Origin of the sequence: Aeromonas sp. 602658 (genome assembly GCF_049173005.1) — a bacterium.
Classification (GTDB): Bacteria; Pseudomonadota; Gammaproteobacteria; order Enterobacterales; family Aeromonadaceae; genus Aeromonas; species Aeromonas veronii_A.
The window spans coordinates 1-115,343 of sequence record NZ_JAAKRF010000003.1 but is presented as its reverse complement, the minus strand read 5'-3'; the positions used below and the strand labels follow the sequence as shown (position 1 = coordinate 115,343).

At 59.1% G+C, this 115,343-nt stretch carries 95 protein-coding genes; 55 read left to right on the top strand and 40 right to left on the bottom strand.

Features of this window, described 5'->3' with window-relative positions; translation table 11 throughout:
- Window positions 1–75: 75 nt before the first annotated feature.
- Both G5253_RS05130 and mscM read right to left on the bottom strand, forming a co-directional pair.
- Entirely contained in the window at window positions 76–753 is a 678-nt protein-coding gene (locus tag G5253_RS05130; protein WP_421202785.1) for a glycerophosphodiester phosphodiesterase, read from the bottom strand.
- A 24-nt stretch (window positions 754–777) separates the two neighbouring features.
- Window positions 778–4,059, bottom strand: a complete 3,282-nt coding sequence (gene mscM, locus G5253_RS05125; protein WP_421202784.1) for a miniconductance mechanosensitive channel MscM — start codon at window positions 4,057–4,059, stop codon at window positions 778–780.
- A 155-nt stretch (window positions 4,060–4,214) separates the two neighbouring features.
- Here mscM and G5253_RS05120 point away from each other — a divergent pair, with 155 nt between their 5' ends.
- Window positions 4,215–5,552, top strand: a complete 1,338-nt coding sequence (locus G5253_RS05120; RefSeq protein WP_421202783.1) for an MATE family efflux transporter — start codon at window positions 4,215–4,217, stop codon at window positions 5,550–5,552.
- An 88-nt stretch (window positions 5,553–5,640) separates the two neighbouring features.
- Here G5253_RS05120 and G5253_RS05115 read toward each other — a convergent pair whose 3' ends face one another.
- A complete protein-coding gene (locus G5253_RS05115; RefSeq protein WP_421202782.1) occupies window positions 5,641–6,462 on the bottom strand; it encodes a peptidoglycan DD-metalloendopeptidase family protein in 822 nt (273 codons plus the stop codon).
- Between the two features lie 302 nt (window positions 6,463–6,764).
- On the opposite strand from G5253_RS05115, the gene G5253_RS05110 reads away from it, so the two are divergent.
- Window positions 6,765–7,544: a BPSS1780 family membrane protein gene (locus G5253_RS05110; RefSeq protein WP_421202781.1), complete on the top strand. Its 780-nt coding sequence runs from the start codon at window positions 6,765–6,767 to the stop codon at window positions 7,542–7,544.
- Window positions 7,545–7,610: 66 nt separating this feature from the next.
- On the opposite strand, the gene G5253_RS05105 is transcribed toward G5253_RS05110, so the two are convergent.
- Complete coding sequence (locus tag G5253_RS05105; RefSeq protein WP_421202780.1) at window positions 7,611–8,510, bottom strand: LysR family transcriptional regulator; 900 nt, start codon at window positions 8,508–8,510, stop codon at window positions 7,611–7,613.
- A 126-nt stretch (window positions 8,511–8,636) separates the two neighbouring features.
- Here G5253_RS05105 and G5253_RS05100 point away from each other — a divergent pair, with 126 nt between their 5' ends.
- The 4 genes from G5253_RS05100 to oxyR all read left to right on the top strand — a co-directional run bounded on the left by G5253_RS05100 (window position 8,637) and on the right by oxyR (window position 13,083).
- Window positions 8,637–9,497, top strand: coding sequence for a Vmh family MBL fold metallo-hydrolase (locus G5253_RS05100; RefSeq protein WP_026035063.1), 861 nt, complete (start codon window positions 8,637–8,639; stop codon window positions 9,495–9,497).
- A gap of 73 nt (window positions 9,498–9,570) precedes the next feature.
- Window positions 9,571–10,215, top strand: a complete 645-nt coding sequence (locus G5253_RS05095; protein ID WP_421202779.1) for a DsbA family protein — start codon at window positions 9,571–9,573, stop codon at window positions 10,213–10,215.
- A 171-nt stretch (window positions 10,216–10,386) separates the two neighbouring features.
- Window positions 10,387–12,027: a methyl-accepting chemotaxis protein gene (locus tag G5253_RS05090; protein ID WP_216953054.1), complete on the top strand. Its 1,641-nt coding sequence runs from the start codon at window positions 10,387–10,389 to the stop codon at window positions 12,025–12,027.
- A gap of 156 nt (window positions 12,028–12,183) precedes the next feature.
- Window positions 12,184–13,083 carry a DNA-binding transcriptional regulator OxyR gene (gene oxyR / locus G5253_RS05085; protein WP_257687017.1) on the top strand — a complete coding sequence of 300 codons (900 nt, stop codon included), beginning with the start codon at window positions 12,184–12,186 and terminating at the stop codon, window positions 13,081–13,083.
- 49 nt (window positions 13,084–13,132) lie between these two features.
- On the opposite strand, the gene G5253_RS05080 is transcribed toward oxyR, so the two are convergent.
- Window positions 13,133–15,604, bottom strand: coding sequence for a penicillin-binding protein 1A (locus G5253_RS05080; RefSeq protein ID WP_257687016.1), 2,472 nt, complete (start codon window positions 15,602–15,604; stop codon window positions 13,133–13,135).
- A gap of 299 nt (window positions 15,605–15,903) precedes the next feature.
- Here G5253_RS05080 and tapM point away from each other — a divergent pair, with 299 nt between their 5' ends.
- The 18 genes from tapM to G5253_RS04990 all read left to right on the top strand — a co-directional run bounded on the left by tapM (window position 15,904) and on the right by G5253_RS04990 (window position 33,699).
- Window positions 15,904–16,965: a PilM family type IVa pilus assembly protein TapM gene (gene tapM / locus G5253_RS05075; protein ID WP_302055918.1), complete on the top strand. Its 1,062-nt coding sequence runs from the start codon at window positions 15,904–15,906 to the stop codon at window positions 16,963–16,965.
- The gene (tapN, locus tag G5253_RS05070) at window positions 16,953–17,531 is read left to right on the top strand and encodes a PilN family type IV pilus biogenesis protein TapN (protein WP_216953058.1); all 579 of its coding nucleotides are present in this window, start codon (window positions 16,953–16,955) and stop codon (window positions 17,529–17,531) included. The genes tapM and tapN overlap by 13 nt, the downstream gene beginning before the upstream one ends.
- Window positions 17,528–18,127 carry a PilO family type IV pilus biogenesis protein TapO gene (gene tapO / locus G5253_RS05065; protein ID WP_216953059.1) on the top strand — a complete coding sequence of 200 codons (600 nt, stop codon included), beginning with the start codon at window positions 17,528–17,530 and terminating at the stop codon, window positions 18,125–18,127. The genes tapN and tapO overlap by 4 nt, the downstream gene beginning before the upstream one ends.
- On the top strand, window positions 18,124–18,657 hold the full coding sequence (locus tag G5253_RS05060; RefSeq protein ID WP_421202778.1) for a pilus assembly protein PilP: 534 nt from the start codon (window positions 18,124–18,126) through the stop codon (window positions 18,655–18,657). The genes tapO and G5253_RS05060 overlap by 4 nt, the downstream gene beginning before the upstream one ends.
- A gap of 16 nt (window positions 18,658–18,673) precedes the next feature.
- On the top strand, window positions 18,674–20,887 hold the full coding sequence (locus G5253_RS05055) for a type IV pilus secretin PilQ (protein WP_421202777.1): 2,214 nt from the start codon (window positions 18,674–18,676) through the stop codon (window positions 20,885–20,887).
- A 191-nt stretch (window positions 20,888–21,078) separates the two neighbouring features.
- The gene (aroK, locus tag G5253_RS05050; protein WP_266134309.1) at window positions 21,079–21,597 is read left to right on the top strand and encodes a shikimate kinase AroK; all 519 of its coding nucleotides are present in this window, start codon (window positions 21,079–21,081) and stop codon (window positions 21,595–21,597) included.
- A 14-nt stretch (window positions 21,598–21,611) separates the two neighbouring features.
- Window positions 21,612–22,694, top strand: a complete 1,083-nt coding sequence (gene aroB, locus G5253_RS05045) for a 3-dehydroquinate synthase (RefSeq protein ID WP_421202776.1) — start codon at window positions 21,612–21,614, stop codon at window positions 22,692–22,694.
- Complete coding sequence (locus G5253_RS05040; RefSeq protein ID WP_421202775.1) at window positions 22,684–24,264, top strand: SPOR domain-containing protein; 1,581 nt, start codon at window positions 22,684–22,686, stop codon at window positions 24,262–24,264. Before aroB ends, G5253_RS05040 begins: the two co-directional genes overlap by 11 nt.
- 70 nt (window positions 24,265–24,334) lie before the next feature.
- Entirely contained in the window at window positions 24,335–25,207 is an 873-nt protein-coding gene (locus G5253_RS05035) for a Dam family site-specific DNA-(adenine-N6)-methyltransferase (RefSeq protein ID WP_421202774.1), read from the top strand.
- Window positions 25,208–25,396: 189 nt separating this feature from the next.
- Window positions 25,397–26,071: a ribulose-phosphate 3-epimerase gene (gene rpe / locus G5253_RS05030; RefSeq protein WP_421202773.1), complete on the top strand. Its 675-nt coding sequence runs from the start codon at window positions 25,397–25,399 to the stop codon at window positions 26,069–26,071.
- Complete coding sequence (locus tag G5253_RS05025; RefSeq protein WP_421202772.1) at window positions 26,058–26,726, top strand: phosphoglycolate phosphatase; 669 nt, start codon at window positions 26,058–26,060, stop codon at window positions 26,724–26,726. The genes rpe and G5253_RS05025 overlap by 14 nt, the downstream gene beginning before the upstream one ends.
- Before the next feature lie 42 nt (window positions 26,727–26,768).
- Window positions 26,769–27,773: a tryptophan--tRNA ligase gene (gene trpS, locus G5253_RS05020; RefSeq protein ID WP_005362251.1), complete on the top strand. Its 1,005-nt coding sequence runs from the start codon at window positions 26,769–26,771 to the stop codon at window positions 27,771–27,773.
- Between the two features lie 117 nt (window positions 27,774–27,890).
- Window positions 27,891–28,106: a hypothetical protein gene (locus tag G5253_RS05015; protein ID WP_421202771.1), complete on the top strand. Its 216-nt coding sequence runs from the start codon at window positions 27,891–27,893 to the stop codon at window positions 28,104–28,106.
- Between the two features lie 21 nt (window positions 28,107–28,127).
- Window positions 28,128–28,709, top strand: a complete 582-nt coding sequence (locus tag G5253_RS05010) for an aminodeoxychorismate synthase component II (RefSeq protein ID WP_421202770.1) — start codon at window positions 28,128–28,130, stop codon at window positions 28,707–28,709.
- Between the two features lie 277 nt (window positions 28,710–28,986).
- Entirely contained in the window at window positions 28,987–30,204 is a 1,218-nt protein-coding gene (locus G5253_RS05005) for an aspartate aminotransferase family protein (RefSeq protein WP_421202769.1), read from the top strand.
- A 76-nt stretch (window positions 30,205–30,280) separates the two neighbouring features.
- Entirely contained in the window at window positions 30,281–31,300 is a 1,020-nt protein-coding gene (astA, locus tag G5253_RS05000) for an arginine N-succinyltransferase (RefSeq protein ID WP_005334994.1), read from the top strand.
- A 72-nt stretch (window positions 31,301–31,372) separates the two neighbouring features.
- Window positions 31,373–32,842, top strand: a complete 1,470-nt coding sequence (gene astD / locus G5253_RS04995; RefSeq protein ID WP_421202768.1) for a succinylglutamate-semialdehyde dehydrogenase — start codon at window positions 31,373–31,375, stop codon at window positions 32,840–32,842.
- 59 nt (window positions 32,843–32,901) lie between these two features.
- Window positions 32,902–33,699, top strand: a complete 798-nt coding sequence (locus tag G5253_RS04990) for a DUF1338 domain-containing protein (protein ID WP_021229798.1) — start codon at window positions 32,902–32,904, stop codon at window positions 33,697–33,699.
- 92 nt (window positions 33,700–33,791) lie between these two features.
- Here the strand turns inward: G5253_RS04990 and G5253_RS04985 are convergent, their stop codons facing one another.
- Window positions 33,792–34,898, bottom strand: coding sequence for an anhydro-N-acetylmuramic acid kinase (locus G5253_RS04985; RefSeq protein ID WP_421202767.1), 1,107 nt, complete (start codon window positions 34,896–34,898; stop codon window positions 33,792–33,794).
- Between the two features lie 123 nt (window positions 34,899–35,021).
- Window positions 35,022–36,347, bottom strand: coding sequence for a peptidoglycan DD-metalloendopeptidase family protein (locus tag G5253_RS04980; RefSeq protein ID WP_421202766.1), 1,326 nt, complete (start codon window positions 36,345–36,347; stop codon window positions 35,022–35,024).
- Window positions 36,348–36,456: 109 nt separating this feature from the next.
- Between G5253_RS04980 and tyrS the strand changes: the two genes are divergently transcribed.
- Complete coding sequence (gene tyrS / locus G5253_RS04975; RefSeq protein ID WP_005347884.1) at window positions 36,457–37,656, top strand: tyrosine--tRNA ligase; 1,200 nt, start codon at window positions 36,457–36,459, stop codon at window positions 37,654–37,656.
- 25 nt (window positions 37,657–37,681) lie between these two features.
- Here tyrS and G5253_RS04970 read toward each other — a convergent pair whose 3' ends face one another.
- Window positions 37,682–38,617 (bottom strand): LysR family transcriptional regulator, encoded by a 936-nt coding sequence (locus G5253_RS04970; RefSeq protein ID WP_421202765.1) that lies wholly within the window; start codon window positions 38,615–38,617, stop codon window positions 37,682–37,684.
- Window positions 38,618–38,725: 108 nt separating this feature from the next.
- Between G5253_RS04970 and budA the strand changes: the two genes are divergently transcribed.
- Window positions 38,726–39,520 carry an acetolactate decarboxylase gene (gene budA, locus G5253_RS04965; protein ID WP_005338506.1) on the top strand — a complete coding sequence of 265 codons (795 nt, stop codon included), beginning with the start codon at window positions 38,726–38,728 and terminating at the stop codon, window positions 39,518–39,520.
- Between the two features lie 18 nt (window positions 39,521–39,538).
- Window positions 39,539–41,209, top strand: a complete 1,671-nt coding sequence (alsS, locus tag G5253_RS04960; protein ID WP_421202764.1) for an acetolactate synthase AlsS — start codon at window positions 39,539–39,541, stop codon at window positions 41,207–41,209.
- A 115-nt stretch (window positions 41,210–41,324) separates the two neighbouring features.
- Here alsS and G5253_RS04955 read toward each other — a convergent pair whose 3' ends face one another.
- Together G5253_RS04955 and G5253_RS04950 are read right to left on the bottom strand one after the other, a co-directional pair.
- Window positions 41,325–42,737, bottom strand: a complete 1,413-nt coding sequence (locus G5253_RS04955) for an MATE family efflux transporter (RefSeq protein ID WP_421202763.1) — start codon at window positions 42,735–42,737, stop codon at window positions 41,325–41,327.
- Between the two features lie 73 nt (window positions 42,738–42,810).
- Complete coding sequence (locus tag G5253_RS04950) at window positions 42,811–43,749, bottom strand: LysR family transcriptional regulator (RefSeq protein WP_042055187.1); 939 nt, start codon at window positions 43,747–43,749, stop codon at window positions 42,811–42,813.
- Window positions 43,750–44,247: 498 nt separating this feature from the next.
- Here G5253_RS04950 and G5253_RS04945 point away from each other — a divergent pair, with 498 nt between their 5' ends.
- Window positions 44,248–45,540, top strand: coding sequence for an HAAAP family serine/threonine permease (locus G5253_RS04945; protein WP_421202762.1), 1,293 nt, complete (start codon window positions 44,248–44,250; stop codon window positions 45,538–45,540).
- Between the two features lie 91 nt (window positions 45,541–45,631).
- Here G5253_RS04945 and G5253_RS04940 read toward each other — a convergent pair whose 3' ends face one another.
- Window positions 45,632–46,351, bottom strand: a complete 720-nt coding sequence (locus G5253_RS04940; RefSeq protein WP_421202761.1) for a substrate-binding periplasmic protein — start codon at window positions 46,349–46,351, stop codon at window positions 45,632–45,634.
- A 91-nt stretch (window positions 46,352–46,442) separates the two neighbouring features.
- A complete protein-coding gene (locus G5253_RS04935) occupies window positions 46,443–47,465 on the bottom strand; it encodes an MBL fold metallo-hydrolase (protein ID WP_421202760.1) in 1,023 nt (340 codons plus the stop codon).
- Window positions 47,466–47,620: 155 nt separating this feature from the next.
- On the opposite strand from G5253_RS04935, the gene G5253_RS04930 reads away from it, so the two are divergent.
- The 6 genes from G5253_RS04930 to pdxY all read left to right on the top strand — a co-directional run bounded on the left by G5253_RS04930 (window position 47,621) and on the right by pdxY (window position 57,072).
- Window positions 47,621–48,520, top strand: coding sequence for a LysR family transcriptional regulator (locus G5253_RS04930; protein WP_421202759.1), 900 nt, complete (start codon window positions 47,621–47,623; stop codon window positions 48,518–48,520).
- Between the two features lie 101 nt (window positions 48,521–48,621).
- Complete coding sequence (gene yjeH, locus G5253_RS04925; protein WP_421202758.1) at window positions 48,622–49,902, top strand: L-methionine/branched-chain amino acid transporter; 1,281 nt, start codon at window positions 48,622–48,624, stop codon at window positions 49,900–49,902.
- Between the two features lie 392 nt (window positions 49,903–50,294).
- On the top strand, window positions 50,295–51,842 hold the full coding sequence (gene cadC / locus G5253_RS04920) for a lysine decarboxylation/transport transcriptional activator CadC (protein ID WP_421202757.1): 1,548 nt from the start codon (window positions 50,295–50,297) through the stop codon (window positions 51,840–51,842).
- A gap of 731 nt (window positions 51,843–52,573) precedes the next feature.
- The gene (gene cadB / locus G5253_RS04915) at window positions 52,574–53,908 is read left to right on the top strand and encodes a cadaverine/lysine antiporter (RefSeq protein WP_033136539.1); all 1,335 of its coding nucleotides are present in this window, start codon (window positions 52,574–52,576) and stop codon (window positions 53,906–53,908) included.
- A gap of 77 nt (window positions 53,909–53,985) precedes the next feature.
- The gene (locus tag G5253_RS04910; RefSeq protein ID WP_236347354.1) at window positions 53,986–56,118 is read left to right on the top strand and encodes a lysine decarboxylase CadA; all 2,133 of its coding nucleotides are present in this window, start codon (window positions 53,986–53,988) and stop codon (window positions 56,116–56,118) included.
- Window positions 56,119–56,211: 93 nt separating this feature from the next.
- Complete coding sequence (gene pdxY, locus G5253_RS04905; RefSeq protein ID WP_421202756.1) at window positions 56,212–57,072, top strand: pyridoxal kinase PdxY; 861 nt, start codon at window positions 56,212–56,214, stop codon at window positions 57,070–57,072.
- Window positions 57,073–57,148: 76 nt separating this feature from the next.
- Here the strand turns inward: pdxY and G5253_RS04900 are convergent, their stop codons facing one another.
- Both G5253_RS04900 and G5253_RS04895 read right to left on the bottom strand, forming a co-directional pair.
- Entirely contained in the window at window positions 57,149–57,586 is a 438-nt protein-coding gene (locus G5253_RS04900) for a PliI family lysozyme inhibitor of I-type lysozyme (protein ID WP_100654304.1), read from the bottom strand.
- A 58-nt stretch (window positions 57,587–57,644) separates the two neighbouring features.
- Window positions 57,645–59,678 (bottom strand): M13 family metallopeptidase, encoded by a 2,034-nt coding sequence (locus tag G5253_RS04895; protein ID WP_421202755.1) that lies wholly within the window; start codon window positions 59,676–59,678, stop codon window positions 57,645–57,647.
- Between the two features lie 180 nt (window positions 59,679–59,858).
- Here G5253_RS04895 and tilS point away from each other — a divergent pair, with 180 nt between their 5' ends.
- Window positions 59,859–61,217, top strand: a complete 1,359-nt coding sequence (gene tilS, locus G5253_RS04890) for a tRNA lysidine(34) synthetase TilS (protein ID WP_421202754.1) — start codon at window positions 59,859–59,861, stop codon at window positions 61,215–61,217.
- An 89-nt stretch (window positions 61,218–61,306) separates the two neighbouring features.
- Here the strand turns inward: tilS and G5253_RS04885 are convergent, their stop codons facing one another.
- Window positions 61,307–62,209 (bottom strand): GGDEF domain-containing protein, encoded by a 903-nt coding sequence (locus tag G5253_RS04885; protein ID WP_204380084.1) that lies wholly within the window; start codon window positions 62,207–62,209, stop codon window positions 61,307–61,309.
- A 118-nt stretch (window positions 62,210–62,327) separates the two neighbouring features.
- Here G5253_RS04885 and G5253_RS04880 point away from each other — a divergent pair, with 118 nt between their 5' ends.
- Window positions 62,328–64,280: a cation:proton antiporter gene (locus G5253_RS04880; protein ID WP_421202753.1), complete on the top strand. Its 1,953-nt coding sequence runs from the start codon at window positions 62,328–62,330 to the stop codon at window positions 64,278–64,280.
- Window positions 64,281–64,308: 28 nt separating this feature from the next.
- Here the strand turns inward: G5253_RS04880 and G5253_RS04875 are convergent, their stop codons facing one another.
- The 4 genes from G5253_RS04875 to G5253_RS04860 all read right to left on the bottom strand — a co-directional run bounded on the left by G5253_RS04875 (window position 64,309) and on the right by G5253_RS04860 (window position 67,881).
- A complete protein-coding gene (locus G5253_RS04875; protein ID WP_421202752.1) occupies window positions 64,309–65,454 on the bottom strand; it encodes a patatin-like phospholipase family protein in 1,146 nt (381 codons plus the stop codon).
- Window positions 65,455–65,565: 111 nt separating this feature from the next.
- Window positions 65,566–66,444 carry an alpha/beta hydrolase gene (locus G5253_RS04870; RefSeq protein WP_421202751.1) on the bottom strand — a complete coding sequence of 293 codons (879 nt, stop codon included), beginning with the start codon at window positions 66,442–66,444 and terminating at the stop codon, window positions 65,566–65,568.
- An 82-nt stretch (window positions 66,445–66,526) separates the two neighbouring features.
- Window positions 66,527–67,123 (bottom strand): TetR/AcrR family transcriptional regulator, encoded by a 597-nt coding sequence (locus G5253_RS04865; protein ID WP_270904694.1) that lies wholly within the window; start codon window positions 67,121–67,123, stop codon window positions 66,527–66,529.
- A gap of 113 nt (window positions 67,124–67,236) precedes the next feature.
- Window positions 67,237–67,881, bottom strand: coding sequence for a response regulator (locus G5253_RS04860; RefSeq protein WP_421202750.1), 645 nt, complete (start codon window positions 67,879–67,881; stop codon window positions 67,237–67,239).
- 170 nt (window positions 67,882–68,051) lie between these two features.
- Between G5253_RS04860 and G5253_RS04855 the strand changes: the two genes are divergently transcribed.
- Window positions 68,052–68,678, top strand: coding sequence for a glutathione S-transferase N-terminal domain-containing protein (locus G5253_RS04855; RefSeq protein WP_421202749.1), 627 nt, complete (start codon window positions 68,052–68,054; stop codon window positions 68,676–68,678).
- Window positions 68,679–68,753: 75 nt separating this feature from the next.
- Here G5253_RS04855 and G5253_RS04850 read toward each other — a convergent pair whose 3' ends face one another.
- The 5 genes from G5253_RS04850 to G5253_RS04830 form a co-directional block, all read right to left on the bottom strand.
- Entirely contained in the window at window positions 68,754–70,865 is a 2,112-nt protein-coding gene (locus G5253_RS04850) for an alpha-amylase (RefSeq protein WP_421202748.1), read from the bottom strand.
- Between the two features lie 228 nt (window positions 70,866–71,093).
- The gene (locus G5253_RS04845) at window positions 71,094–72,260 is read right to left on the bottom strand and encodes a hypothetical protein (protein ID WP_005338464.1); all 1,167 of its coding nucleotides are present in this window, start codon (window positions 72,258–72,260) and stop codon (window positions 71,094–71,096) included.
- Window positions 72,260–72,631, bottom strand: a complete 372-nt coding sequence (locus G5253_RS04840; protein WP_005338463.1) for a GtrA family protein — start codon at window positions 72,629–72,631, stop codon at window positions 72,260–72,262. Before G5253_RS04840 ends, G5253_RS04845 begins: the two co-directional genes overlap by 1 nt.
- On the bottom strand, window positions 72,628–73,647 hold the full coding sequence (locus G5253_RS04835) for a glycosyltransferase family 2 protein (RefSeq protein ID WP_421202747.1): 1,020 nt from the start codon (window positions 73,645–73,647) through the stop codon (window positions 72,628–72,630). The genes G5253_RS04840 and G5253_RS04835 overlap by 4 nt, the downstream gene beginning before the upstream one ends.
- 53 nt (window positions 73,648–73,700) lie before the next feature.
- On the bottom strand, window positions 73,701–74,246 hold the full coding sequence (locus tag G5253_RS04830; RefSeq protein WP_421202746.1) for a hypothetical protein: 546 nt from the start codon (window positions 74,244–74,246) through the stop codon (window positions 73,701–73,703).
- A 325-nt stretch (window positions 74,247–74,571) separates the two neighbouring features.
- On the opposite strand from G5253_RS04830, the gene G5253_RS04825 reads away from it, so the two are divergent.
- The 4 genes from G5253_RS04825 to G5253_RS04810 all read left to right on the top strand — a co-directional run bounded on the left by G5253_RS04825 (window position 74,572) and on the right by G5253_RS04810 (window position 77,909).
- A complete protein-coding gene (locus G5253_RS04825) occupies window positions 74,572–75,336 on the top strand; it encodes a substrate-binding periplasmic protein (protein WP_421202745.1) in 765 nt (254 codons plus the stop codon).
- 79 nt (window positions 75,337–75,415) lie between these two features.
- The gene (locus G5253_RS04820; protein ID WP_421202744.1) at window positions 75,416–76,900 is read left to right on the top strand and encodes a L,D-transpeptidase family protein; all 1,485 of its coding nucleotides are present in this window, start codon (window positions 75,416–75,418) and stop codon (window positions 76,898–76,900) included.
- Between the two features lie 164 nt (window positions 76,901–77,064).
- The gene (locus tag G5253_RS04815) at window positions 77,065–77,610 is read left to right on the top strand and encodes a DUF882 domain-containing protein (RefSeq protein ID WP_421202826.1); all 546 of its coding nucleotides are present in this window, start codon (window positions 77,065–77,067) and stop codon (window positions 77,608–77,610) included.
- A 47-nt stretch (window positions 77,611–77,657) separates the two neighbouring features.
- Entirely contained in the window at window positions 77,658–77,909 is a 252-nt protein-coding gene (locus G5253_RS04810) for a lipoprotein (RefSeq protein ID WP_005338457.1), read from the top strand.
- A gap of 85 nt (window positions 77,910–77,994) precedes the next feature.
- Here G5253_RS04810 and G5253_RS04805 read toward each other — a convergent pair whose 3' ends face one another.
- Together G5253_RS04805 and cysZ are read right to left on the bottom strand one after the other, a co-directional pair.
- Window positions 77,995–78,609 carry a trimeric intracellular cation channel family protein gene (locus tag G5253_RS04805; protein ID WP_421202743.1) on the bottom strand — a complete coding sequence of 205 codons (615 nt, stop codon included), beginning with the start codon at window positions 78,607–78,609 and terminating at the stop codon, window positions 77,995–77,997.
- Window positions 78,610–78,755: 146 nt separating this feature from the next.
- The gene (cysZ, locus tag G5253_RS04800) at window positions 78,756–79,520 is read right to left on the bottom strand and encodes a sulfate transporter CysZ (RefSeq protein WP_421202742.1); all 765 of its coding nucleotides are present in this window, start codon (window positions 79,518–79,520) and stop codon (window positions 78,756–78,758) included.
- Window positions 79,521–79,734: 214 nt separating this feature from the next.
- Between cysZ and G5253_RS04795 the strand changes: the two genes are divergently transcribed.
- The 3 genes from G5253_RS04795 (at window position 79,735) to ligA (ending at window position 86,406) form a co-directional block, all read left to right on the top strand.
- On the top strand, window positions 79,735–83,109 hold the full coding sequence (locus G5253_RS04795) for an AAA family ATPase (RefSeq protein ID WP_421202741.1): 3,375 nt from the start codon (window positions 79,735–79,737) through the stop codon (window positions 83,107–83,109).
- Between the two features lie 15 nt (window positions 83,110–83,124).
- The gene (gene zipA, locus G5253_RS04790; protein WP_421202740.1) at window positions 83,125–84,294 is read left to right on the top strand and encodes a cell division protein ZipA; all 1,170 of its coding nucleotides are present in this window, start codon (window positions 83,125–83,127) and stop codon (window positions 84,292–84,294) included.
- Between the two features lie 99 nt (window positions 84,295–84,393).
- Window positions 84,394–86,406 (top strand): NAD-dependent DNA ligase LigA, encoded by a 2,013-nt coding sequence (gene ligA / locus G5253_RS04785; protein WP_421202739.1) that lies wholly within the window; start codon window positions 84,394–84,396, stop codon window positions 86,404–86,406.
- A gap of 198 nt (window positions 86,407–86,604) precedes the next feature.
- On the opposite strand, the gene ygjK is transcribed toward ligA, so the two are convergent.
- The 4 genes from ygjK to G5253_RS04765 form a co-directional block, all read right to left on the bottom strand.
- Window positions 86,605–89,085 (bottom strand): alpha-glucosidase, encoded by a 2,481-nt coding sequence (gene ygjK, locus G5253_RS04780; RefSeq protein ID WP_421202738.1) that lies wholly within the window; start codon window positions 89,083–89,085, stop codon window positions 86,605–86,607.
- A gap of 195 nt (window positions 89,086–89,280) precedes the next feature.
- On the bottom strand, window positions 89,281–90,081 hold the full coding sequence (locus G5253_RS04775) for a helix-turn-helix transcriptional regulator (protein WP_421202737.1): 801 nt from the start codon (window positions 90,079–90,081) through the stop codon (window positions 89,281–89,283).
- A gap of 11 nt (window positions 90,082–90,092) precedes the next feature.
- Window positions 90,093–90,629, bottom strand: a complete 537-nt coding sequence (locus tag G5253_RS04770) for a YbhB/YbcL family Raf kinase inhibitor-like protein (RefSeq protein ID WP_421172066.1) — start codon at window positions 90,627–90,629, stop codon at window positions 90,093–90,095.
- Window positions 90,630–90,826: 197 nt separating this feature from the next.
- Window positions 90,827–92,083, bottom strand: a complete 1,257-nt coding sequence (locus G5253_RS04765) for an adenylosuccinate synthetase (RefSeq protein WP_005353870.1) — start codon at window positions 92,081–92,083, stop codon at window positions 90,827–90,829.
- 170 nt (window positions 92,084–92,253) lie between these two features.
- Between G5253_RS04765 and G5253_RS04760 the strand changes: the two genes are divergently transcribed.
- Entirely contained in the window at window positions 92,254–93,168 is a 915-nt protein-coding gene (locus tag G5253_RS04760) for a LysR family transcriptional regulator (protein WP_005353868.1), read from the top strand.
- 124 nt (window positions 93,169–93,292) lie between these two features.
- Here the strand turns inward: G5253_RS04760 and G5253_RS04755 are convergent, their stop codons facing one another.
- On the bottom strand, window positions 93,293–94,714 hold the full coding sequence (locus tag G5253_RS04755) for a TAXI family TRAP transporter solute-binding subunit (protein ID WP_421172065.1): 1,422 nt from the start codon (window positions 94,712–94,714) through the stop codon (window positions 93,293–93,295).
- A gap of 81 nt (window positions 94,715–94,795) precedes the next feature.
- Window positions 94,796–95,938 carry a MalY/PatB family protein gene (locus G5253_RS04750; protein ID WP_421202736.1) on the bottom strand — a complete coding sequence of 381 codons (1,143 nt, stop codon included), beginning with the start codon at window positions 95,936–95,938 and terminating at the stop codon, window positions 94,796–94,798.
- Between the two features lie 182 nt (window positions 95,939–96,120).
- Here G5253_RS04750 and G5253_RS04745 point away from each other — a divergent pair, with 182 nt between their 5' ends.
- Window positions 96,121–97,293, top strand: coding sequence for an MFS transporter (locus G5253_RS04745; protein ID WP_005362183.1), 1,173 nt, complete (start codon window positions 96,121–96,123; stop codon window positions 97,291–97,293).
- 15 nt (window positions 97,294–97,308) lie between these two features.
- Here the strand turns inward: G5253_RS04745 and G5253_RS04740 are convergent, their stop codons facing one another.
- On the bottom strand, window positions 97,309–98,223 hold the full coding sequence (locus tag G5253_RS04740; RefSeq protein ID WP_421202735.1) for a LysR family transcriptional regulator: 915 nt from the start codon (window positions 98,221–98,223) through the stop codon (window positions 97,309–97,311).
- Between the two features lie 132 nt (window positions 98,224–98,355).
- Window positions 98,356–99,111, bottom strand: coding sequence for a YciK family oxidoreductase (locus G5253_RS04735; RefSeq protein WP_421202734.1), 756 nt, complete (start codon window positions 99,109–99,111; stop codon window positions 98,356–98,358).
- A gap of 222 nt (window positions 99,112–99,333) precedes the next feature.
- On the opposite strand from G5253_RS04735, the gene sohB reads away from it, so the two are divergent.
- Both sohB and G5253_RS04725 read left to right on the top strand, forming a co-directional pair.
- A complete protein-coding gene (gene sohB, locus G5253_RS04730) occupies window positions 99,334–100,341 on the top strand; it encodes a protease SohB (RefSeq protein ID WP_421202733.1) in 1,008 nt (335 codons plus the stop codon).
- Between the two features lie 200 nt (window positions 100,342–100,541).
- Window positions 100,542–101,765 carry an MFS transporter gene (locus G5253_RS04725; RefSeq protein ID WP_421202732.1) on the top strand — a complete coding sequence of 408 codons (1,224 nt, stop codon included), beginning with the start codon at window positions 100,542–100,544 and terminating at the stop codon, window positions 101,763–101,765.
- Between the two features lie 36 nt (window positions 101,766–101,801).
- Here G5253_RS04725 and G5253_RS04720 read toward each other — a convergent pair whose 3' ends face one another.
- Window positions 101,802–102,155, bottom strand: coding sequence for a DsrE/DsrF/TusD sulfur relay family protein (locus tag G5253_RS04720; RefSeq protein ID WP_005334901.1), 354 nt, complete (start codon window positions 102,153–102,155; stop codon window positions 101,802–101,804).
- Between the two features lie 158 nt (window positions 102,156–102,313).
- Here G5253_RS04720 and G5253_RS04715 point away from each other — a divergent pair, with 158 nt between their 5' ends.
- On the top strand, window positions 102,314–102,709 hold the full coding sequence (locus tag G5253_RS04715) for a DUF1090 domain-containing protein (RefSeq protein WP_227342149.1): 396 nt from the start codon (window positions 102,314–102,316) through the stop codon (window positions 102,707–102,709).
- Window positions 102,710–102,877: 168 nt separating this feature from the next.
- Here G5253_RS04715 and G5253_RS04710 read toward each other — a convergent pair whose 3' ends face one another.
- The 3 genes from G5253_RS04710 to G5253_RS04700 all read right to left on the bottom strand — a co-directional run bounded on the left by G5253_RS04710 (window position 102,878) and on the right by G5253_RS04700 (window position 105,486).
- A complete protein-coding gene (locus G5253_RS04710) occupies window positions 102,878–103,126 on the bottom strand; it encodes a YfhL family 4Fe-4S dicluster ferredoxin (RefSeq protein ID WP_005334896.1) in 249 nt (82 codons plus the stop codon).
- 1 nt (window position 103,127) lies between these two features.
- Entirely contained in the window at window positions 103,128–104,492 is a 1,365-nt protein-coding gene (yegQ, locus tag G5253_RS04705; RefSeq protein WP_216953099.1) for a tRNA 5-hydroxyuridine modification protein YegQ, read from the bottom strand.
- A gap of 256 nt (window positions 104,493–104,748) precedes the next feature.
- Window positions 104,749–105,486, bottom strand: coding sequence for an EAL domain-containing protein (locus tag G5253_RS04700; protein WP_421202731.1), 738 nt, complete (start codon window positions 105,484–105,486; stop codon window positions 104,749–104,751).
- 254 nt (window positions 105,487–105,740) lie between these two features.
- On the opposite strand from G5253_RS04700, the gene G5253_RS04695 reads away from it, so the two are divergent.
- The 5 genes from G5253_RS04695 (at window position 105,741) to G5253_RS04675 (ending at window position 110,655) form a co-directional block, all read left to right on the top strand.
- On the top strand, window positions 105,741–106,439 hold the full coding sequence (locus tag G5253_RS04695) for a hypothetical protein (protein ID WP_421202730.1): 699 nt from the start codon (window positions 105,741–105,743) through the stop codon (window positions 106,437–106,439).
- A 29-nt stretch (window positions 106,440–106,468) separates the two neighbouring features.
- A complete protein-coding gene (locus G5253_RS04690; protein WP_421202729.1) occupies window positions 106,469–106,975 on the top strand; it encodes a CS1 type fimbrial major subunit in 507 nt (168 codons plus the stop codon).
- A 160-nt stretch (window positions 106,976–107,135) separates the two neighbouring features.
- Window positions 107,136–109,220, top strand: coding sequence for a TcfC E-set like domain-containing protein (locus tag G5253_RS04685; protein ID WP_421202728.1), 2,085 nt, complete (start codon window positions 107,136–107,138; stop codon window positions 109,218–109,220).
- Entirely contained in the window at window positions 109,217–109,504 is a 288-nt protein-coding gene (locus G5253_RS04680; RefSeq protein ID WP_421202727.1) for a CS1-pili formation C-terminal domain-containing protein, read from the top strand. The genes G5253_RS04685 and G5253_RS04680 overlap by 4 nt, the downstream gene beginning before the upstream one ends.
- 617 nt (window positions 109,505–110,121) lie before the next feature.
- Window positions 110,122–110,655 carry a hypothetical protein gene (locus tag G5253_RS04675; RefSeq protein WP_421202726.1) on the top strand — a complete coding sequence of 178 codons (534 nt, stop codon included), beginning with the start codon at window positions 110,122–110,124 and terminating at the stop codon, window positions 110,653–110,655.
- 2 nt (window positions 110,656–110,657) lie between these two features.
- Here the strand turns inward: G5253_RS04675 and G5253_RS04670 are convergent, their stop codons facing one another.
- The gene (locus G5253_RS04670) at window positions 110,658–111,296 is read right to left on the bottom strand and encodes a response regulator (RefSeq protein WP_421202725.1); all 639 of its coding nucleotides are present in this window, start codon (window positions 111,294–111,296) and stop codon (window positions 110,658–110,660) included.
- A 121-nt stretch (window positions 111,297–111,417) separates the two neighbouring features.
- On the opposite strand from G5253_RS04670, the gene G5253_RS04665 reads away from it, so the two are divergent.
- Window positions 111,418–114,876 carry an ATP-binding protein gene (locus G5253_RS04665; RefSeq protein ID WP_421202724.1) on the top strand — a complete coding sequence of 1,153 codons (3,459 nt, stop codon included), beginning with the start codon at window positions 111,418–111,420 and terminating at the stop codon, window positions 114,874–114,876.
- On the opposite strand, the gene G5253_RS04660 is transcribed toward G5253_RS04665, so the two are convergent.
- A complete protein-coding gene (locus G5253_RS04660) occupies window positions 114,847–115,140 on the bottom strand; it encodes a hypothetical protein (RefSeq protein WP_216953101.1) in 294 nt (97 codons plus the stop codon). The two genes, G5253_RS04665 and G5253_RS04660, sit on opposite strands and share 30 nt — an antisense overlap.
- Between the last annotated feature and the right edge of the window lie 203 nt (window positions 115,141–115,343).

Genomic DNA, 115,343 nt, shown 5'->3' with positions numbered 1-115,343 from the left:
CTTTGTATCCCGATCAGCTATTTAAAGTTAGTGCCTAAATCAGAGCTTATCCATATGTGTATCCTTGTCAGGTGGCTACAGGAAACGATCTGGACGATTGGTGAAGATTCCATCGACCCCCATGCTGGCTAGTTTTTCATAATCTTCATGATAATCAACGGTATAAACTAGAACCCTTAATCCGCGTTGATGTGCATCTTCCACCAGTATCCGGTCGACAAAATCCACGTCGCAGTTAAGTGACCAGGCCCCCAGCTCATCAGCAAACAGCGCCAGGTTGAGTGGCAGATTGGCGGTCAGGGCGCCGAGGCGGATATCGGGCCGCAAGGCGGCAAATCGGGCCAGCTCCGGGTGATGGAAGGACGAAACCACCCACTGCTCTGGGGTAAAACCAAGCTCGGCCTCTGCCCTTCGGGTCAGGGATGCCACCGCGTCAGCGGTATCGGCACCCTTGAGCTCGATATGCAGCTCGCAGCGTCCGGCGATAATCTCCATCACTTGCCACAGGGTCGGGATCACCTCTCCCTCACCGGCATCGAGTTGCTCCAGATAGACTCGTGATTGTTCAGTCAGTACCCCCTTGCCATTGGTACAACGCTCTAGCCGCCGATCGTGAAATACCCATAACTCGCCATCTGCAGCCTGTACATCCAGTTCGATGGCACTGACTTCCAGCACCAGTGCTTTTGCCATCGCCTTGAGGGTGTTTTCCGGTGCCAGACCGCTGGCGCCACGGTGGGCAATAATCTGCATGTTCTGCTCCTTGTACCTCGCGGATCAGCCGCGGCTCAGGTGAATGTCGATCTGTTGATGGGGCAGGGTAAGTCCCTGCTGCTGCATCTTCTCCAGCACCAGCGAGTGAACCTCGTGAGTGATGGGCATCCGGTGATCCATGTTGTTGACGTAGAGGCGGATCTCGTAGATCAGTGCCGAGTCTGTGAATTCGATCAGGAAGACCTCTGGGGTCGGCGTCTCCAATACCAGGGTCGATGCCTGGATAGACTCTTCCAGAATGCGCTGCACCAGTTTCGGATCCCGGGTCAGGCCGATCCGGATCCGTAGTTTGACTCGGGTGATGGCATCGGAGAGCGACCAGTTGATGAACTGCTCGGTGATGAAAGCCTTGTTGGGCACGATGATCTCCTTGCGATCCCAATCCACGATAGTCGTCGCCCGGGTTTTGATCTTGGTGACGGTGCCGGTGAGATCGCGGATGGTGACGGTGTCACCGAGCCGGATCGGCTTCTCAAACAGGATGATGAGGCCGGAGACAAAGTTGGCGAAGATCTCCTGCAGACCGAAACCCAGCCCCACCGAGAGGGCTGCGACCAGCCACTGGGTCTTCGACCAGTCGATGCCCAGCATGGAGAAGCCGGTGAGGGCGCCGATCAGGATCACCAGATACTTGCTGGTGGTCGTGAGGGCAAAGCCGGTACCCGGGGAGAGGCTGAGGTGCTGCAGCAGGGTCAGCTCCATCAGCCCCGGCAGGTTGCGGGCTGTCACCACGGTCAGAATGAAGACGAAGGCGGTCAGCATCAGATCCTGCAAGGTGATGGCCGAGAGCTGCTCGATGCCGCCAATCTTGCTGCTCACCTGCCACACCTCGATATTGCTGAGGAAGCTGAAGGCGGAGTTGAGATCCGACCATTGCACCACCACCAGCATGGTGAAGCCCAGCATCAGCAGGGTGCGCACCAGTCCCAGCGACTGGGCGCTGATGGTATCGAGATCCAGCTCAGTCTCTTCCACCACGTCAGGGGTTTCGGAGCTGAGCTCGTCATGCCCCTCTTCCCGGCCGCGCTGGGCCAGGATCTCGGCCCGCTTGCTCTTGGCACGCTCGAAGGCGAGGCGGCGGCGCTGGATCAGCATCCAGCGTCTGGCCAGATAGTAGACCAGCAAGCAACCCAGCCCCATCAGCAGGCTAAGCTCCAGCTGGCGCAGCAGGGTGCGCGAGGTATAGAAGTAGCCAAACAGGGCACCAATCACCGCCAGCAGCGGCGCCAGCATCAGGCTGTTCCAGATGAAGTGGTGCAGCAGATGGGGCTTGGTCATGTCGGTCTGGCCCCAGGTGAGCGGCAATCGCTCCCGGTTGAGACGGGCAAAGAAGAGCAGCAGCCAGAGTGCACCGATCATGAAGGCCATCCGGCCGAGGGAGTCGTAGAAGGCGTGCTCCTGATAGCTGTTGGCCATCCCCTGCACGAAGAAACTCGGGATCAGCACCAGCAGCAGGGTGCGAAACTGCCCCCACACCTTTTGCACCTGTTCCCGGGGCCAGCGGAAGTGGTGGATCAAAATCCCCCGCTCCAGCGTCAGGTGGCGGGCCATCACCAGTGCCAGCAGCAGAAACCAGATCTCGCCAAGGCCGCGTGCTACCGCCACCGCAAACGGGTATTGCCAGGCCCCTTCGAGCAGGCCGCGCACCATCAGCACCATGGCGGGCAAGGGGAGGGCGGCAAGCAGGGAGCGCAGCAGCAAGCGGCTGGTGAGGCTGAATTTGTCCTGAGTTACCTTGCCGATCCGCGGCGCAATATGGTCACAATAGAGGTTCAGATGACGGGCCAGCTTGAACCAGCTCCAGGCCAGCACCAGCAGCCCAATACCGGCCAGCGTGAGGCTCAGCGGGCTGTTTTCGGCGATGGCGTAGGGCAGTTGCAACCAGTTGTCCGGGTTGAAGGCCAGGGTCAGCGCGGCAGGAATACCGAGCATCACCTGTGGGGTAAAGGGGCGCACATCCGGCATCCAGAACAGGTGGCTGGCGCTTATTTCGCGGATCTCGTCGATCTTGCTGTTCTGGCGGCTGTAGAGCAGCTTGAGACGGGTCTGCTCCTGAATGAGGGTATCGGAGGCGTCGTTGAGCCGGGTCAGCAGCTGGCGCCGGGCCTTGAGCAGGTTGTCGAGCACAGCTTGCTGCGGCCGATCCAGCGTCACCTCCTCTTCGGCCATCAGCTTGTCGCGCAGCTGGCGGGTATCCTTGAGCCCATCCTGCTCGCTCTCGTACTGGTACTTGGCCATGCGGGCGCTGACGATGGCGGACTCCAGCTTGTCGAGGGGGAACTGGGGAGGAAGATCGGAGAGTTTGCTGCGCAGGTTCTCGCCGTAGGCATTACTGATCTGCAGCCACTCCAGCTGTTCGCGTACCGAGTTGACCAGCTCATTCAGTTCAAACAAATTCTTGTCGACGCTGCGCTGCTCGTCCTGCACCCGCTCAATCTGATCTTCCAGTGTGCCGAGCTGGATGGAGAGCGCCTGATTCTGCTGTTGCTGCTCCAGCAGCAGCGGCATGTCGGTGGTGAGCTGCTTGCGCAGCCGTTCGCTCTCCTCCAGCGCCTGCTCGGTCTTCTCCCGCCGCAGCAGGTTCTGCTGGGTCAGCAGGCTGGCTTGCCACTCATCCTCGTCGGCGATGGCCAGATTGAGCTCCTGCAGTTTCAGCTTGCCGAGATCGTTGCGCTGCTGGGCAGAGAGCTGCTCCAGCTCCAGCATCTGGATCCGGTCGGAGAGGCTCTGCTCTTTCATTCTGGTCAGCAGCAGCTGTGCCTCCTGCTGGCGATCCGATTCGCTGCTGAAGCTCAGTCGCTCCAGCTGGCTGCGGGTCAGTTGCAGCTGTTTGCGCAGATCATCCACCCGCAGGTGATACTCCTGCCCGGTACTCTCTAGCTGGTTGAGGCTATCCATCACCCCCTGCCGCTCCTTGCGCAGGTTGAGCTGGCGATTGCTGCTCAGGCCTATGGCCTGGCGCAGCGCCTCCTCCTTGAGGCTCGCCAGCGGCGGGCGAGCGGCGGGCTGATAGTTGTGCAGGCTCTCCTTGAGCCGTGCCGACTCCTTGGGGTAATCGATAAGGATCTGCTGATAGGCTTTGCTCTGCTCTCGGTAACGCTCGGCCTCTCTGGCAAATTGCAGCGCCTGCTGGTAGCTCTCCCGCAGCTTCTGGTTTTCCGGGGTATCGCTCTTGGGCACGCTCTGCAACAGGGATTCGGCCTGGGCAATGGCATCGTCGGCGCGCACGGTTGGCGGCAACAAGAGAAGGGAGAGCAGCAAGAAGGTGAGCAGGCGTTGCAACATGAGGCTCGTTTCCGTTCAGAAGAGGTGGCCCTAGCCTAAAACAGGGCAGGGAGGCGGGTAAAGCAGTCTATATTAATGATTCATAACACAAATAACAGGAAGTCGTGCTGCCGTTTCGCTATGATCCTGGCCGCTTTCTCTCCACCGAGTCGAATATGTCAGCTGTTGATCTGGGCACAGCCCCGCTATCTCGCCTTTTCTGGCGTTACGTAACCCCGACCGTGGCGGCCATGCTGATCACCGGCATCTATGTCACCATCGATGGCATCTTCGTTGGCCATGTGCTGGGTCAGGATGGCATGGCCGGTCTGATGCTGGCTTATCCCATCTGCGCCGTGCTCTATGCGGTGGGGGCGCTGATCGGCATGGGGGCCTCGTCGCTGGTCTCCTTCTATCTGGGGCAGGGCAACCCGGCCAAAGCCCGCCACATCGTCGGCAATGCGCTGGTGATGGTGTTGCTGGCCTCGGCACTGCTCAGTTTTATCGGGATCCGCTATGGCGAGCCCATGCTGGCCTGGATGGGGGCGGAGGGGGAGATCTTCACCGCCGGGCTCTCCTACCTGCAGGCCTACGCCTGGCTGGGCGTCTTTGCGGTGCTGTCGATGGCGTTCAGCTCGCTGCTGCGCAACGATGGCCGCCCTGGCTTTGTCACCCTCATCATGGTAGTCGGGGGCCTGCTCAACGTGCTGCTCGACTATCTGCTGATGGTGGTGTTTCCGTTTGGACTGGCCGGGGTGGCGACGGCCACCATGCTCTCTCAGGCGGTGACGGGCCTCGCCTGCCTGTGGCACTTCTTCACACCGCGCAGCCAACTGCGGATAAGCTGGGACACCTTGCGCCCCGAGCTTCGGCTGATGGGCGAGACGGTGCGCCTCGGGGTCTCCAGTTTTCTAATGTACCTCTATCTCTCGGTAGTGCTGGCGCTGCACAACAAGGCGTTGCTGGCGGTTGGCACTTCGCTGCATGTGGCGGCCTACGGGGTGATCAGTTACACCGAGGCCTTCTTCTATCTGGTGTTCGAGGGGATCGCCATGGGTATCCAGCCCATCGCCAGCTTTAACGCGGGCGCCGGTCACTGGCGGCGGGTGCTGCGGATCCGCAATCTGGCACTCGGAGTGACGTTGGGGATCGCCCTGTGCGCCATGTTCCCGCTATATCTGTGGCCGGAGGCGGCGGTCTATCTGTTTGCCGGGGACAACGCTACCTTGCTGCCGGTGGCGAGCCTCGGGATCTGGCTCTACTTCTGGGGGCTGCCGATGGAGGGCTTGTTGCTGGTGGGGGCCACCTATTTCCAGGCCATCAATCGGGCCCGCATCGCCTCCCTGCTCACCGGTGGCAAGCTGGTGCTGATCGGCGGTTTCTTGTGGGGATTCTCGACCCTGTGGGGCGTGCCCGGGGTATGGCTGGCGTTGCCTAGCTGCAGCTTGTTGCTGGTGCTGGTCATGTGGCGAGCGATGCATCGGGAATCCGGTGCTCACACGCAGGCCGGATAGGCAGTCAGGTACGACGTGCAGATAGTAGAGAGGCAGCCATGGGCTGCCTGTTTTGTTAGAGGATGTTTTGTTAACGGGCTCTGCCGATTCAGGGCTTGAAGGCGCCGATAAAGATGGCGGGATCGACCCGGGTGTCGTTGAGGCTGACGTTCCAGTGCATATGGGGGCCGGTAGCGCGGCCGGTCGAACCGACTCGCCCGACGATGCCGCCACGCGGCAGGCTCTGGCCGAGCTTCACATCGATCTTCGACATGTGGCAGAACATGCTGATGAGCCCCTGACCGTGGTCGACAAAGACGGTATTGCCATTGAAGAAGTAGTTGCCGATCAGGATCACCTTGCCTGCGGCGGGGGACTTGATCGGGGTGCCGGCGCCCACGGCGAAGTCGAGGCCGGAGTGGGGGTTGCGCTCCTCGCCATTGAAGAAACGACGCAGGCCAAACGGGCTGGAGAGGGGGCCGTTGACCGGCTTGTCGAACAGCAGGTTGCTCGGCTGGTTGGGGCTGAAGGTCTGGTAAGCCCGGCTCTGCTCCGCCAGCTCGCGGTTGATACGGGTCATATCCTCGGCGAGCGGATTGACCTGACGGCTGTTCTTGAGCTTGATGTGCTGCTCGCGGTAGTGCTTGGGGGTCACGGTGAAGCCGAGAGTACGGCCATCACCTGTGCTCAGTTGCTGGGCACCGGGCGGGTTTTTGAGAGAGATGCCGACGATGGCGATCCACTGGTTGTCTTCGCGCACCACCAGCACGGGTTTGTCATGATAGCGGGCCGTGGGGGCAGTGGGTGACGCGCCAAGAGGGATCACCGCAACGCCACCCGGCACCGGATGGTTGAGCAGGCGACTGATAAAACCCTCGGCCAGGGCTGACTGGCTGGTCAGTAACAACAACAGACAACAAACAACTCTCATGACGATACCACTCGATGTTAAAACGCCCGGGATGGCGGGATGACAACCCCCTGTCCGGCATTCGTCGATCACTAAAGGGTGATCACGACACGTAGGCCACGACAGGCGCGGCTAGGGAAGGGGGCAGATTGTGCCTCGTTATGGTCGGGGCAGCCAGTGGCGGTGCGTGGCTGATGCCCCTTTTGTGCATAGCTGCGTCAGGTTTTATGTCGTGCTCGGGTTGCTTCGCCATTGAGTCGCCCCCGCCCTGGCTCTAGAATCGGCTTCCGGCACTGATGCCACCGACACTCCGAGGAGACGATATGAACGGATTACCCCCTTTGCGCACCACGCCGGCCCGGTACACGACAGGTCGTGGCTGGCTCTGGGTTCGCAGCGGGTTCGATATCTTCAACAAGGGGATGGGGATCAGCGTGGCCATGGTGCTGGTCTGGTTTATGGTGGGCATGCTGCTGGAGCAACTGCCGGCGGGTGGCCTTATCTCCCAACTGCTCTACATGGTGTGGGGCGCGGGTTGGGTGGCGGTCGCCGCTCGGGGTTATCGGGGTGAGCCGCTGCAGTTTGCCGATCTCTTCGCCGGTTTTCGCCACAAGCTGACCCCGCTGATGCTAGGCGGTCTGCTGGTGTTGCTGCTGTTCAGCCTGGTTGGCCTCGTCTGTCTTGGTCTGCTCTCCATGTGGGGGCTGCTCCCGCTGCTGACGCAGGATCCCGAGAGCATGGTGGTCTCTGCCAGCCAGTTGCAACAACTGCTGCTGGTGTTGCTGGTGGGGATGCTGCTCATCATTCCCGTGCTGATGGGGGTCACCTTTGCTCCTGCGCTGATCTACCACCACGATATCGGCATCATCCAGGCGGTGCGTCTGAGCTTCTTCGGCTGCTGGCGCAATATGTGGCCCTTCTTCTGGTGGGGACTGCTCTCAGCTATGTTGTTGCTGTTTGGCGCTATGTTGTTGCTGGTAGGTCTGCTGGTGGTGATCCCGGCGCTCAACTACTCCATCTATGTGGCTTATCGGGATATTTTCCTGGACGAGAGTGCGCAGCAGGAAGCGCCTCACTCAGAACCATTCGGATTTGAAGCCTGATCAAGGGATCGGAATGAAGAAGGGGCCCGCAGCGGCCCCTTCTTCATGGTCGGGTTTGAGGTGTGCTTACTCCTGCCAGATGGGATCCGCCGCCATGCGGGCTAGCAGAAAATCGAGGAAGCTGCGCAGCAGTGGCGACATCTGTTTGCGGGTGGCATACACCCCGTAGACCCCGAGGCGCTTGGGCTGCCAGTCGGTCAGCAGGGGGACCAGTTCTCCGCGCTCCAGATAAGGTTGGGCCGAGTAGCGTGGCTGCAGGCTGATCCCTGCGCCTTCCAGCGTTGCTTCCAGCAGCAGGTTGGAGATATTGGCGCTCAGGTTACCGCTGACCGGCACTGACTCGGGACCGCCCGGTCCATTGAACTCCCACAGGCTCTTGCCGAAGTAGGTGTAGGTGAGGCAGTTGTGCAGCGCCAAATCCTGCACCTTGTGTGGCATCGGATGACGGGCCAGATAGGCCGGGCTGGCACAGACTACCGAGTGGCAGGTGCCGAGACGGCGCGCCACCAGATTGGGGTCGAGGTCGTTGGTGATGCGCACCGCCAGATCGATCCGCTCCTCTACCAGATTGACGGTTCTGTCGAGCAGCAGAATGTCGATGGCCGTCCACGGGTATTGCGCCAGATAGTCGTTGGCAGCCCCGACCAGCAGCGCTTCTGACAGGGAGTAGCTGCTGGTGATCCGCAGTTGTCCCTTGGGGGCATCATCTCCCTTCACCGCGATCTGCTCCATCTCTTCGCCGAGCGCCAGCATGGCGCGGGCCCGGTTCAGCGCTTCCTCTCCCGGCCCGGTCAGGCTCAGACGACGGGTGGTGCGGTGCAGCAGGCGAGCGCCCATCCAGCTCTCCAGCTCGGCCAGATAGCGTGACACCATGGCGCGCGACATATCCAGTTTCTCTCCGGCGCCGCTCAGGCTCCCCTGTTCGACTACGCTGACGAAGACCCGCAATGCGGTCAGTCGATCCATGTATGGCTCTCTATATGTTCGATATGTGCAACAGTGATGTGCTTTTTATGCTGTATTTGCACCTTATGTGATCCAATACACTCTGTCCATCAAATGAACCCCCGAATACTTAATGAGGAATAGATGATGAACAACACCCTGATCCGCAACCTGACTCTTGCGACCACCCTGCTGAGTGGCGCCGCACTGGCCGCCCCCCTGAGCGTGACCGTCTATAACCCTGGCGAGAAGGCGATCTTCCCGGTCTCCTCCTCACTGGTGACCGGTGACAAAGAGGCCATCCTGATCGATGCCCAGTTCGACGTACAAAATGGTCAGGCGCTGGTCGACATGATCAAGAAGAGCGGCAAGAAGCTGACCACTGTCTATATCAGTGCCGGTGACCCCGACTTCTACTTCGGTCTGGAGCCGGTCATGGCGGCGTTCCCGGATGTCAAAGTGCTGGCCGACCAGCATGTGGTTGACCATATCAACAAGACCAAGGATGCCAAGCTGAGCTACTGGAGCCCGATCCTCGGCAAGGGTGCACCGAAGAGCCTGACCGTGCCGCAAGTGATGACCGCCAGCCACCTGACGCTGGATGGCGAGAAGATTGAAATCAAAGAGATGAATACCCCGAATGCCTACCTCTGGGCCCCTTCCATCAAGACTGCTTTTGGTGGTGTGCCGGTCTACCACGGGGTGCATGTCTGGATGGCCGACAGCCAGACCAAAGCGGCTCGCAGCAACTGGGTCAAGGCGCTGGATAACCTGCTGGCCCTGAAACCCGAGCGTGTGGTACCGGGCCACTTCCTGGGCACTGCTCCCAAAGGTACTGCTGCTGTGACCTTTACCCGTGACTATGTAGAGCGTTTCGAACAGGAGCTGGCCAAGGCGAAAAACTCCGGTGAGCTGATTGAGGCTCTGAAGAAAGCCTATCCGGCACTGCCGGTTGACGATGGTCTGGCCATCGGTGCCAAGGTCAATACCGGCGAGATGAAGTGGTAAGCCACTGAGCCTGCTTTCCCTGTGTTTTTACCGGGCCTAAGGGCCCGGTTTTTTATCCGAGATTGAAGTGAGAATGAAGATGAGCGAACAACAAACCACCCTCCATTATGTCTATGACCCGCTCTGTGGCTGGTGCTACGGTGCCGCCCCCCTGTTGCAGGCGGCAGCCACCATTGCTGGGCTCAAGATCGAGCTGCATGCGGGCGGTCTCTGGCTGGGTAGTCGCCGTCAGCCTATGGGCGAGGCATTGCTTGATTATGTGCGCCCCCATGATCAGCGGATCGAGGCGCTGACCGGCCAGCATTTTGGCGAGCGCTACTTTAACGAACTGCTGCTGCGCGAAGGGTGTCTGCTGGACTCCGAGCCGCCGATCCGTGCGGTTTTGGCCGTCACGGCCTTGGGGGGGGATGGGTTGGCCATGTTGCACCGGATCCAGCAATCCCACTATCGGGACGGGATCTGGATTGGTGAGCCGGCATTTCTCGCCACGCTGGCGGCAGAGCAGGGGGTCAGTGAAGACGCGTTCCAGCAAGCCTATCTGCAGGCCCCATTGCTGCAACATCTGGCAGATAGCCAGGGCTGGATGAAACGGCTGGGTGGTCAGGGTTATCCCACCCTTGGGCTGATGCACAAGGGGCGGGTCACGCCTGTACGGGTTGCCGATTTTCTGGGGGAGCCGGATGCTCTGAGCACGCATCTGCTGGCTCTAATGACATGATGGCTGTTATTTGAACACGAGACCGCTTCAGGAAAGGTGTCCAGGGCCGATAGGCAAACAATCACAGAAACGGTATGAAATCCTTCTGTTTTCCGGGTGCAGGCTATGCTCTATATGACCATTCCCGGTGGATGTTGCGGGAGTGAAGACTCATTTCAAGGAAGCCCTTATATGTTCAAAAACATGTCCATCGGCCAGAAACTGAGTGCCGGATTTGCCATCCTGGCCTTGTTGGTACTGGGCTTGGCCTGGTTTTCAATCAGCCAGCTGGCAAAGCTCTATGGTGATACCGAAACCATCACGGGTAATTTACTGCCTTCTACTCGTCTGGCGAGCCAGATGCATGTTGCCGTGCTGGATGCGCGTCGTTCAGAGTTGGCCCAGGTCATCGGTGGCCTGAACAAGGATGAGCAAGAGGTAAGCGATCGCACCCTGACCTTCAATAAGGCCAAGCAGGAATTTGAGCAAGCAGCCCAAAAATATGGTGCTTTACCTTTCACTACTGGTGAAGAGAAGCAGGTTTATGAGCAGGTGGTTGCGGCGGGGGCCAAGTATTTTTCGGTACATGACCAGCTGTTAAATGCCTTTGCTGCTGGCGATCTGGATAAAGTCAGAAGTCTGCGCAAAAACGAGACTCGTGCCGCATTGGAAGAGGTTGGTGCCAAGTCTTATCGTTTGCGGGAGATCAATAACGAGATTGCCGATGAGATGGTGAAAGACATTGCGGCCATGTATAGCAATGCCAGAACCATGAGCATTATTGTCAGCCTGGTGACGCTGGCTTTTGTGGTGGTGATTGCCTGGCTGTTGACCGCCCAGATCCGCAATCCGGTGATGGCCCTGCTGGAGCAGACCCGCCGTGTCTCCTCCGGTGATCTTACCTCCCGCATCGATATGCAACAGTTCAACAATGATGAACTGGGGACTCTTGCCAAAGGGTTTGGCGAGATGCAGACCAATTTGCGTACCCTGGTCAGTGAAGTCTCGGGCTCAGTGGTGCAACTGAGTTCGGCCACCGAAGAGATGAGCTCGGTAGCAAGGCAGTCAGCGGCCAACATGAGTGCCCAGCAGCATGAACTTAATCAGCTGGCAACCGCGATGAACGAGATGCAGGCTACGGTTCAGGAGGTTTCTCGCAACACCAGCGATGCCGCCAGTGCCGCCACCTCGGCCAGCGAAACAGCAGAGATTGGGGCCAAGACTGTTAATGACTCTATTTTGCGCATCGAGCGGGTGGCGGGGGCCATCGAGAGCACTGCAGTGGTGATCCGCCAACTGGGCGATGATAGCCGCAATATCGGCATGGTGCTGGAGGTGATCCGCGGCATTGCCGAACAGACCAACCTGCTGGCATTGAACGCGGCGATTGAAGCGGCCCGGGCCGGTGAGCAGGGACGGGGTTTTGCGGTGGTGGCTGATGAGGTGCGTACTCTGGCCAAACGAACCCAGGACTCCACCTCCCAGATCAATACCATCATTGCCGAGTTGCAGCAGCGTGCCGAACAGGCGGGCAGTACCATGCAACAGAGTCAGGAGCTGATGAACACCACGGTAGCTACCGCGCGGGAAGCGGGCGAGTCTATCTCCCAGATCAGTGGCTCGGTCAGCAGCATCTCCCACATGAACATCCAGATTGCAACGGCCACCGAAGAGCAGGGCGCGGTGAGCGAGGAGCTCAACCGTAACGTGGTCAATATCAGCCACGCTTCCGAAGAGGTGGCCGCCGGTGCCACCCAGATGGCTCAGGCATGCAACGAGTTGAACCACCTGGCTACCCAACTGCAGGATATGGTGCGCCGTTTCAGGGTGTAATCCCTTGTCGAGTCAAACAGCCCGATTACCGCGAGGTGATCGGGCTTTTCTGTTTTGGAGGGGCAGCCAGAGAGGCTCACTGCAAGTGGATGACTTGTCCCGCCGGACGATATTGTGCATGCTGATGGCCCATTTTCCAGGCAGGACTCTTGCTGTATGAATCTTCGCGATCTCGAATATCTGGTGGCGCTGGATGAGGAAAAACATTTTCGCAAAGCCGCTGAACGCTGCTTTGTCAGTCAACCCACCCTGAGCGGCCAGCTGCGCAAGCTGGAAGATGAACTCGGGGTCATTCTGATCGAACGTACCTCGCGCAAGGTGCTGTTTACTCCGGCTGGCGATGCCATGGCCCATCAGGCGCGTCGGGTGCTCAAGGAGGTGCGCGAGCTCAAGAGCATCGGTCAGCACTTCTCCGAGCCGATGTCCGGGGAGATCCATATCGGTTTTATTCCGACCGTGGGCCCCTACCTGTTGCCCCGCATTATCCAGACCCTGCGTGAGCGTTTTCCCCAGCTGGAGTTCTATCTCTATGAGGAGCAGACCCAAACCCTGCTCAAACGGCTGGAAGAGGGGGAGCTGGATTGCGTCATTCTGGCCGAGATGCCTGGGATGGAGGGGTTTGGTTCAATCCAGCTCTATCATGAGCCGATGTGGTTGGCGGTGCCTTGCCATCACCCCGAAGCACAGGCCAGACAAGTGCCACTCGGCAATCTCAAGGGCAAGAAATTGCTGATGCTGGCCGATGGCCACTGTTTGCGGGATCAGGCGATGGGCTTCTGTTTCGCTGGCGGGATAGGTGAGGATCAACGCTTCAAGGGGACTAGTCTCGAGACGCTGCGCAACATGGTGGCCGCCGGTAGCGGCATGACCCTGGTGCCAAAGCTGGCCGTACCCGCCGATCATGATGAGGGAGGGGTGAGCTATCGTCCTGTGGTTGACCCTGTGCCGGGTCGTACCATCTCGCTGCTCTATCGCCACTACTCGGTACGTCGCCCCTGTTTCAACGAGCTGGCCGCCTCGATCTCCACGCTGATGAGCAAGCAGTTGGCCCAATAAAAAAACCGGCAGCCAAGGCTGCCGGTTTTGTTGCTGCCGCGAGAGCAGCTTAGAAGATATCGTCGGTAGAGACAGGCCCTTCCACATCGGGGTTGTCGCCACCGTAGACCTGATTGCCGTCCGAACTGGGCGCGGCGTAACGGGTCGGCTCGGTCCCTTCCTTGAAGTATTCGTCGGTTCCGCCACTGGTCGCCAGCAGTCCGGTTTCGCTGTCAATCTTCACCGTCATGATCCCTTCGGGAACCGGCATCTTGTGCTCCGGCTGCTTTTTGAGGGCGACTTTCATGAAGTCGATCCAGATAGGCTGTGCAGCGCCACCACCAAACTCGGCACGGCCAAGGCCACGCTGGTGGTTGTCAAAACCGATCCAGGAAGTAGCTACGATGTCCGGGGTATAGCCGGAGAACCAGGCATCCCGCGATTCGTTGGTGGTACCGGTTTTGCCGGAGATATCGTGACGTTTCAGGTCACGGGCTGCACGCCAGCCGGTACCACGCCAGCCGTTGCCACCCCAGATGGCTGTGCTCAAGGTGTCGGTGATCAGGAACGCGCTCTGGGCACTGATGGTATGCGGGGCGATGGTTGGCGCGAGAGGGGTCTGCGTGCCATCTTGTGCTGCGCCATCAACAGTTGGCTCCGGCAGTGTGCTCTGCTCGGACGCCGTCTGCTGTTCGCAATTGTTGCAGGCAATGGCAGGATTGGCCTGATAGAGGGTGTTCTCCAGGCTGTCGGTGACTTTGTCGATGAAGTATGGGGTCACCAGGAAGCCACCGTTGGCCAGTACCGAGTAACCACGCACCACCTCGAGGGGGGTAAATTCGGCTGCGCCCAGCGCCAGTGACTCATGGGGCGAGATGAAGTCGCGGGGGAAGCCAAAGCGTGTCAGACCGTCGATATAGGTATCCAGACCGATGGCGCGCATCAGTCGAACCGACATCACGTTCTTGGACTTGGCCAAACCCAGACGCAGCGGGGTGGGGCCATCATAAACGGCCGGGGAGTTCTTGGGCTGCCACATGGGCCCTTTTGACGGATCCCACTGGTTGATTGGCGCATCGTTGATGAGCGACGCCAGGGTATAGCCGTGCTCCAGCGCGGTCGCATAGAGGAAAGGCTTGATATTTGAACCGATCTGGCGACGCGCCTGATCGACCCGGTTGAATTTGGATAGTTCGAAGCTGAAGCCGCCAACTACTGCTTCCAGCGCGCCATTTTTCGGGTTCATGGCAACCAGCGCGGCGTTGACGTCCGGGATTTGGGCCAGCAGCAACTCTTCGCCCTCTTCCCGCACCCAGATCTGGGCGCCGACTTTCAGTACATCGCGTGCCGATTTCGGGGCATAGCTTTGGCGGTCGTCGGTAATAAAGGAGCGAGCCCATTTAATGCCGTTCCAGCCCAGCTCTGCTTCCTTGCCATTTTTAAGTACCAGTGTGGCGCTACGGTCACCGAGCTTGGTAACTACGGCCGCCATCAGCGGATCATAAGTGGGTTGCTTGCCAAGGTGGGCCACGATCTGCTCGTAATCCCAAGCTGTTTCGCCTGCCTTCCACAACTGGGCCGTCGGGCCACGATAGCCGTGACGCATATCGTAGGCAAAGACGCCATCCAGCAGAGCCTGTCTGGCGGCCCTTTGGCGTTCGGCAGAGACGGTAGTGTAGACGTGCAGGCCCATGGTGTAGGCATCTTCACCAAACTGCTCTACCATCTTCTGGCGTACCATTTCACCCAGATAGGGAGCGTGCAGGGTCACTTCGGCGCCGTGAAAACGGGCCTTGATCGGCATTTTGGACGCTTCGTCAAACTGGGCCTGGGTGATCTTGCCGGTCTCCAGCATCCGACCAAGCACAACGTTGCGGCGCGCAAAGGCGCGCTCGGGGGATCGGATGGGGTTGAGCATGGAGGGGGCTTTGGGCAGACCGGCAATGATGGCGATCTCGTCCAGCCCCAGATCCTTGACCTCTTTACCAAAATAAACCTGAGCCGCAGCACCGATCCCGAAGGAGCGATAACCGAGAGGGATCTTGTTGAGGTACAGTTCGAGGATCTCGTCTTTTGAGAGATTCTGCTCGATCCGCCAGGCCAGGAAGACCTCCTTTATCTTGCGGATGATGGTTTTCTCATTGCTCAGGAAGAAGTTGCGTGCAACCTGCTGGGTAATGGTGCTGGCACCCTGACGGGCATGACCTGATACGGCCCAGACGGAGGCGGCGCGAATGATGCCGATGGGGTCAATGCCGGGGTGCTCGTAGAAGCGGGCATCTTCGGTTGCCAGTACGGCATCGATCATTGGTTGGGGGATTTCATCCAAGCGCAACGGAATGCGACGGATTTCACCATATTGGGCGATCAATTCCCCATCTCGGCTGTAGACCCTCATCGGGGTTGCCAGTTTGACATCACGCAGTGCGGTGACATCGGGCAGTTGGGGTTTGATATAGAAGTAGATACCGATGAGGCTGGCAACACCCAGCACAGCACCCAGCATCATGACAATAAACAGGCGAACGAGCCATTTCAGCATGGAAGAACTACCAATCGTCTTAAATTTAGCCAACGGGCGCAGAGTATAGCCCTTTTGCCATCTGGAATTCGAGGTTTTCCTGTGGCAAGTCACCCATCGACAGGATGCGAGAGGTTAGCACTACAGTGAGCAATAACCAAGGTGCCTCCCTTTATCTCAAGAAAGCGAGGTGGGTCACTTTTCGGTATAAACTTTATGACATTGATAGTTAGAGCATTTAGGATGGAGCAAGCTCTCATCTGATTAGAGTGTCCTACACTCAATTCAGGTATAAAACCCAATAACGCATGGATGTGTATATGTTTGGGCTATTTAATAAGGGATCCCTCCTCCCCCTGGTGGGCATTGATTTCGGTAGCCAGACCATCAAGGCCGTTACCCTCACTGGTCGTCCCGGCAAGCTGCATATTGAATCTGTTGCCGAGGTCGCCACCCCGAAAGGTACGCTGGTTGATTACCAGCTACAGGATATCGAGCGGGTCAGCCCATCTTTGAAAACCCTCAAGCGCCTTATCTCTGGCCACAGCGATTATGCCGCGACAGCGGTGACCGGCTCCAACGTGATCACCAAGGTCATCCAGATTGATGCTCGCCTTGGTGACAAGGAGCTGGAGAGTCAGGTGCAGCTGGAGGCCGAACAGATCATTCCCTTTCCCCTCGATGAAGTCAGCCTCGATTTTGAGGTGCTGGACACCAGCGCCAGTGAAGATCGTCAGGATGTCCTGCTGAGCGCAGCCCGTACTGAGAGCGTCAATGGCCGGGTCAGCGCTCTCGCTGAGGCTGGCATTGCCGTCAAGGTAGTGGATGTGGGAGCCCATGCCTTGGGGCGGGCCGTTGTGGCCTGTTTGCCCGAGTTGCAGGAGAGTGAGCGACCGATCGGGGTGATCGACATTGGCGCCAGTGCCATGACCTTCGCAGCCTTGGTCAAGGGAGAGGTGATCTACTCGCGCTTGCAGAATTTCGGCGGTGATCAATATAGCCAGGCGCTCTCCTCTTTTTATGGCATGACCCTCGATGAAGCTGAGCAAGCCAAGACCAAAGGCACCTTGCCTGTTGACCATGAGTTGGACGTGTTGATGCCACATATCAACTCGCTGTTGCAACAGGTGCGGCGCAATATCCAGCTGTTTTGTAGCTCGTCAGGTTATCGCGATATAGCCAAACTGGTGTTGACCGGGGGAGGCAGCTTGCTGCCTGGCTTGTTGGTACAGGTAAAAGAGGAAGCCAACTGCGAGGTGTTTCATCCGGATTTGTTCGCCCTGTTTGGCAAACCGAAAGGAGAGGTTGATCTGGTACATGGCGCTAAATATATGACGGCATTCGGGTTGGCTCTGAGGAGTTTTACACCATGTCAAATATAAACCTTCTCCCCTGGCGCGAGGCTCGTGCTCAGCGGCAAAAGAAACAGTTCGGTGCCCTGCTCGGGCTTTTCGTGTTGGTCACTGTCGCACTGAGCCTCTTTGCCAACTGGCTGGTCGAGCGTCAGATTGCCGCCCAGCAGCAGCGTAATCAGCGTCTGGTTCAGGAGATGACCATCCTGGATGCACAACTGGGAGAAATCCGCCTGCTTAAAGAACGTCGCAAGGAGCTGATCGATCGGATGCAACTCATCGAACATCTCCAAATGCGTCGAAATGTGCCCGTTCGTCTTTTCAACCAGCTGCCCTCTCTGGTACCGAATGGGGTTTACCTCAATACCCTCTCGTTGCAGAACAATATTATCGATGTCAACGGCAAGACAGAAGCTTATGGTCGAGTGGCCAGCATGATGCGTCGAATCGATGGTTCCGGCTGGCTGGGACAGTCGAAAATAAGCACCATTTTTGCAGCGGAGGTCGCGCCGGTATCGTTGAGTCAATTCTCGATGATGTTCCTGATTGCCAATAATACCGCTGCTGCCGGGGATATGGCCAAGGAGAGCAAATGAACCTTCAGCAACTCAACGAGCTTGATCTGAATGACATCGCGAGCTGGCCAAAATGGGCGAAAGCTGTCTTTATCCTGCTGTGCTGTGTGTTGACTGGTGGCGCTATTTATTACTACGTGATTGCCAATTCCTTAGGCAATCTGACCAAAGAGAGCGCCAGAGAGACGGAGCTGAAAGGCCAGTTTGAAAGCAAGGCGATGCTGGCAGCCAATTTGGGCGCCTACAAGGCACAAATGATCCAGCTCGAGCAACTGGTCGATACCCAGCTCAAGCAGCTGCCCAATACCCATGAGGTCGCCGGTTTGCTGGACGATATCAGTTTTATTGCCACCGATAATGGCTTGAAACTCAATCGCATCAACTGGGAACCGGAGGTCAAGCACGAGTTTTCTACCGAATTGCCCATGCGGATCGAGGTAGTAGGTAATTATCATCAGATCGGCAAGTTTACGGCAGATATGGCAGCCCTGCCTCGTATCGTCATACTCGACTCCTTTACCTTGAGTCAGAGCAAGGATGAGGGAGACCTGATTGCTATGTCGATGCTGGCCAAAACCTACAAGTACAACGGTAAAACAGTGGAGCAGAAACAATGAGACGCATCTGCTGGTTGTTACCTGCCCTCTTGCTGACGGCCTGTGGTGGTCAGGAGGAGATGGATTCCTATATTGCCGCAACAAAGGCAAGACCCCCTGTACCTATTGAACCCTTACCCCAGTTGAAGCCGTTTTCCCCCATGCACTATCAACAACGCGATCTGCGTAGTCCCTTCATGATGCCGCAACCAGAAGCAAGTGTCGGGCGCGCGAATAGTGCCCAGGTGAAGCCTGATTGCGCACAGGTTATGATGGACAGAGAAAAAGAGGTATTGGAAAACTACTCTCTCGCCAGCTTGTCAATGCACGGCTCCTTGGGAAAGGCCGGGCAGTTGTGGGCCCTGATCAGCACACCTGATGGAAAATCAATACGGGTCGGGCTCAACCAGTATATGGGGCTCGATCAGGGTAGAGTCATCAAGATTACTCCTACGGCAGTGGATTTACTGGAAACCATTCCGGACGGGAAGGGGTGCTGGGTAACAAGAGAAACCCAGTTGGCGATGGCCAATATGCAAGAAAAACAATAATCAGGGACGAACAGCAATGAGAACAACCATAGACAGTGTAACAAAAGTGGCTTTGCTGTTTTGCGCCAGTGCCTTTGGTCAGGCGTGGGCAGTGGCAACCTTGCAAGAGATAAAAGTTAATCCATTGCTGGCAGACCAGTTGCAACTGGAGCTCAGCTTCAGCGAGCCTGTGAGTGGCTTTACCGATCGTCTCTCCTATCAACCTAACCAGCTCCTGCTGCATGTCCCCGGTGCTGTGGGCGCACTCAAGGTGAACCCGCTGCCTATTCAGCGTCAGGGAGTAGACAACATCAAGGTGGAAGGGAAGGGAGCTGGCCTTGATATCAAGATTGCTCTCGATCAGCTGGCTCCCTATCAGGTGCAGCAACAGGGTAACAAATTGCTGGTTTCCCTTGGTGAAGGGACCTCATCAGCTCTGATTAATGGCGAAAGCGCCCTGATTGCACCAGCCGCAACGGCTTACACAGCCATGGTGGCCACTCCAGCTCCTTCGGCACTGCTCAATTCTCAGGTTGTTGCCAAGTCAATGCCTGTTGCACCGGTAACCCCTCCTGTTGCGACGCCTGCTGCCAGCAAACCACTGCTCGGCAGCTATCAAAACAGTGGCAGTGGAGCCTATTTCAACTCGGTGACCGGGGTGGATTTTCGTCGTGGCAAGGATGGTCAGGGGGAGTTTCTGGTCACACTTGACAACAGCTCGGCTGCCGTCGATGTGAGCAGCCGCGGTCAAACTGTGCTGGCCAAGTTTCATGGTACTCGCGTGCCTGATGGTTTGCTTAATCTGATCAATGTGCAGGATTTTGCGACACCGGTCTCTCAGGTTGAGGTGTCCCGGCAGGGCAACGATACCCTGTTTGAGCTGTCGGTTAATGGCCAGTTTGATTACCGTTACGATCAGGCTGATAAACTGTTCATTATCGAAGTGAAAAAACGCACGGCGGCATCTGCGTCTTCAAAGCAGTATCAGGGCAAGCCCATCTCATTGAACTTCCAGGATATCCCGGTTAGAACCGTGTTGCAGCTTATCGCTGACTTCAACAACCTCAATCTGGTTACTACCGATTCTGTGGCAGGCAATCTGACACTACGTCTGGATGGCGTGCCCTGGGAGCAGGCGCTCGACATCATTTTAAAAGTGCGCGGTCTGGATAAGCGGCTTGATAACAACATCCTGCTGGTTGCTCCGGCTGAAGAGATTGCGGCACGGGAGAAACAGCAGCTGGAGAGCCGGAATCAGGTGGCTGATTTGGCCCAGTTATATACCGAATATATGCAGATCAACTATGCAAAAGCATCCGAAGTGGCTGCTCTGCTCTCATCCGAGAGTACCAAGTTGCTATCGCCACGTGGCGCGGTGAGTGTGGATGAACGGACCAACGTGCTGGTTGTGAAGGATACGGCTGAGGTTATCAGCAGTATCAAGCGGATGCTGGATATTCTGGATATCCCGGTCAAGCAGGTGGTGATCGAAGCGCGTATGGTGACCATCGATGACGGTTTCGATGAAGCGCTCGGGGTACGTTGGGGAGTGACCAAGAACGATGGTCACGGCAACAGCACTTCAGGCTCTATTGAAGGGAATGATTCGTCCGGTAATAACGACGGTAGTTCAACGATTACCAGACCCTCGGTCGATAATCGGATGAACGTCAATCTGCCGGTGACCAATGCTGCCGGTACCTTGGCATTCCAGGTTGCCCGTCTGGCCGATGGAACCCTGCTTGACCTTGAATTGTCTGCGCTGGAAAAAGAGAGCAAGGCCGAGATTATCGCCAGTCCGCGGGTGACCACTGCGAACCAGAAACCGGCGTTGATCGAACAGGGTACCGAGATCCCCTATGTGGAGTCCTCTTCCAGTGGTGCAACCTCGGTCACCTTCAAGAAGGCGGTACTGAGCTTGAAAGTCACGCCGCAGATCACCCCTGACAACCGGGTGATCCTCGACCTGACCGTGACCCAGGATACCAAGGGCGAAACCGTACCGACCGGTACCGGTGATGCAGTCTCCATCAACGCCCAGTCCATCACGACGCAGGTACTGGTTAACAATGGCGAGACACTGGTGCTGGGCGGCATCTATCAGCAGACTATCAAAAGCGATGTGACCAAGGTGCCCTTGCTGGGTGATATCCCCGGATTGGGCGCCCTGTTCCGCAAGACCACCAGCGAGAACAAAAAGCGTGAACTGCTTATTTTCGTGACCCCCAAGATAGTCACCGACGCCTTCTGAAGGCTTTACATGTGAAGGTAAAACACATATAACCTTACGCCCCAATGAGGCTGGGGCGTAAGGGCTGCGGTTGCCAGTCCCGATATCTATTGAGATAATCCCCCTCCTGATCCATCGCAAGATAAGGTTCATAGGTACCCCGATCCAGTATTTATCGGGGTCGTACAGTTTGTAATTACTAACGAAAAAACATGGCTGAGAAACGCAATATTTTCCTGATAGGTCCCATGGGTGCGGGCAAGAGCACCATAGGTAGACATCTGGCAGAACAACTGCATATGGAGTTTTTCGACTCAGATCATGAGATTGAGCGCCGCAGTGGTGCTGATATCGGCTGGGTGTTTGATGTTGAAGGCGAAGAGGGTTTCCGTATTCGCGAAGAGAAGGTGATCAGCGAATTGTCTGAGCAGCAGGGTATCGTGCTGGCAACCGGTGGTGGAGCCATCAAGAGCCGGGAAACCCGCAACAAGTTGTCTGCTCGTGGCATCGTGGTCTACCTCGAAACCACTATCGAAAAGCAGCTGGCGCGCACACAGCGAGACAAACGCCGCCCTCTGCTACAGACCGAAGAACCGGCACGCGAAGTGCTGGAACGTCTGGCACAAGAGCGCAATGCCCTGTATGAAGAGGTTGCCGACTTTGTTGTGCACACCGATGACCAGAGCGCAAAAATCGTTGCCAATCAAATTGTAAAGCTGATCGGTATGTAATCTAGAGGACGTCCATGGAACGGTTGAAGGTCGAACTGGGTGAACGCAGCTATCCCATCGAGATAGCTGCCGGTTTGCTACAGCACCCCGAGGTGCTGGCAGCAAGCATCAAGGGCAGGCGGGTGATGATAGTGACCAATACGGTCGTCGCCCCGCTCTATCTTGAGAAAGTGACTTCCCTGCTGGCGGATTTTCAGGTGGAACACCTTGTTCTGCCCGACGGCGAGGCGTACAAGAACCTGGCGACCTTTGAGCAGATCATGTCTGCTCTGCTTGAAACCAACCATGGGCGCGATACGACACTGATCGCTCTGGGGGGCGGCGTGATCGGGGATGTGGTGGGCTTTGCGGCAGCAAGCTATCAACGTGGCATTCCTTTTATCCAGATCCCGACCACTCTGCTCTCCCAGGTTGACTCCTCTGTTGGCGGTAAAACCGCGGTCAACCACCCCCTCGGCAAGAACATGATTGGGGCTTTTTATCAGCCCAAACAAGTTGTTATCGATACCGAATGTCTGAGTACCTTGCCAGCCCGCGAATTTGCCGCAGGGATGGCCGAGGTGATCAAGTACGGCATCATTTGGGATGCTGATTTCTTCAGTTGGCTGGAGCAGAACATGGTGCGTCTGCAACAGCTGGAACCTGCCGCGCTGGCCTACGCCATCAAACGCTGCTGCGAGATCAAAGCCGATGTGGTCGGTCAGGATGAGACCGAGCACGGCGTCCGTGCGCTGCTCAACCTGGGCCACACCTTTGGTCATGCCATCGAGGCCGAGCAGGGGTATGGCAACTGGCTGCACGGTGAAGCAGTGTCCGCCGGCACCATGCTGGCTGCCTGGACTGCGCAGGCACGTGGCGATATGAGCGAAGCGGACGTTGCGCGAGTGCGCGCCCTGCTGCTGGCCGCCAATCTGCCCATTCATGCGCCTGCCGAGATGGATTTCGCCGCCTTTATTCGCCATATGCGCCGTGACAAGAAGGTGCTGGAAGGCAAGCTGCGTCTGGTGTTGCCGGTTGGCATCGGCCATGCGCAGGTGGTGGGGGATGTGTCCGATGCCGAGTTGCTGGCGGTGATCGAGTCTGGTCGTGACGAATAAACTACTAAAACTTCCTTCCCAGCGGCAGCTGGTTGACCGGCTGCTGCATCTGATTGAATTCAATCACCCTTTCATTTTTCTCTCCGGTAAACCAGGTTGTGGTCGCGGTACCCTGTGCGAATCCCTGCTCGGCGTGTTGCCGGAAAAAGTGCGGGTGGTAAGCCTGATTGGTACGCCTGCCATGAAGATGGTGGATGTACGCCAGCTGTTGCTGCCACAGGTGGTGGCGCGCCCGCTCTTCAATCCACAGGATGCCCTGGCGGAGAGCTTCTTTCGCATGCTGGAGGGGAGCAAACCTGCCACCCTGTTGCTGCTGATAGAGCGGGCCGACCAGTTGCCAGCCGAACTGCTGGGAGAGTTGTGGGCGATCATACGTCATAACGATACTCTGGCGGCGCCCCATCAGCTGGCCATTATTGTCTCGGGCACTGACGTCTGGTGTCGTACCCAACGGCCGCAGCTCAAAGGGCGTGCCATGCCAGCCCTTGAGCTGGAAGTGCCGCCACTGAGCCCGCCCGAGCAGCGCATCTTCTTGTATGAAAAAGCCAAAGAGCTCAAGATCCCCGCGACCCTCTTGCCCAAGCCGCAAGTGGAGGAGATCCTGAAAACGGCGAATGGACATCCGTCCACCATCATGCAGTTACTGGAGGATATCATGACCGACAGAAGGCCCAAGAAGCGTCAGGCGGAGTTGCCCGTCAAGAAGATTGCCACCGCTATCGCGCTGGTCGCTGGCGGCCTGCTGGCGCTGAGCTACCTGCTGCCTGCGCTGTTTGACAATGAAAGCAAACCGGCACTGCAGGATCCAGCGCAAAACACGGCATTGCCGATCCCGGTAGCGGGAGGCGATCCCCTCACCGCTGGCGGTTCGAATACAGATTCCGCTGCACAAGGCGCGCAAAACAGCGATGCAGCCAGCAATCCAAACGGGGTTGTGAAAGATTGGCAGCCGGAGGCGAAAGTGCTGCCCAAATCGGTGGAGAGCGAAACTGTGACCACCGAATCAACCAATTACGAAGGGCGTCGGGTGGTGATCTCTGACGAGGTCGTGCAAAAGCTGATGACCGAACCCAAGGTGAGCGGCGCTCTGCCTACTGACGTGGTGGACGAGCTGACCGGCAAGAACCCGAGTGGCACAGCCCCCAGTGGTGCGGTCGCAACCACGGCGCCAGCCAGTACCTCCAAAGCACTGAATCCGGCGACAACCGCAACGCCTGCGGCCACCACCAAAACCGCCAGCAACGAGCCGGTTGCCGCGCCAGCACCCAAGGTGGCCCTGACACCGGCCGCCACCTTGAACAAGAAGCCGCGCAACCACTACAGCGTTCAGCTGATGGGGGCGAGCAACACCAAGGCGGTGGATCAATTTGTCGCCGAGCATGGTCTGGCGGGCAAGGTATGGGTCTATCAAACCAAATTCCGTGGCAGCCCCTGGTACGTGGTGCTGCAAGGGGATTATGCCGGTCTGACCCAGGCCAAGAGTGCCATTCGCAAGCTTCCGCCAGCCTTGCTGAAAGGTCAGCCCTGGCCCAAGTCGTTTGCACAGGTACAAAAAGAGCTGAAGCAATAGCCTTGATACCGGATAAGGGGGTAGAATCGTCCCCCTTTTTGGGCCTTGCCTTCTTACACACCGGATTTCCATGAAAAAAACACGCGCTTTTTTAAAATGGGCCGGGGGAAAATACTCCCTGGTTGAAGAGATTGCCGAGCGCCTGCCGGCCGGGCGTGTGTTGCTGGAGCCCTTCGTCGGGGCCGGGTCTGTGTTTCTCAACACCGACTACGACGCGTATGTGCTCAACGACATCAATCCGGATCTGATCTGCCTGTACAACCACCTCAAGCTGACGCCGGACAGTTTCATTGCCGAGGCGCGCAAGCTGTTTGTGGCAGAGCACAACCACAAGGCGGCCTATTACCGGCTGCGTACCCAGTTCAATCAGACCGAGACCACCTTCGAGCGGGCACTCTTGTTCCTGTTTCTCAACCGTCACGGTTTCAACGGACTGTGCCGCTACAACAAGAAGGGCGGCTTCAACGTGCCGTTCGGTTCTTACAAGAAGCCCTATTTCCCGGAAAAAGAGCTGTGGGCCTTTGCCGAAAAGGCGCAGAAGGCGACCTTTATCTGCGAGAGCTACGCCGATGCCATCAAGCGTGCCGAAGAGGATTGGGTTATCTATTGTGATCCACCCTACGCGCCGCTCTCCACTACGGCGAGCTTCACCACCTATGCCTCCGGCGGTTTTACCCTGGATGATCAGGCGATCCTGGCGCGACTGGCCCGTCACACAGCCGCTCACAAAGGGGTGCCAGTGCTGATCAGCAACCACGATCTCGAGCTGACTCGTGAGCTTTATCGCGGTGCCCGCCTCGACGAAATCCTGGTCAAGCGCACCATCAGTCGCAATGGCGGCACCCGCAACAAGGTGGCCGAGTTGCTGGCGCTCTATCCCCCCGGAATCGAACCTGAGCAGGGCTACTATCCCAGCGACAGTGAACTGCTGCCACTGACGTAACAGACCATGCGGCGCCTAAGGGCGCCGTTTTTTATGGGCGAGTCCGCGCCCGTGCCGATGCCCCAAAACCCGGGTGGCTGGGAGAGGGGAGGCGATTGCCCCCTTTACCCCGCATTCGAGTCGTTTTCGCCCGCCTTTTACGTTAAAATTGCGCCGCTTTTTCTCCCTGGCTGCCAATGGATGATGCTGATGAAAGACTTTCTGATTGCCCCCTCGATCCTCTCTGCCGATTTTGCCCGTCTGGGTGACGATGTAGCCAAGGTACTGGCTGCCGGTGCCGACGTGGTTCACTTCGACGTGATGGACAACCACTATGTCCCCAACCTGACCATTGGCCCCATGGTCTGTCAGGCGCTGCGTGACTACGGTATCGAGGCCCCCATCGACGTGCACCTGATGGTCAAGCCGGTGGATCGCATCATTCCCGATTTTGCCAAAGCCGGTGCTTCCCTCATCACCTTCCATCCGGAAGCGTCCGATCACGTTGACCGCTCTTTGGGCCTGATCAAGGAGATGGGCTGCCAGGCGGGTCTGGTGCTGAATCCTGCTACCTCGCTCTCCTGCCTCGAATATGTGATGGACAAGCTGGATGTGATCCTGCTGATGTCGGTCAACCCGGGCTTCGGTGGCCAGAGTTTCATCCCCGGCACCCTCGACAAGCTGCGTCAGGTGCGTCGTCTGATCGACGAGAGCGGCCGCGATATCCGCCTCGAGATCGATGGTGGGGTGAAGGTCGACAACATCCGCGAGATCGCCGAAGCGGGCGCCGACATGTTTGTCGCCGGCTCTGCCATTTTCAGCCAGCCTGACTACAAGGCGGTGATCGACAAGATGCGTACGGAGCTGGCTCATGTCACACGCTGAGCGCGCATTTGATTTGGTGCTGTTCGATCTGGACGGCACCCTGATTGACAGTGCCGCCCAGCTGGCGCTGGCAGTCAATCTGACTCTGGCAGACCTCGGTCTGGCACAGGCTGATGAAGTTGTGATCCGTACCTGGGTCGGCAATGGTGCCGACAAGCTGATCCAGCGGGCGCTCGCCTATCGCGAGGCTGACCCCGAGCTGTTTGCCAAGGCCAGACCGATCTTTTTCCAGCACTACAACGCCTGCCTGCTGCAAGGGCTGGCGATGTATGAAGGGGTGGCACAGAGTCTGCGTCGCCTGCAAACCCTGGGTTACAAGCAGGCGATCGTCACCAACAAGCCGAGTGATTTCGTGGCACCCATCCTCGATGCCCTTGGCATCAGCGATTGTTTCGAACTTTGGCTTGGCGGCAACTGCGTGCCAGTCAAGAAGCCGAGCCCGGAGCCATTGCTGCACGCTTGCCAGGAGTTGGGGGTGAGCCCGGCTCGCACTCTAATGGTGGGCGACTCCGAAAATGACGTGCTGGCGGCCAAGGCGGCCGGCATGAAGGTGGTGGGCCTGACCTACGGTTACAACTATGGCCGCCCCATTGCCGACTCCCATCCAGACTGGGTATTCGAGCAGTTTGCTCAGCTCGATGCACTTTTGGTCTAATAGCGCAGCTGGGCTGGCTGAATAACAAGGATTAACACTCTCATGACTAAACCAATCGTATTGAGCGGGGCGCAACCCTCCGGTCAACTGACCATCGGCAACTACATGGGGGCCCTGCGTCAGTGGGTCAACATGCAGGATGAGTTCGACTGCCTCTACTGCATCGTCGACCTGCACGCCATCACCACTCGTCAGGACCCGGCTGCCCTGCGCAAGGCTTGTCTGGACGCAGCCGCCCTCTATCTAGCGGTCGGTATCGATCCCAAGAAGAGCACTGTCTTCATCCAGTCTCACGTGCCGCAGCACGCCGAGCTGGGCTGGATCCTCAACTGCTATACCCAGATGGGTGAGTTGTCGCGCATGACCCAGTTCAAGGACAAGTCCGCCCGTTTCGAGAACAACGTCAACGTCGGCCTGTTCGGTTATCCGGTGCTGATGGCAGCCGATATCCTGCTCTATCAGGCCAATCAGGTGCCGGTCGGCAACGACCAGAAGCAGCATCTGGAGCTGACCCGCGACATCTGTACCCGTTTCAACAACCTCTATGGTGAAGTGTTCACCATGCCGGAGCCCTTCATTCCGACCGAAGGGGCGCGGGTGATGAGCCTGCAGGATCCGACCAAGAAGATGTCCAAGTCGGATGACAACGAGGCCAACTTCATCGGCCTGCTGGAAGATCCCAAGCAGATCGTCAAGAAGATCAAGCGTGCGGTGACTGACTCCGACGAGCCGGCGGTGGTGCGTTTCGACCCGGAAAACAAACCGGGTGTCTCCAACCTGCTGACCCTGATGTCCGGCGTGACTGGCCGCTCCATCCCCGAGCTGGAGCAGCACTTCGAAGGCAAGATGTATGGTCACCTCAAGACCGAGACCGCCGAAGCCGTGGTTGCGCTGCTGGAACCGATCCAGGCTCGTTTCCACGAGTTGCGTCAGGATGAGGCCCATCTGATTGCGATTCTTGCCGAAGGGGCACAAAAGGCGCGTGAAAGAGCTGAAAAAACCCTGACCAGCGTATATGATGTAGTCGGCTTCGTTCCTCGAGCCTGACATACTGGGAAGGTGTAGTAGAAGAGAGCTGGGTATTTGCCTGGCTTTCTTTATTTTCCCACGTTGTATTTTGTTTAATTCTTTATTTCAACCCGGGTTATATCCCCAAGAGTACGCATGTCTGTTCAACCAAATATTTCGATTGAAGAGCTGAGTGATAAAGGTCACTGGCTGCGCAAGTTCCGCAAGGCGAAAAACCTCAATACCCTGCAATTGATGGTCTCCAATGCCATCGATAAACATCACAAGACTGCTGCCATCGCTGCAGCCATCTATCTGGCCGAGTGTCAGCGTGAACGGGAAATGGAACTGGGTCGTTATCTCGATCGTTAATTCTCCACTGTTGGTTATCTCATGCTGTTGTTGATCGATAACTACGACTCTTTTACCTGGAATCTGGTGCAATATTTCGGCGCCCTGGGACAAGAGGTTGTGGTCAAGCGCAATGATGAACTGACGCTTGATGCCATAGCGCAACTCTCCCCCCGTTTTCTGGTGATCTCTCCCGGTCCTTGTACACCCAATGAGGCGGGGATCTCTCTCGATGCCATCAGCCACTTCGCCGGCAAGCTACCCATTCTTGGCGTCTGCCTTGGCCACCAGTCGCTGGCGCAGGCGTTTGGTGCCCGCGTGGTTCGCGCGCGTCAGGTGATGCATGGCAAGACCTCCCTGATTCGCCATCGCGGCGAAGGGGTATTCTGCGGTCTAATGGATCCCTTGCGGGTGACCCGTTATCACTCACTGGTGGTGGAGCGCGACACGCTGCCCGACTGCTTCGAGGTCACCGCCTGGAGCGAGCATGCCGATGGCTCGTTTGACGAAATCATGGGATTACGCCATAAGACACTTCCTGTCGAGGGTGTTCAGTTCCATCCGGAGAGTATTTTGAGCGAACAGGGCCATTTGCTGCTGGCCAATTTTCTGTCCTGTTCATAAAAATTTGTGATCACCTTCTCAAGTTTGAAAGAAGGTAAAAAATATTTCTCTGACACTTTATTCAGCCCCCTTCCAGCCCAAATTATCTCTTGCCAAGCCCCCCTGAGTCGTTATGCAATGCGGTTGCCTAAAATCTCAAGGTCAATCGAATATTGTTCCTCATAGGTCGTCTTGTTACAGACTTTTTACTTTATTTCTGTGATAATCCCGTTGCGTTTACACGGATTTAACTTTTAGGCGGTGGATTATTCTGTCGCCGAATCTGAAGGAGAGCTATATGTCAGAGTTGTTGGCTGTGACACGTGAAGTGTTTGATGAAGTGATGGTTCCCAACTATGCGCCAGCCAAGATCATCCCGGTGCGTGGTGAAGGGTCACGTGTCTGGGATCAGGAGGGGCGCGAGTATGTCGACTTCGCCGGTGGTATCGCCGTTAACGGCCTGGGTCACTGTCATCCCAAGCTGGTCGAGGCTCTGAAAACCCAGGGCGAGAAGCTGTGGCACCTCTCCAACGTAATGACCAACGAACCGGCCCTGCGTCTGGCCAAGAAGCTGGTCGCGGCCACCTTTGCCGACAAGGTCTACTTTTGCAACTCCGGCGCCGAAGCGAATGAAGCTGCCCTCAAGTTGGCTCGCCGCTACGCCATCGAGAAGTTTGGCGAGCAGAAGACCCAGATCATCGCCTTCAATCAGGGCTTCCACGGTCGTACCTTCTTTACCGTCAGCGTCGGTGGCCAGGCTGCCTACTCCGATGGCTTCGGTCCCAAGCCCGGTGACATTACCCATGTTCCCTACAACGATCTGGCGGCACTAGCCGAGGTGATCTCCGACAACACCTGCGCCGTGGTGATGGAGCCGCTGCAAGGGGAGGGTGGCATCATTCGTCCTACCGACGAGTTTGCCAAAGGAGTGCGCGAGCTGTGCGACAAACACAATGCCCTGCTGGTGTATGACGAAGTGCAGTCAGGGGTCGGCCGGACCGGTGATCTCTATGCCTATATGGGGCTCGGCGTCACGCCGGACATCCTCACCAGCGCCAAGGCGCTGGGGGGCGGTTTCCCCATCGGCGCCATGCTGACCACCGACGAAATCGCTTCTTACCTGAAAGTGGGCACTCACGGCTCTACTTACGGCGGTAACCCGCTGGCCTGTGCGGTCGCCGAGGCGGTGATCGACGTGATTAATACTCCCGAGGTACTGGACGGGGTCAAGCGGCGCGAACAGCTGTTCCGCGAGGGGCTCGAGGCGATCAACGCCAAATACCACTGCTTTAGCGAAATCCGCGGCAAGGGGCTGCTGCTGGGCGCCGCTCTGAGCGAGGACTTCAAGGGGCGTTCCCGCGACTTCCTGCTGGCCTCTATCGATCATGGGCTGATGGCACTGGTTGCCGGTACCAACGTGGTTCGTTTTGCCCCTTCACTGGTGATCCCGGAAGCTGACATCAAGGAAGGGTTGGCCCGCTTCGAGAAGGCGGTTGCCCAGGTGGTCAACGCCTGATTCCAAATTGAGGTGGGGAGCTCTCCCGGCAGGAGCCGGGCCCCCACCTGTCGTCAATGAAAGGGAGTTGTCATTTATGTTGGTTATCCGTCCCATCGAGCAAAAAGATTTTGCCGGGCTCAAGACCTGCGCCATCGAGTCCGGCACAGGCATGACCTCGTTGCCCGTCAACGATGAGTTGCTGCAGCGCAAGATCGATGCTTCTACCCAGACTTTTTCCGACAAGCCCGCCGGCAAGGGGGACTGCCTCTACTTCTTCGTGGCTGAGGATCTGGAGACCGGCGAGATGGTCGGCACCTGTGCCATCGATGCCGCGGTTGGCCTCTCCCAGCCGTTTTACAACTACCACATCGGCAAGGTGGTGCACTCATCACCCAAGCTCGGCATCTACAACGTCGTTGAAACCCTGACTCTCTCCAACGACTACACCGGCAACTCCGAGCTCTGTACCCTGTTCTTGCGCGAATGTGCCCGCGAGGGGCTCAATGGCCGCCTGCTCTCCAAGCACCGCTTCCTGTTTATGGCCGAGCACCCCGAGCTGTTTGACGAGACCGTCTTCGCCGAGATGCGTGGCGTCTCCGATGCCAACGGTCACAGCCCCTTTTACGAGTGGCTCCAAACCCACTTCTTCTCGATGGATTTTCCCACCGTCGACTATCTGACCGGCATCGGCAAGAAGCGCTTTATCGCCGAGTTGATGCCCAAGTACCCCATCTACGTCAATTTGCTGAGCAAAGAGGCGCGGGCCGTTATCGGCCAGACCCACGAGAAGACCCGCCCGGCCATCAAGATGCTGCAGGACGAGGGCTTCGTGAACCGTGGCTACGTCGATATTTTCGATGCGGGCCCCACCGTCGAGTGTGACGTGAAGAATATCCGCAGCGTGCGCCGCAGCAAGAAACTGCGGGTGCTGGTGGGCGAGCCCATCGGTGGCAAGACCCACCTTATCTGCAACAGCCGTTTCGAACATTACCGCGCCTGCTACGGCAATATCCGGGTCGATCTCGACAAGCACGAAGCCATCATTCCGCCCAAGATGGCGGCGGCACTCAAGGTGCAGGATGGCGACATGGTGCGGGTGGTCGACCTCGACTGAGACAAACAGGACAAGCAAACCGATTATCAGACAGGCAGCCGAGGCTGCCTGTCAGCGACAGGGAGTGAATGGATGAGCCAGTTAGTGCAATTTATCGACGGTCAGTGGCTTGCCGGTGAAGGCAAGCCGTTCGAGTCACGGGATCCGGCCAAGAACGAGGTGATCTGGCAGGGGGCTGCCGCCAGTGCTGCGCAGGTGGATGCCGCCGTCAAGGCCGCCCGTGCCGCCTTCTACCACTGGGCGGACATGAGCCTTGAGGATCGTCTGGCCATAGTGCGTCGTTATGCCGACCTGCTCGGCGAGCAGAAAGAGGCGCTGGCCCTGACTATCGCCCGCGAAACAGGCAAACCGCTGTGGGAGACCCGCACCGAAGTGGCCGCCATGCAGGGCAAGATTGCCATCTCTATCCGTGCCCACGACGAGCGCACCGGTACCGTTGAAAATGCCATGCCGGGCGCCAAGGCGTTTGTCCGTCACAAGCCCCACGGCGTGGTGGCTGTGTTCGGCCCCTACAACTTCCCGGGCCATCTGCCCAACGGCCATATAGTCCCGGCGCTGATTGCGGGTAACGCCGTAGTGTTCAAACCCTCCGAGCTGACCCCCATGGTGGCCGAAGCCATGGTCAAGGTGTGGCAGCAGGCCGGATTGCCCAAGGGAGTGCTCAATCTGGTGCAAGGGGAGGTCGAGACCGGCAAGGCGCTGGCGGGCAATCCCGATATCGACGGCCTCTTCTTTACCGGCTCCTCCCGCACCGGTCATTTCCTCCATCAGCAGTTTGCCGGTCAGCCGGGAAAAATTTTGGCGCTGGAGATGGGCGGCAACAACCCGCTGATCGTGAAAGAGGTGAGCGACATCGACGGCGCCGTCCATGCCATCGTCCAGTCGGCGTTTATTACCTCTGGTCAGCGCTGCACCTGTTCCCGCCGTCTGTTTGTCGAGCGCGGTGAGCGGGGCGATGCCCTGGTCAATCGACTGATCGAGGTGGTCAGCCAGATCAAGGTCGGCCTCTATGACGCCGCCGAGCAGCCGTTCATGGGCTCGATGATAAGCGAGAAGGCAGCACAGGGCATGGTCGAGGCGCAAGCCAACCTGCAGCGCCTCGGTGGCGAGAGCCTGCTTACCCTCAAGCACCTGGAAGCGGGCACAGGCTTTGTCTCCCCGGGTATTATCGACGTGACCTCAGTCAGCGCGCTGCCTGACGAAGAGTACTTCGGCCCGCTGCTGCAACTCATTCGTTATGATGATTTCGATGCTGCCATCGATCAGGGCAACGCCACCCGCTACGGTCTCTCGGCCGGTCTGCTGGGGGACAAGGAGGCGGACTGGCACCACTTCTTCAAGCGGATCCGCGCCGGTATCGTCAACTGGAACAAGCCCATCACCGGCGCCTCCAGTGCCGCGCCGTTTGGTGGCATCGGCGCCTCCGGCAACCACAGGGCAAGCGCCTACTACGCTGCTGACTACTGTGCGTATCCGGTTGCCTCTGTCGAAGACAGCAAAGCCGCGATGCCGGATCAACTGTCGCCCGGCCTGCGCTTCTGATAATGACACGGGGCATCCAGCGGTGCCCCCATCTGTACCCGCAATCAAAGGAAAGAGAGATGCAAAAGGATATCGACACCCTGTTCAGCCATCTGTGGGACAACTACATCAAGGTGACCCCGAGCGCCCTCAAGGTGCACACCCTGCTGGGTGGCGGCGAGCCCATCGTCAACGATCACGTGGCGTTTCGTACCTACAACCTGCCCAAGCTGGGGCTGGAGAAGCTGGCCGCCCACTTCCTGGCGCTCGGTTACGAGCAGAAGGGCGAGTACGTTTTCAAGGCCAAGAAGCTCTACGCCAAGCACTTCGAGCATCAGGATCCGGACGCTCCCAAGGTGTTTATCAGCGAGCTGAAGGTGGAAGAACTCTCCCCAGCGGCGCAGGCCATCATCCACAAGCTGGCCGATCAGGTGCCCGATCATCTGACCGATACCCCGGCATTTCTCTACACCGGTGCCCCCTGGCAGGTCTCCTATGCCGATTATCAGACCCTGCTGGCGGAGAGCGAGTACGCGGCATGGATGGCAGCATGGGGCTATCGTGCCAACCACTTCACGGTCAATATCAACAAGTTGAAGGATTTCGACACCATCCATCAGGTCAATGCGGCACTGAAGGCGGCGGGTTTTGTGCTCAACAGCGTGGGTGGCGAGGTGAAAGGGGACCCGCAGGTGATGCTGGAGCAATCCTCCACCATGGCCGACAAAGCAGAGGTGCCGTTCAGCGATGGGGTGCGTACCATCCCGAGCTGCTTCTACGAGTTTGCTCTGCGCTATCCGCAGGCCGACGGTGTACTCTATCCGGGCTTTGTCGAAGCGTCCGCCGACAAAATTTTTGAGTCCACCAATGCCATGTAACAACGGGTGTTGGCCAAAGTGCCACTGTTCATGATGTGACATGACGACAGCCCCATATCGGGGCTGTCGTCATTTGCATATCTGGGGGATATCTAGGGTGCGGGGTAGAGAGCACCCAGCACAGCCGGACGGCTGGCGCCGGTGACGGCGGGCAGGTTGCCGGGTTTGTGCTTGATAAAGCGCTCCGCCAGCCAGGCAAAGGCTGCGCCTTCCATCCAGTCGGGCGCAATGCCCAGTTCGGCAGTGCTGGCGATGCGCCAGCCGGGCAGCAGGCTGGCCAATTCGCTCAGCAGCGGGGCGTTATGGGCGCCGCCGCCGCAGACAAACAGCTCGGGACGGGTTTGCGCCTCATTCGGGGCAGGCAGCTGGCGGGCGATGCTGTGGCAGGTGAGCGCCTGCAGAGTGCGCTGCACATCCGCCGCAGCATAGGGGTGGCCAGCCAGCTCGCCATCGAGCCACGCCAGGGTGAACATCTCCCGCCCGGTGCTCTTGGGGGCGGGGGCGGCGAAATAGGGGTGAGCCAGCAGCTTCTCCAGCAGGGCCGGGATTGGCTTGCCGCTGGCCGCCCACTGGCCGCCGGCATCGTAACCGGTCCCCTTGGGGTGATGGCGGCGATACCAGCCGTCGAGCAGGGTGTTGGCCGGGCCGGTATCGAAGCCATAGACCCCGTTGGCATGGCCCGGCAGCACCGAGATATTGGCGATGCCGCCGAGGTTCAGCACCACCCGCAATGCACCGGGGCGGGCAAAGAAGGCCTGATGGAAGGCGGGCACCAGCGGGGCCCCCTGACCGCCGAGGGCCATGTCCATGGTGCGAAAGTCGGCGATGACATCGATGCCGGTCAGCGCCGCCAGCAGGGCCGCGTTGCCGATCTGCAGGGTGAAGCCAAGCTGGGGGCGGTGGCGGATGGTCTGGCCGTGGCTGCCGATGGCGCGAATATCGGCGGGCGTGAGGCCCGTCTTGGCCAGCAGGGCGTGGGTGGCGGCGGCAAATTCGCGCGCCACCAGATTGTCGGCCACCCCCATGCGATCGATCTCGTTGTCGCTAGGGGTACAGAGCTCATGCAGCTCGTGGGCGGTGGGCCAGGGGTGGCTGAGGGCCGCCTCGACCCGCAGTTGATCCCCGTCGATCACCACCAGCACGGCGTCAATACCGTCCATGCTGGTGCCTGACATCAATCCGATATAGCGTTCAGCCATTGGCTCTCCTCACTCGCTGGTCGGGATAGTCCGCTTCCCGACACCGATGCAGCATGGCGCCGAGCCATGCGCAGGCAAAATAAAAAGGGCTGGCGGGGCTGCTACCCCGCCAGCCCTGATGGCTTAGTTGCCGCGGCTATCCCGCTTGTTCTGGGCCAGCTGCAGCTCGGGGCTGTCGAGCTTGGCCAGTTGCGGCATCGCCAGCTTTTTGAAGTTGGCCAGCTCGCGTCCGCTCAGGGTCTCTGCCTGCGGCAGGGTGAGGGTGCGCGGGTTCTTGTGAATGCCGCCCACCACGAACTCGTAGTGCAGGTGCGGGCCGGTGACGCGGCCGGTGCCACCCAGAGTGCCGATGGTCTGGCCCTGCTTAACCCGCTGCCCCTTGTTGACGGTGCGCTTGGAGAGGTGCAGGTACTTGGTCACATAGTTGCCAGCATGCTTGATAAAGACGTAGTTGCCGTTGAACTGGTTGTAACCGGCGGCCACCACGCTGCCTGAGCCCGCCGCCATGATGGGGGTGCCCACCGGCGCCACATAGTCGATGCCGTTGTGGGGGCGGATCTTGCCGGTCACCGGATGGAGGCGGCGCGGGTTGAAGTTGGAGCTGATGTATTTGAAGTTGACCGGCGCACGCAGGAAGCTCTTGCGCATCGCCTTCCCTTCCGGGGTGTAGTAGTTGCCATCTTCATTGAGCACGGCGCGGTAGGCGGTGCCCTGGTTGACGAACTCCGCCGCCAGAATATCGCCGGAGGCGACCCGCTCGTCGTCGCGGAACTTGTCTTCATAGACCACCCGGAAGCTGTCCCCCGGCTGCAAGTCCTGGGCAAAGTCGATGTCCCAGCCGAAGATGGCGGCCAAGTCCATGATCTGATCTTCGGTCATCCCTGCATCCACCGCGGCGCCCCAGAAGCTGGAGCGGATCTCGCCCTTGCTCACCTGTTCGCGGGTGTCGAGGGCGATTTTGACGTTGCGGGCGACAAAGGTCTCCTCCTTGCGGCTCACCTTGAGCGCCTGCTCCAGACTGTGGGGGTAATAGAGGCTATGCAGCTCGCCGTTCTCGGTGAGCTTGAAGGTGAGCTCCTGCCCCGGTTGCAGCATCCGCAGGGGATCGCTGCCCTCGAGCTGATCGATCAGGTGCAGATCTGTGGTGCTCAGGCCAATGCGCTGGAAGATGACTCCCATGTTGTCGCCACGGCGTACTTTCACCTGCTTGGTGATGTAGCGCGGCTTGGGCGGGGTAACGGGCTGGGCGGCTTCGGCCGTCAGCTCGTCGTTCAGCGCGTTGTCGTTAGCCGGTTCCCGCAGGGCAATTTCGTTGCCGTTTTCATCGACCCGTGTTGCCACCGCCTGTTCGCTTGGCCAGGCCGCCAGCATCATGATCATGATGCTCAAGATCAGCACCATCTTGCGGTGCCAGTGGGGGAGTGCGTTGAAGGCGTGCCAAATAACCATGAGAAGCAGATGAAGTCGGGCAGAATGGACGGATTTTACAGCCTTTCCAATTGGCCCGCCATTCCAGTAATATGTTTGGCCCTGTGGAATCGTGATGGAGAGTCAAAAAATGTCCCAGCTCGAGGTGGCGCTAGCCGAGATCAAGCGCGGAGCGGAAGAAATTCTGGTTGAAGAAGAACTTGTCGCCAAGTTGAAGGAAGGGCGCCCGCTGCGCATCAAGTTGGGCATGGACCCGACCGCCCCCGACATTCACCTGGGTCATACCGTGATCCTCAACAAGCTGAAGACCTTCCAGGATCTGGGCCATGAAGTGATCCTGCTGATCGGTGACTTCACTGCCATGGTGGGTGACCCCTCCGGCAAGAACGCTACCCGTCCGCCGCTCTCCGAAGAGGCTATCAAGCATAACGCCCTCACCTATGCCGAGCAGGCGTTCAAGATCCTCGACCCCGCCAAGACCCGCATCGAGTACAACTCGACCTGGTTGAGCGAGCTGGGTGCGACCGGCATGATCAAGCTGGCGGCCAAACAGACCGTGGCCCGCATGATGGAGCGCGACGACTTCAAAAAGCGCTACACCGGCGGCCAATCCATCGCGATTCACGAATTCCTCTATCCGCTGCTGCAAGGCTATGACTCGGTCGCGCTGAAGGCGGACGTTGAGCTCGGCGGTACCGACCAGAAGTTCAACCTGCTGATGGGCCGCGAGCTGCAAAAAGATGCCGGCATGGCGACCCAGTGCGTGCTGATGATGCCGCTGCTGGTGGGTCTGGATGGCGTCAAGAAGATGTCCAAGTCCGCAGGCAACTACATCGGCGTCCACGACGCTCCGGGCGAGATGTTCGGCAAGATCATGTCCATCACCGACGATCTGATGTGGAACTACTACGAGCTGCTCTCCTTCCGTCCGCTTGCCGAAATCGAAGAGTTCAAGGCGGGCATCGCTGCCGGTACTCTCAACCCGCGCGACGTGAAGATCTGGCTGGCCAAAGAGATCATCGCCCGTTATCACGACGAAGCGGCGGCTGAAGCGGCCCACGAAGATTTCACCCAGCGCTTCTCCAAGAACGCCATCCCGGACGAGATGCCGGAAATCGAACTGGCACTGGAAGGCGAAGGGCTGGCCATTGCCAATCTGCTGAAAGAGGCCGATCTGGTGGCCACCACCTCCGAAGCGCTGCGGATGATCAAGCAGGGCGCGGTCAAGGTGGATGGCGAGAAGCTGGAAGATGGCAAGGCACTCATCGGTGCCGGTACCGCTGTCTATCAGGTCGGCAAGCGCAAGTTTGCCCGCGTGACTGTCAAATAAGCCGTCGCATCAGGCAAGCTGGCCATCAAACCGGTTCAAGCTTGTTCAACAGGGCCTCCTTCGGGAGGCCTTGTCGTATCTGGGCGGCACGGATCTGGGCGATAAAGTGCCGCAGCACGGCACTACCTGGATGCGGCCGTGTCGCCAGACTGATACTGGTCATCATGCTGTTGCCCTCAATGGGGTGATAACTGACCCCGAGCGGGCGCAGCGCCGCCACCGAGCTGGGCACCAGAGTCACGCCAAAGCCCGCCTGCACCATGCCGACGGTAGAGATCACCTGCGGGCATTCGGGCCCCAGTATCGGCTCAAACCCCGCCTCCCGGCAGAGGCCCACGATGCCGTCATAGAGCCCGGGCCCGATGGCGTGGGGAAACAGAATAAAACTCTCGTCCTTCAGGCTGGCCAGTGGCAAGGGGCCCGGCTTGGCCTTGGGGTGGCTGGTCGGCAGGGCGATCAGCAGCGGCTCCTGCTCGATAAGGTGATGGGCAAAGCCCTCGCTACCCCGGCAGGGCAGCCGCAAGATGGCGGCATCCAGCCGATCGTTGCGCAGCGCCGCCACCAGTGCCGGCATGGTGCCCTCCTGCGGGCTGAGGGCCACCTCGGGGTAGCGCTCCCGATAGTCGTGCAGCAGGGTCAGCACCGCGGGGTGGAGCACGGTGGAACCGGCAAAGCCGATCCGCAGCGCCCCCTGCTCGCCCCGGGCAATCCGCTTTACCTTCTGTTTTGCCGCATCGGCCAGCGCCAGGATCTGCGCCGCATCCCGATAGAGGCTCTCGCCCGCCTCGGTCAGTTCGACACTGCGGGTCAAACGGCGCAGCAGCGGGGTGCCCAGGGTCTCCTCCAGCTTGCGGATCTGCTGGCTCAGGGGCGGCTGGGCCATGTTGAGTGATTCGGCTGCGCGGGTGAAATTCTGCTTTTCAACAACGGCCATGAAGTAGCGGAGCGTACGAAGTTCCATATCGATTGAGTCTCAAAGTCATGGGATCAGCGTATTGGTGTTGAAATGTGAACCAAGTCACCATTGGATCCGAACGCTAACAGGATTCACGGTGGAGGTGAAATCCGAATGGAACATATTGCAACATCTGACAGTGCCGGGTGCAGCTGTGCCCTCGAAGTGAGCCAGCAGTTTTCCCGCTGGCGCAGGCAGCATGACGGTGGCGAGATCTACCAGAGTTCCCTGATGAGCGCCCTGCTGGCGGGGGTCTACGAAGGGGAGACCACCATGAGCGAGCTGCTGCGCCACGGCGACTTTGGCCTCGGCACCTTCAACCACCTCGATGGCGAGCTGATCGCCTTCGAGCGCCAGATCCACCAGTTGCGCTCCGATGGCTCGGCCCGGCCCGCTCGCGCCGATCAGAAGACCCCCTTTGCGGTGATGACCCATTTTCGCCCCTGTCTGGAGCGCCGCTTCGATCACCCCCTGAGCCGTGACGAGATCCACCAGTGGGTGGATCGGCTGGTGGGATCCGACAACGTCTTCGTCGCCCTGCGCCTAGACGGCCAGTTTGAGACGGCCAAGGTCCGTACCGTGCCGCGCCAGGAGCCGCCCTATCGCCCCATGCTGGAGGCCATCGAGCAGCAGCCGCTGTTCCGCTTTGCCGCGGTGGCGGGAACTCTGGTGGGCTTTCGCTGCCCGCCATTCGTGCAGGGGGTCAATGTGGCGGGCTTTCACGAACACATGATCACCGCCGATCGCAAGGGGGGCGGCCATCTGCTTGACTACACCATGGCCCACGGCACCCTGCGACTTTCAGTGGTGCGTCACCTCAACCTGGCCCTGCCATCGGATCCCGCTTTCCGGCAGGCCGACCTCAATCCCGCCGATCTCGATCGCGCCATTCAGGCCGCCGAAGGCTGATAGACAAGGAGCAATATCATGGAAAACAGACAATGGAAGTGCGGTGCCGAGCTGGTGGTTCGTCATCTGGAGGCGCAAGGGGTCAAGCAGGTGTTCGGGATCCCGGGGGCCAAGATTGACCGGGTGTTCGATGCGCTGGAGGATTCCCCCATCGAGACCATAGTGGTGCGCCACGAGGCGAATGCCGCCTTTATGGCGGCCGCCGTGGGGCGCCTCACCGGCAAGGCGGGGGTGGCGCTGGTCACCTCGGGCCCCGGCTGCTCCAACCTTATTACCGGGTTGGCGACTGCCACCTCGGAGGGGGACCCCATGGTGGCGCTGGGCGGTGCGGTTCGCCGTGCCGATGGTCTCAAACTCACCCACCAGAGCATGGATACGGTCAACCTCTGCCGTCCGGTCACCAAGTTCAGCGCCCAGGTCAACAGCGGGGCGGCAATTTCGGAAGTGATGGCCAACGCCTTTCGCGCCGCCGAGCTGGGACGGCCGGGGGCGGCGTTTGTCAGCCTGCCGATGGACATCATCAACAAGCCGGTACAGGGCAATGTGCTGGTGCCCCGCGAAGTGCCTGAGCCGGGCTGCGCCGATGAGCAGAATATGGAGCAGGCATTGACCCTGCTGCGCAACGCCCAGAATCCGGTGGTGCTGCTCGGCCTGATGGCGAGCCGGCCGGAAAATGCCGAAGCGGTACGCGCCTTCCTCGACAAGGCGCGGCTGCCGGTGACCGGTACCTATCAGGCTGCCGGGGTGGTGGACAGCTGCCACTTCGATGATTTTGCCGGACGGGTGGGGCTGTTTAACAACCAGCCGGGGGATCAGCTGCTGGCAGGGGCCGATCTGGTGATCTGCATCGGCTACAGCCCCATCGAGTACGACCCCGTGCTGTGGAATGGCGACAGGGAGCGGCGCATCCTCCATATCGACGTGCTGCCCGCCGATATCGACAGCAGCTACTGCCCGACCGCCGAGCTGGTGGGGTCGATCCGGGCCAACCTGTTGCAGCTGACCCGCATCATGGGCAATCCGAAAATCCGCCCCCCCGAGGTGGATCGGCTGCTGCAAGGGGTACGCCAGCAGCGGCTGCGGCTGGCAATGCGGGCCGACGATCTGCACGGCAATCCGGTTCACCCCTTGCGTATCGTGCGCGAGCTGCAGGATCTGGTGCGCGACGACATGACCCTCTGCGTCGACATGGGCAGCTTCCATATCTGGATTGCCCGCTACCTCTACAGCTTCCGCGCCCGTCAGGTGTTGATCTCCAATGGTCAGCAGACCATGGGGGTGGCACTGCCGTGGGCTATCGGCGCGGCGCTGGTGCGGCCGGGTGAGAAGGTGATCTCGGTATCGGGGGATGGCAGCTTTATGCAGTCGAGCATGGAGCTGGAGACGGCGGTGCGCCTCAAGAGCAATATCGTTCACATCATTTGGGTCGATAACGGCTACAACATGGTCGCGATGCAGGAGCAGCAGAAATATTGCCGCACCTCCGGCGTCTCTTTTGGCCCCATCGACTTCAAACGCTATGCCGAATCGTTCGGGGCGGCCGGGTTTGCGGTGCGCTCGGCAGACGAGTTGCGCGCAACCCTGCGGGCCGCACTGGCGGTGGAGGGGCCTGCGGTGGTGGCGATCCCGGTGGATTACTCCGACAACACGGGGCTGATGGCCCAGCTCAGGCCAGAAGTATTGGCATAAGTGTGGGCAGCAGTGCTGGCCTGAATCCTCGTGTAATGGCAGGTAGACCCGCCCATATAGCAGAAACCGGCATCAATGGATGCCGGTTTTTTATTGCTACGCGGGATGGGTGGCCTTAACGGGCCAGCTGGACGGCGGCGCGTGCGCGGGCCGGTTGCGGGCGACGCTTGTTTTTTGGCGCGCAGGCTATCTTCAGGCGCAGCCACTCGCGCCACAGCAGCCAGCAGAGCGGCAGGGTGAGCAGCAGCACGGTGGCGGGCTGGGCCATCAGCACCCCATCACGGCCCCACAGTTGCGGCAGCAGGAAGATGAGCGGCAGCAGCAACACGGTTTTGGCGATGGAGATGACCAGCGCCTGACGGGTGCGCGCCATGGATTGCAGCAACACGATGCCGAACATGATGATCCCCTCCAGCGGAATGGCACCGAGGTTGAGGGTCAGGCTGCTGATGGCGGCGGCCAGCAGTTCGGGATCCTTGTCGCCGGTATAGAGCATGGCGACCTGTCCCGGTAGCAGCTGGATGGTGAGCCACACCAGCATGCCGTAGATAAAAGTGAACTTGAGCCCCATCTCCATCAGGTACTTGAGGTTGCGGTGGCGCTTGGCCCCCGCCGCCTTGCTGATGAGCGGCTGAATGCCGAAGGCGAGCCCCTGCAGGATGACGATAAAGACCGCTTCGGTGTAACCGGCCACGGTAAAACCCGCCAGATCCTTCACATTGCCATACACCATCAGCTGGCTGTTGTGCAGCATCAATAGCAGCCCGAGGTTGAACTGGGCAATCAGGCTCGGCAGACCGGTAAAGAGCAGGTGCGGCATGGCGGGGAGGTTGGGCACCAGATCCCGCCAGCTGAGGCGAAGCCGCGCCCAGGGGGTAAAGAAGTAGCCAAGACCGATCAGGCTCACCGCACCCTCTGCCATCAGGGTGGCTTGCGCGGTACCGATCAATCCCAGCCCCAGCCGACCCACCATGATGTAGTTGAGGATGATGTTGAGCACGGCGCCGCTGCTCACCAGCACCATGGCCAGTTTCGGGCGACCATCGTTGCGCAGCAGATAGGGCACCGCCAGATTGCTGGCCAGCAGCAGGGTACCGCCGCCAATCCAGGTGAGGTAGTCGCTCGCCTGTTTCCAGGTGTCGGTGCCCTGTTCAATCCCCAGTCCCAGCAGGATATCGGTGTGGGTGTAATAGAGCAGCACCGGCGCAACTACCCCGAGACCGGCCAGCAGCCAGAGGGCGTTGACCAGCGCCTGACGGGCCAGCGTGTCGTTTTTCGCCCCTTGCTGGAAGGAGATGGCAGTGGCGGCCCCCATGCTGATCATGGCGGCCAGACCAATCAGCACCATGATGACCGGATAGACCAGGTTGATCCCGGCGAGGCCAGCGGCACCGACATAGTGGCCGACGAAGATGCCGTCGATGAGGTAGTAGGCCCCCGAGACCAGCATGGCAAGAATGGAGGGGAGGGCGTAAGCCCAGAAGCGACGGGTCATGGCCCGTTGCCGCAGTGTTAAATAGGCAGACATATCTGTTCTCTCGGGGAGTTCGATTATCGAACAGCTAGTCTAGATTAATACTTATTTGGTGATAATCAGGGTTTCACTTGATGAATTGCTGAGTATTGCTCACTAATCCGGGGTTTTGGTAGTGCGCCTTGAGCATGTCGATCAGGATGCGCAGCCCGCTGCCCAGCTGATGCCGACTGGGATAGAAGAGGTAGAAGCCGGCAAAGGTGGGGCACCAGGGCTCCAGCACGGTGAGCAGTTTCCCCTCCGCGACCTTCTGGCTCACCTCCTCTTCCAGACAGTAGGCGAGCCCCAGCCCCGCCTCGGCGGCGCCCAGATAGAGGGCCGGGGTGCTGGTAGTGAGCGGCCCGGTCACTTCGATCTCCAGCATGGTGCCATCGGCGGCAAAGGCCCAGCGATAGTGATGGTGCGGAGTGAGGCGATAGCCGATACAGGCGTGGCGGCTCAGCTCGCTCGGGTGCTCCGGTGTACCGTGCTCCGCCAGATAGGCCGGGGAGCCCACCACCAGATAACGCTGGGGCGGGCCGAGGGGGATGCCGATCATCTCCTTGGGCAGCAGATCGCCATAAAAGAGCGCGGCATCGTAGCCATCTTCAATCAGCCGGGGCATCAGCTCCTGCTCCACTACCTCCACCTGCATCCGCGGATAACGGGCCAGATAGTCGATCAGCACAGGTGCCAGCAGGCTGTCGATGGCGCCGCGGGGAGCGCAGAGTTTGAGTCGACCCACCGGTTCATCGCTGTTGCGGGCCAGCTCGCAAAGCGCCTCTTCCAGGGTATTGAGGGTGGGGAGCAGCTGCTTGAGCAGCCGCTGGCCCGCTTCGGTCGGCACCACGGCGCGGGTGCTGCGGTTGAGCAGCCGCACCCCCAGACGGGCTTCCAGCCCCTTCAGGCTATGGCTGAGGGCGGAGGCGGAGACCCCGAGTTCGAGGGCGGCCTTGCTGAAACTGCGGTGACGGGCGACGGCGGCAAATACCGCCAGTTCGGCGAGATCGGTACGGGTAATGGTCATCATCAATCAACAAAAAGGCATGAGTCACAAGGGTACGCCAAGGCCGTGATGCACACAATCCGCGCTAAATGAGTGGCTTGTTGCAAATATGTAGCTGCTCGCAGGCCATTGATTCCAGTGAAACTAAGTTGAATTGTTAAAAAAAACTCACAATAAGGCGCTTTGAGTGTGATCTTGGTCGTCCGAAAGGCGACCAAAATCAAACTTTGGTTGATTAATTCAAAAAAACGCTGTGATTAATAAGGGCATTTAATTAAAGTCAGCCCATCAAGAGTGGCGCACGTTAATCGGTTGTTAAGTGAGACGGGCGCCGACCCTCAGGGTCAAAATCTCGCACTGTTGTTTGTTGCAATCCTGTTGTCACAAGGAGTGATGGCCAGGTTGCCGGGGGGCGAGAGGTTAATATCAAGGACGGACAGCAGGCGTTCCAGGGAGATGGAACCGGGCCAAGGCCCGACCAAACAAGAATCCCATTTTCCTAGATGACAGGAACAACGTATGTCTGACATGAATATTGCAGCTGATGGTCGTTTAGCCAGCAACACCTCCCGCGGCGTCAACAAGGCCGATGTGGTCTGGATGCTGGGTCTGTACGGTACCGCGATCGGTGCCGGTGTGCTCTTCCTGCCAATCAACGCCGGTGTAGGTGGCCTGTGGCCGCTGGTTGCCATGTTGATCCTGGCGCTGCCGCTGACTTTCTTTGCTCACCGTGGTCTGACCCGCTTCGTGCTGTCCGGCTCTACCCGTGATGGCGACATCACTGAAGTAGTAGAAGAGCACTTCGGCAAGACCGCAGGCAAATTCATCACCCTGCTCTACTTCTTTGCCATCTACCCGATCGTGCTGATGTATTCAGTCGCCATCACCAACACCGTCGAGAGCGTGATTGTTCACCAGCTGGGCATGTCTGCACCTCCCCGTGCCGTTCTGTCACTGGCTCTGATCCTCGGTCTGATGGCAGTTGTTCGTCTGGGCGGCCAGGTTATCGTCAAAGCGATGAGCGTGCTGGTATTCCCGTTCGTGCTCACCCTGATGGGTCTGGCGTTCTACCTGATCCCGCACTGGAACGGTGCCATCATCACTGAAGCTCCGGCCCTGTCCGACGCCTTCAACAGTGACTTCATCAAGACACTGTGGCTGGCTATCCCGGTAATGGTGTTCTCCTTCAACCACTCCCCGATCATCTCCTCCTTCGCGGTGGACAACAAAGGTCGTTACGGTGAAGGTGCCGAGAAGAAGTGCAGCAACATCCTGCTGGGCGCCCACGTCATGATGGTGATGACCGTTATGTTCTTCGTATTCAGCTGCGTACTGAGCCTCTCCCCGGCTGACCTGGCTGCTGCCAAAGAACAGAACATCTCCATCCTGTCCTACCTGGCCAACCACTTCGATAACCCGGTTATCGGTACTGTGGCTCCGCTGATCGCCATGGTTGCCATCAGCAAATCCTTCCTGGGTCACTACCTGGGTGCGCAAGAAGGCATGAACGGCCTGATGGCCAAGGCACTGCGCGAGAAGGGCAAGAACGTTGACACCAAGCAACTGAACAAAGTCACTGCCGTGTTCATGATCCTGACCACCTGGGCCATCGCTACCATCAACCCGAGCATCCTCGGCATGATTGAAGACCTGGGCGGCCCGATCATCGCAATGCTGCTGTTCCTGATGCCGATGTACGCCATCACCAAGGTTCCGGCCATGCGCAAATACGCTGGCAACATCAGCAACGGCTTCGTGACCATCATCGGCCTGATCGCCATGTCCGGTATCATCTACAAGCTGATTGCCTGATAACTCCGGTTACCAAGTTGAATGAAGAAGCCGCCTCGCAAGAGGCGGCTTTTTTTATGGCTGTTTGGGGCGGCGAGCGGATGCGGTATCGCTACTTCATCAGCTTCTTCACCTCGTCACTGGCCAGTGCCTTGTTGAATTTGTCCCGCGCCTCTTTCCCCTTGGCGGAGTTGGTAAAGCAGACGTGGAGAGACTTGTCCTCAAGGATCTTGCCGTTGAAGCCGAGGTTGGCGGCAACGTCCTTGAGTTGGGGATCGCTCTCCAGCAGATAGGTCATCACATTCTGGTCGATGACCGCCAGATCGAGCCGACCGTTGCCGAGCTTGAGCAGGTTCTGGCTGTCCGAGCTGGTGGCATCGGCCGAGAGTGCCTTGCTGGCCACTTTTTCGTCGAACTCGGTGGTATTCACATAGCCGGTGACGACACCAATTTTCTTGCCCTTGAGGTCATCAAGGCTCTGCCAGGTGACCGGCTGATCGGCTCGCTGGGCAAAGCCGAGGGGGCCGTTACCTATGGGGTCGGAGAAGAGGCAGCTGCTCTTGGGGTCGAGATACTCGGGGAAATAACCCAGTACCTCGGGGTTGTTGGTCGCCTCGTCCACTGCCCGCTGCCAGGGATAGAACTTGATGGTCAGCGGGTCGCCAGCCAGGGCAAAGGCTGCGGTCACCACCTGACTGCTCTTGCCCTGCTCAGGGAGGCTGGCGCTGGTGTAAGGGGGCCATTCAAGGCTGGTCAACACCGCCGCCTGAGCGACCGACATGCCGAACAAGGGAAGAGTGGCCAGGGCGAGGTGCTTCCAATTCAGGCTCATAGAGATAACTCCTTGTGGTCAAACACCCCTTAAAGATAGTCCCCGGTGTCGATTGCGGATGCCGGCCATGGCTGACCGGCATCCGTGCCAGCTATTTATTGTCGATATTCTCCGACTGCCAGAGGGCATAGCCCTTGCCGGAGGCCGTGGTAGGCAGATCAATCTGCATCAGGTCGTTGCCGATGACAAAGGGGCCCGAGTAGCGGGCGCGCAGATCCTGCGCCAGATCTTTGACTCTGATCTTGCCGTTGAGGCCGATATGGCTGAACACGGTCAGCGCCGGTTTGGCTTCGTTCATTACCCGGGCCGCCTGCTCGGGGGAGGCGAGGTGACCGGCGATCGCCTTGTAGCCGGGGTTGGCCTTCATCTGCTCGGCAGAGGTCATGGAGACGCAGTGCACCAGCAGGTCGGCCCCTTTGGCCTGCTTCACCACTTCGGGGCTGTAGCGGGTATCGCCGGAGAGCACCACGCTGTGGCCGTGATAGTCGATGCGATAGCCGAATGACGGCTTGATGTTGACCCCGTGGTCGTTGTCAAAGGCGGTTACCTTGACCCCGTCATGGTTGTAGACCACCCCGGCGGTGACCTCGTGGCTGTTGATCTCCACCCCGTCCAGCGGCGTTCCCTCATCCTTGACCCGGGTGGCGATGTCGGTGGCGTAGGCCTGCTGCAAGCCACGGGCGAGAGCTGTGGTGCCTTTGGGGCCGTAGAGTTCCATCGGCGCGTGGCGCTGGCCATAGGCTGGTTGCAGCCAGCCGGTCAGCCAGAGATCCGCCAGCCCGTTGGTGTGGTCGGAGTGAAAGTGGGTGAGGAAGAAGGCGTTGACCCGGCCGATGGGGATATGCAGCTGCCACAGGCGAGTGGCGGAGTTGCGGCCAAAATCGAACACCAGCTTCTGGTTGCCCGCCTCGACCAGAGTGCTGTAGCCGCCACGACTGATCTGGGGTACCGGAGTGCCGGTGCCGAGCAGGCTGACCCGAAAGATATCGGGCTGGGCTTGAGTTGCTGAGGCAGGGGCCTGATCGTGGTTGCTGATAAAGCTGCTCTCGGCAGCCTGACTGGCGCCGCTGGCCAGCAGACCGACCAGTAATGCGGCCAGATAGGTACTTTTCATGGGGATTTATCCTGTGGGGAAGGGATGGCATCACTGTATTGGTAACCAAAAGTTGAATAAATTGGCTAAAATCTATTTCTTACTAAACTTTTGGTTGTGAATCAGTGCCCTGGTCGCGGGCCAAACGGCCTTGAAACGGGCAAAAAGGAGGGGTTGTGGACCGATTGACCAGCATGCGTATCTTCACCCGGGTGGTGGATCTCGGCTCCTACAGCGCGGTGGCGAGCGAAGAGGGGATCAGCGCCCAGATGGTGGGCAAGCATGTGCTGGGGCTGGAGCAGTGGCTGGGGGGCAAGCTGTTTCACAAGACCACCCGCCAGCAGACTCTCACCGAGCTGGGCCAGCTGTTTTTGGCTCGCTGCCAGCGGGTGCGGGAGGAGCTGGCACTGACCGAGTCGCTCACTCAGAACCTGCTGGCCGAGCCGGCCGGACTGCTGCGCATCGCCGCTCCCCTCAGCTTTGGCCACCACCGGCTGGTGCCGCTGCTGCCCGCTTTTCTCGACCGCTACCCCAAGCTGGATCTGGATCTGCAGCTCACCCCGCGCTGGGTCGATCTGGTGGAGGAGGGGTTCGATGCCGCCATCCGTACCCTGCGCCCGCAGGATGAGGCGCTGATCGCCCGTCCGTTGCTGACTCAGCACTACCGCCTCTGCGCGGCCCCCGACTACCTCAATCGCCACGGCGTGCCCCGTCAGCCGGCCGATCTCGCCCGCCACCAGTGTCTGCACGGCAACTGGGGCGAGCACGAGCGTTGGCAGTTTGTCGGGGGCGATGGCCAGAGCGAGGAGGTGCGGGTCGCCTCGCGCCTGCGCATCAATCACTGGCCAGCCTTGTTGACGGCTGCGCTCTCGGGGGCTGGCATCACCTTGCAGCCGGCCGAACAGGTGCGTGAGCATATCGCTGCGGGGCGTCTGCTGCCGCTGCTTGGCCGCTATCAGAGCCCGGCCAAGACCCTCTACTTCATCTATCCGGCGGCGCGGCGACAGGTGCTCAAGATCACCCTGCTGGGGGATTTTCTGGCCGAATCCCTGCAAGCTGGGCCCGAGCCCGAATAAAAGGCTGCATATTCTCGCAGCCGCGCTTAACCATCGTGCTTAACAAAGGGGCGGAGCAGGCCTAACATGGCGGGATGTTTTTCTAGTCGGGACAAAAGGATATGTCTGGGTTGAAAAAGGATCTCGGGCTCTGGCAGGGGATGGGGCTGCTCGCCACCTCGCTGCTCGGCACCGGGATCTTCGTGGTACCGGCGACTGCCGCCTCGCTGGCGGGTGGGGCCTCGCTCTGGGCCTGGTTGCTGCTGATAGCGCTGGTGCTGCCCATCGCCTTTACCTTCGCTCGCCTCGGCCGTCGCTATCCCCATGCCGGCGGTGCGCCGCACCTGATTGGCCTCGCTTTTGGCAACGGCGCCGAGCGCTTCTCCGCCTTCCTGTTTCTGGCTGTGCTGCCGGTGGGGCTGCCTGCCGCCCTGATGATTGCCGCCGGCTTCTGGCATGCCCTGTTCGAGATGGGGGAGTGGACCCTCTGGGCCATCCAGCTGCTCACCCTGCTCGGGGTATTCCTGCTGGGGCTGCGCGGTGCGCGCTCCTCCGGCAATCTGCAACTGCTGATTGCGCTGGCCATTTTGGGGCTCACCCTGCTTATCTGGTTCAAGGGGGAGGTGAGCTGGCGCGATGCGGCCCGGCCGCTACCGAGCGCGGATGAGTGGCCCCCTATGGCCACTGCGCTGGCGGTGATGTTCTGGTGTTTCGTCGGGTTGGAAGCCTTCGCCCACATGGGGGAGGAGTTCAAGCGGCCGGAGCGGGATTACCCCATCGCCCTGCTTGGCGGGGTACTGCTGGCGGGGCTCATCTACTGGATCCACTCGCTGGTGGTGCTCAAATACGGCCTCTACGGCGATGAGGCGAAAAATGCCACTGCTATCCCTTCCCTGCTGGCGCTGCTGTTCGGCCCCACCGCCAAGTGGCTGGTGGCGGTGCTCGGCTACCTCTCCTGTTTTGCCAGCATCAACATCTACATTCAGGGCTTTGCCCGGCTGATCTGGAGCATGGCGCGGGAAGGCAAGCTGCCCCCCTCGCTGGCCGTGCTCACCGCGCGCGGCGCGCCGCTGCGGGCGCTAGGTCTGGTGCTCGCCATCTGCCTGCTCTGCATCACCCTGATCATCTGGTTGCGACTGCCGCTCGATGAGCTGATCCGCTACGCCAACGGCAACTTCGTGCTGGTCTACCTGCTCTGCATGGCGGCGGGCTGGCGTCTGCTCGGCGGGGTGGGCAAGGGGCTGGCGGGGATAAGCGTGCTGCTCTGCGCTCTGGTGCTGGTGGCGCTCGCCACCCAGGTGCTCTATGCAGTGGTGCTGAGTCTTGGCTACGGCTGCTTCTCGCTGTGGCGGCGTCATCTGCGCCGTAGTCGTCAGCAGGATGCGCTCTCAGTGGCGAAGTAACATCTCCCCGATGGTCGAAGAAATGAGAAAGCCCTGATGTTCAGGGCTTTTTGATTCCGGCATATTGGATGCTCATATGAATACTAGTTGGCACGCTATTTGCCGAAAAGTGCGGTGTCGGATCAACTCAACGGCGATTTATAGCCAAAAAAAGTGGGATCCAGCTCCCGTTTTGCTTAAAGTGATCCCTTCCGATCCCGGTGGTCGGAATGCCCGCAAGGATGCCCTTCAGACGTAAACAGGATGGCCTGGCCAGACTGGCTCTCAGAGATGTGATTGCTTCGGTTCTCTTTTTATCTGTCACCTGTGGTGATAGCGCCTTGTTCCGTTCAGTCAGCCCGGGTTTTGCGTCTCTCTCATCGTGCATTGTCACCATCTGCAGCGAGTGAATCATGAGCGAATCGGTTTTTGAGATCCACGACTGGACCCTGAGCGTTGACGACAACATGTTGTGTCGCCCCGACCGCGAGGTCTACCTCGAACCCAGACTGGTCAATCTGTTGCGGTTTCTGGCCCATAATGCTGGCACCGTGTTTGGCCGCGATGCCCTGATCAACGAGGTGTGGGATGGCGCCGAGGTGACCGATCAGGTGGTGACTCAGTCCATCTTCGAACTGCGCAAGATCCTCAAAGATGGTCGCACCGATGCGACCGACTATATCGTCACCGTACCCAAGCGCGGCTACAAGCTGGTGGCACCGGTGCGGCCGCTACAGGTGGTTTCCGTGGTGATGGCGGACGAGCAGCCCGCGGTCAATACCACTCTCTCAGACAACCCGACTCTCTCCGATCTGAGCCCGCCAGCGGCTCTTCAGGATGATGATGCACAGCCCAATGTCGCCCCTTTTCCCGCCGGGCCCCTGACCCGCGCCATCTCCACCCATGCCAAGGATGCCCGCAGCCGCTGGAAGATGGTGAGTTTCGATATCTTCGTTGCCATCGTGCTGATCGCCATTGTCAGCATGCTCAGCTACCAGCACACCAGCCCCCAGGTGCATGCCATGCTGGATCCCAATCTGCTGGTGTTCCGCTTCCACTCCGGCATGGATGACAACAACGAGAACGTGCGCCTCGCCGATGGCATTACCCGCGCCCTGATGGGGGAGGTGGCCGTGGCTACGCCGCTGCGGGTGCAGTACGGCGCCACCACTCTGATGGGGGGCATCATGCCCGGCAAGGAGCTGAGTGTGCGGGTCACCCGCCAGCCCCGTGGCACCTATCTCGATCTGGAGTATCGCAATATCAACACCAACCGGGTGCTGTTCAGCCATCAGTACCAGCTCAGTCGCCACAGTGTGCACGGTGTGTTGCAGGCGAGCAGCCAGGATCTGCTGCGCGCCCTCGACCAACCCGATGCCGAGCCGGGGATGGGCTGGCCGACCGATGATGCCTCCCTGATGGCGATGATGGAGGCGCAGTACTACATCAACAGCCGGGATCCGGTCGCCCTCAAGCGTGGGATTGATCTGCTGGAGCAGGCGTTGATTGCCCATCCGGATCAGCCGCTGCTGTTGGCGGAGCGCTATCTGGCTGGCGAGGCGCTGGCCACCCTGGCGGGCAAATCCGAGAGCGAGCGGCTGCAGGGGATTGGCACCCATCTCGCCAGCGTGGTGCAAAACAGCGGCGCTCTCCCTGCTCGGGTGTGGGAGGCGTTGACCCTGCAGGCGATCCTCAACGGCCAGCAACAGCAGGCCAACTATCTGCTGGAGAAGGCGGCGAGTCGCGGCCGCTCGGTGCTCTATTACATACTGCAGGGCAAGCTGGCGGAGCTGGACGGTCGTCCCGAGGCGGCGGGTGATGCCTACAGTCAGGCCTTTCTGATGGAGGCGACCGAGCAGACCTATCTGCTCTGCCAGCAGCTCGGTTTCTACAGCAATATGGAGAGCCTCACCCCGGCTCTGTTCAATGCGCTGGGTCAGAGCAAGGTGAAGCTCTTCTAACTCCGCAGTGTTGGTTTTCCCCCGGTCGGTGCGGTTGCCGACCTCATCCACAGGCTGCCTTCGGGCGGCCTGTGCTGTTTCTGCTTGTTTCAATCCTGCTTGTTTGCCACCGGGGATAGTCGTTCTGGTGCGGCCCGATTTATCCCCCACCGCTCCCCACTTGCCTTTGTCTTGCACGCGGCATTCTGCCCGGCTTTGCGCCGCGCTCAGCTTGTGACATCTGCTCATGGTTGGCGGCGGGATAAGCTGTCTGTCTCGACCCATTTCTCATTGCTGACCGGTTATCGCCGTTGCGCTTTACCTCTGAGCCTGGATTGTGATGAGCCGAGCGGCGGGGCGAACAGGAGGTGAGCGGCCACTCAGGGTGATGATCCGCAGGGCTTCCAAATGGCCGCAAGGGCAGGGGGCGCAATGGGAGCTGCTTTATCCCGGGTTTATCTGGCCAAAAATATCAAGACGGCGAGATAAGGGGGTTATCAAGGGGCAAGAATGGGGCAGAAGGATATCAAGGTTTTATCAAGACGGCTGTGTAATGTGATGTCAATGTACTGTTTTTAAATGGTTTTTATCAAAAGTGACGAGGCGGCGAAAAAAGTTGTCTCATATTTTTATCCGTTAGCTGGTCTTTATGTTTTCCGGGGATGAGAGGCCTAGTCTGTGCCCATTCTTTGGCGGGGCGTTCCGCCAAATGTGTATGTGACGACCCGACCTTTTATAGAACCGGAGATCTTATGTCCCTCGATACGAGCAAGAAGATTGGCCTTATCGCCTGTACAGGTGTGGTGGCCGGCAACATGATGGGGAGTGGCATCGCGCTGCTGCCTTCGGCACTGGCCACCATCGGCTCCATCTCTGTCTTTAGCTGGGCAATCTGTCTGGTAGGCGCCATGGGCCTCGCCTTCGTCTTCGCCCGCCTTGCTACCAAGAACCCGCAAGAGGGTGGCCCCATTGCTTACGCTGGCGAGATCTCTCCGGTGTTCGGTTTCCAGACCGGTGTGCTCTATTACCACGCCAACTGGATCGGTAACCTGGCCATCGCCATTACCGGCGTCTCCTACCTCTCGGTCTTCTTCCCCATTCTCAACAGCCCGATCCCGGCCGCCGCAGCCACCATCGCTGCCGTCTGGATCTTCACCTTCGTCAACCTGCTTGGCGGTAGCTGGGTGAGCCGACTCTGTACTCTGGGTCTGGTGCTGATCCTGCTGCCGGTGGTCGGTACTGCGGTGATGGGTTGGGGTCATTTTGATGCCACTGTCTACAGCCAGAACTGGAACACCACCAGCGGCAGCGACCTGCATGCGGTCATCAGTGCCGTGCTGATCTGCCTCTGGTCCTTCGTCGGTGTTGAATCTGCCGCCGTCTCTTCCGGCATGGTGAAGAACCCCAAGCGCACCGTACCGCTCGCTACCATGCTGGGTACCGGTATCGCGGGTGTTATCTACATCCTCTCTACCCAGGTGATCAGCGGCATGTTCCCGGCCGGTGAAGTGGCAGCCTCCGGCGCCCCGTTTGCCATGGCCTCTTCCGCCATCTTCGGTAGCTGGTCTGCGCCGTTTGTTTCTGCCTTCACCGCCCTGGCCTGCTTCACCTCGCTCGGTTCCTGGATGATGCTGGTGGGCGAGGCGGGCAAGCGTGCCGCCAACGACGGCAACTTCCCGAAAATCTACGGTGAAGTGGACAAGAACGGCGTGGCCAAGAAGGGTCTGATCCTGGGCTCCCTCAAGATGACTGCCCTGATGATTGGCCTGACCGCCTTCACATCCCAGTCCGCTCATGCTGCCGATCTCTTCAACGTGCTGACCACAGATGCAGTGCTGCTGACCATGCTGCCCTACTTCTACTCCAGCATTAACCTGATCCGCTTCGAAGGCATGACCTCCCGCAGCATCGGCGCCATGATCTTCTCCGGTGTGGCTTGCGTCTTCTGTCTGGTGGCCCTGATGGGTGCCAAGGGTTCCAACCTCACCGCTACCTTCGTGGTGTCGCTCATCATCCTGATGTTCTACGCCAAAAAACAGGGTCTGCGTCAGCACGACGCCCTGCTCAACGAACAACCCAGCAACTAATTCCCCCTTTTATCTTCCGAGCGCTCTTCACTCACCATCCCTGATGGAGAGCGCCCCATTACGTGTGGAGCATTACGATGAATATCATTGCCATCCTCAACCACCTGGGCGTTTTCTTTAAAGAAGAACCCATTCGCCAGCTGCAAGCCTCCCTCGAGCGCAAGGGTTTCGAGGTTGTTTATCCGGTCGATGTGGCCGATCTGCTGAAACTGATTGAGAAGAACCCCCGCGTTTGCGGCGCCATCTTCGACTGGGACAAATACTCTCTGGGCCTGTGCAAGGAGATCCATGATCGCAACGAGAAGCTGCCGATCTTCGCCTTCGCCAACGACCAGTCCACCCTGGATATTCACCTGACCGACCTGCGTCTGAACGTGCACTTCTTCGAGTACCGTCTCGGCATGGCCGACGACATCGCCCTCAAGATGGGTCAGGCCACTCAGGAGTATCAGGACGCCATCCTGCCGCCGTTCACTAAGGCACTGTTCAAGTACGTGGAAGAGGGTAAATACACCTTCTGTACTCCGGGTCACATGGGCGGTACCGCCTTCCAGATGAGCCCGGCTGGCAGCATCTTCTATGACTTCTATGGCCCGAACGCGTTCAAGGCCGACGTCTCCATCTCCATGCCGGAGCTGGGCTCCCTGCTGGATCACTCAGGTCCGCACAAGGAAGCCGAAGAGTACATCGCCCGTACCTTCAACGCCGATCGCTCCTATATCGTTACCAACGGCACCTCCACTGCCAACAAGATCGTCGGCATGTACTCCGCGCCGGCCGGCAGCACAGTGCTGGTTGACCGTAACTGCCACAAGTCGCTCACTCACCTGATGATGATGAACGACGTGACCCCGATCTACTTCCGTCCGACCCGCAACGCCTACGGCATTCTGGGTGGTATCCCGCAGAGCGAATTCAGCCGCGACACCATCGCTGCCAAGGTTGCCGCGACACCGGGTGCCCAGGCTCCCCGTTACGCCGTGGTCACCAACTCCACCTATGATGGCCTGCTCTACAACACCGGCTTCATCAAGGAGGCGCTGGACACTCCTTACATCCACTTCGACAGTGCCTGGGTGCCTTACACCAACTTCAGCCCGATCTATGAAGGCAAGTGCGGCATGAGCGGTGAAGCGATGCCGGGCAAGGTGTTCTACGAAACCCAGTCCACCCACAAGCTGCTGGCGGCCTTCTCCCAGGCCTCGATGATCCACATCAAGGGTGACGTGGAGGAAGAGACTTTCAACGAAGCCTTCATGATGCACACCTCCACCTCGCCGCAGTACGGCATCGTGGCATCGACCGAGATCTCCGCTGCCATGATGCGTGGCAACACCGGCAAGCGTCTGATCAAGGACTCCATCGATCGCGCCATCTCCTTCCGCAAAGAGATCAAGCGTCTGCGTGATCAGAGCGAAGGCTGGTTCTTCGACGTATGGCAGCCGGACAACATCGACACCGTCGAGTGCTGGAAGCTGGATCCGAAAGATGACTGGCACGGCTTCAAGGACATCGATGACAACCACATGTACCTGGATCCGATCAAGGTCACCCTGCTGACTCCGGGTATGGGTCGTGACGGCCAGCTGCTGGAGAAGGGCATCCCTGCTTCACTGGTCTCCAAGTTCCTGGACGAGCGCGGCATCGTGGTCGAGAAGACCGGTCCTTACAACATGCTGTTCCTCTTCTCCATCGGTATCGATCAGTCCAAGGCGATGCAGCTGCTGCGCGCCCTGACCGAGTTCAAGCGTGGTTATGACCTGAACCTGACCATCAAGAACATCCTGCCGAGCCTCTATCGTGAAGATCCGAGCTTCTACGAAGGGATGCGCATTCAGGAGCTGGCCCAGAGCATCCATGATCTGACCTGCAAATACCGTCTGCCGGAGCTGATGTTCAAGGCGTTCGATGTGCTGCCGGAGATGAAGATGACCCCGCATGCTGCATGGCAGCAAGAGCTGGCGGGCAATCTGGAAGAGGTGCCGTTGCGTGACATGGTTGACCGCATCAGCGCCAACATGATCCTGCCGTACCCGCCGGGAGTACCGCTGGTTCTGCCGGGCGAGATGGTGACTCAGGATTCTCTGCCGGTGCTCGAGTTCCTCGAGATGCTGTGCGAGATCGGTGCCCACTACCCGGGCTTCGAGACCGACATCCACGGCCTCTATCGTCAGGCCGATGGCAGCTACACCGTCAAGGTGCTGCGTTAATCGACAGTGACAACAGTCGAAAGTGACAACAACGGGCCGCAAGGCCCGTTTTTCCCTCCGGAATTCCTGTTCTTATTGCGTGAGTCGCCAATCATGAAGCGAGTGCTCTCCATTCAATCCCACGTAGTCTTTGGCTGTGCCGGCAACAGCGCCGCCGTTTTTCCCATGCGTCGCCTCGGGATCGAGGTGTGGCCGATGAACACGGTGCAGTTCTCCAACCACACCCAATACCGCGAAGGCTGGCAGGGGATGGTGATGCCCGGCGGCCATATCCGTCAGCTGGTAAACGGCCTGGCGGAGATCGGCGTGCTGGCCGAGTGCGATGCGCTGCTGAGCGGCTACCTCGGCTCGGCCGAACAGGGGGAGGAGATCCTGGCGGCGGTGGCCCGGCTCAAGGCGATCAATCCGGCCGCCCTCTACTTTTGTGACCCTGTGATGGGTCACCCCGACAAGGGGTGCATAGTGGCACCTGGCGTCGCCGATTTTCTGAAAACCAGGGCACTGGCCTGCGCCGATATGCTGGCCCCCAATCTGCTGGAGCTGGAACAGCTCACCGGCCGCGATATCCGCAATGTGCCGGAGGCCATCGAGGCGTGCCAGCAGCTGCGCGCGCAAGGGGTCAAGCTGGTGATGGTGAAACACTTGGGCAAGGCCGGCTTTGCCATGGACCGCTTCGAGATGCTGCTGGTGTGCGAGGAGGGAACCTTTCACCTCTCTCGCCCGCTCTACCCTTTTGCTCGCCACCCCATCGGGGTGGGGGATCTGCTGAGTGCCACCATGCTGGCCAATCTGCTGGCCGGTTGTACCCCGGTAGCGGCGTTCGAGCTTACCAACGCCAGCGTGGATGCGGTGCTGGCTCGTACCTGGCTGGAGGGGGCCTACGAGCTGCAACTGGTTGCTGCCCAGCACGAGATGGCGCTGCCGCAGGTCTCCATCCGGGCGACCCGCCTCTGAGCTGTTTGTACCAACAGCAGAAACAACAAAGCCCTGATCATCAGGGCTTTTTATATTTCAGATTCGGGGAGAGGGCTTAGTCTTGCGGGCTTTTGAGCGCCTTGACCACATCCTCTTTGGGCTCCAGCTCCTTGACCTGATTGAAGATCTCCAGCTCCCCTTGCGGGCTGACGGTGTAGGCATCGGCATCCTGATAGCTGCCGCTGCCCGCGCTCTCGATGATGACCACCAGCTCGGGCTGCTTGTCGCCATTCAAATCGACCAGTTTCAGCTCCCGGATAAAGCCGTTACGGGCCATCACCTTGCCATCCTGAAACTCATCCAGTGGAAATTGAGCGTTCTGACCCGAATAGAGTCGCACGTCATAGCTGCCGATGGAGGCGGGCTCACCGGCCCCCTGCACCACCCGGATCACCTGCCCGGAGGGGAGGGTCAGTTGCTTGCTAAATCCCTCTTCGGCCTGTGCCGCCAGCGGCAGGGTCAGCAGCCCTGCCATCATCAATGCTCTGTTCATCTTGCAACCTCTTGCTGTCTCTTGAGTGCAGGCTCCCGGGGAGCCCGCCGTGATGCTGTTACCAGATCTTTACCCGTTTCTGGGGCGGCAGATAGAGCTTGTCCCCCGGCTGGATGTTGAATGTCTCGTAGAAGGCGGGAATGTTCGGCACCACCCCGTTGACCCGGTACTCGGGCGGTGAGTGGGGGTCGGAGCGCAGCAGCATCTGCATCAGCTCGGGGCGATACATCCCCTTCCACACCTGCGCCCAGCCGAGGAAGAAGCGCTGTTCGCCGGTAAAGCCATCCAGCACCGGTGCCTCCTTGCCATCCAGCGACAGCTCGTAGGCCTTGTGGGCTATGGTGAGACCACCCAGATCGCCGATGTTCTCCCCCAGGGTAAACTGGCCGTTGACGAACTGGCCGTTGATGGGCTCGAAGCGGTTGTACTGGGCCACCAGACGGCTGGTGCGGAAGCGGAACTCCTTGAGATCTTGCGGCGTCCACCAGTCGCGCATCATGCCGTCGCCGTCGGATTTGGCCCCCTGATCATCAAAACCGTGGCCCATCTCGTGACCAATGACCCCGCCGATGGCGCCGTAGTTGACCGCATCATCCGCCGTCATGTCGAAGAAGGGGGGCTGCAAAATGGCCGCCGGGAAGACGATCTCGTTGTTGCTCGGGTTGTAGTAGGCGTTCACCGTTTGCGGCGACATGTGCCACTCGTCCCGGTCGACCGGTTTGCCGAGGCGCGCCAGACTGTCTGCGTATTCAAAGGCTTGCGAGCGTTGCAGGTTGCCGACCAGATCATCCGGTTTGATGGCGATGGCGCTGTAATCCTTCCACTTGTCGGGGTAGCCGATCTTGGGGCGGAACTTGGCCAGCTTCTCGAGTGCCTGCGCCTTGGTCTCGGGCGACATCCAGTCGAGCTCCTTGATGCTCTGGCCGTAGGCGGTGCGCAGGTTCTCCACCAGCTGCTCCATCCGCTCCTTGGCCGCTGGCGGGAAGTAGCGGGCCACATAGAGCTGGCCGACCGCTTCACCCAGATGATCGTTCAGCACCCCGAGCGCCCGCTCCCAGCTGGCGCGCTGCTTGGGCGTGCCGCTCAGGGTGGTGCCGTAGAAGGCGAAGTTGGCGCGGTCGGTCTCGCTGTCGAGATAGGGGGCGTAGTCGGTCAGCAGTTGCCACTTGAGGTAGGCCTGCCAATCGGCGATGGGGGTCTGGGCCATCACCTGATCCAGCGCGCTCAGATAGGTCGGCTGGCCGATGATGAGATCCGGCTGGGAAGCAATGCCCGCGGCGTTCAGATAGGCCTGCCAGTCGAGGTGGGGGGCGAGCCGTGCCAGTTCGCTGGCGGGGCGCTTGTTGTAGTTCTTCTCCCGATCCCGCAGGGCGACGTTGTCCCACTGGATGGTGGCGAGCCGGGTTTCGAGGGCCAGAATCCGTTTGGCCTTGCCGCTCGGGTCAGACTCACCGAGGCGGCTCAGCATGGCGGCGATATGCTGCTGGTACTTCTGGCGCAGGGCCTGACTCTCGGTATCCTGCTTGAGGTAGTAGTCCCGATCCGGCAGCCCCAGTCCACCTTGATAGAGGTAGACCGCATAGCGGTCGGGGGACTTGGCATCGGCGTCGATCCAGATGCCAAACGGCGCGCCGCCGCCCATGCGGCCCGACTGGGCAAAGGCACGGGCCAGTGCTGCCTGATCACCGATCCGGTCGATATCGGCCAGCGCCGGTGCCAGCGGGGTGAGCCCCTTGGCGTCACGGCCTGCCTGATCCAGATAGCTGGCGTAGAGATCGCGGATCTGCTGGGTCGGCGTGCCGGTGGCGGCCTCCTGCTTGGCCAGCCCCTCGACCAGCACCCGCACATCGGCGAGGGATTTGTCCCGCAGCATGTAGAAGGCGCCATCGGCGGGGCGATCGTCGGGGATCTTGGCGGTGGCGAGCCACTTGCCATTGACGTAACGGAAGAAGTCATCGCCGGGTTTGACCTGGGTGTCCATATTGGCCAGCGCCAGCCCGGAGTGTTTGGGGGAGTCTTGCGGTACCTGACTGCAGCCAGCCAGCAGGGCCAGTCCAATCAGGCCGGCCAGTAAGCTTTTCTTATTGTTCATCTTGTTTGATTCCAATTCGGATTGTTTGCTTCCCTGCCCATCTTCCTTGCTCCAACCGGTTATACGACCGCCTTGCGGCCAGCCCGGTGGAGAGGGCGGGCGAGCCTCACTCTAGCAGCAGGGTTGCAGCTTGATAAGCCCGACTCTGCTAAGATCGGCCGGTCCGTTTTGGGGAAGCCTATGATTTCTCATCTTTATTCTCGCTTTTGTCTGACTATGCCAGCGCCGGAAGGTTCCACCGGTCTGCTGGTGGCTTTCAGTGGCGGCCTCGACTCCACCCTGCTGCTGGTGCTGGCGGCGCAGTATGCCCGCGAGCACAGCCTGCCACTTCGCGCCCTGCACGTGCACCACGGCCTCAGTCCCCATGCCGATGAGTGGGTCGCTCATTGTGAAGCCGTGTGTCAGCAATTGGCGGTGGAGCTGCTGGTCGAGCGAGTGACTCTGGCCCGTGGCAATGGCGAGAGTCTGGAGGCGCAGGCGCGCACCGCCCGTTACCAGCGGCTGACTGCCCGGATGCGGGAGGGGGAGTGGCTGCTCACCGCCCACCATCAGGACGATCAGCTGGAAACCCTGCTGCTGGCCCTCAAGCGCGGCGCCGGTCTGCGCGGGCTGGCGGGGATCTTGCCAAGCCAGCCCTTTGCCGGCGGCCTGTTGCTGCGCCCGCTGCTCGATATGAGTCGCGCCGAGCTGGGAGAGGCGGCGGCGAGCCTCCCCTTTGGCTGGGTGGAGGATGAGAGCAATCTGGACGTGAGTTATGACCGCAACTTTTTGCGCCAGACGCTTATCCCCCAACTCAAGGCGCGTTGGCCCGCCATGGCCCAGACCGCGGCGCGCAGCATGGCCCTGTGCGCCGAGCAGGAGGCGCTGCTGGACGAACTGGCAGAGAGTGACTGGCAGCTGGCGGGCGAGGGGGAGGCGCTCCATATCGGCCCGCTGCACGCCCTCTCTCCCACCCGGCGCAACAACCTGCTGCGCTACTGGATCCGCCGTCAGGGGGGGGAGATGCCATCCCGCGAGCAGCTTGCCCGGCTGTGGCAGGAGGTGGCGTTGGCGCGCGGCGATGCCAATCCCCAGCTCAACTGGGGGCGCCAGAGCTGTCGCCGTTTTCAGGAGCGACTCTATCTGGTGAGCCCTGACCTGCAACCTTGCCATCAGGTATTGCCGCTGACCGTGGGTGAGCCGCTGCCCCTGCCCGACGGTTTGGGCGAGCTGGTGGTGCGCATGGCGGAGCACGGCGAGGAGCTGCTTCGTTCCCCCCGAGCGGACGAGCCCCTTTCGGTGCGCTTTCAGGTGGCGCCCGGGATCCCCCTCAAACCGGTGGGGCGAAGCGGCAGTCGGCGGATGAAAAAGTTGCTGCAGGAGTATGGCGTGCCTTCGTGGCAGCGGGGGCGCATTCCCATCCTCTACTATGGCGAGCAGGTGGCGGCGGTGGTGGGGCTCTTTGTTTGCGACGGTTTTATGGCACAGAGTGCCGGGCTGGTCTGTCACTGGCAGGGAAACGGTGCCGCCCCAATCCTGCCCGAGCAGGATCTTGCATGAGGTGATCTCGGTGTGAGGGAGGATTAGCCCCAAAAAAAGAAGCTCCGGTCACATGGCGCGCATGTGCCGGAGCAAAGAAGAGTTCGGGATTATTCGTTAGAGCTGGCCTTGCCTGCTTTTTTGCGGGCGTAGAGGTGGCTGTCGGCCGCCTCGTAGAGGCTCGGCACATCGACCCCGGATTGCCAGCTGGCGGCGCCAAGGCTGCATCCGACCGAGAAGGTGCTGAGCTCCTTGTTGGTCATCAACATATGCTGCAGTCGCAGCCAGACCGGGCGCCACGCCTCGGGTTCGGCCGGTTGCAGCAGCAGGGCAAATTCATCTCCCCCGAGCCGGAAAGCTTGATCCGTGCTGCGGATGCACCCCTTGAGCAGCTGGGCGAAGCGACTCAGCACCAGATCCCCCACCGGATGACCCCAGGTGTCATTGATCTGCTTGAAGCGATCGAGATCCAGCAGCACCAGCACCAGACCGTGTGGCTCGCGGCTGTGCTGCTCGATGGCGCGGCCAATGGCTTCGTCAAAGTAGGAGCGGTTGCCAAGGCCGGTCAGGTGATCGAGCCGGACCAGCTGATCCAGTTTTTCCAGCCGCAGATAGAGGGGCAGCAGCAGGCAGAGCAGCTGATGGTATTGCATCAGTACCCGTTGCTGGCTGCCGCTCAGCGGATGTTCCAGCTCGTAGTGAAGCTGGCCGAGCAGCTGGCCATGCTGACCGCGCAGCTCGAACGGATAGTTGTGCAGGTTGAGGGTGGCCAGCGGCGGGTGCTGGATCAGCACATGGGGCTGGCCACAATCGAGGTAGAGACTGTGGATCCTGACAATTCTTGCCGCACGATCGGCAAAAGTTGTCAGCAAACCGCCGAGATCGCTCTGCCCCAACAACTGCTCGAGCAACTGGTTGCGTTCAACGCTGGGCAACGGCGTGAGCCGCTCCATCTGGCGAACCCACTGCTCGATGCCATGGCTAAAGCCATTAAGTGACGACGTATTTTCCATGGTCTTCCACCTGTAACACCTGACTACTGTCTCCTCCCTGCAATTGGCATGCCCAATATATCTTTCCTGCCCGCCAGATCGGCTGACTAAGCTTAAGTCGATAAAAGGAGAGGAAAATTTGTACACCGACCTGTTGATCCTGCTGTTCGCCGCCGTTCTGCTGGTGGCAACTTTCCGGCGCCTCGGCTTGCCGGTCATCCTTGCCTACCTGATTACCGGCGTCTTGCTCGGCCCCCACGGGCTGGCGGTGATCACCGGCCAGTCGATCATGCAGACCATTGCCGAGCTCGGGATCGTCTTTCTGATGTTCTCGCTGGGGTTGGAGTTCTCCCTGCCGAAATTGCTGGCGATGCGCCGGTTGGTGCTGGGGGTGGGGATGTTGCAGGTGCTGCTCACGTCACTGCTCTTCTTCGCCATCGGCTGGTGGTGGGGGCTGGGTCTGGCCCAGTCGCTGGTGGTGGCGGGAACGTTGGCACTCTCCTCGACGGCGGTGGTGATCAAGCAGCTCGGCGAGCAGAAGCAGCTCCATACCCGCCGCGCCCAGCTGGGGGTGAGCGTGCTGCTGTTTCAGGATCTGGCGGTGGTGCCCCTGCTGGTGATGATCCCGATCCTCGCCCAGCCGGAAGTGCAGGGGAGTGCGCTGGCCGCCGAGATCGCCTGGGCCACCCTCAAGGGGCTGTTTGCTCTCTTCACTCTACTGGCGGTGGGCAAGTGGTTGCTGCCGCTGCTGTTTCACGAGGTGGCGCGAGCCCGCTCCGACGAGTTGTTCGTGCTGAGTGCCCTGCTGGTGGCGCTGCTGGCTGCCTACATGACCCATTCGCTGGGGTTGTCGATGGCGCTGGGGGCGTTTCTGGCGGGGATGATGCTGGGGGAGTCCCACTACCGTCATCAGCTGGAGGTGGACATCAAGCCCTTTCGCGACGTGCTGATGGGGCTCTTCTTTATCACCATCGGCATGGCCATGGAGTGGGAGCTGGTGGCGCGGGCATGGTGGCAGGTACTGATCTGCGTGGTGCTGCTGGTGCTGTGCAAATCCCTGCTGGTGCTGCTGGCCGGGCGGCTGATGGGGGAGCGAAAGCGCGACAGCATGGCCGCCGGCATCATGCTCAGTCAGGTGGGAGAGTTCGGCTTCGTGTTGCTGGCGCTGGCACTGCACCACGGCTTGCTGGATCAGCAACTGGTCTCCCTGCTGATCGGCATCGGCATCATCTCCATCGCCATGACCCCCTGGCTGGTGACCCAGGCCCATTCGCTGGCCCGCAGCCTGACCGATCCGGCGCTGCTGACCCGCTCCGAAGTCGCCCAGTCGGGCCTGAGCAAAAACCAGCATGTCATCATCGCCGGGTTTGGCCGGGCCGGGCAGACCTGTGCCCGCTTTCTCAAGATCGAGGAGATCCCCTTTCTGGCCCTCGATCTTGACCCGGAGCGGGTGAGCGAGGCCAAGCTGGCGGGGGAGCAGGTGGCCTTCGGCGACGCCAGCCGCCGCGATATTCTGCTGGCCGCCGGGTTGTTGCGGGCACGGCTGGTGATCATCACCTTCGATGATCGCAAGCGGGTGCAGGCGATGCTGGCACTGATCCGCGAACTGGCGGGGGATCTCAAGGTGCTGGTGCGTACCCGGGATGACAGTTTTCTGGAGCAGTACAAGCAGGCGGGGGCGTTTGAGGTGATCCCTGAATCCCAGGAGGGGGCCTTGATGCTGGTCTCCCACCTGCTGCTCAATTGCGATATCCCCATCGGTCGGGTGATCCGCCGGATGGAGCTGGAGCGCAGCAGTCAGTATCGCTTCCTGCACGGCTTCTACTGGGGGGATCAAAGCGCCAGCAATCTGGAGGCAGATCAGCTGCTCGAACGCCTCCATCCGTTGTTGTTGCACGATCAGGCGTGGGCGGTAGGCCGTGAAGTGCGCGAGTTGCCGCTCGATGAGGTGCGGATCAAGGAGGTGCAGCGCGGGGATCAGAGTCTGGAGCCCAGACCCGAGCTGGTGCTGGCGGCCGGTGACCGGCTGATCCTGTTTGGTACCGTGGTGGCGATGGAGCAGGCGGAGCAGCGTCTGCTGGAGGGGCGCTGAATCCCCTCGTACTCATCGGCCGCCCCCTTTACTCCCGCTCTTTTGGCAGCCCTTCGATATCGAGGAAGGCGGTGACCCGCTCCCGCTCCCTCAGAGTGTCCTGATAGCCCAGCTTGATCAGCTGTTGGCAATAACCCGGATAGAACATCAGAAAGCTGGCCAGACTGCTGGTCTCATCCCCCTTCACGCCCAGCACCCGCAACAGCCGGCGCAACTTTAGCGGCAGTTTGCGCAGGTAGGCCAGTGCGATGGTGTCGAGATCCTGACTCGGTTTCAGCACGCAGGTCTCCACCCGTTTCAGCTTGAGGCGATTGCGCTCCCGCTCCGGGATCAGATCCAGAGTCTGGTTGATACGCCACAGCCGCTCCAGATCGGAGTTGAGGGTGTCGGTAAAGACCGTATCGAGCAGATGGCTGGCGATATTGGAGCTGGTGAGATGGCCGTGATGATGGGTCGGTGCCGAGTGCGCCGGCGGATCCAGGGTGATCAGCAGGATCCGCTCCGCACCCAAATGGATGGCGGGGCTGAGCGGACTCAGCTGGTGGATGGAACCGTCGCCGTAGAACTTCTCGCCGATCTGGGTGGCCGGAAAGACGAAGGGGAGCGCCGAGGAGGCGAGCAGATGCTCAGATGTAAGCACGGTGCGTACCCCGCGCCGTCTGGCCCGCTCCCACGGATGGTGGTCGGCCCGCCCCTGAAAGAAGGTGGTGGATAGGCCGTCGTCGTAATCCGACGCCGTGATGGCCAGCGCCTCCAGACTGCCGTAGAGGATGTTGTCATCAATGCGGTGATAGTCGATGAGTTGATCCAGCAGGCGGTGCAGCGGCGCGTTGTCAAAGAGGTGAAAGGCGTGGTTGGTGTGGGGGTTGATCAGCCCCGCCGACCCCTCGTACAACAACCGCCACAGCAGGCGCCCCGGGTGAAAATCGAAGATGTGGTGAGTCTCGAAGCGGCGCCAGACCCACTCCAGCTTGCGCACTCCCAGATGGAAGCAGGAGGCGTAGCAGGCCAGTGCAGTGACATTGATGGCCCCCGCCGAGGTGCCACAGAGGATGGGAAAAGGGATGCCGAGATTGCGCGGGTAGAGCTCCGCAATCGCCTTGAGGGCACCGACCTGATAGGCGGCGCGAGCACCGCCACCGGTGAGCAACAACGCTGTATTGGGTCTGGCCATATGCTGGCGCCTTATTGTGTACTGACAAGAATGTTCCCACTGACAAGTTAACTATAAGGCGCTGTATCAAATATAAAAACGGGCGCTCGCCCGTTTTTTCATGGCCCCATGTCAAAGGGCGCGGTGAGGATTTTCCGGCCGCGCCAGCTGATCGAAGGCGGCGAATACCGGGGCGCTGGCGAGGATGCGACCGTGGCCCAGACCCCGGGTGCTCACCAGCCGGGTATGACCATCCTGACTGGCCCGCAAGGAGTCGCTATGGGGGGCGAATCTGTCCTCCTCGTCATGCACGATCATTGCCGTACCGCTGCGACTGGCGAGGCGACCCAGCGGATCGACCGTGCTCAAGGGGTGCTGGTACTCTTGCTCAATTTCCTTGACCACCGCATCGAACAACCGGATGGAGTAGCCGGAGCGCGCCACCATGCCGTAGAGCTGGGGCACATAGTCGAGCACCGGCGAAATCAACAGCAGCGGCAGGGTATCGATACCCGGCTGACGGCTGGAGAGGGTGACGGCGCCTCCCATGCTGTGGGCGATGACCCCGTGCAGCGGGCCTGCTTCGCTGGCCAGCTTGGTCGCCAGCTCGTCGAAGGCGCGCACGAAACGGGGCAGGTGACCAGTGTTGCCCGCGCTCTGGCCGTGGGCCGGATGATCGTAGGCAATTGCGGTGAAACCCTGCGCGGCGATATGGCTCATCAGCGGATAGAACTGGCTGGCGCTGCCGGACCAGCCGTGCATCAGCAGCCACAGCGGCCCCTGACCGAGCCGATAGCTCATCAATACCCCTTCGCTGGTATGGACGGCCTGCTTCACCAGACCGGCTGGTTCGTGGCCACCGCGCTGGTTGCGCTGGGGGGTGAGCAGCAACTTGCTGGCGGTGCGCTTGGCATGGGTGGGGGCGAGTCTGTGGTGCAACCGGGTGCCGATCCCCAGCAGCCATTTGCTCGGGCTGAAGCGGCGGGTGTTGAAGTAGATCTTGCTGCTCATGGTCATCCTGTGGTTTTTATGTGCGAACGGTCGTGCTTTTTTGTCGGTTTTTAAAAAGTCGTGTTGAACGGATGCTAAAACATCAGCGCCAGCTGGCGAGCAGAGCATCCACTTCGGGCCAGAAGTGGCGAGCCGGATCCTGACACAGTTCGAGGTCGTTGAACACCTGATCCGCCAGATAGAGGCCATAGAGGCGATAAACGGCGCGCCAGGGATCCATCTCGCGTCGCCACTCGCCTGCGGCCTGACCCTGCACCACCTGACGGGCCAGATAGTCGAGCCAGAAGCGCACCAGTTGCCGGGCGGCTTGCTGCACCTGGCTCTTTTGCTCATGGCCATCCTGCACCGAGGTCCAGGCGTCGAGGAACATGCAGCGTCCGGCGAAGCAGTGGTTCCAAGCCTGCCAGGCACGCAGCAGGGCGATCAGCTTGTCGTGCTGGCTCTGGTGCTCCTGCTGGCGTACCGGCTGGATCACCCGCAGCCGGAACACCTCGGCGGCGTACTCCAGCACGGCGATCTGCAGATTGTCTCGGGATTGAAAGTGGGCAAACAGGCCGCTTTTCGACATCTCGCAGGCGCTGGCCAGCGAGCCGATGGTCAGGCTCTCCAGCCCTTGCTGGCTCGCCTGCTCAAAGGCTGTCTGCAAAATGTTGTCCCGGGTCAGGCGACCTTTGCTCATCACTCTCTCCTCGTTGGCGCTGGCAGCATAAAGTACGATCGTGCTAATTGTCGAGCAACAAATAGCCAGCATGGCTGGCTATGTCGTCTCGCGCGTGTCGCCGCGTTCGGGGCTCAGCTCTCCTTGATATCGAGCTGTTGCAGGGCGATAACCGCCTGAGTGCGGTTCTTGACGCCCAGTTTTCTGAAGATGGCGGTGATATGGGCCTTGATGGTGGCCTCGGAGACGTTGAGCTCCCAGGCGATCTGTTTGTTCAGGCTGCCATCGCGCAGCATGATCAGCACCTTGTATTGCTGGGGGGTGAGGCTGGCCAGCTTGCTGGCGAAATCGGGGCCATCTTCCGATTCGGGATGGGGCGAGATGCCTTCCGGCACCCAGTTATCCCCCCCGATCACCGTATTGAGGGCATTGACCAGCTCCTTCATCGGCACCGATTTGGGAATGAAGCCGAGCGCCCCGAGCCGCAACACCTGCTGGATGATGGCCGCATCTTCCGAGGCGGAGACCACCACGATAGGCAGGTCGGGATATTGGCCGCGCAGGTGGGCCAGCCCCTCGAAGCCGTTGGCCCCCGGCATCTTGAGATCGAGCAGCAACAGGTCAACTTCGGGGTGCTCGCCGAGCAGGCTGGTCAGGCTGTCGATGGAGTCCGCTTCCAGCAATTGAGCGTCGTTGATGGCCATGTGCACCGCTTGGTAAAGGGCGCCCCGAAACAGGGGGTGGTCATCTGCGATGACGATGGTAAATTGGCTGTCCATATTTCGGTTAATGGCTCACATTGTTGCTAACTGATTGTTTTGAAAAATCAAACTAGCATCGCTCACCAAGCGGGTCAAACCCGCCGGTGCGCAAATGTGAAGCGACCATCGGATGTTTTGCCATCAGGGCAGATCGGCCGGTCGCAGGCAACTCATGCAGGAGGCAACAGATGGGATCCTTGGTATTGGCGGTGGGCACCGGCTCCACCTGGGCGATGCGGGCGGCACTGGTGCTCGCCATGAGCGGGCTGACGTGGCAGGAGCAGGTGTTCGATCTGGAGGATGCCAAGTCGCTGGCGCGGCTCAAGCGGTTGGCTCCGGCCGGTCTGGTGCCCTGGCTCGAACACGACGGCGTGCGGGTTCACGACTCGCTGGCCATTGCCGAATATGTTCACGAGCTCTGTCCCGACCGCCAGCTCTATCCCGTTTCGCAGGTCGAGCGGGCACTGGCTCGCAGCCTCTGTGCCGAGTTGCACGCCGGATTTCGGCAGATCCGTTCTCTGCTCCCCTTCTTTCTTGGGGCGCCAACCCGTATCGATCCCCCGGTGGAGGCGGTCGGTGAGCTGGCCCGTTTGCAGGAGATCTGGTCGCAGACGCGGGGCCCCTTCTACTTTGGCGAGGCGGGCATTGTCGATGCGTTCTATGCGGTGATGGCCTATCGGCTGGCCAGCTACGGCATCCTGTTGCCCGGTCAGGCCGGAGCCTATCAGCAGGCGCTGCTGGTCTGGCCCCTGTGGCAAGAGATGTTGGTCAAGGCGCGTCTGCAGTGGCCGGTGGCAGCGCGCCAGCCACAGTGAGCCTTTGTACATGGATGAACGAGAGAGGGGAGCCAGTGGCACCCCTCTCTGTTGCTGGTAAATATGACTCAAGAGTTACTTCTGCCGGCCGGCAAAGACCACCACCACCTTGTCATCCCCCTTCTCCCGTACGAAGGCGTAGGGTGCATCCGAGAGTTTCTGGTGGCTGCCTGCCGCAATGGCCGGATGGGCGGCGCGGAACTGGCCCAGTTGCTGCCAGTGCTTGACCAGCTCAGCCTTGTCTCCGCTGGCCAGCTCCTGCCAGTTCATATCCGAGCGCAACGCCTGATCGAACACTCCGCCATCCTTGGCAAGCCCGCGGCCGGACTCGTCGCCGTAGTAGAGCTGGATGCCGCCCGGCAGCAGCATAAAGCTGTTGGCGACCCGGCGCTGTAGCGGCACATCCTGATAGTCGCCAAAGAACAGCTTGGTGTCGTGGGAGCTGATGTAGCTCAACACGTTGAACTCGGGATCCTGATTGATACGGCTGGCGTAGCTGGCATAGGTGGGCTCGGCGCTGGCCATGCACTGGGCCTGTGACAGTGCGAACTCGCGCTGATAGTCGAAGTTGATCAGGGAATCGAAACCGTTCTGATACCAGAAATCCTTGGCTACCCCGTGATCCCACACCTCGCCCACCATGTAGAAGGGCAGATCGTCGAGGGCCTTGCCCGGGTTCGCAGTCTTCCACTCCTTGAGCGCAGCGGTGCCCGCCTGTTTGAGCTTGGCCCACACCTCGGGCTCCAGATGCTTGACGGTGTCGGCGCGGAAGCCGTCGATGCCAAAGCGGCGCACCCAGTCGGTGTGCCAGGCGATCAGGTAGTCGCTCACGGTAGCGTCGGGTAGCGCCTTGGCAAGGGTATCTTTTTTCGCCGCCAGCAACGGCGGCAGCCCTACCGGTTTGGTCGATTCGGTGAGAAAGTCCGGCAGCCCCGCCACCGAGCCGGTGACATCGTCGGTGCCGGGCTGCGGGTAGCCGGGCAGACCGGCGCGCACCCAGTCACCGCTCCACCACTTGTTCCACGCGGGTGATTGATAGTCGATGAACTGGTTGTAGCCATGCCAGTTGAGGCCACCGCTCGGGCGCCACTGGTTCCAGACGGTAGGCAGTTTGCCGCTGTTCTGTGTCAGTTCGGTGAGCCCCAGATCTTGCAGATCGGCGAGGGTGGCATAACCGGCGTGGTTCATCACCACGTCGAGGATGATCCGCATGCCGCGCTTGTGGGCCTCGTCCACCAGGGTTTTCAGACTCTCTTCATCGCCGTAGTTGGGGTCAATCTTGGTGAAGTCGAGCGCCCAGTAGCCGTGGTAGGCGTAGAAGGGGAAATTGCCCTGCTCGCCGCCACCAATGAAGCCGTGAACCTGCTCCACCATGGGGGTGATCCAGATGGCGTTCATGCCGAGGCTCTTGATGTAGTCGAGCTTCTCGGTCAGCCCCTTGAAGTCACCGCCGTGCCAGGTGGCCACCTCGTCCTGACCATCCTTCTGGCGGCCGAAACTGTGGTCGTTGGCGGGATCGCCGTTGTTGAAGCGGTCGGTCAGCAGGAAATAGACGCTCGCCTGATCCCAGCTGAATGGTGCTGGCTTGACTGCCTTGACCGGCTCGAGCAGCAGCAGGCCGCCGCTCTCTTTACTCGGGGTCAGGGTCAGTTTGCCCTGTTTGACCACCGCCTCCTGTTTCGAGTAGGCATCCCTCAGTCGGGTACCGTCGGGCCAGACCCCTTTCAGGGATACAGTGACCGGGCCGCCATCCCAGCTGATGCAGGGCTCTTGTGGTGGCTGGCGCTTGAACTCGCTCTTCTTGGTCGCCCGCAGCACCTTGAGGCTGGGGGTATCCGGGTTGAAGGTGAACTGATACTCCCCGGCCAGCATCACCCGCAGGGTAAAGCTCTGATCCTTACTGCATTTGTCCATTGGTTGGGCGGTGCCGAAGGGGAGTGGCTTGCTCTCACTCGGGCCAAAGCTGGTACCGCAACTGTTGTCTGCGTCGCTGATGTGGATCTGGTGGCTCCCCTTGGCAAGGGGATGGATCAGCTCCACCGTGCCCTTGTCCAGCGCGATCGGGGTCGCGACCGGTTGACCATCCACATAGAGGCGAACCTCGGGAGCGGCCAGCGCCTGTTGGGTGAACAGAGGGGCGGCCAGCAGGGCGAGCCAGAGAGGGGATAAGTGATGAGCACGACGCATAAGCCATTCCTTGAGCAGGGCAGTTCGGACAAGGGCCCATTCTAGGAGCAGCAAAGCGCGCCTTGGATCGGCAAAACGTCGATTTGTGACATCAGTTCAAATGGTTACGTTTTCAAGCCGAGGAAAGTGTGATGGAGAGGAGGTGGGACGCCCTGTCGATAAAAATAGTGGCCATAAAAAATGCCGGTCAGGTGACCGGCATTCGGGGTGTCAGGCATTGTCGTCACATCAGACGGTGAAGAACTTGAAGTTGACGAAGGCCACCGCGATGAAGGAGGCAACCATGCCGCTGATGCAGAGCACCGCCGGGCGGATGGCGGGCCAGCGATGGGTCAGCAGAATGATGGCCAGCAGGGTCGGGTAGAGCCCGAACATGTAGCGTGGCATGGCGTTGAGGCCGGTCATCAGCGGAATGGTGCAGCAGATGAACATCAGGGTCGCTTCCGCCCAGCGTTTCTGGCTGAACAGGTAACCGTTCAGGCACCAGCCGAAGATCACCATGATGGAGAGGTAAGCCTTGCGGCCGCCCAGCTCGAAACCGCTCAGCCACCAGTCCAGCGGGCTGTCCATATAGCGACCCCAGGCCACCTGAATGTGCTTGAAGGCAAAGGCATCGCCGGTCAGGTGATAGAGGTAGACCATGTAGGCAAACAGGCCAAACGGGATCATCCAGAGGGTGAACACCACCTTGAAAGCTCGCTCGGTAAAGCGGAAAAATTCCCGCCAGCCGTAAGCCTGCAGCGCCAGGATCAGCACCGGGAAGACCATCATCACCCCCAGGTTGCGGGTGGCGGAGATACAGACCCCCAACACGGCCACCATCAGCCACTGCTCCCGATAGGCGAACAGGAACATCCCCAGCATCAGCGCCATAAAGGTCGACTCGGTATAACCGGAGACGAAGTAGGCGGAGAAGGGGGAGAAGGCGAGCAGCCAGACGCCGAAGCGGGCGGTATCGTCCCCCAGCTTGAGCTGACGCAACACCAGCAGCATCAGCGGCAGGCTGGCGAAGAAGGAGATATTGGTAACAATAATGAGGCCGATCAGGCTCTCCACATTGAACAGGTTGGAGATGGCACCGGAGACCATCGGATAGAGCGGCATAAAGGCCCAGTTGGCCGCATTGCCCTTGCTCAGCCAGCGCGGGTAGAGATCGTAGCCGTTTTCGATGATGCGCTGGAACCAGACGCAGTCGAACTGGCAATAGGCCTGCAGCGGGCCAATGTCGGGGGAGCCATAGAGCTGGACACCGAAGTAACCCATGCCATACAGCGCCACCCGGCTCAGCATGAAGGCAGCGATGATCATCAGCCAGTCACGACCGCTGATGCGCAGTGACGGCCGATAGGGGAGTGCAGCCCCGGTTAGCGGAGCAGTATTGGTCATATCATTCATCAGGCAAAAACCCAGACGCGAGAGAGAACGTAAGTGAGGACGGTAACGGTCAGGGTGGCGATGACCACCGGCAGCAGACCGGAGAGCCCCGCAAACAGCAGGCCGCTCAAGATCAGGTTACGCACCGCCAGCGAGAAGAGGGCGACCAGCAGAAACTTGCTGGCGGCTCCCTGCTTCTGGAAGGTAATGTAGCGGTGACCAAAGAAGGAGAACCAGAATGCGATGGCAAAAGCCAGCGTGGTAACCAGATGCTCCGAGATGGTGGGCCAGGTATGAAACAGTGCGATGGAGGTGCCAAGGTCGACGAGAGTAGCCCCCCCGCCGACAAAACCGAAACGTACCAGCCGCCAGAATTCCTCGCGGGAGATCATTGAGGCGCCTGCTCCTGCTGCTCTTGCGGGTTGCTGTCAGCGCTCTGCGGTTTGGCCGCATCCTGCTTGGCATACTGGCCATAGACCCCTTCAATGAGGTAGACCGGGCGCTGTTTCACTTCCACGAACATGCGGCCGATGTACTCGCCGATGATGCCGAGCGACAGCAGCTGGATACCGCCGAGGAACAGCACTACGGACATCAGGGAGGCGTAACCGGGCACGTCGATGCCGAAGAAGATCACCTGGGTGATGATTTTCAGGATATAGAGGAAGGCCACCAGCGAGACGCTGACCCCCACATAGCTCCAGACCCGCAGCGGCCAGCTGGAGAAGCTGAGCAGACCGTCGAGGGCGAAGTTCCACAGTTTCCAGTAGTTGAACTTGGTTTCACCGGCGTGACGGGCAGGGCGTTCGTAAGGGACGCCAACGGCACGGAAACCGGCCCAGGCAAACAGACCCTTCATAAAGCGGTTGCGCTCTGGCAGCAGCTTGATCGCCTCGACCACGCGACGGTCGATCAGACGGAAGTCACCGGCGTTTTCCGGCAGCTTGGTGCTGGTGGAGAGGGCGTTGAAGAAGCGGTAGAAGCCACCGGCAGTCAGGCGCTTCATCGGGGTATCGGCGCTGCGATCGACGCGGATGCCGTAGACAGTGTCATAGTCACCGGTCTGCCACAGTTTGACGAACTCCAGGATCAGGGCGGGCGGGTCTTGCAGATCCACGTCCATCGGCACAATGGCATCCCCTTTGGCCTGATGCAGACCGGCGGTTAGGGCCGCCTCTTTACCGAAGTTGCGTGCCAGGTTGACCAGGGTCACGCGCGGATCGCGGGCGATGGCCTGCTCGACCACTTCACGGGTGTGGTCACGGCTGCCATCGTTGACGAATACAATTTCAAGCTGGTCTTTGAGCGGAGCCAGTTCATTGTCTATCGCACTGATGAAGGCATCGATGCTCTCTTCCTCGTTATAAACGGGAACAACCAGAGAGAGTCGAAAATCTGGATACGACATAAGAACGTCCTTATTGGCTGGTTATTTTTATAAAACGGTATTGGGGACCCGTATCACTGGGCAACGGTCAAACGCACCGACTGGACATTGATGGGTGTGGGAGCCGAGAGTGCCAGAAAATTGGGGTGCTTGGGATCGGCCGTGAGCGAATCACCGGGCAGACTGAGGCGGATTTCATTGATACCCGCCTTGGCCAGTTTCACCGTGGTGGTGAAGTCATGACCGAGAGCCACTTTCAACAGGGCGCCGGCTTCCGGGCTGTTGACACGGGCATGGACTGTCAGTTGTTCCGGCTTGGCCGCCTGTTTGGGCAGCACAAAATAGAGTCCACCCTTGCCACTTAGCTGGGTCCCTTTGTCACTCGGCTTTTTGGCCCAGCCTTCGCTGGAGAGGAAGCGGCTCGGCTTGGTCAGGTTTAGCTCGTTGCCGGGCTGATAGGTCATGCTGGAGTTGTGTTCCCAGAAACGGGTTTTACCCTCCAGATAATAGAGGCGATAGGCCAGGCTCACGTTGGGGTGAGCAGCCAGATAGAGGGTATAAAGATAAAAACCGCTCAGCGCCAGGATGGCAGTGAGAAAACCAAACTTTTTGTACGTCATATCACTCTCTACGCCCGACATAATTGGTAGGCCGATGTCGCGCATATGCTAATCCAATTGCAAAAAAAGCATAGTGGATCACAAAAAAATATTTGGTCACAAATCAACCCCCTCGGCATGTCTTTTAATAAGGCACTTGCGTTGTTAATGATAACGTTGACGGTAATCAAGGGCCTCATGGTAAAGGCGTGATCTCATCTGGTAAAAAAGAGACGCACTGCAATTTGCTGCGTCATATTCTTACAGATGCCAAGGTGATGCGGCCGCTATCGCCATTTTTAAGGGGAAGAATTATGATGATTCACCTTTTCGTCAAGGATGACTCATGAAGTGGATGTTCCAGGCGTGCTTGTGTCTGGGCTGGATTTCATCTCTTTCAGCCGCCACTCTCTGCCCTGCACCTATCAAGACCGGTTTTGATAACTGGCCCCCCTATCACTATTACGATGAAAGCTCCCCTTCCCAGGTGCGCGGTTACGCTGCAGAGGTACTCACTGCGGTATTGGCCAGAATGGGCTGCGAGATTGAGTTTCGTGAGTTGCCATGGAAGCGAGTGCTTCAGGGGGTGAAGTTAGGCGAGATCGATATGGCGATGGAGGCAAACATCAATGATGAACGCGCCCGTTATGCCTGGTTTTCAGCGGCCTACAATCCTGGCCGTACACTGCTGTGGGTTCGCAAGGACAACCATTACCCAGAGCGGGATCTGGCTAGCTGGCTCGCCAAAGGCTACTCCCTCGGCGTGACCAAAGAGTATTTTTATGGTGATGAAGTGATGGCTCTGCTCGGCCGCTATGCTGGCCAGGTGAGTGCGGTGAGCGACAAGCAGAATTACGAGAAGCTGGCCCGCGGGCGCATCGACGGCTTCCTTGGTGACATGCTGGCGACGCCCAGCGGGTTGAGCAAGGAGGGAATGAGCAGTCAGTTCTCATATCATCCTATGGTCGTGTATGAATCTCCGGGCTTTTTCATGATGAGCAAGCGCACCCTCTCCCCGCAATTTTTGCAGCGGTTCAACCAAGTTTTGGCAGAATTTCAGCGCAGCGACGAATATGACATGATCTTGCGACGCTATGCGCCGGGAAACTAGCAAACTGTTAGCCATTCACGCATCATGAGCGGCCTGATGGTCGTGTTTGACTAGGTGCATCAATCGTTTTGAGGTATCAATGGGGATGAAGTATTGGCTGGCCCTTGCCAATCTGCTCTGGTTTGGCTGTTTGCCTGCCGGATTAGTGCACGCGGCAGAGGCTCAAGTTGTTGTGGCGGCGACTGAAACCCGTCATGACTGGTATCAGGGCAGTCTGGCAGAACAGGCCCGTGTCGAGCTGGAGCAGCAGTTGCAAGAGGCTGTGCTTGCCCAGCTGCATCCTGATTTTTTCACGCTGTGGAAGCGCCTGCAGGCCACCCCAGCAGACAAGCGTGGCGCCATCTATGACGACATTTTTGCCAAGTTGAGCCGTTTCCAGCACGCCTGGCGGGGGATGGATCTGGTCTCGCGCGAGCAGATGAAGACCCTCAAGCTCGATTTGAACCGCCCTGTAGTGACCCCACCCAGCGATGATGACCTGCTCACCCAGGTGAAATCCCTGCGCCCTCAGGTGGCGGAATACGAGGCGGTGCGGGCCAAGGTGCACAAACTGCTGGCGATGCCGATGGCCAGCAAGTGGCCAACCCTCGATATGCCGACCCTGCGTGCCGGAGAGAGCTCCGCCGAGCTCGGCCAAATCCGCGCCATGCTCAACGAGCTGGGCGACAGCGCCCCGAGCCATGGTGATCAGATTTACGATGGTGATACCGAGCAGGCCATCAAGCAGTTCCAGCGTCGTCATGGTCTCACCGCGGACGGCATTATCGGTCGTCAGACCCGCTCCTGGCTCAATACCGGCCCGCAAGTGCGCGCCAGCCTGCTGCTGCGCAACCTGTGGCGTCGTGATCTGGTGGATCAGCTCGCCGGTGGCCGGTACGTGCTGGTCAATATTCCCGACTACCGTCTGAGCGTGGTGGAGTCCGGCAACGAGGTGTTTACCAGCCGGGTCATCGTCGGCAAGGAGCAGCGCGCCACTCCCATTCTGGCCAGCGAAATTCGCTCCATCGTGCTCAATCCCTCCTGGCATGTGCCGCGCTCCATCCTGAGCAAGGACATCCTGCCCAAGCTGGGTCGCGATCCCGCCTACCTGAGTCGCGAGCAGTTCGAGGTGATCGACAGCGAGGGCAATCCGGTCCAGTTCACCGAAGAGGGGTGGCATCAGGCGCTGGCCGCCGGTTTCCCCTATCGCCTGCGGCAAAAGCCGGGGGATCACAATGCCCTGGGGCGCTACAAGTTCTACCTGCCCAACAATGACGCCATCTATCTGCACTCCACTCCGCGCAAGGCGCTGTTCGAACAGGGGGCGCGCGCCTTCAGCTCGGGCTGCATCCGGGTGGAGCATGCGGACGATCTGGCCGAACTGTTGCTGGCGGACTCCCGCTATCAGCCGGACAAGGTGGCCAATATCCTCAAGGAGAGCCAGACCAAATGGTTGCCGCTCACCACGCCGATCCCGGTCTTTACTGTCTACTGGAGCAGCTGGCTCGACGAAAATGGTCGCCAGCAATTGCGTAACGATATCTACGGATTTGATCGGGTCAGCTTCCAGAGCCGCCTGCTGTGATCCCTGCCACAGAGTGAAAAGCCCGGCCTGTGCCGGGCTTTTCTATGGGCGATTGAGGTTTGACAGGGCCCCCCGCCGGAGGGTAGTTTCAAGCGCCTGTATCACATTCAATCAGTGATCTTATTCAACTATTTTCGCTTGAATCTGCGATGGACGAACCCCTTATGCTGGAACAAGAGATAAGTCGACGTCGCCTGTTGCTGGGAGCCGGTTGCCTGCTGGGCAGCTCGCTGATCTCCTTCCCTGCACTGGCCAGCCGCAGTACCACCGGGCGTGAACTCAGTTTCTTCAATCTCAATACCGGCGAGCGGGTGCGCGCCAGCTATTGGGAAAATGGCCACTATCTGAGCGACGGGTTAGCCGAGCTCAACCACATCTTCCGCGATTACCGGCGCAACGAAGTGTTCAACATCGACAAGAAGCTGTTTGATCAGCTGTTTCTGTTGCAGCACAAGCTGGGTCGGCGCAGCGAAATTCAGCTGATCTCCGGCTATCGCGCCCCGGCAACCAATCGTCAGAAGCGCCACAAGAGCCACGGCGTGGCCAAACACAGCTACCACACCCTGGGGCAGGCGGTGGATGTGCGGATCCCCGGCGTACAGCTGGCCCATCTGCGCAAGGCGGCGCTCCAGCTCAAGGTGGGTGGGGTTGGTTACTATCCCCGTGATAACTTCGTTCACCTCGATACCGGCCCGGTGCGCAGCTGGTAAAGGGGATGGCAAGCTGCCAAGCTCTTCCCACCAGAGAGGAGATAGCGATGAAAAAGATAGTGATTGGCGGCCTGATCGCCCTGTTGTTGACCGGTTGCAGCAAGCTCAACCGTGAAAATTACGACCAGTTGAAGATGGGGATGAGCTACGCTGAGGCCAGCACCATTCTGGGCAAGGCGGAGCGCTGTGATGATGCGCTGGGCACTACGAGCTGCCTCTGGGGCGGGGAAGGGAAGAACATCAAGATCCGCTTTATCGCCGACAAGGCGACCTTCTTCAGCTCGGAAGGGATTAACTGAGTCGCAGACCGTCCATGAAAAAAGCGCCACTCGGGCGCTTTTTTGTTGCTCGCAATCCAACCCGCCTCGCCAGAAGCTGGCGTACTCAGTGGGTCGCGTACTGATAGTCGAAGGTGGGCAGACCCCACTTGAAGCGAACCGCCAGCAGCCGCAGTACAAAGCCGATCCCGATGGAACCGAACGCGGCCCAGTTGGTCGGCAAGCCCTGATCCAGCGCCAGACAGTAGAGGGCTGCGGTGATCAGCGAAATGGCTGCATAGAGCTCGCGACGAAATACCAGTGGAATCCGCTGGCAGAGCAGATCCCGCAGCACGCCGCCAAAGACCCCGGTCACCACCGCCATGATGCAGGCAATACCGGCGCCGTGGCCCATATCCAGCGCCCGGGCCGCACCGAAGATGGAGAAGACCACCAGTCCCAGGGCATCAAGGGCCATGAACAGCTTGCCGAGGTAGCGCATCAGGGGGGCGGAGACCACACCTGCCATCGCGGCTGCGGCAACCAGCAGCACATATTCCGGATGTTCAACCCAGAGCAGCGGATAGTGGCCGAGCAGCACATCGCGGATGGTGCCACCACCGATGGCCGTTGCCGAGGCGATGATCACCACACCAAACAGATCCATCCGTCGCCGACCCGCGGCCAGCGCGCCGGTCATCCCTTCGGCCACCAGGCCCACCAAGAAGAGTGCATGTAACATGAGATATCCCAGGGAACGAGAAAGGCCAGAATCCTACCAACTCGTGTTATATGGGACAAGCTATCGAATGCATGCATTAATTTAATTCATGCTAAATGCGAAAAAGGCACCGTTTCGGGTGCCTTTTTCTAATCAATGTTCAAGGGTTAGCGCCCCAACTGCTCCTGTCGGTAGTGATCGACCCACATGGCGGTGGCACCACAGATGGCGACCGGCATCACGAAGAGGTTCACCACCGGAATGGTGGAGAAGAGGGTCACCAAAGCGCCGAAGCTGAGGCACTTGCCACGGCGTTGCTTCAAGGCGTCACGCATGGTGATGAAGTCGATCTTGTGGTTGTCGAACGGATAATCCACATACTGGATCGCCATCATCCAGGCGCTGAACAGGAACCAGAGCACAGGCGCCAGGGTCTGGCCCACCACCGGGATCAGGAACAGGATCAGGCAGCCAATGGCCTTGGGCAGGTAATACTTCAGCTTGGTCCATTCGCGGCCGAAGGTGCGTGGCACATCCTTGACGATATCCAGCATGCCGCTGTCATTGGCGGGCTGACCGGTGAGGATCTGCTCCACCTTCTCCGCCAGCAAACCGTTGAAGGGAGCGGCTACCCAGTTGGCAACCGAGCTGAAGATAAAGGAGAAGACCACCAGTATGGTGATGAGCGCGATGGGCCACAGCAGATAGTCCAGCCAGTCGAGCCAGGCGGGGATCTGCTGATGGAGCCAGGCGAACAGGCCGTCCAGTTGCAGCAACAGGGCATAGAAGGCCCCGGCAAACAGCACGAAGTTGACCAGCAGGGGGATCAGCACAAAGGTGCGGATGCCCGGTTGGCGAATGAGGGAAAAACCGCGCAGAAAGTAGTCTGCACCGCTGATTGAATCTTTGACCATATGGGGTGATTGGCTCATGTGAGCTCCATCTATGCATGGGAGAACTGCCAGCATATTACAAACAAGCCTTTGATTTGGTAAAGTCGCCGACTATTCCTTATTTCGTGCCGTGGCGACCAAAAATCGGGCATTGAATGGGGATGATGCCTGCATATTACAAACAAAGCCGGGTCTGGATTTGATAAAATCGCCTGCCCGCCTCCTCTTTATTTAGCCACTGATACAGGTCGCCATGCGTCTGAAACTGATCAAACTCGCCGGCTTCAAGTCGTTCGTCGAGCCGACCCGCATCGAACTGTCGGCAGACATGACCGCCGTGGTGGGCCCCAATGGCTGTGGCAAATCCAACGTCATCGACGCGGTGCGCTGGGTGTTGGGGGAGAGTTCCGCTCGCCATCTGCGCGGTGAGAACATGACCGATGTCATCTTCAACGGCTCCATCAATCGCAGTGCGCACGGGCGCGCCTCGGTGGAGCTGGTGTTCGACAATCCCCACAACCGGGTGCCCGGCGAGTTCGGCCGCTTTACCGAGATCTCGGTGCGCCGCGAAGTGCTGCGCGACGGCTCCAACCACTATCAGATCAACGGCCAGAAGTGCCGCCGCAAGGATGTGACCGACCTCTTCCTCGGCACCGGTCTTGGCCCCCGCAGCTACGCCATCATCGAACAGGGCACCGTCAGCCGACTGGTGGAGTCGCGTCCGGCCGATCTCAAACTCTTTATGGAAGAGGCAGCAGGGGTCTCCCGTTACAAGGAGCGGCGCCGCGAGACCGAGCAACGCATTCGCCACACCCAGGAAAATCTGGAGCGCCTCGGCGATATTCGCGGCGAGCTGGGCTCGCGCCTTGACCACCTCAAAGCCCAGGCCGAAACAGCCGAGCGCTACAAACAGCTCAAGAGTCGTTCGCGCGCCGCTCGCGCCGAGCTGATTGGCTCCGAGTTGTGGGCGCTGGAGACGCGTCTTGGCGAGGCTAAAACAGAGCTGGCACAGGCCGAGCAGGCGCTGGCGGCGCTCGATGCCAAGCGCACCGCAGATGAGGGGCGCCACGTCACCCTGTCGGTCGCCAGACAAGAGGCGCAAGCCGAGCAGGCGAGCCGTCAGCAACAGATTTTTCTCGGCGGGCAGGCCATCGCCCGCCTCGAACAACAGCAACTGCACCAGAGTGAACTGGGGCGCGACTGGCAGGCCCGTGCAGAGGCGCTGGGCGAGCGGATCACTACCCGCAAGGCGCAGCTTGCCAGCCAGCAGGATCAACTGACCGAAGGGGTATTGCGCGCCGAGCAGGAGAGCGCCCGGCTGGAGCAGTGTGAGCAGTTGCTCACCGAGCAGCAGGAGGCCCGCCAGCAGGCCAGCGAGCAGCTGGAGCAGGCCCGCTTGCGCCAGCTGCAGTGGCAGCAACAGTTGGCCGGGTTGCAGGGGCAGCTCAACCAGACCCGTACCCAGTTGGGTGGTCTGCAGGAGCTGCAGGCCAAGACCCGGCTGGCCCGCCTCAAGCTGGAAGATGAACGCGCTGGCCCCCTCGGCACAGAGGCCGACGATCTACAACCGGCCCTCGATGCCCTGAGTGGTGAGCTGGAGCTGACGCGGGCGGCCAATGGCGAGCTGACCGAGCAGCTGGCACAGGCGGTCGACGCCCATGAACAACTCAAGCAGCAGCATGGCCAGCAGTTGAGCCTGCAACGGGAGCTGGAGGCGCGGCTGGCGACCCTGGATCAGATCCTCGGCGAGCAGATGGAGGGGGCGACCCTGGCGGATCGACTGCAGGTTGCCCCTGAGTGGGCACAGGCACTCGACAAGGTGCTGGGGCGCTGGCTCACTGCAACGCCGGCGGACGAGTGTAATCTGGCGCAAGAGGGGCTCTGGATTGGCCCGGCGCAACCGGCGGTTGCCGGTACGCTGGCGGCGCAACTGGGTGGTGAGCATATTCCTGCCTTCCTCAACGCCATCTGGCTGGTGGAGAGCCGGGAAGCCGCATTGGCCCGTCAGCCAAGCCTTGCGGCCGGTGAGTCGGTACTGACTCCTGCTGGCGATTGGCTGGGGCCAAACTGGGCAGATTTGGGGCAGGGCGCGGCGCTTGGCACCATGGCGCTGCTCGGTGAGCGTGAGTGGTTGCATACCGAGCAGGAGAAGGTTGCCGCTGGGCTGGCACAGCTGAGCGAGCAACTTGTGGCTGCCGATGCCCGGCGTGCCCAGCTTGCCAGTGCGCAGGAGTTGTCGCAGCGAACCTTGCGCGAGCAAGAGCAGAAATGGCAACAACTGCGCGAAGCCTGGAGTCTGCAACAGGGTCAGCGGCAGGAGCGGTTGCAGCGGCTCGGTCAGCTCGGCGAAGAGCTGATCCGGCTAGATCAGGAGCAGGCCGAAGAGGCAGAGCGACTGGCCAGCGCCCGTGAACAACTGGAACTCGATGAGGCACGCCTTGCCGAGTTGCAGGAGCAGGGGGAGCCGCTGACACAAGGGTTGCAGCTCGCTCAGGAGCTGCTGACCCGCTGCGAGCGGGCGGTCGACGAGGCCCGTGCGCGCCGCGAGCAGCAACAAGCGACTTGCCAGCGTTTGCAACTGGAGTTGGGCAATCTGCGCCAACTCATTACCCTGGGCGAAGAGGAGTTGGCGAGGCTCGGGCTGGAGCTGGCCGAGCTGAAAGGGCCGGATAGCAAGGCCGTGCCGGATCTGGCGCCCCTGCTGGCTGAGCAGCGCAATCTGGAGGCGCAGCAGCTCGCCTGCCATCAACGGCTGGCGGAGCTGGAGCGCCAGTTGGGTGAGCTGGAACAGGCCAGAAGTGCCGATCACAAGCAGCTGGTGACGTTGCAGGAGAAGCTGGCAACCTTGCGCCTTGAGCGCGAACGCAACCTCACCCGTCGAAAGGGGTTGCACGAGCAGTTCGAAGAGTTGGGGGTTCGACTAGTGGATCTCGATCAGGCGGTGCTGATCGCCGCTGATCGCGGCAAGCTGCGGCAGGAGATCCAGACCCTGGAGGCGCAAGTGGAGGCGCTCGGCGCCATCAACCTGGCGGCGCTGGAGGAGTACGAAGAGGCGAAAACCCGGGCAACCTATCTTGAAAATCAGTGTCAGGATCTCGAGCAAGCGCTGGAAACCTTGAGCCAAGCCATTAAAAGAATTGATAAAGAGACACAAATACGGTTCCGGGACACTTTCGATAAGGTCAACGAAGATTTAAAATCCCTGTTTCCAAAAGTGTTCGGTGGGGGCAGTGCCTGGCTTGAGCTTACCTCCGATGATCTTTTGGAGGCCGGAGTGAGCATCATGGCGAGACCTCCGGGTAAGAAGAATGCTACCATTGCCCTGCTTTCCGGGGGGGAGAAGGCGTTAACCGCGCTTGCGCTGGTTTTTGCCATCTTCAGACTCAACCCAGCACCTTTTTGTCTGCTGGATGAGGTGGATGCACCGCTCGATGAAGTGAACGTCGGTCGCTTCTGTTCTCTTGTCAAAGAGATGTCGAGCACAGTACAGTTCGTTTACATCAGTCATAATAAGGTCTCCATGGAGATGGCTGAGCAGCTGGTTGGCGTGACGATGCAAGAGCCCGGGGTTTCTCGCATTGTGTCGGTCGATATCGGTGAAGCCGTCGCTTTGGCTGAGCAAAACTAGAAAGAGAAGCAGCTAATGCAGGAATTGCGTTACATCTTGGTTGCCCTGGGCGGTATTGCTATTGCGGCATTGCTCATTCACGGGTTGTGGAGCAACAAAAAGAATCGTCAGGCACCGATCAAAGAGAAACCGATTGGACGGATGGACTCCAAGTCGCGGGATCGTGATAACGACGCCTTCGATAGCGATGGCATCGGCCAGGTACGTGTGGTCAGTGGTGGCCGTCGTGCCGAGCCCAAGCTGCGCAGTGAAGAGAGCCGCCAGCCGGAACTCGGTCGTCGCCCTGCCGTCCCCGCCTTTGATGATGAAGATGACGAGGACGCTCTGCCGCCGCCCGTAGTGCGCAAGCCTGCTGCCCGCCCGGTTCCGCCGCCTCCTGTCTATGAAGAGGAGGAAGCGTTAGACGAACCGCTGCCCGAGGAGATCGACGAGGCGCCCGCCGCGCCGGTGCGCAAACCAGCTCAGGTCAATCGTCGTACCCCGGTCTACCGTTCCCGTCCCCAGCGCGAGCCCATGATGCAGTCGCTGGATGACGAGCCGCTGGTCGAGCCCGCTTACGCGACCGCCCCTACTTTTGGTGCCCGTGCAGAGACAGTCCGTACCGCCGACAGCGTTCGTGCCGAACCGGTGCGTGCTCCCGAGCCGGAATATCAGCCGCAGCCCCGTCATGTGGCTCCCGAGCCTGTGTATGAAGAGCCTGCCTATGTGGCACCTGCTCCTGTGGTGGAAGAGCCGCGCATGGCGCCCCAGCCGGTCGAGAAGATCTGGCAGGATGTCTATGTCATCAACCTGATGGGCCGTCCGGGTCACGACTTGCAAGGTGCGACCCTGCTCTCATCCCTGATGGCGCTGGGCTTCAAGTTTGGCGAGATGGATATTTTCCACCGTCACGAAGATCCCAACGGCAAGGGTGAAGTGCTCTTCTCCATGATCAACATGGTCAAGCCGGGCACCTTCAATCCGTACCGGATGGAACAGTTCACCACGCCGGGTGTCTCCCTGTTCATGCAACTGCCGCTGCGCAGCAATGCCGCGTTTGCCTTCGAGGATATGCTGCAGGCTGCCGATCAGCTGGCCAGCGATCTCGATGCCATGCTGACCGATATGGATCGCAGCCCGCTGAGCGACGAGACCATTGCCCGTTACCGTCACGAGCTGGCTGCCTACGAGGCCAGTCGCGACTAATACGCCATGCGGGTCGAGTGAAGAAAAAGTGCGGTACCCTGGTACCGCATTTTTGTTTCTACCCCGGCCGTATGTTCAATCACACTTCGAGACTTTTTCATGAGCGACACCCTCTCCCGCCACCGTCAATTGTGTGAACTGCTTACCGAATATGGTCACCAGTACTATGTGCTGGATAACCCCACAGTGCCGGATGCCGAATACGATCGCCTGATGCGCGAGTTGATTGCGCTGGAGGCCGAGCATCCCGAGCTGAAAACACCGGCGTCACCCAGCGTGCGTGTCGGAGGCCAGCCGCTGACGGCGTTCAGTCAGGTGCGTCATGAGATCCCCATGCTCAGTCTGGATAACGTCTTTAGCAGTGACGAGCTGCTGGCGTTTGAACAACGGATGAGCGATCGCCTCAAGCGTGAAGTGCGTTTCGAGTTCTGCTGCGAGCCCAAGCTTGATGGCCTGGCGGTGAGCCTGCTCTATGTAAATGGTCAGCTGGTGCAGGCTGCGACCCGGGGCGATGGCGCTACCGGTGAGGAGATCACCGAGAACGTGCGTACCATCAAGGCGATTCCGCTCGCATTGCGGGGCTCTGGTTGGCCCGAGCGGCTTGAGGTGCGTGGCGAAGTGTTTATGCCCAAGGCCGGTTTCGAGGCGATGAATGCCAAGGCACTGGCAGCAGGCGAGAAGGTGTTCGTCAACCCTCGTAACGCCGCCGCCGGCAGCCTGCGTCAGCTCGATTCACGTATCACTGCCAGCCGTCCCCTGAGCTTTTACGCCTACGGCGTCGGTGTCGGCGGCGAGCTGCTCGGTGACTCTCACTTTGGTCGCCTCAATCAGCTCAAGGAGTGGGGGCTGCCGCTTAGTCCCGAGGTGAAACTCAAAGAGGGGGGCGCCGGTTGTCAGGCGTTCCACGACGACATTCTGGCCCGCCGTGGCGAGCTTCCTTACGAGATCGACGGCGTGGTCTACAAGGTGGATGCCATCGCTCTGCAGGAGGAGCTCGGCTTTGTGGCCCGCGCCCCACGCTGGGCGACCGCCCACAAGTTCCCGGCGCAGGAGGAGATGACAGAGCTTGAGAACGTCGAGTTTCAGGTCGGCCGCACCGGCGCCGTGACCCCGGTCGCCAAGCTCAAACCGGTGTTTGTCGGCGGCGTCACCGTCTCTAACGCCACTTTGCACAACGCCGACGAGATTGAACGCCTTGGCGTGATGATTGGCGATACCGTGATCGTGCGCCGGGCAGGGGATGTGATCCCGCAGATCGTCGCCGTGGTGGAGGCGCAGCGCCCTGTTGATGCACGCGAAATTCTCTTCCCGACCGAGTGTCCGGTCTGTGGCTCTGCGGTCGAACGGCTGGAAGGGGAAGCGGTTGCCCGCTGCTCCGGTGGCCTGTTCTGCGAGGCGCAGCGCAAGGAGGCGATCAAGCACTTCGCCGCCCGTCGCGCCATGGATGTGGACGGCCTTGGCGACAAGATTGTCGAGCAGCTGGTAGACAAGGGGCTGGTGAAGACTCCCGCCGATCTGTTTAGCCTCAACGCCATCCAGCTGGCCGGTCTTGAGCGGATGGGGCAAAAATCGGCCCTCAATCTGGTAGCCGCCATCGATGCTGCGCGCAGTACCACCCTGCCGCGTTTCCTGTTTGCCCTGGGGATCCGCGAAGTGGGGGAGGCGACTGCGCTCAACCTTGCCAACCACTTCCTCACGCTGGATGCCCTGCGCGCGGCCTCGGTGGAGCAACTGCTCGAAGTGGCCGATGTGGGTGATGTGGTGGCCAAGCATGTCTACTACTTCCTGCGTCAGCCGCACAACGTGGAGGTGCTGGAAGCCTTGCTGGCTGCCGGCATCCACTGGCCGGCCATCGAGAAGAAAGAGGCCGCGGAGCAACCCTTTGCCGGCAAGACCTTCGTGCTGACCGGCACCCTGACCACCTTGTCGCGCAACGACGCCAAGGCGGCGCTGCAGGCGCTGGGGGCCAAGGTGGCGGGCTCTGTATCTGCCAAGACCGATGTGCTGGTCGCGGGGGAAGCGGCCGGTTCCAAGCTGGCCAAGGCACAGGAGCTTGGCATTACCATCTGGAGCGAAGAGGAGTTGCAGCAGGCGCTGCAAGGCCAGAGCTGAGTTCGTCTCTCTGATAAAAAAACAACCCGGTATTCGTGCCGGGTTGTTTTTTATTCCCCCGCTATCACCATTTTTTGCGGGGGTGCAGCAAGCGCCTGAGCAATATTTCCCGAGTGCTCAGTTTGCTCAATCAGTATGGCAACACTCTACAAGGCCACCTGATGCATCAAGCCGAAGGGGGGCATCCTCTCTCGAGGCTTATTCCTGTGGCTTGAGGAAGTTGCGATAGAGCATATAGAGGTGGGCCGAGCTCCAGCTGAAGTTGCTGGCCCCCTGCATGGCGCCGGTCTCCGGATTGTAGTTTTCGCGGATGGGGCCGCTGCCCGCCAGTCCTTCGGCATTGTTGAACAGCTTGTTGACCAGTGCCTCGGCATCGCTGCGATAGCCGTAGTTTTCGAGCCCCTTCACCCCGAAGTAGAACTGATCGAGCCATACCCGGCCGCGCCAGTAGATATTGGGGTCGTAGGCCGGGTTGGTCAGCGCGGCTGTGCCCAGCGGGATCTTTGTGTTGAACTCCTGGGCGTTGAGCATCACCTCGCGCACCCGTGCCGCTTTCTCCTTGTCGGCGACTTCTGCCCAGAGCGGGCTCCACCCTTCCGGGCCACGGCCGCGGGCGGTCAGCAATTTTCCGACGCAGCCGTTGCCGTCAGCAACATCCCCCTGAGCAATCTGACGATCGTAATAGAAGCCTGATGCCTCATCGAACATGCAGCTGTTGATGTAACCAGCCAGCTGGATCGCACCATCGCGGTAGCGGCTCGCGTCGTTCGGCTTGCCAAGCAGGTCGGCCATGTCGGCCAGAATGCGTTTCTCCTTGGCGAGGAAGGCGTTGAGCTCCACCGACTCCTGATCGATGGAGAAACCGATCAAATCGCCATTGTCCTGATGGTTTTCAAAGAAGGCGACGTTCCAGTCCTGACGCGCCTTGGCCAAATCTCCGCCATAGGTCTTGTCGGCATAGCGTTGCAGCTGGCCCGGTTCGATAAAGCCGAAGCGGGCTGCGTTGTCCATGCCTGACTCCCAACCGGCGCCGTGCTGGGCACCGATATCCATGTCGCTGTACCCGCCCACGTTCAACACCTGTTGATAGAGCGGCATACCGGCGCAGGCATACCAGTCATCCCCCTCACTGGTACAGCTGGAGAGATCCAGCCCGGCGGGAATACCGTTGGAGTACTGCACCTTGAAGGTGATATTGCCGTACTCGTCATTGTGCTCCACATGCTTGGTGGCGCCATATTCGATGATGCCGTTGCGGTTGTTGTCCCGCGCGCGGTACCACCAGTCGTGGTAGGCCTGCAGCTTGGGATACATCTCGGCGATAAAGGCCTTGTCCTTGGTAGCGTTGTAGATTTCCCAGATGGCCCAGGCGGAGAGGGGCGGCTTGGTGTCGCGCTCGTTCCAGTTGCCGCCATCGCCACCGCGATCCGCCAGCTTGTTGTAGAAGACGGCGTCGATCACCATGCCCGCATCCTGTGGTCGCACCGGATCATCCGGCTGTACTTGATAGTCATACATGGCGCGCACGTTGTTCTTGGCCACCTCAGGGTTGAAGTGTGCCATGGCATAGGCGTGCTTCCAGCTGTCCCAGGCCCAGACGCCGTCGAACCAGCGGGCGGTATTGGAGGGGGTCACCCCGTCGTGGAGGATGGCGCCAGCCGGGGAGCGCCAGTTGCCGTTGAGGGTCTCCATCGCTTTGACGGCGATGCGACGCTCCGACTCGGGGATACCCTGATTGGAGAGACCGTTGGCAAGGTAGCCCTCCCAGCGGCGGATGGAGTCGGCAAAATAGCTGGCTGGGTTGGCCAGCAGGGCCTGACGGCTCTGCTGATGGCGGCTGGCGTCATCTGCGGAGTGGAGATAGCTCTGCAGGGTGTAGATATCCTCGCTCTCCTTGGCGGCCAGGGTAATGCTGGCGTCGCTTTGGTAGCCCAGTGTCTTCTGGTCGAGGGTGGTGCGACTTGGCAGGGTGCGGTCGATGCGATAGCGGGCGCTGCCGCTCTGCATGATGTTCCAGGTGCTGCGCAGTTTGCCGAACTGGAATTCGATTCCTTTGTCGCTCTCGCTGATGGTGCGAGTCCAGCCTGGATATTTGCTGGCAATCGTATCCTTGGCATCCCATTGATTGAGCAACTCGCCCTGCCAGTTGAGGTTGAGGGTGAGCGGTGCATCGGTCTGATTGATGAGTCGGGTGCGGATAAGGGCGGTGCGGGCATCGCCATAACGCAGCTCCAGCTCCAGCGTAAAGGGCTCGAACTCGAAGCGTTGCACCAGTGCACCGGGAATGGCGTACACCTCCTGCTTGCGGGCGCTGGTGAGCGGGAACGGGCGCCCGCTCGCATCGCTCAGGGTGAGCTTGTCCAGCCCGCTGGCAAAGAAGAGGCTGTACTCCTCGGAGATGACCATGGGGCCGGTAAAGCCCCCCCACTCCTTGTCGTTGGCAGGCAGCAGGAAACCGTGCCATGCCCCCAGATCGAGCAGCGGGTTGTATTTGAGGTTGGAGTAGCTGTCAAAGTCGCGGAATTGGGTCGGTGTTCCCCGACGGTCGATCACGTCCTTGTACTGGATGGCCTGCTCCGGTTTGGCGACTGTGCTGCTCTCAGTCTGGTTATCGTTGCAGGCAGTCAGTCCGAACAGGGCGGTGCCGAGGGCTACCGAGAGTAAAGTTTTACGAAACATTGCTCGCTCCAATTCCGTTTATGTAGGTTAAAAGGAAGATTTTTTACGCTTATTTTTAGTGAAAAGGTGTTCGGTAGCCATTGTATGGCAAGGGAAAAGGGAGCGTTGGCGCGAGATCACACTCTGAGGAGGCGGCAATGTGAGCGGGATCACCGGGTTACATCAGGTTACATAAAATTGACTTTAAGTAATATTTTACTTGTCGTTGCTCGCCAATCTGGCAGGGCAAGTGTGCAGGTATTGGTGGGGCGTCAGGCCGAACTCCTGTTTGAAGCGGGCGGCAAAGCGGCTGGGGGAGTCATAACCGCAGGCGAGGGCGACCTCCAGCGGGGTCAGGCCCTGTTGCAACAGGTTGAGGGCGTGGCTCATGCGCACCTGAGCCAGCAACTGGCGAAAGCTGCGACCTTCGGCGGCCAGCTTGCGCACCATGGAGGCGCGGCTCATGGAGAAGTGGGGGGCCACCGCCTCCAGGGTGTGGTCGATGCCGGGTTCCACCGCTAGGTAGCGGGCCAGCCGCTCTGCGAGGGTCATGGTGCTGGCGGGAAAGAGCAACCCGAGGGCATTGGCGGCCCGCAGCTCGGCATAGAAGCCGCGCAGCAGTTCGGCCTGGGTCGCCTCGCTCAGTCCCCGTTCGGCCATGGTGCTGATGAGCTCAAAGCAGAAGGCGAGCCCGGGGGTGACCTTGACAGCGGGTTCCTCCAGATCGGCGTGGGAAGGGGCTGACTCGGCCAGCCATTCTGGTGGCGGCAGAGTGAGCAGCGTGATGGCGTGGGAGCGAAACTTGCCCTGCTCCGGCTGATTGACGAAGGTGAGCTGGTGGCCTGCCGGGATCAGCAGCCACCGCTCCCTGTCAAACGACAGACGTCGCTCGTGCCACCATAGTTGCTTGCTCCCCTGGGTGACCCAGATGAGGGTTGGGGCATAGATGAGCACCCGATGCAGGGGCTGCTGGCGGATCCCGAGATAGTGGCTCTGTTGCAGCAGGGGAGTGCTCATCCGGTTGGCTCCTAGGGGGTGACGAAGGTGGCGGTCAGGGTGGCTTTGCCGAGCGCCATGCTGTTGAGCATGTAGCCTACCATAGCCGGCGGGGTATCAGCCTTCACCTCGAGATCATGGGGCAGGGCCCAGGCGGTGAACTCATAGCGGTGCATGCCGTGACCAGCGGGCGGGCAGGGGCCGCCGTAACCCTGGCTGCCAAAGTCGGTGCGGATCTCCAATCCCTGCTTGAGCTTGCCGGAGGCATTGCTGGCCAGCTCGCTCTGGGTGGCAGGCAGGTTAACCACCAGCCAGTGCCACCAACCGCTGCCGGTAGGGGCATCGGGGTCATAGGCGGTGATGGCAACACTCTTGGTGCCTGCCGGCAGATCCTGCCAGCTAAGTTGGGGCGAGTGGTTGTCGCCGCTGCAGCCAAAGCCGTTGAAGCTGAACTGTTTGGCCATCAGCTGGCCTTCGTGAATATCCGTGCTCTTCAGGGTCATGGCAAAGGCTGGCATGGCCGTCAGGCAGAGCAGTGGCAACAGGGCACTCTGTTTGAGCAATTTCATCGGGTGACTCCTCGTGTGGTAACGGGTTCACTTTAACGAGGGCAGGGTAGAATTTTATTGCAGAACTGCTCAATGTGAGGTCGATTGGTGAGTTAATTGAGCCTTTGGGTGGTTTTATGGCAAGAAGGTAAACGGCAGCCATAAAAAAAACCGGCATCAGGGATGCCGGTTTTTTGTTTGACGATGAGAAATGCGGCTTAGCGCAGGATCATCTCGTCACGGCCCGGGCCGACGGAAACCATCGGAACCGGTACGCCGAGCAGCTCTTCGATACGCAGCACGTACTGCTGGGCAGCGCGCGGCAGCTCTTCGAAGGTGCGGCAACCGGTGATGTCTTCGCTCCAGCTTTCCATCTGCTCGTAAACCGGCTTCAGGGCTGCAGTTTGCGGCCAAATCGGGTTCTCGGTGTGGGCACCTTCGTAGGCCACGCAGATCTTCAGATCCGGCAGACCGGTCAGGCAGTCCAGCTTGGTCAGGGCCACTTCGGTGGCGGCTTGCAGCTCGACACCGTTCTTGGTGGCGACAGCATCGAAGTAGCCGACATCACGAGGACGGCCGGTGGTGGCACCGAACTCGTTGGTGATCTTGCGGAACTCGTCCTGGTTCTCCATGGCGGTCAGCAGGGTGCCGGTACCGACAGAGGAGCTGAATGCCTTGGCCACAGCGATGACGCGCTCCGGACGCAGACCCGGCAGACCGCCACCGATACCGGCGTAGGCGCCAGATACGTGGGAGGAGGTCACCCAGGGGTATTCGCCGTAGATCAGGTCACGGCCAGCGCCCAGCTGCGCTTCGAACAGCAGGGTCTTGCCTTCGGCCTGCAGCGCTTTGAGCGGCATGCTGACGTTGCACACGGCGTCGATCCACGGTGCAGAGACTTCCAGCAGCCAGTCAGCCATCTCCTGGGCAGTCTGGGTGAATTCGAAGGAGGGGTAGATAGCCTTCATCTGCGGCAGTTTCCAGTCCAGCATGAACTGGATGCGCTCGACCAGCACGTCCGGCTGTTTCAGCCAGCCGACCAGGATCGCTTTCTTCATCACGCGATCGCCGTAGGCAGGAGCGATGCCCTGACGGGTGGAGCCATAGGCGCCGTCACCCAGACGTTGCTCTTCCAGGGTATCTTCCAGTGCGTGCAGCGGCAGGCAGAGGGTAGCGCGGTCAGAGATGGCCAGCTTCGGAGTCACGCCGGAGGCTTTGACTTCGTCGAGCTCGACGGTCAGTTTCTCGGGGCTGATCACCATGCCCGGGCCGAGGACAACCAGGCAATCCGGGTTGAATACGCCACTCGGAACCTGGTGCAGCTTGAAGGTGCCAAGGTCGTTGACCACGGTGTGGCCAGCGTTGTTGCCGCCCTGGAAGCGAATGCTGGCGCCAGCTTGACCTGCCAGATAATCCACGATGCGGCCTTTGCCTTCATCACCCCAGTTAGCACCTACGACTACGATAGACGACATGACTCTTTCTCCTAAGACGTTAGGCGTTCATCCTAGGAGCCTGATGCGGATTAGAAAAATTAATTATCTTTATAATTCCGATAAGAGAACCATATAATTATGGCCAATTAAGCGGCAAACCGTCCGATTTTGCCTGGCAAGCCCCGCACATCGCGGGTTGAGGGACTCTTATGCTGGATATTCACTGGCTGCAAACCTTTGTCACCCTGGCCCGATTGCAACATTTTGGCCAGACCGCCACCGAGCTGCACATGACCCAGCCCAATGTCAGCCTGCATATCAAGCGGCTGGAGCAGGCGACCCGGGTGCGGCTGATCGAGCGCAGTCCGTTTCGCCTGACGCAGGCGGGGGAGCGGCTGCTGCAAAGCGCCGAGCGCACCATTGCCGAGTTGCAGCTCTGCCAGTCCGATCTCAATGCCCTCAACCAGCTGAGTCAGGGGACGCTGGCCATCGCCGCCAGCGACATCATCTCCCGCCTGCTGCTTATCCAGCCGTTCCAGCGCTTCAAGCGGGAGTTCCCCGGCATCGACCTTACCCTGTTCAACACCACTTCGGATCAGGCCGCCGAGCTGGTCAAGGCGGGCAAGGCGGATCTGGGCTTCGTGATGGCGCAAAAGCGCAGCGAGCCGCTCTTCTATACCGAGCTGCAACAGGTAACCTGGTGCGCGCTGGGCCACGGCCTTGCCCGCTGGCAGGCGCGGGCGGTGGCGGGAGAGAGCGATCCCCTCGATGAGCCGACCCTGATCTTGCTCGGTCACGACACCCGCACCCGGGCGCTGATCGACCCATCCCTGCCGCTGTTGGCGTTACCCCCTTGCCGCATCATGGAGGTGGGCAGCGTGGACGCCCAGCTGGATTGGGCCGAGGCGGGCTTTGGTGTCGCCATCGTGCCGGACTTTTCCCTGCATCCGCGCCTCAACCTCACCGCGCCGGTCACCAGCCTCGGCGACTTTCCCGGTACCAGTCTGGGCTACGTGGTGCGCCAGAATCAGGTGTTGTCGCGGGCCATCAAGCAGTTGCTGCACTGGGTAGAGGAGGAGATCCAGAAGCCCAACCCCTATCTGACCCGGGTGATGGAGCCGTAGCGGGGCGGCAAGGTGAGTAGGTCTATCGGGGTGACTGTGCCGCCATCAATTGCGTCACTATCGAACGTGCGTAAACAATCAGGGCAGCCGAGGCTGCCCTGATGCGTTTGTGGGTGCTGACCACTCAGTGCTGCGGCGGTGTGGCTGCACTGGTGGCAGGGGAGGGAAGTATATCGGTTTTATCCTGCGGTGGGGTTTCGTCAGCAACCGCGCTGCTGGCAGGCTGGGTTGCCTGCTCTTGCGGCGCAGTGGCCGCAGAGGCGCTCTGTGGCAACTGAGTTGAAACGGCAGCCGATGGTGCTGGCGCCGTTGACGCTGCGGCAGAGGGGGCCACGCTCCCACCCTCGGTGGTTGGCGCAGTGAGCTCGGGGGTGACCTCGAGCGCCTCTTCGGGTAAGGGATTAACCTCTGTGGCTTCTGTCGCCACTGCGGCACTGCTGGTGGCGGTCGCGTCGGAGGGCGCCTCAATGGGCGTTGTCGTCCCGTCGGCGGCACTCACCTGCTCTGTCGTGGGCACCGCTTCCGAGGTCGATGGTGCTGGTGTTAACGGCTCCGGCGTCAGCTGTTCCGCGGTTAACTGCTCGGGGGTCAGTGACAAGGGAGCTGGCGGTTGATCCGACATTCCCGCATGGAGGGGCAGCTCGGTTTGCGCCTGCAACTGCTCGGGAGTCACCTTGCTAAGGGCGGGATGCAGCCGACTGAACTGTTTGACCCGGGCCAGCAGGGTATCGCGCACGGTTCGGACGATGGGGTCCGGCAGGCTGGCCAGCGCCACCAGTTCGGCACTCATCCCGATGTTGTTGATGGCGGTGGTCTGCCCCGGATAGAGGTTGGCGGCGATACGGCTGCGCTGGTAGTAGGGGTATTGCTTGAGCAGCCTGTCGATCTGCTCCCCTTCGATGGGAATGAGGCGCACCTTGCAGCGGCTGATCAGATCGCCGACCGCCAGACTGGGGTGACCGGCAACCACAAACGCGGCATCCAGCGATCCATCGCACAGCCCTTCCAGCGGTTCGCTGTCCGATTTGAGCTGATAGGCAGCAAACTGCCCGGGTTGCCATCCCATGACTGCCATCAGGGCCTGGCTGGTGATCTGCTCACCGGCGCCGTTGTTGCCCGGATAGACCCGTTTCCCTTCGATATCTGCCAGGGTGGTGATGCCGCTATTGGGGGCGGCCAGCAGGGTCAACGACTCCTGATAGAGGCGAAACAGGCTGCGCAGCTCATTGTTGGCCCCCTGCCCGCTGAAGGGGCCGGTGCCGTGCAGGGCGTGGTGCAACACATCGGATTGCACCAGCGCCAGCTGTACGTCCCCCTTGTCGAGTGCCTTGAGATTGGCCATCGAGCCACGGGTGCTCTGCACGGTGCAGCTGTCCCCATGCAGGGCATGGCCGGCATTGAGCACTCGGCAGATGGCGCCACCGGTCGGGTAGTAGACCCCATTGAGCGGGCCCGTTCCGATAGTCAGCGCCTGGCTGCCAAAGGGGAGCAGCGCAGAGAGTGCACAGAGGGGGAGCAGAAGGTGATGCAAGATCCGTAGAGACATAATTGACCGTTGACTGAGTTGACCGCTGGCTGATGACACAGGGAAAAAGGGATGGGGCTTGCCCATCCCGTTGCTGGCTGATCAGGGCTTGTTATTGAGGATTGCCCGCTCCATCCGCGCCAGCGCGTCGGTCAGCCGTGCCCTGGTGCAGCCGAAGTTGAGCCGCACGAACTGACCGTCGCCAAACTGGGCGCCGGGGGAGAGACCAACGCCGGCCTGCTCGAAGAAGGCGATGGGATCGGCAAGGCCAAGGGCGCTCACATCGATCCAGGCCAGATACGTCGCCTGATGGTTGGCCAGCTTGACACCGGGCCAGCGGGCAACCGCCTGCTGGATCAGGGCCAGATTGGCCGCCAGATAGTCGAGTTGCGCGGTTAGCCACTGCTCACCACCCTCATAGGCTGCTTCGGCGGCGACAAAGCCCAGCAGGTTGACGTCGGCGCTGATGCCGCGCATCGCCTGTTGCAGCCTGAAGCGCAGACGGGCGTTGGGGATAATGGCGAAGGAGCAGCAGAGACCGGCGATATTGAAGGTCTTGCTCGGGGCCATCATCACCGCGCAGCGCCCGGCTGCTTGTACACTGATGGCGCCGTAGGGAATGTGGCGGGCGTTTTTATCCAGCAGCAGATCGCAGTGGATTTCATCGGAGCAGATCACCAGATTGTGGCGCGCGGCGATGACATCGATGGCCAGTAGCTCGTCACGGGTGAAGATGGTGCCGCCCGGGTTGTGGGGGTTGCAGAGCAGCAGTAGATCTGCGGCGGGGGCCTGACGCTCAAGCTCTGCCAGATCCAGCACCCAACGACCCGCCTCTTCAATCATCGGCACGGTGAGCAGGGGGCGATCATTGAAGCCCGGCGCCTGCAGGAAGGGGTAGTAGACCGGCTTGGGGGTGATGATGCCGCGGCCATGCTGGCTCCACGCCTTGCAGGCGAGGTTGAGCCCCGGCACCACGCCCGGCAGGAATACCAGCCATTCGGGCTCGATGGCCCAGCCATAGCGGGTTGCCATCCGTTCGATAATGAGTTCGATCAGGCGCGGCGAGGGGCGTGAATAGCCGAAAATGCCGTGGGCGACCCGTTTGGTCAACGCCTCGATCACGGACGGGGGGGAGACAAAGTCGGTATCGGCAACCCACATGGGCAGCACATCCTGACCCTTGTACTTGTCCCATTTCAGGCTCATGGTGCCACTGCGGTCTACTTCCTGATCAAAATCAAACATGCGAATTCCTTGTGCTGGCAGGATGGGCTTTCACTCTACGGGGTCGCGGCCTCCCTCGCAAGGCGCACACCTGCTTATGCCATCCTTGAGCCCGCTCTTGATAGTGACATAAGATAGGCGCCGAATTTTCATACGGCTGCCGCCCGTTAGCCCGTATCGTCCCTCCAATCAGTGGTAACCCTATGAGCTTGTCGATAGCGGCGGTCAAACGCCCTGACCCAGTCTCTCTTTCATTTCTTGCCGTGACCTTTATGACCGGCGTCGCGGTGGCACTGCAGGTGCCTACCTTAAGTCTGTTTCTGGCCGAAGAGGTGCAGGTGCGCCCCTTTCTGGTCGGGCTCTTCTATACCATCAATGCGGTGGTGGGCATTCTGGTCAGCCAGTGGCTGGGCCATCGCTCCGACAACAAGGGGGATCGCAAGCGACTGATCCTGCGCTGCTGTTTTGCCGGGGTGGCGCTCTCCTTGCTGTTTGCCTGGAACCGCAACTACTGGCTGCTGGCGAGTCTGGGGGTGATGCTGGCGGCGCTGGCGGCCACAGCCAGTCCCCAGCTGTTTGCGCTGGCGCGGGAGTATTCCGACAGCCGCAACCGGCGGGCTGACATGTTCAGCTCGGTGATGCGAGCCCAATTTTCGCTGGCCTGGGTCATAGGCCCGCCCATCGCCTTCGCGCTGGCTATCGGCTACGGTTTCGAGCTGATGTATCTGGCTTCGGCACTGGCCTACCTGCTCTGTGCCCTGGTGGTGTGGCGCTGGCTCCCCTCTCTCCCTTTGCCCAAGATGGCTGAAGAGAGCGAGCGGGTCAGCAGCTGGCGGGATCCGGCGGTGCGGGCGCTCTTTATCGCCTCCACCCTGATGTGGACCTGCAACAGCATGTACCTCATCAATATGCCGCTTTACATCACCCGCGAGCTCGGGATGGATGAGAAGCTTGCCGGTATCCTGATGGGCACGGCGGCGGCGCTGGAGATCCCCTTCATGCTGCTGGCGGGTTACTACACGGCCCGTTTTGGCAAGCGCCCCATGATGCTGCTGGCGGTGCTAGCTGGTGCGGCCTTTTACACAGGTCTGGTGACCCTCACCGACCAATACGCCCTGATCGCCTTGCAGCTGTTCAACGCCATCTTCATCGGTATCGTGGCGGGGATCGGCATGTCTTACTTTCAGGATCTGATGCCGGGGAGAGCCGGGGTGGCGACTACCCTGTTTGCCAACAGCATCCGCACCGGCTCCATCATGGCGGGGGCCATCGCCGGTGTGGTGGCGGAGGTGTGGAGTTTCCACGGGGTCTTTATGGTGGCGCTGGGATTGGCGCTGGTGGCACTGGCCGCCAGCTGGCGGGTGCCGAACGTCTGACGGGGGATGTGACTGTTATTTATCGTGCTGGGACTGGGCGTGCGGGAGCGGCGCTGATTCGCCCTGATATTCGTTGCGCAGGCAGCGAAGCAGCAGCTCGGTCGCTGGGCCGAGAGATTCGGGGGAGAGGGTCAGCAGGTAGGTGTAGAGGTGGCGCTCGTTGCCGCTCTCCAGATCCAGCTGTATGAGTGAACCTTCCGCCAGCTCCCGCTCAACCAGATGGCGCGGCAGCCAGGCATAGCCGAGGCCGAGGCGCAGCATGGCGAGCACTTCGTGGTAGTGGGTCGCCCTCCAGCCGGTGTCATCCGCATCGTTCCAGTCCACCGAGCGGTGAATGGGGGGGTGAAGGCTGATCTGGTTGTGGCTGGTCAGCACGTCGCTGCGGATGGGCCCCTCCTCCTGTGCCAGCGGATGGCTGGCGGCGCAGAGGGGCAGCAGGCACACCTCGTCCAGCAACAGGCCGGTGCGATCGCCGGGCAGGTGCTCGGAGAGCATCAGATCCCCCGGTTGCAGGGCGTTGAAGTGGCAGTGAATGCGTTCGTGCAGGTTGACCCGGCAACCCCGGCTGCGGGGATAGAAGCTGGCCAGCGCCCGATAGAGGCGATCCCTTGGTTGCAGCGCCGAGACATAGAGGTTGATCTGCGGCTCCCACTGCCGCTCCAGGTTGTTGGCCAGATTTTCCAGCTCTTCCACCTGCTGGCTCAGCTGACGGGCCCGCTTGAGGAAGATCTCGCCCGCCGGCGTCAGCACCGCCTTGCGGCCGCGCACCTCCAGCAAGGGCACCCCCAGACTCTGCTGCAACTTTGCAACCGCATGATTGAGGGAGGACTGGCTCTTGTTCAGCGCCTCGGCCGCCTGGGCGTAGCCGCCGCAGTCGACCACCGCCTGAAAGATCCGCCATTGCTCAAACGTGCTCTTGGGACGAAACATAGTTCAACCTGATTGGAGATAGGATGGTCAGTGGTTCGAACAGGGAGCCTGTGCTCCCTATTCAATTTAACCCCTGCCGCACAACACTCTGGGTATTTTATTGATTTATTTGGGCTGGGCCACGCAACTTGTTTATTTTGGCTGAGCCACAAAGGTCTGGCCGGTTTTGCCGCTGCTGTCCGACCCCATCAGGTAGAGGTAGAGCGGCATCAGGTCGGCCGGAGTCTTGAGGTTCATGGGATCTTCCGCCGGGAAGGCGCTGGCGCGCATCTTGGTACGGGTACCGCCCGGATTGAGGGTATTGACCCGCACGCCGGTGTTCTCAAGCTCGTCGGCCAGCACTTCCATCATCCCCTCGATGGCAAATTTGGAGATGGCATAGGTGCCCCAGTAGGCGCGCCCCTTGCGTCCCACGCTGGAGGAGGTATAGACGATGGAGGCATCGCCCTGCGCCTTGGCAGTCTGGCGTAAGAGCGGCAGCAGCGCCTGGGTCAGCAGGAATTCCGATTTGACGTTGACCTGCATCACCTCGTCCCACTCCTTCTCCTGAATATGTTCAAACGGAGAGAGGGTGCCAAGCAGACCAGCATTGAACAGCACGCCGTCGAGGCGGCCAAACTGCTGGGCGAAGGTTTCTGCCATGCCGCGGTAGTGGGCGGCGGTGGCCCCTTTCAGATCCACCGGCACGATGGCGGGCAGCGGATAACCGGCCGCTTCAATCTCGTCATACACGGCTTCGAGTTTGGCGCTGGTGCGGCCGAGCAGGATCACGGTGGCACCGTGAGCGGCGTAGGTGAGGGCGGCTTCGCGGCCGATCCCGTCGCCGGCACCGGTGACCAGAATGACTTTATCCTTGAGCAGATCGCGGGGTGCCTGATAATCGAGCATGACAACTCCTGTTAACAAATTCCGGCCATAAGTGCATGGCAATCGGCGCCAAGTGTACTGATCCGCGCGCCTGTTTGACCAGCCAGCGGCAAGAAAAATGTGAAGAAAATAGAGAGGTTGTGATGCTCGGGTTGGTTTTTCCGGGCACTGGCTGCGATTTTTTGCGCGCATTCGCCAAACTCCCTAGAATGTGACGAAAACCGATCCATTCTGGAGTCCATCGTGACATTTCTGACCGAATATGGCCTGTTTCTGGCCAAGACAGTGACCTTCCTGCTGGCCATCGGCGCCATCATCCTGATGATCGTCAGCACTCGCCAGCCGAAAGCGCGCAAGGGGGAGCTGGTGGTGACCGATCTCTCGAGCGAGCTGGAGCTGGGGCAGTTTGCCCTCAAGAGCGCGCTCGTAAGCAAGACCGAACGCAAGGTGCTGGAAAAGCAGCAGAAAGAGGAGCAGAAAAAGCGCGCCAAGGCCGGTGATGAGCGCAGTCGCCTGTTTGTGCTCGATTTCAACGGCAGCATGGATGCCAAAGAGGTGGCCTCCCTGCGCGAGGAGGTGAGCGCGGTGATCGGCGTCGCCCAGCCCGGCGACGAGGTGCTGTTGCGACTCGAATCCGGTGGCGGCGTGGTGCATGGCTATGGCTTGGCCGCTTCCCAGTTGCAGCGGCTGCGCGATCGTGACATCAAGCTCACCGTGGCTATCGACAAGGTGGCGGCGAGCGGCGGCTACATGATGGCCTGCGTGGCGGACAAGATCCTGGCTGCCCCCTTTGCCATCGTCGGCTCCATCGGGGTGATCGCCCAGATGCCGAACTTCAACAAGTTGTTGAAAAAGCACGATATCGAATTCGAGATGCACACTGCCGGTCAGTACAAGCGCACTATCACCATGTTCGGCGAGAACGACGATCTGGGGCGCGAGAAGTTTCGCGAGGAGCTGGCGGCGATCCACGAGCGCTTCAAGGCCTTTGTGGCCGAACACCGCCCGCAACTCGATATCGATCAGGTCACGACCGGCGAGCACTGGCTGGCGAGTCAGGCCAAGGGGCTGGGATTGGTGGATACCCTCTGCACTAGTGATGACTATCTGCTGGCGCAGGCCAGCCACCACAAGGTGATCGGCATCAGCTATCGCAAGCCTAAAAGTCTGACCCAGAAGCTGGGACAGCAGGGTGCTCAGGCGCTGGAAGCCGGACTGGGGCGTCTGTGGCAGCAGAGCCCCTGGCGCTAAGCCTGGCCCTCTGGCGTTAGCCAGAGGGAAATCCCGCGATAAAAAGGCCAGCCGATGCCCATCGGCTGGCCTTTTTGCATCCGGTTGCACCTTGTCGGTGATCGAGTGTTGTTTCCATTGAGGCCCTCTGTTACAACTGAATGCTTTCCCCGTTTATGACAGGATCTTGTGGTAAGAGCTGCGGGGCATGGAGTATCACGATGTTATGGAGCACCTCCAGGCAATTTACCCCGCTGGTCTGGATCGTCATTCTGGGCACCTTTATGGTGCGTACCAGCTACTACATGGTGTGGCCCTTCCTCTCCATTCTGCTCTATCGGGAGTATGACCTTTCGGCCACCTTCATCGGCCTGTTGCTGGGTGGCTCGATGGCCCTCTCTACCCTGGTCAGTTTTTACGGCGGCTGGCTCTCTGATCGCTTCGGGCGGCGCAGCATACTGCTGGCCGGTTGTCTGGTGGCGATGATCTGTTTCGCCCTGCTCGGTTTCTCCCATGCGGTGTTCTGGCTCGGGGTCGGGGTGATGGGCAGCGGCCTCTCGTCGGGACTCATCGATGCCCCCGGCAAGGCGCTGATGGCCGACAGTCTGGCCTCGGCCAAAGCGCGGGAGCTGGCACTGCACCTGCGCTATTTTCTGCTCAACCTGGGAGCCGCGTTGGGGCCGCTACTGGGGGTGACCCTCGGGATCAACGCCCAGCAGGAGACCTTCCTGTTTCTGGTGGTGAGCTATCTGCTGCTGGCGCTGGCCTTTGGCTGGGGCTTTCGCCTGGCTGGCAGCAGTGGCAAGCCGGGTGCGGTTGGCCCCGGACTGCGGGATGCCATCAAGGTGTTGCTGGCGGATCGCGCCTTCCTGTTGCTGGTGATGGCCAATCTCCTGATGGTGCTGGTCTACTCCCAGTTTCACTCGCCGCTGGTGCAATACCTGACCCGGGCCGGTATGCCGCAGGTGGCCGAACTGGTTGCTCTGCTGGTGGCGACCAATGCCCTGACCGTGGTGCTGCTGCAATTTCCGCTGCTGCGGTTGTTGTCACGCTGGCCGGTGCGGGTACGGCTTCATATCGGCATGGCGCTCTTTCTGGCGGCTCAATTGCTCTTTGCGCTGGGGGACTCGATGGTGCGCAGCCACTGGTTTGGCGCCGTGCTGTTGCTCAGCATTGGCGAGACCATCCTCTTCCCCCTGCTCAACGTGCTGATCGACCAGATGGCTCCCGCTCATCTCAAGGGGAGCTACTTTGGTGCCAGCGCACTGGCCGGGTTGGGAGGGGCCGCCGGCGCCCTGCTGGGAGGCTGGATCCTCGAGCAGTGGAGCGGGCAGTTGCTCTATGTGCTGATGGCGCTGCTTTGTGTGGCGATTTTTGCGCTTTATGAAGCCAGCGCCCGACATCATGGTCGGCGAAGTGCCCGACAGGAGTCGGTGGTAGGCTAACCGGGTTGACTTCGCTGCTGGCCAGCCCCTTATGGTTCAGAAGGTCAGCACCTTGTCGGCAGCCAGGGTCCATTGGGCCAGCATCGGCAAGGTGCCGACTTCAATGCCCTCGATCAGCGGCAGGGCGGTGATGCCACGGGCATCGGTGCAGGTCTTGCACAGGCGAATGGTGACGCCCTGGGCCAGCAGGATCTCCAGCATCTGGCGCAGGTTGTATCCCTCGGCCGGTGCCTGACCGGCCAGCGCCGCACTCACCGCATCGGACATCAGGAACAGCTTGAGGCTGGCACCGCCCTGTTCGTTGAGGGCGATAGCGAGACGCAGGGCGTTGAACAGGGATTCGCTGCCATAGGGGGCACCGTTGGCAATGACCACAATTTGTTGATTCATAACAGACTCCCGATTGAAAAGAGCGCTATTGTAGAACCAACAGGGTGGCAATTGCGTGATGTCGCACAACTTCTGTCGCACCTTTTTCCCGCTTGCTTGACCCTGCTGCCGATCAAGGTTTGTATGGTAAGCTCGCAAACAAGACCGGATGAATCGAGATGTGGAAAGTATTGGGAGCCGGCTTGCTGCTGTTGGCGGGTCAGGCCTTTGGCAGTGAGGCGGTCGGTTGCAAGGCCCGTCTGCAGGCCGTCAATGACCAGCTGGTGTTTGCCAAAGCACACAACAATGCCGGGCAGATTGCCGGGCTGGAACAGGCCGCGCGCAATATCAAGGCCAACTGTACCGATGAAGGTCTGCTTAAGGAGCAGAAAGAGCGGGTTAACAAACTGCGTGGCGAGGTGGATGAGCGTCTGCTTGAACTGCAGGAGGCGAGAGTCAGTGGCAAGCCGGACAAGATTGCCGACAAGCAGAGCAAATTGGAGCAGGCACAGACCGACTTGCTGACGGCGCAGCGGGAGCTGGATGAATTGCACCGGTTGGTAAACAAAAAATAGCCATCATGGAGATGAGGGCTGGATCAAAAAAGGCCGGGATTTCCCGGCCTTGTTGCATTTACTGTCGGTGCATCTGTACAAACTTCTTCATCAGCAGCGCTGCGGTTTCATCATATGGACGGGCTCCCGGAGGATGCAGCCTGTGAGTTGTTGATGCTGATACCGAGGTTACTGCCGATGCATCCGCACAAACTTTTCCATCAGCTGATCTTCGGTTTCCACATGAGCGGGATCCCAGATGATGCAGTCGATAGGGCAGACACTGATACAGGTCGGCTTCTCATAGTGACCGACGCACTCGGTGCAGCGACTGGGGTCGATCTCGTAAATCTCCTCACCCAGGCTGATGGCCTGGTTCGGACACTCGGGATCACACATGTCACAGTTGATGCACTTGTCGGTGATGAGCAGTGCCATCTCAGGCGGCCGAGTGGGGCTGACGGGTATCCTGACGCTCACCGAGGTTGCGCAGCAGGATGCCGTAGTTCACGTCCACTTCCTTCGGCACCGGCACATAGACTACGTGGCCGTTGCCCGGTGCGGTGTCGATCAGCTCGCCCTTGCGGTTCTGCATCTGCTCCAGATTGAAGCTGAGGTTGCCCTGCGGGGTCATCAGCTCCAGGCTGTTGCCCACCAGGAACTTGTTCTTTACCTCGACCTCGACCATGTCACCGTTGCGACCGGTGATCTCGCCGACGAACTGCTGGGTGTCGGAGACGGAGTAGCCGTAGTCGTAGTTCTGGTATTCGCTGTGGTTGTGACGGCGCAGGAAGCCCTCGGTATAGCCGCGGTGGGCCAGATTTTCGAGGGTGCCCATCAGGCTGCGGTCGAACGGACGGCCTGCAACCGCATCGTCGATGGCCTTGCGATAGACCTGGGCGGTACGGGCGCAGTAATAGAAAGACTTGGTGCGCCCTTCGATTTTCAGCGAATGGACGCCCATCTTGGTCAGGCGCTCGACATGTTCGACGGCGCGCAGATCCTTGGAGTTCATGATGTAGGTGCCGTGCTCGTCCTCGAACGCGCTCATGTACTCGCCCGGGCGGTTGGACTCCTCCAGCAGCACCAGTGCATCGCTCGGCTTGCCGAGGCCCAGCGTCGGGTCAACTTTCTGCACGGCGATGGGCTCCTGACGGTGGACGATCTGGCCCACATCATCTTCTTTACCTTCGTGAACCTTGTACTCCCAGCGGCAGGAGTTGGTGCAGGTGCCCTGGTTGGGGTCGCGCTTGTTGATATAGCCGGAGAGCAGACAGCGGCCGGAGTAGGCCATGCACAGAGCGCCGTGAACGAAGACTTCCAACTCCATCTCCGGCACCTGCATGCGGATCTCCTCGATTTCGTCCAGCGATAGTTCGCGGGAGAGGATGACCCGAGTCAAGCCCATCTGATGCCAGAACTTCACCGTGGCCCAGTTGACCGCGTTGGCCTGCACCGAGAGGTGAATGGGCATATCAGGAAAAGCTTCGCGCATCATCATGATGAGACCGGGGTCTGACATGATTAGCGCATCCGGCTTCATCTCCACCACCGGACGCATGTCGCGGATAAAGGTCTTGAGCTTGGAGTTGTGGGGCTGGATGTTGGCCACCACATAGAACTGCTTGCCGAGGGCATGAGCCTCGTTGATGCCGAGCTGAAGGTTCTCGTGATCGAATTCGTTGTTACGCACCCGCAGACTGTAACGGGGCTGGCCGGCATAGACTGCATCGGCGCCATAGGCGTAGGCGTAACGCATGTTCTTGAGGGAACCTGCGGGGGAGAGCAATTCTGGTTTAAACATGTCGGACTCTTTATGTCTGATTGCAAATCAGGACAACGCCACCTGATGGCGTCGTAGTGGTTGAGTTGCGGTGCAAGATGCTCTCCGAGAGGATGCTCAATGCAGCGCGACCCGATGACGGCATATCCGGGGTTATCGAAAGAAGATGCGCCGGATATTCGGGGTGCGAGATTGTACTCGCCCCCACGTCATCATGCAATTTGGCAGGAAATTGTTGGCTGCGCGAGCCGATAGGATGCCGAAATGAAACAGCCGCTCAGGCCCAGCGGGAGAGGGGAGATGGCATGGCATGGGCATAACCCTGCTGATAGTCACAGCCGAGCAGGTTGGCTACCTCGATGTGTTGCTGGGTCTCAACTCCCTCGCACACCACCTTGGTGCCGAGCCGCTGCAGGTACTCTACCAGACCGGTGAGCATCCGCAGTGCATGGCTACTCTTGGTCGCTTGCAGCAACAGGGAGCGATCCAGTTTGATGATCTCGTAGGGCAGCGCCAGCACCCGCTGGAAGTTGCACTCCTGGGTGCCAAAGTCATCGCAGACGATATGGGCGCCGTGGCTGCGCAACACTTCAATCAGGGCCAGCTCCTTGTGCTGTAGCGGGGCGTGCTCGAGTACCTCGAACCAGATGTCGAGCCCTACCTTGCGCGCCTGGATCAGTACCAGCAACAACAGGTTCTGGTAGGTGGGGCTGTTCAGAGTCGGGTTGAGGTTGATTGAGAGCAGACTGGTGCTGCTCTGCGCGAGCGTCGGCAGGTCGCGCAGAATCGCTCTGAGCATGACGATGTCCAGATGAAGGGACTCCTCATCGCTGAGGGAGAGAAAGTCGATCCCCTGATAGCGCTGCTGGCGTGGTTCCCAGCGTCTGGCCAGCGCCTCAAAACCGATGAGCTGGTGGTTCCGGTCAACGATCGGCTGATAGAAGGGGATGGCAATATCCGCTGTTGCCAGGGATGCCACGTCACCGACCGGAAACTCTTCTTTGAACGCAAACATGGCGCTTACCTGTTGATAGACATAGGGGCGCATAATACAACAGGGATAGCAGAATGACCTGTAGGAATCATCTGATAATAAGAGTGCGCTTGTAATCAAAATAGGAATTCTCTTATTAACGTAATTTGTGAGCTTCAATAGACTAGATACAGTAATATGCTTTTTTCTTTTCGAAATCGAAGAGTTAAGAATCATGCTGCATTAAAAATTAGTGGAAGACTCATGAAAAAATATGTTCTGCATTCATTATTTTGATGTTCTTTAATAAAGATGTTTTTGCTTCTGCTGAAATAAATATAGGAACTTTGTATGACTATATGAATGGCCAGCAAAGTACCTATTTAAAACGGGTTCGTAATCAGGGCGATAGCACTGCCTTTATTAAGGTGGCAATCCACGAGATCATCTACGATGAGATGGGAAAACCATCAGAGTTGGCTGAGTTGACCGAAGGGCCTCGGCCGCTGATTGCTAGCCCCTCTCGCATGATTATTCCGGCCAATGGCATGCAGGCTACCCGACTATTATATATGGGGGGGGGGCGGGACAAGGAACGTTACTTCAGAATTCGCTTCATTCCTGTTTTGCCAAAACAGGAGGATGGATTTGACTTGGGGGCCAATATAGATTCAGACAGTCAGCAGGCAGTTTCAGCGGGTGTAAATATATTGACTGGCTTTGGCACAATTGTCTTTGTCATGCCTAAAGAAAGTCTATTTGATACCCAATTTATAAAAGAGGATTCCACGACAACAGTCATTAATAAAGGAAATACCACTATAGTGTTGGATTTTTTTGAAGAATGTGATTCACGGGGAAAAAACTGTTCAACGCCAAGCAAGATTCATTTGTTGCCAAACATGTCTAAACAATTAGTCAAAAAAAGTAATCACCTCTATCAGTTTTCATTGATAGAGGGTGATAAGAGCAGAAGCATCGTGATTGGTCACTGATGTTTCATATTCCCAAAAAGGAGAGAGTAATGAAAGTATGGATAGCAGTCCCTTTGGTCATGCTGGTGTCAGCCAATTTGATTGCTGCTGAACGTCTTGAGCATCAGGTTACAGTGACAGCTCAGATCCCGAGTGAGGATTTCTATGTACAGCCGACAGGCGGTGACAACTGGATGAACGTACCGCAGAAGCTGGCTTACAACCCATATACCAAAAAGTTGGACAAGCTTACCAAGCAGTTGGATGTAAAAAGCACAATCGGAGCAATTACCGGTTATTTGACCAATCCGGCCATGATGGCCAGCGGTAATGACAACATCGCATTGACCGTAAAAATTGGTGGGGTCACGTTGGGGACAACATCCGTGGAAGTTATGAAGGCGGATGATGCCAAGACCGGCAAGTTGCTCGGGTTGGAAGTGATCCCGGCGGATGCTCCTGTCGTGGGTTATAAGCCAGGTAACTACCAAGGTGTGGTCAACATGATTTTTGAGTCGGAAGCTCCCAAAGGAGAAGCACCCAAAGGCGGCGTATAAACCGATTGATGGAGGCTCCCTGCATCAAGGGAGCCTTTTTGTCTGTGCTTAGAAGAAGTGGGATAGATACATGCAGTATTTCTCTTTCCTGTTGATCCTGGTTGTGTTTTGCGCACCTGCCTGGGCCACGGGTAGGCATGTTGCACAACCCCTTGATCTGTTGCAACAAGTAGAGGGTTTGCCTGATGGCTTTGCGGATCACTTCTTCGGCGTCCCGCTGGCGGTGCGCATTCTGGTGGATGGGCAGTTGTTGGGGGAAGGCGAGATAGTGCTGGGCAAAGACACCAGCGTACAACTGTTGGCTCTGACCAGCAGCCATGAAAGTGAGCTGGACGAGCGTAGCCGTCAGCGTTGGACCAAGGCGCTGGAGGCATCCCATCTACTGGGCCCATGTCAGAATCCATGCGCTGACGAAGTGCTGGCGCTGGAGTACAGCCTAGAGAACTCCCAGTTGTCGGTGCTGACGGCCGGTGCCGAGAAGGGACAGCCGCAGAACCGTTATTACAATCTGCCCAGTGGGGGCAGCTATGGCGCCCTGTTGCGCCATCAGTTGAACCTGACCCAGGAGGAAGGTGAGCTGCGTAGTGGCCGTTACAACCTAATTGCACAGGGAAGCATAGGCCAATGGACTCCGCTGTTTGAGGGAGAAGTGAGCCGGTCAGGAAATGGGCAGGTGGCGCAGCACCATGTACAGCAACTTTATGCCGAGCATGAAGGAAAGGGGCACTTCTATAGGTTGGGCTACTTCTCGCCTTATGCACAAGGTTTGGTGCGTCAACCTACCCTGTTTGGCGGGGGAACCCCGACCGTGTTGGGTGTCATGCTGGGGGACTCCGACACCCTGTTGATAGAGCAAGGCCAGGCCAGTACCACTCCTGTCTATGTCACCCCGAGCCGGCCCGGCATGGTGGAGATCTATCGGGATGGGCAGCTCATTAACTCGCAGCAGGTGAGTTCGGGGCTGCAGGCACTGGACACCAAGGTGTTGCCTGCTGGGATCTACGAGGTGGAACTGCGTGTGCTGGAAGATGGCCAGATTACCGAACAGCGGCGCGAGATGATCTACAAGCCGATGAACTGGCAAAACCCTGATGAGGCATGGCGTTTCAACCTGTTTGCTGGCCAGCAGACCCGCCTGTTCAGCAACTTGGAAGAGGACACTCCCAGTCCTCTAAGTAGCGGTATCATGCTCAATTATTTGCTCACTCCCTCCGTGATCGTCGGGGCATCCAGCCAGTATATCGACCAGCGCTGGCAGCACGGTCTTTCTGCCGACTGGAGCCTGAATGATCAGTGGCGGCTGTTTGGTAACCTGATGTCGACACAGGAACTTGGAAGCGGCTTCGATCTGCAGGCCTTGTATCACTATGGCGAGGGTAGCTTGGTGCTCAGCCACCAGCAGCAGCACCAGAAAGGGCCAGTTTGGGAGGGGAGTCACGACCTCAAGCAGAGCAATATATCGTTGCAGCAGCGGCTCGACGAGCGACACTTTGCCAACCTCTATTTGGCACATCAGGCGGAGCGTGGGTTGGGGGTTGATCTGGGCTGGCGTTACAACGGCGAGCTACTCGGTCAGACGGTGAGCTGGAACCTGACGGTATTTGACCGGCCAGGTAGCATCAGTACCGATAACGCGAGGGACAGGGGGAGTATGCTCTCTCTAAGCATGAACTTGGGTGGAGAACGTAGTCAATTGGCTGTCGGTATAGGTAGTCGAACCTCCCGTTCCGGCGGGCAAGAGCGTAACGGATCTCTCAGTTACCAGCAGTTACTGGAGTGGGGGGCCCTGCAGAGCGTCGGGGTAAATCTGACAACTGACAGTTATGGCGTCGGCACAGCAGGCTATGCCAGGTTTCAGGGGGATCTGGTCAGTGGTGATGCCTACCTGCTGTCTTTCTCCTATAACCGTACTCTGAGCGGTGGGCTCAATCTTGACAGCACCCTGGCGTTTGGTGATGAGGGCAGTCTGACCATGACCGGCCAATCTCAGGGGTATGAGGCGGGCATGATAGCGGATCTGGAGTCCGATATGCCTGATCTGATCTTGCGTGCCGATGACGATCAGGGTGGTAATTTAAAGTTGCGGCCAGGGCGCAACCTAATACCCGTAGCAGCCTATCGCAGCGGTGCTGTTGAGCTGGATCTGGCTGGCCATGATGCCCCCTCGGTGAGCATTCGCCCCAACGTGTTGCCTTATCACCTCAACAAGGGGGGGGGGTGGCCTATCATCAGGTTCACGTCATGAAGACGGTAACAGTCATTGGTCGTCTGTTGGATGAGAAGGGGGCTCCTTTGAAGGGGGCAATGGTTGTCAATCATGCAGGTAGAACCATGAGTGAAGTGGATGGTTTTTTTGCCGTTGAGATGAGCGCCCGCAATCCAATCTTGAAAATGGAGATAAACGGCATTAGCCAGTGTGAGACTGTTGTCGATGTCCCCACCTTACCAATAAATAGCAGAATACTATTTTTAGGTGATCTAGCCTGTCACAGTTTAGAAACAAAATTGAGTTCAGTTAAATATGATTAAAACATTAATATTTATATTTATATTTATATTTATGATGCCATTTACGATGGCGCATTCCGTCGTTTTGAAGGTCAATGCAGAATACTCACAATCACGGGATAACCCTGGAAAAAATGAATTTAGAATTACAGACCCTTGTATAAAACTACCACTATCTTATTTCTGTGATGATAATGTGTCTAGAGTGGTTGCTGTGGATGCAGATATTGACAAACCAATATTTAGAGGTAGTAATGCATGGGACCGATTTTTTTCCATAGCTTCCCTAGAGAAAAATCTGTCACACTGACTAGTCCCACAGGCAGTAAAGTGAACATGAAATTCTCCTTTACTCATACCGGCTATACTCTAAAAAATGTAGGGGTGGATATTGGTGATGCATATCAGGCGCATCCTAACTCGAACTGTTCCCTAGTTGATCGAGATACCGCGAGTAGCACCAAAACAGTATTTTATTCAATCGCGGCCAACGCTCAAAAAATGGGGGTTCATGTTACACGAAAATATATCCAAACCCAATTAAAAGGATCAATGCGATAATAAGTAAATATTATTTTGGTTATAAACTTTCTGCTGATAACATAGATACTATTCCGAATGGTCGATACCAAGGAAGAGTGACACTTACTGTTGGTTCATCAAACAAAGATCTTGATCTTGGTAATTCGGCATATAGAGCACCATCAATTATCGAAATGGATATATCTTTAGTTGTAAGAAATCAAATGAAAGTAGAGTTTCCTCATGGTAGTAATACAGTTGTCTTGACGCCACCTAAAGGCTGGTGGAATTCCACATTGCCTACAGTATTAAACTCAAGGTTACCTGTGAGAATATCAAGTGATACGCCTTTCTGGATCGGTTTGATGTGCCAGTATACACATGTGGGGGGCGGGCAATGTGAAATAAGAGATCGCTCTGGTAGCCATAGAGTACCAATTGTTATTTCACGTAATAATGCATATGGGAAGTTTATTTTAAGTCCATCCGTGAAAGTGCCATTTAAGAATAGTAAAGAAAGTGCCAATGATTTTTTCTTATTTGAAATAGAACAGTCTAAAGTTGATGAAATGAGGAAGCGACCAGGAGCTACATATAAAGGCATTGTGACATTAATTGTCGATGCAACAATACCTGTTGGTGGTATGTAATATTAAACTAAACCGTTATTTTGTGCATAAAAAAACAGTTCACTATCGCTTTGCAAGCCTAGGCGCATCATGGCGCTCTTTTTCTGTGTACTGATGGTCTTCACACTGCGATTCAAGTGTTCTGCTACCTGGGTGACCGACATGCCACTGGCCAGCAAACGCACTACCTCGCTCTCTTTTGGTGTAAGCGGGGTGAGATCGGTGTGACGAGATATGCCGGCCTCAGTCAGCAGGGTTTTAACAGACTTACCTATATAAGTGTGGCCAAGCAGCACTTGGCGAATGGCTTCTGATAACTCAGTGATAACAGATTTTTTTAATATCAGGCCACTAATCCCACATTGAAGCAGAGCCTGTAATATTGCATTGTTGTGGAGTTGTGTCAGTACAATGATCGCCAAATTGGGATACTCTCTGCGTAATTGCTGTACCATTACGAGGCCATCACTGCGACTATCACCCGGCATGCTGAAATCCGTTATCAGCAAGTCACATGGCTGTTGCCTTAATAAAATATACAAATCAGAAACCCTATATGCCTCTGCTACGACATCACAGCGTGGGGTTATTTTTTTAATCAGGCTACGGATACCAGCTAAAATCAATGGATGATCATCGGAAAGTATAATCCTAAAGGTCATAAGTGAGTCTCTCTTGATGCGATTAGTAAAATTAAGGCTATCAAAGCTGACATTGATATACTACCGTGCGATCCCTGTTTTTTATATGCATACACTGATTTGTAAAAATATGTAAACCACTATGTCGATATGTTGCTCAATAAAGTCATTGCTCAGTCAAATTACCATTATTGTTGGATTTTCTTTATTCTTTACCCCTGTGTTACAGGCTTCTGAGCCGCCTGAGGTTGCCACTATTGAAGTCGGTATATTAGCAGGAGGATGGGCTCCATTTCAGCGATGGGATGGTAAGGTTGCCGCTGGATTCAGCGTGGAATTAATGGAGCAATTAGCTAAAAAACTGGATTACCGGATTGCCTGGCATGCCTACCCTGACTGGGATGCCATGTATGCGGATATTTGCCGTGGCAAGATTGATCTCTTGCTCGATGCTTTTAATGCTGGGGGACGCCCATGTGTCACCTACAGTTTGCCCTATTACACCTCACCGACCGTGGTAGTTGTGCGTCAGGACAGCGCCCTCTTTCGCGACGTGAGCCGGTTACAGTCTGCGAGCATTGCCATCGAAAAGGGCTTTATGACCGAGACGCTGGTCAAGCTGCACTATCCGAAGGTCACACCGCGGCTCTTCGTAGATACTCGCAGCGCACTGCAGGCGGTGGAGCAAGGGCGAGCGGATGCCTATATCGGCAATCTGTATGTAGCCAACCTGTTTATCAAACGTCACCCTGCGCTGGCGGTTGTTGCACAGTCTCCCCTGTTGATGGAGACCCTTCATCTTGCTGTTGCCAGCCAGAATCAAACGCTTTCTACCCAGCTTAATACTGCCATTCAGGCGTTGACGGTCGAGACCCGCAGCGAGCTTGAGAAGCGCTGGTTGGGGGAGAACCTGGTCCCCAACTTTATGGGGCACAGTAATTTTTTGCTGCGCCCTGATGAGCGAGCATGGTTGTCGGCTTTGCCACCATTGAAGTTGGGGTTGAGTCCCAATTGGATGCCTTTTTACTATCGTGACAGGGATGGCAATCTGGTTGGAATGGTAGTTGACTATCTGGCGCTGCTGCAAGAGAAGCTTGGCTTGGCTTACAGCAGGGTTCCGATTCAGAGCTGGCCTGATCTTCAACAACAGTTGCTGCATCATGATGTCGATCTTGTTGTGCTGCCAACCCGCATCATCGACAGGTTGATGGGTTGGCATGCCAGCCAGCCTTTCGCATCATTTCCCATGGTATTGGTGACGGCAAGCGGTACGCCCACCATAGGAGATATCACGGACCTGACAGGCAAGCGACTGCTATTGACCGACGGCATGTTAATTCCACAGATCAAGGCGCTGTTGCCGGATGTGACGATTAAGGTGACAAGCAACGCCAGTGAAGGGTTGGCGGCAGTTGCGGCTGGTGAGGGGGATGCCTATATCGGCAACCTGGTGGTAGTCTCGCGACTCATTGCGGATCAGTTTGAAGACCAGCTTAATATTGCGGCTCCTTCGCCCTTCAAGGATGAGCTGGTGGTAGCGGTACGTGAGCCCTATACCCCTCTCTTGCCTTTGGTCAATCGGGTGCTGGCCAGCATGAGCGACAAGGAGCGACGGCAGATCCGCAATACTTGGTTGGCATTGAACTACAGCGAGGGGGTGTCATGGCAGCAACTGATGCGCACACTTATCCCGCTGGGGTCGGGTATAACCCTCTTTATACTGGTTATCTGCATTGCGTATTGGCGCCTTCGTCAGGAAATTACCAGGCGCCGGCAGGTGGAGCTGGCACTGGCCAGAGCGAAAGAGCGGGCGGAATCGGCGGCGACCATGAAAGGGGAGTTTCTGGCCACCATGAGCCACGAAATTCGCACCCCCATGAATGGTATCGTCGGCATGGCGGAGCAGCTCACCTTCACCGAGCTGACTCAGGATAAGCGCCAGATGGTCGAGATCATCAACCGCGGTGCCCTGGGACTGCATGCACTGATCGACAATGTGCTCGACTATGCCAAGCTGGAGGCAGGCAAGATGCAGCTCGAGCAAACCCCGTTTCTCCTCCGTGAGCTGATCGACAGTGTGTTGACCATGACGGTGAGCGAGATACACCGCAAGGGGTTGCGCGTCTACTTGTGGGCTGATGCCGGTGTTGCGGCCCGGGTAAGCGGCGATGAGCTGCGTTTGCGTCAGATCCTCTTCAACTTTGTCAGCAATGCCATCAAATTTACCGAGCGGGGCTTTATCGAGATTTCGGTGCAACTGCTGGCACAGGGGGAGGGACAACAGCAATTGCGCTTCGGTGTGCGCGACAGTGGCATCGGCATGACACCCGAAGCGCGTGACCGGATCTTTAATGCCTTTGAGCAGGCGGAGAGCTCTACCACCCGCAGTTATGGTGGTACTGGCTTGGGGCTGAGTATCTGCCAGACCCTGGCCACCTTGATGGGGGGCGAGATCCGGCTGGAGAGTGCCCCGGGGCTCGGCACTTTTATCACCTTGACAGTCACGTTGCCTGTTCTGGTAAAGCGAGAGCCGGATCTCCGTCTCAATGGCCTGCAAGCCAGCATTGAACTGCATGACGATAAGCTGTGTCACACCCTGTTACTGCATCTTGACGCGCTGGGAGTCACGCGAACGTCGCCCCCTGATAATGCTCAGTTGCGTTTCAGTGACCATGACCTGGCGGCTGAGGGCGTTATCCGGGTGCTGCCGCTGGCAACCCCTCTTGGCTATCGCAGTGATGAGAAGGGTTACATTCTCAACAGCAATCCCATGACCTGGCATGCAGTGCGGGAAGTCTGCTATCGCCAGATGGTCTTGAGCGATGAGACCGCCTCACAATTGATGCCCAATAGCGCTGCGCGTGGGTCCATGCTGCCCTGTCGGATACTGCTGGTGGAAGATAATCCCCTTAACCAGCAGCTGGTGATACGCCAGCTCGGGCAGCTCAAGCTGAACTGCGAACTGGCTGAGCACGGCCAGCAAGCCCTCGAGATGGTCGCGCAGTATCCCTATGATCTGGTGCTCTGTGACTGTCAGATGCCGGTGATGGATGGCTATGAGTTCACGCGCAGGGTACGGGCTGGGGAGGATAAGAAGCGCTTGCTGATCATTGCCATGACGGCCAATGTCATGCCTGAGCAGGCTGAACGCTGCTTTGCCGCCGGCATGGATGATTTGCTGGGCAAGCCGGTGCTGCTGGATGGTTTGCGTCAGATGCTGCAAAAGTGGCGTATCCTGCCATCGCCATCCTTGATTGATGTCGCGGCCATGGAGGCATTTTTTGGCCAAGGTGACAAGTTACGGCAGATGTTTCCGCTATTTCGCCAGGAGCTTGAGCAAGCGATGGTGCAGCAGCCACAGGATGACAAGGCACTGGCGAATTGGGGGCATCGTCAGGCGGGGACCATCAGCATGATGATGGCGCCGCAGCTGGCTGAAGAGGCATGGCGACTGGAAGAGAAGATCCGCCAGCTCGGGTCCTCATCTTGTGCTGATGAGCTGACCGGATTTCGTGCCCAATTACAGCAAATCATCGGGGAGCTGAGGGGGTTAAGCGAACGGTATGAAGAGTCAGTTGTTGTCGAGGGAGAACTGAAATAAGGGGAACTGCTCACTCATAAAATCGCGGGGTGTATGGCCATTACCAGCCCCAGCCAGCCACTCCCAGTCCAGTCTTGGCGAGCCCGCTTTAAAGCGCTGGTAGGCCACTCCCTTGTGAACCGTCAGAAAAAGAGTCGTGGGGAGTCCCAGCTTGTTGCTGTAGCGCACCATCAGATCGCCCTGATAGTCGTTGCTGATTCTGATTTTGAGTGCCTGCAGTGTCAGACCTGTTGCGTGGCCATGCTCATCCCAGACTTCAAACATGATGTGAACACTCTGATGTTGATGATGCCACGATGAGCAAGGTGGGATGCAATTGCAACTGTCAAATCTGACAAGGGCGGAAAGTGTTAGTGGGCAAGAAAGCGAAAACCCGGCGCAAGGCCGGGCTTTCTGAATGATGGTGGAGGGAGAAGGATTCGAACCTTCGAAGGCAGAGCCGTCAGATTTACAGTCTGATCCCTTTG

Excerpts from the sequence above, each read along its gene's own strand:
- G5253_RS05130 (WP_421202785.1), bottom strand. The coding sequence starts at position 753 with ATGCAGATTATTGCCCACCGTGGCGCCAGCGGTCTGGCACCGGAAAAC.
- mscM (WP_421202784.1), bottom strand. The coding sequence starts at position 4,059 with ATGTTGCAACGCCTGCTCACCTTCTTGCTGCTCTCCCTTCTCTTGTTG.
- G5253_RS05120 (WP_421202783.1), top strand. The coding sequence starts at position 4,215 with ATGTCAGCTGTTGATCTGGGCACAGCCCCGCTATCTCGCCTTTTCTGG.
- G5253_RS05115 (WP_421202782.1), bottom strand. The coding sequence starts at position 6,462 with ATGAGAGTTGTTTGTTGTCTGTTGTTGTTACTGACCAGCCAGTCAGCC.
- G5253_RS05110 (WP_421202781.1), top strand. The coding sequence starts at position 6,765 with ATGAACGGATTACCCCCTTTGCGCACCACGCCGGCCCGGTACACGACA.
- G5253_RS05105 (WP_421202780.1), bottom strand. The coding sequence starts at position 8,510 with ATGGATCGACTGACCGCATTGCGGGTCTTCGTCAGCGTAGTCGAACAG.
- G5253_RS05100 (WP_026035063.1), top strand. The coding sequence starts at position 8,637 with ATGAACAACACCCTGATCCGCAACCTGACTCTTGCGACCACCCTGCTG.
- G5253_RS05095 (WP_421202779.1), top strand. The coding sequence starts at position 9,571 with ATGAAGATGAGCGAACAACAAACCACCCTCCATTATGTCTATGACCCG.
- G5253_RS05090 (WP_216953054.1), top strand. The coding sequence starts at position 10,387 with ATGTTCAAAAACATGTCCATCGGCCAGAAACTGAGTGCCGGATTTGCC.
- oxyR (WP_257687017.1), top strand. The coding sequence starts at position 12,184 with ATGAATCTTCGCGATCTCGAATATCTGGTGGCGCTGGATGAGGAAAAA.
- G5253_RS05080 (WP_257687016.1), bottom strand. The coding sequence starts at position 15,604 with ATGCTGAAATGGCTCGTTCGCCTGTTTATTGTCATGATGCTGGGTGCT.
- tapM (WP_302055918.1), top strand. The coding sequence starts at position 15,904 with ATGTTTGGGCTATTTAATAAGGGATCCCTCCTCCCCCTGGTGGGCATT.
- tapN (WP_216953058.1), top strand. The coding sequence starts at position 16,953 with ATGTCAAATATAAACCTTCTCCCCTGGCGCGAGGCTCGTGCTCAGCGG.
- tapO (WP_216953059.1), top strand. The coding sequence starts at position 17,528 with ATGAACCTTCAGCAACTCAACGAGCTTGATCTGAATGACATCGCGAGC.
- G5253_RS05060 (WP_421202778.1), top strand. The coding sequence starts at position 18,124 with ATGAGACGCATCTGCTGGTTGTTACCTGCCCTCTTGCTGACGGCCTGT.
- G5253_RS05055 (WP_421202777.1), top strand. The coding sequence starts at position 18,674 with ATGAGAACAACCATAGACAGTGTAACAAAAGTGGCTTTGCTGTTTTGC.
- aroK (WP_266134309.1), top strand. The coding sequence starts at position 21,079 with ATGGCTGAGAAACGCAATATTTTCCTGATAGGTCCCATGGGTGCGGGC.
- aroB (WP_421202776.1), top strand. The coding sequence starts at position 21,612 with ATGGAACGGTTGAAGGTCGAACTGGGTGAACGCAGCTATCCCATCGAG.
- G5253_RS05035 (WP_421202774.1), top strand. The coding sequence starts at position 24,335 with ATGAAAAAAACACGCGCTTTTTTAAAATGGGCCGGGGGAAAATACTCC.
- rpe (WP_421202773.1), top strand. The coding sequence starts at position 25,397 with ATGAAAGACTTTCTGATTGCCCCCTCGATCCTCTCTGCCGATTTTGCC.
- G5253_RS05025 (WP_421202772.1), top strand. The coding sequence starts at position 26,058 with ATGTCACACGCTGAGCGCGCATTTGATTTGGTGCTGTTCGATCTGGAC.
- trpS (WP_005362251.1), top strand. The coding sequence starts at position 26,769 with ATGACTAAACCAATCGTATTGAGCGGGGCGCAACCCTCCGGTCAACTG.
- G5253_RS05015 (WP_421202771.1), top strand. The coding sequence starts at position 27,891 with ATGTCTGTTCAACCAAATATTTCGATTGAAGAGCTGAGTGATAAAGGT.
- G5253_RS05010 (WP_421202770.1), top strand. The coding sequence starts at position 28,128 with ATGCTGTTGTTGATCGATAACTACGACTCTTTTACCTGGAATCTGGTG.
- G5253_RS05005 (WP_421202769.1), top strand. The coding sequence starts at position 28,987 with ATGTCAGAGTTGTTGGCTGTGACACGTGAAGTGTTTGATGAAGTGATG.
- astA (WP_005334994.1), top strand. The coding sequence starts at position 30,281 with ATGTTGGTTATCCGTCCCATCGAGCAAAAAGATTTTGCCGGGCTCAAG.
- astD (WP_421202768.1), top strand. The coding sequence starts at position 31,373 with ATGAGCCAGTTAGTGCAATTTATCGACGGTCAGTGGCTTGCCGGTGAA.
- G5253_RS04990 (WP_021229798.1), top strand. The coding sequence starts at position 32,902 with ATGCAAAAGGATATCGACACCCTGTTCAGCCATCTGTGGGACAACTAC.
- G5253_RS04985 (WP_421202767.1), bottom strand. The coding sequence starts at position 34,898 with ATGGCTGAACGCTATATCGGATTGATGTCAGGCACCAGCATGGACGGT.
- G5253_RS04980 (WP_421202766.1), bottom strand. The coding sequence starts at position 36,347 with ATGGTTATTTGGCACGCCTTCAACGCACTCCCCCACTGGCACCGCAAG.
- tyrS (WP_005347884.1), top strand. The coding sequence starts at position 36,457 with ATGTCCCAGCTCGAGGTGGCGCTAGCCGAGATCAAGCGCGGAGCGGAA.
- G5253_RS04970 (WP_421202765.1), bottom strand. The coding sequence starts at position 38,617 with ATGGAACTTCGTACGCTCCGCTACTTCATGGCCGTTGTTGAAAAGCAG.
- budA (WP_005338506.1), top strand. The coding sequence starts at position 38,726 with ATGGAACATATTGCAACATCTGACAGTGCCGGGTGCAGCTGTGCCCTC.
- alsS (WP_421202764.1), top strand. The coding sequence starts at position 39,539 with ATGGAAAACAGACAATGGAAGTGCGGTGCCGAGCTGGTGGTTCGTCAT.
- G5253_RS04955 (WP_421202763.1), bottom strand. The coding sequence starts at position 42,737 with ATGTCTGCCTATTTAACACTGCGGCAACGGGCCATGACCCGTCGCTTC.
- G5253_RS04950 (WP_042055187.1), bottom strand. The coding sequence starts at position 43,749 with ATGACCATTACCCGTACCGATCTCGCCGAACTGGCGGTATTTGCCGCC.
- G5253_RS04945 (WP_421202762.1), top strand. The coding sequence starts at position 44,248 with ATGTCTGACATGAATATTGCAGCTGATGGTCGTTTAGCCAGCAACACC.
- G5253_RS04940 (WP_421202761.1), bottom strand. The coding sequence starts at position 46,351 with ATGAGCCTGAATTGGAAGCACCTCGCCCTGGCCACTCTTCCCTTGTTC.
- G5253_RS04935 (WP_421202760.1), bottom strand. The coding sequence starts at position 47,465 with ATGAAAAGTACCTATCTGGCCGCATTACTGGTCGGTCTGCTGGCCAGC.
- yjeH (WP_421202758.1), top strand. The coding sequence starts at position 48,622 with ATGTCTGGGTTGAAAAAGGATCTCGGGCTCTGGCAGGGGATGGGGCTG.
- cadC (WP_421202757.1), top strand. The coding sequence starts at position 50,295 with ATGAGCGAATCGGTTTTTGAGATCCACGACTGGACCCTGAGCGTTGAC.
- cadB (WP_033136539.1), top strand. The coding sequence starts at position 52,574 with ATGTCCCTCGATACGAGCAAGAAGATTGGCCTTATCGCCTGTACAGGT.
- G5253_RS04910 (WP_236347354.1), top strand. The coding sequence starts at position 53,986 with ATGAATATCATTGCCATCCTCAACCACCTGGGCGTTTTCTTTAAAGAA.
- pdxY (WP_421202756.1), top strand. The coding sequence starts at position 56,212 with ATGAAGCGAGTGCTCTCCATTCAATCCCACGTAGTCTTTGGCTGTGCC.
- G5253_RS04900 (WP_100654304.1), bottom strand. The coding sequence starts at position 57,586 with ATGAACAGAGCATTGATGATGGCAGGGCTGCTGACCCTGCCGCTGGCG.
- G5253_RS04895 (WP_421202755.1), bottom strand. The coding sequence starts at position 59,678 with ATGAACAATAAGAAAAGCTTACTGGCCGGCCTGATTGGACTGGCCCTG.
- tilS (WP_421202754.1), top strand. The coding sequence starts at position 59,859 with ATGATTTCTCATCTTTATTCTCGCTTTTGTCTGACTATGCCAGCGCCG.
- G5253_RS04885 (WP_204380084.1), bottom strand. The coding sequence starts at position 62,209 with ATGGAAAATACGTCGTCACTTAATGGCTTTAGCCATGGCATCGAGCAG.
- G5253_RS04875 (WP_421202752.1), bottom strand. The coding sequence starts at position 65,454 with ATGGCCAGACCCAATACAGCGTTGTTGCTCACCGGTGGCGGTGCTCGC.
- G5253_RS04870 (WP_421202751.1), bottom strand. The coding sequence starts at position 66,444 with ATGAGCAGCAAGATCTACTTCAACACCCGCCGCTTCAGCCCGAGCAAA.
- G5253_RS04865 (WP_270904694.1), bottom strand. The coding sequence starts at position 67,123 with ATGAGCAAAGGTCGCCTGACCCGGGACAACATTTTGCAGACAGCCTTT.
- G5253_RS04860 (WP_421202750.1), bottom strand. The coding sequence starts at position 67,881 with ATGGACAGCCAATTTACCATCGTCATCGCAGATGACCACCCCCTGTTT.
- G5253_RS04855 (WP_421202749.1), top strand. The coding sequence starts at position 68,052 with ATGGGATCCTTGGTATTGGCGGTGGGCACCGGCTCCACCTGGGCGATG.
- G5253_RS04850 (WP_421202748.1), bottom strand. The coding sequence starts at position 70,865 with ATGCGTCGTGCTCATCACTTATCCCCTCTCTGGCTCGCCCTGCTGGCC.
- G5253_RS04845 (WP_005338464.1), bottom strand. The coding sequence starts at position 72,260 with ATGAATGATATGACCAATACTGCTCCGCTAACCGGGGCTGCACTCCCC.
- G5253_RS04840 (WP_005338463.1), bottom strand. The coding sequence starts at position 72,631 with ATGATCTCCCGCGAGGAATTCTGGCGGCTGGTACGTTTCGGTTTTGTC.
- G5253_RS04835 (WP_421202747.1), bottom strand. The coding sequence starts at position 73,647 with ATGTCGTATCCAGATTTTCGACTCTCTCTGGTTGTTCCCGTTTATAAC.
- G5253_RS04830 (WP_421202746.1), bottom strand. The coding sequence starts at position 74,246 with ATGACGTACAAAAAGTTTGGTTTTCTCACTGCCATCCTGGCGCTGAGC.
- G5253_RS04825 (WP_421202745.1), top strand. The coding sequence starts at position 74,572 with ATGAAGTGGATGTTCCAGGCGTGCTTGTGTCTGGGCTGGATTTCATCT.
- G5253_RS04820 (WP_421202744.1), top strand. The coding sequence starts at position 75,416 with ATGGGGATGAAGTATTGGCTGGCCCTTGCCAATCTGCTCTGGTTTGGC.
- G5253_RS04815 (WP_421202826.1), top strand. The coding sequence starts at position 77,065 with ATGCTGGAACAAGAGATAAGTCGACGTCGCCTGTTGCTGGGAGCCGGT.
- G5253_RS04810 (WP_005338457.1), top strand. The coding sequence starts at position 77,658 with ATGAAAAAGATAGTGATTGGCGGCCTGATCGCCCTGTTGTTGACCGGT.
- G5253_RS04805 (WP_421202743.1), bottom strand. The coding sequence starts at position 78,609 with ATGTTACATGCACTCTTCTTGGTGGGCCTGGTGGCCGAAGGGATGACC.
- cysZ (WP_421202742.1), bottom strand. The coding sequence starts at position 79,520 with ATGAGCCAATCACCCCATATGGTCAAAGATTCAATCAGCGGTGCAGAC.
- G5253_RS04795 (WP_421202741.1), top strand. The coding sequence starts at position 79,735 with ATGCGTCTGAAACTGATCAAACTCGCCGGCTTCAAGTCGTTCGTCGAG.
- zipA (WP_421202740.1), top strand. The coding sequence starts at position 83,125 with ATGCAGGAATTGCGTTACATCTTGGTTGCCCTGGGCGGTATTGCTATT.
- ligA (WP_421202739.1), top strand. The coding sequence starts at position 84,394 with ATGAGCGACACCCTCTCCCGCCACCGTCAATTGTGTGAACTGCTTACC.
- ygjK (WP_421202738.1), bottom strand. The coding sequence starts at position 89,085 with ATGTTTCGTAAAACTTTACTCTCGGTAGCCCTCGGCACCGCCCTGTTC.
- G5253_RS04775 (WP_421202737.1), bottom strand. The coding sequence starts at position 90,081 with ATGAGCACTCCCCTGCTGCAACAGAGCCACTATCTCGGGATCCGCCAG.
- G5253_RS04770 (WP_421172066.1), bottom strand. The coding sequence starts at position 90,629 with ATGAAATTGCTCAAACAGAGTGCCCTGTTGCCACTGCTCTGCCTGACG.
- G5253_RS04765 (WP_005353870.1), bottom strand. The coding sequence starts at position 92,083 with ATGTCGTCTATCGTAGTCGTAGGTGCTAACTGGGGTGATGAAGGCAAA.
- G5253_RS04760 (WP_005353868.1), top strand. The coding sequence starts at position 92,254 with ATGCTGGATATTCACTGGCTGCAAACCTTTGTCACCCTGGCCCGATTG.
- G5253_RS04755 (WP_421172065.1), bottom strand. The coding sequence starts at position 94,714 with ATGTCTCTACGGATCTTGCATCACCTTCTGCTCCCCCTCTGTGCACTC.
- G5253_RS04750 (WP_421202736.1), bottom strand. The coding sequence starts at position 95,938 with ATGTTTGATTTTGATCAGGAAGTAGACCGCAGTGGCACCATGAGCCTG.
- G5253_RS04745 (WP_005362183.1), top strand. The coding sequence starts at position 96,121 with ATGAGCTTGTCGATAGCGGCGGTCAAACGCCCTGACCCAGTCTCTCTT.
- G5253_RS04740 (WP_421202735.1), bottom strand. The coding sequence starts at position 98,223 with ATGTTTCGTCCCAAGAGCACGTTTGAGCAATGGCGGATCTTTCAGGCG.
- G5253_RS04735 (WP_421202734.1), bottom strand. The coding sequence starts at position 99,111 with ATGCTCGATTATCAGGCACCCCGCGATCTGCTCAAGGATAAAGTCATT.
- G5253_RS04725 (WP_421202732.1), top strand. The coding sequence starts at position 100,542 with ATGTTATGGAGCACCTCCAGGCAATTTACCCCGCTGGTCTGGATCGTC.
- G5253_RS04720 (WP_005334901.1), bottom strand. The coding sequence starts at position 102,155 with ATGAATCAACAAATTGTGGTCATTGCCAACGGTGCCCCCTATGGCAGC.
- G5253_RS04715 (WP_227342149.1), top strand. The coding sequence starts at position 102,314 with ATGTGGAAAGTATTGGGAGCCGGCTTGCTGCTGTTGGCGGGTCAGGCC.
- G5253_RS04710 (WP_005334896.1), bottom strand. The coding sequence starts at position 103,126 with ATGGCACTGCTCATCACCGACAAGTGCATCAACTGTGACATGTGTGAT.
- yegQ (WP_216953099.1), bottom strand. The coding sequence starts at position 104,492 with ATGTTTAAACCAGAATTGCTCTCCCCCGCAGGTTCCCTCAAGAACATG.
- G5253_RS04700 (WP_421202731.1), bottom strand. The coding sequence starts at position 105,486 with ATGTTTGCGTTCAAAGAAGAGTTTCCGGTCGGTGACGTGGCATCCCTG.
- G5253_RS04695 (WP_421202730.1), top strand. The coding sequence starts at position 105,741 with ATGTTCTTTAATAAAGATGTTTTTGCTTCTGCTGAAATAAATATAGGA.
- G5253_RS04690 (WP_421202729.1), top strand. The coding sequence starts at position 106,469 with ATGAAAGTATGGATAGCAGTCCCTTTGGTCATGCTGGTGTCAGCCAAT.
- G5253_RS04680 (WP_421202727.1), top strand. The coding sequence starts at position 109,217 with ATGAAGACGGTAACAGTCATTGGTCGTCTGTTGGATGAGAAGGGGGCT.
- G5253_RS04670 (WP_421202725.1), bottom strand. The coding sequence starts at position 111,296 with ATGACCTTTAGGATTATACTTTCCGATGATCATCCATTGATTTTAGCT.
- G5253_RS04665 (WP_421202724.1), top strand. The coding sequence starts at position 111,418 with ATGTCGATATGTTGCTCAATAAAGTCATTGCTCAGTCAAATTACCATT.
- G5253_RS04660 (WP_216953101.1), bottom strand. The coding sequence starts at position 115,140 with ATGTTTGAAGTCTGGGATGAGCATGGCCACGCAACAGGTCTGACACTG.